Genomic DNA, 115,343 nt, shown 5'->3' on the forward strand with positions numbered 1-115,343 from the left:
ATGCCGCCAGCGTTCGTCCTGAGCCAGGATCAAACTCTCCAATAAAGTATTGAAAAGAGCGATAAGCTCATTTTGAATCTGACGAGATTAAAAATCTCATTGTTGTTCCAGTTTTCATACAGCCAGATGGCTTGTACCAAAAACCTTCACGTTCATTCTGCAAGCAGAATGATTACTCACTCGTTGTTCAGTTTTCAAAGATCAAACTTTTCTTCGTCACCGAAACCAGTTCGTTTCAGCAACTTTTATATCATATCATGTCCGAACCAACTTTGCAAGCTCTTTTTTTCAAGCTTCTTTCGAAGCTTTTTTGTAAGTCGCTTGCCGCACCGTGTAAATCGTGTTTTCTTGGCCGGAATTAGAATATATCACGAATCACCATCGCTTGTAAAGCACTAAATATTAAATTAAATTATACATAATATAGGTTTTGTATTGTAGGCACACAAGACACGTCCCAATACCACATACTTTATCATTTGCTAACCAAAATTAAAATTAAACGACTCATTATATATTTACCTCTTTATATAGAAGTAATCTGCCTAAAGTCTATCGTCTTTTACATAAACAAAAAAAACAGCAGTTTTCACAGATGTGCTTACCATCCCCAAAAACTGCTGCTTCTCTAACAAAATCCAGCTCTGCCTTCTCCACTGCCCGTTTACTTTGACTTATCAGCAGATTCAGAACTTTCCTTATTTTTAGTGCCTTTGCTTTTATAAGGCTTTGGGGCACTCTTGGCTCGATTGGCGCTGGCTTGCCAGCGGTTCCAGCCTTTTTTGCCTGTACCACGACCCGTGCCGCCCTTGCCTTTTGCTTTACTCATTTTATCACTCCAATAGTTCTGTCTATGTCTAAAAATGCTCTTCCTTGGTCCTGTCCACTGCAAACCAACTTATGTGACTCACTTCCAGCAACTCTTATTATACCAGAATTGAAGTATCCACGTTTTCCCTACAGGTTGATATGATCCAGCCACTAAACTTGTGCTTTTGATTCTCCTACTGTCTTGACACTTCTTAGCACACGTAAAGATAACAGGAAACAAATTCCGAGCACAGCTGCAGCTGAAACATATGGATAGTTAATGTTAACATCAAATAATGCGCCCGCTACGATCGGTCCGGCAATATTGCCCAGACTAGTATAAGCCGAATTCAAGCCGGCAACGAAGCCTTGCTGCTCCTCAGCAAGTTTGGACATCTGTGTACTAATGGCAGGACGCAAAATATCCATTCCCAAAAACACGGTAAACGTTACAACAACGATAAGCCAGTACGTATGCACAAACAGAGTCAGCAGTACAAATACAGAAACAAACAGCAAACATACGGAAATGACCTTTTTCTCACCGAATGTATTCAGCAGCCAGCCGATCAGAGATACCTGTACAACGGCTCCGGCAATTGAACCAAATGTAATAATAAATGCAATATCTTTCGTCGTGAAACCGAATTTATGATCCACAAACAGTGAGAAAACCGTTTCATAGTTAGCCAAGCCAAACGCCATAACAAATACAATGATCAAGCTGAAAAAGTAAGGCTCCCGATAAGAGTTTAACAATTGAGCGACCATACCTGGTGCTTTTTCCTTCACTCCATCGCTTTCAACTGACGACTGCTCACTCGCACTCCGTTCGGATTCCGGCAAAATAATCAATGTGATAATAGCAGCCAGCAAACCGGCGACCCCCGCAGCATAAAAAGGAACCCGAATGCCAAACTCCGCAATGTAACCGCCAATGCCCGGCCCGATAATAAAGCCTGTCGTAATGGCCGCATTAATTAGCCCCATACCTTTACCGCGCTCTTCCTCCGTCGTAATATCCGCAGTGTACGCCATAACAGCCGGGAAAATCATCGCTGCACCAACCCCGCCCAGCATCCGGGCCGCGAAGAGCAGATAAGGTGCATTTACGGCGCCAAACATAAATTCAGATACGGCAAAGATCAGCATGCCGATGACAATAATCTTTTTACGTCCCCACTGATCTGACCATCGTCCGGCAGCCGGAGAGAATAGGAATTGAGTAAACGAGAACGCCGCAAATAGAAGTCCCATCGTAAAGCCTGTAATATGAAGCAAATTCATATAAGCAGGCATAATTGGAACAACCAGACCTATGCCCATAAATACCAGAAAAATATTGAACATTAACAGCAGCAGCGCGCCCCTGTTGCGCGTCAACAAAGCCATGATTCCATCCTCCAGTGTTGTTGTCTAATTATGCTGTTTATGCTTCGCAATTCCGTAAAGGAATACACCAGCAGCTTGACGATATAATGCCAGTGCCTCTTCGGGCTCCAGCTTCCTTGACATTTGACTGAGTCCAATAATGATGCTTTCCAGAATAAGCGCAAGATGCTCCACACTGTTCTGGTTGAACTCACCTTTATCTATTCCTTCCTGAATCAGCTGTCTGTTGAATTCAATGTGACGCTCGAACATGACAGCGATCCGTTCCTGAATATCATTCTCTTTTTTCTCTCCTGTAAAGAATTCATCAGCTGCCTTTGTTAAAGGATGATTCAAATCATCCATAATTAGCTGTTCTGCCAGCCCGTAGATTTTCTCGGTGGAAGTGCGATATAGATGCTCTTTCGCGGTCCAGCTCGCTTCCCACTCCCGATCCCATTCATCAATGAGATAGAGGAAGAGCCCTTCTTTGCTTTTAAAATGATAATAGATATTCCCTTTACTGCTGCCTGTAGCGGCGACGATATCCTCAATCGAAGTTGCTTTATATCCTTTTTGTACAAAAAGGGCTTTGGAAGCATCAGCGAGTTTCTTCTTTGTCTGCTCGGACTGGAGCTGCTTTTTATTCATATTCACTTACTTCACTCCATTCACATATACATACTGAACGTTCGTTCTGTATTTTATCAAAACCGCATTTAATTCGCAATACAAAAAGAAAGAACCCGCATAACTGCGCGCTCTCCCCTATGGTTATAAATTTGCCTGTATAGGTTCTATTTAATGACTTCATCCATATAAACTGCTGATCCATATCATGCTATTTTATCTTTTGACCTCATCATGTTACTTAATCTTTTCACCTTATTATGTTACTTTATCTTTTTGCCTTGACCGTGCAGAATCTTCATCTGGCCGTTCTCGTATCCAACCTGATAAGTGACATTATATCGTGACGTGATGTATTCCCCATCCTTTCGTTCTTCTGCAGCAATTACACCGCTTACTTCCAGCTCATCCTCAGCGGTACGCTTGGAAGATATTTTCTCCAGAGTCACATCACTCGTATACGTATAACCTTCACGGAATTTGGCGTAACTTGTACTGCTCTGCCAGTCACTTCCGAGCAACGCATAAGCAGATACATAATCACTCATGCTCAGATAACTGTAAAAGTCAGCAACCACGCCCTCCGCTTCCGATAAGTCCGCTGAGGACGTTTGTGAAGAGTTGTCCCGAACCGTCTGAACAGACTTGGCATCAGAGGAACGCTCGGACCACTGCTGCACCTGTTTCAGCACACTGGTGATCGGAATGCTGAATCCGATACCACCTTCCTGTTTCACCACAGTTGAGTTGATGCCCAGTACTTCTCCTGTCTCGGCATTAATCAGCGGGCCTCCGCTGTTGCCGTTAGTTATCGGAGCAGAGATCTGATACAAGTTGGTATAGATATACGGTTCAATCTCAAAACTGCGGTCAAGTCCGCTAATAATGCCAGTGGTGACGGTGTTTTCAAAGCCCAGCGGGCTGCCCAATGCAAGAATCTCATCGCCCACCTCTGCTTTGGCAGAAGAGATGGGCAGCGGTTCTATTTTCACAAGATCCGGGACTCTGACGACAGCTATATCTGTTTCTTCCCCGATGCCGATGACTATCCCCTGATACTCCTGATGATCCAGAGTACGAACGGTCACTTCTTTGGAGCCCTCTACCACATGTGCATTGGTGATTACATCTCCCTTATTATTGTATAAAAAGCCGGAGCCCAGACCTTCGCCGCTCTCGATTGTGACCACTTTTTGCTGACTATCCTCAATAATCTGCTTGCGTGTTTTTTTATTTGAAGCGTTTGAAGTCGTATTGGCTTCAGGCTTTTTCGTTCCCTTCGAGGAGGCAACTGCCAGTTTGGGTGCAATCGCCAGCTCATCGGCTGCCTGCTCATGAATCCAGAATACCCCTCCAGCTCCGGCTCCAATGATTATTGCACTGGAAACAATCGTGCCCCATATCCGTTTGCTCATGTGATCCCCTCCTACTCCACATACCATGATGCATTCGTAACCGTCACATTGGTTGCTTCATATACCCCGTAATAGTAGGTTTCAAAATAACCCTCTTCTCCTACATCCAATATCGTCGGGTATACATAAGCATCCGTTTCGCCAATATAATCACCATTCGAAGCATTGATATTGACGATAAGAGCCACCGACGAAATTGGACGTGTGCCCTGATTAACGATTGATCCGCTGATATACAAATCTCCGTACTCATCCAGTTCAGCAGACAGATCTGTAACATATACAGCCCCTGTGCGATTTCGAAGCTCCTCCTCAGCCGCCTGCTGCTCGGCAAGTCGAATGCGTTCTTCCTCCGCTTTCTCAAACGCCTTTTTCTCCCGCAGCACTTCGTCTCGATATTTGGCCAGCTTCTGATCGTCTGGTGCATAGGATAAACCGTTGTCCACGGTCTGCAGCGCTGCTGTAAAATCGCGTTTCTTCACCTGCTGCTCCGCCTGTTTATAACTGATGCCTGCCAGCTTGTCGATGATCTGCTTTCGTACCGCTTCCGCTTCCTTGCCGCTCAAGCCGGATATCGTTTTGAGTTTCCCCGCCAGTCCTTCCACGGTGGTTAACTGATCAATTTCTTTTTTGACCTTCAGAACAGCCAGCGTTACTTTTCGATTGTTCAAGGCTGCCCTTGCTTTGTCAAACACGGGCTCCTGCCGCTCGTTTAACGTTTTCGCTGCCGTTTGAATGATTTTGTCCGCTTCGGACAGCTTGCCTGTTTTGAGTAAATCCGCGGCCTCATCCAGCTGGTTTAATAGATTGTAGGCTTTTGCCGTAATCTGCCGATCCTGAACCAGTGCTTCTACATTCGGTCTATAGCCAAGTGCTTTATCCAGCAGCTTGATGGCCTCCGCATATTTCCCATTCAGCGCGGCTTGCTCTGCCTCATGATGCAGTGTCTTTACTTGAGCATTAACAGCACTCTCCTGATTATAATAATACGTCAGCAGCGCACCCATAAATGCTGCAAGCAGCAGCGGAATAATCCATAGAAAAGGGCTATTTTTACGCTTGCTCACCTCTCCGGCAGCAGCTGAATTGCGGGGCGAAAGTCCTTCCTGTTCGTTCCAGATCTGATCCTCCGTAGAGCTGACTTGTTTGAGCATAGTTCCACACTTCTGACACTGTGCTTGACCCGAGCTGTTTTTTGTCCCGCATACGTGACAGTACACCCTGATCCCTCCATCTAAAAAATATGTATGTTTCCATTGCTTATCTGTTTATTAAGCTGTTCTTCTACCCGTTATCAGAATATGTGTATCTGAATCTCGGGGTGAATCGACATATATCATATAGCAAAAAGGTAAAATGCACCATATATTCCTGCGATAAAATACATTATTCGCTATTGGCTGGGTGATGTCAGGCTTTGTAATGATTCACCCTTTCCATAAAGATAAACATTGCAGGCAAGGAGATATCACAATTGCGGTTGGTTCATCAAAAAAAGCCCTCCTGTGATCAGGAAGGCTTTGTATATTGCTATTCATAGTATCTCTTATATGCTTATTCCCGTGATATTGAGCAAACTTATCTGAGCTCAACCATCCTTTGCCGATTCACTACTCTGTCTGATTCGAAGGAAAAGCACTCATATCTACGTGAGTGACTTCCCATAGATGGTTGTCCAGATCCTGAAAGCTCCATCCATACATAAATCCATGATCCTGCGGCTCTTTATACTGCTTCGCTCCTGCATCAAGAGCAGCATGTACAATGGCATCTACTTGCTCACGTGAATCAACAGACAAGGTTACGATGACTTCGGCACTTTCAGCCGCATTTGCTACTTTTTTCGTAATGAAGGATTGGAACCGCTCCTCCACCAGAAGCATGACATAAATGTTATCGCCAACAAGCATGCAGGTAGCTGATTCGTCCGTAAACTGAGGGTTGAACTCAAACCCCAATTTTGTAAAGAAATCAACCGATTGCTTCAAATCCTTGACAGGCAAGTTGACAAAAATCTCATTTGCACGAAGAGCCACCATCGATCACCTCGGATTGCTAGAATAGAATCCACTCCAAAATATCACCTCGCGTATGCGCTGTCAATTGCGTATAATGAACGTATTCCAACATGTGAGGTGAAAGGGATGTTGTTCCCGATCGTTCGAAGTAATTAGGTATCGGGCTGGATCAAAACGCGTACCAGCTGCCAAGGGGCAGGTCTGTCCATTTGAGCCTGTTCGATGCTTTACACGAACGATTGTACAAGGATACACATCCATAATCATAACATCACATATTGGAGGAAGATTAAAGTATGACAAAAGAATGGAATTACGAAGCATTTTATGAACGTGTCGGTCGGCAAAACGGTTGGGATTTCAGCACAATGAAGGTTGTATCTGATACCCCTGATTGGGATTTCTACGAAGAGGTTATTCGCTGCACGCAAACATCAGACTTGCTGCTCGACATCGGCACCGGCGGAGGAGAAGCCGTGTTGTCCATTGCAGGACATGCTCATTTGCTTGTGGGTATTGATCTGGCTCAAAGCATGATCGATACTGCCCGGCGAAACCTGGAGAAAGCGGCAAGCTGCTCCGCCAACAGTTCCAATGTCCGCTTCGTTCAGATGGATGCAAATCATCTGCAGTTCCCGGATGAGTTCTTTAACACCGCATCCTGCAGGCATTCCGTTTTCTCTGCATCGGAGGTGTACCGGGTGCTCGCAGAGGACGGCATATTTCTGACCCAGCAAGTCAGCGAGCATGACAAATTAAATATCGCGCAGGTTTTCGGACGCGGGCAGCATTCCCGCATTAAACCTGGCGCGCTGCTGGAACGCTACAAACTGGAGCTTGCACACGCCGGTTTCCGGCAGATCGAGGTCCGTGAATATAATGTAATGGAGTATTATGCTACACCGGAGGATCTTCTGTTTTTGCTCATGCACACGCCGATTGTGCCTCATTTCGGAGAACATGCTTCCGATCTGGAGACTTTCAAGCAGTTTGTGCAGGACCAGCGCCATGAGAAGGGTATTCGCACCAACTCTGCACGCTTTATGATTACAGCAAAAAAATAATCTGAAATATATTCAAAAAAGCGCTTTGGCGAATCCATAGGGATTCAGCCAAAGCGCTTTTTGTTCATTATCCATGCCGCTCGCTGTTTATGAACGGATATTACGGAGTCAAATTACTGATCGAGCTGCAGTTTCTCCAGGAACGGCTTTAACCGATCCACTACATAGTGGCTGCCCCCACGCCCGTTAACTTCTTCGATCACAGCAGCCAGAAGGAACGATGGCGATTCTGTATCAAACGTAACGAAAAATCCATTTTCCTGACCCTGCTCGCCCTTCTTCGCTTTCAGCTCTGCCGTACCGGTCTTGCCTGCAAGACCACCAGCAATCGAACTGAGTGCATGTGCTGTTCCTCCTTGACGAGAAACAACCTCTTTTAAAGCATTTTTGACGGTGTTGGCCACATCGGGTGTGATAATTGCAACAGGGTCAGTGGTTTCTTTGCCAACAATGAGCACAGGCTTTACAAGCTTGCCTTCATTCACAAACGGCGTAAAAGCAGAAGCAAGATGAATCGGCGACATTAACATCTCCCCCTGTCCGTACGACGTGTCGGCAAGCAGCACTTCGGAGGATAAGTCCTTATGTGCTTCATTGGCATACTGACTCGGCTTCAGGTACAGCTCATCCATTCCGAAGTTATCGCCAAACCCGAACTTCTGAATGCCCTCGATGAACTTGGCACTGCCCATTTCGGTCGCTTCCATCGCAAAATAAATATTGTCGGAATACACAAGCGCATCCACCATATTAACCGGACTCAGGCTTTTCACCCGCTTGACGTAATATCCACCCCAGCTGTCATCTTTCCTCCACTGCAAACCGGAAATGTCATGGGTTTTATCCGCGGTTGTTACGTTCTCCATCAATCCGGCTGCCGCAGTAATTGCTTTGAAGGTCGAGCCAGGGGCATACCGTGTTGTTACTCGATTGATAAAAGGAAGCTTCTCATTCGCAGAATAGGCGTCCCATTCTGCCTGCGTCAGACCCGTCACCATTTTGTTTGGATCGTACGACGGTGCACTTACCAGAGCCAGCAGGTTGCCGTCCTTCGGATTCATCATCACCATTGCTCCGGCATCACCGCCGCCAGCCAGCGTTTGATACAGCCTTTTCTGCTGCGCCGAGCTGATCGTGAGCTGCACATCCTTGCCATCCACCGCATCCTTGCGAATTAATTCGGAAAGGGGATTCCCCGCTTCATCGGTGATCTCAATCAAAGCACCTCGCTCTCCGCGCAGCTGTTTCTCCATGGATTGCTCCAGTCCCGCTTTACCTATCCAGTCCTCCGCGCGGTAATATCCCTCAGTGTCTTTGTCCAGGTCCTCCTTGGTCGCTTTACGAACATAGCCAATCAGATGCGCTGCTGCTTCTCCAAGGGGATAATAACGAACCTCCTTGCTTTGCAATGCAACACCACGCAGTGACTCGGGTACATCAAATTCCTCTGTAGAACCGATCGGGACAAAAAATCCGGGCTTCACCCACGTCTGATTCAGCGCCTTCTGAATGCCTTCCACGGATACATTGTAATGATCTGCGATGCGAGCAATCATCTGATCGGGTTGATCTCCCAGCTTCTCAGGTACAATTCCCCATTCATTCATAGTGCCTTGGGTTGCGAGCGGTAATCCATCACGATCTACAATATTTCCTCGAGTCGGGAACAGAGTCTTCACCCGAACCTTGCTCCCTTTCACCATGTCACTGAGAATCAGGGATGGCTGCCAGTTAATTTGCCAGATCTTGCTCCCGTCCTCCAGCTCCTGTCTAACTAACTTTAACGTATGGGTCTCACTGATATCTCCCAGAAAAGTAGTCAGGTGAAGATTGTAATTTGCCTCGTAGAGGTCCGGATTACCTTCATTCTGCTGTGTCTTACCATCATTCTCTTGACCCGTCTTCGCCTCTGAACCCGCTTCCTGATCTGTATTCGCTCCGGCATCTGCTCCAGCTTCAGTCTCTGCTCCCTGCATTTGCTGCAGCTCAGCCTTGATGTCGGAAACCTGCATGCCCGCATATATGGCATTGTATTTCTCGACAAACTGCTCCTTTGTCATGCCTGCTTCGGTTAACGAAGCAGGTGACATTAACGAATACAGCTGGTCGAACTCTTTCTTCTGCAGATGCTCTATGTACTGATTTACGGTAGTCTGAGGTTTCGCTTCCTCGGGTTTGTTGTTCTGCATGTATAAATACATTCCGATGCCGCCTGCAAACAGGATGGGCAGAAGTCCATATAATAACTTTCGTTTTGATCTCATGTCAGTTCACCTCTACTCTATACTATAGATTTCCAGCACGGATTACACAATGTAACAAATCTGATGAATTTGTCATTAAAAATAGCCTTCGGCTCACATAATATGTTTAAATAAGAATAGTGAATTACATACTAAAGCTTTTTTGCTGTGAAGCAAAAGGCTGAAAAGGAGCCCGATGATGGAAATCAGCTATTTTTTACTCCCCAAAGCCGAAGTGGCCTATATCGAGTCTACCGCTTCCATGAAAGATGCTATCGAGCAGCTGGAATCGCACCACTACACCGCCATTCCCGTAATTGACGCGGATGGAAAATATGTTGCTACTCTGTCCGAAGGCGATCTGTTATGGAAAATGCGGGGCACTCCCGGTTTGACATTTGACAATATGGATCAAGTGCAGGTGCATGAGATCAGCAATCGCGTTTATAATGAATGCGTGTACATCGAAGCAGAGATGGAAGATATGCTGACTCTTGCAGCAGATCAGAACTTTGTACCCGTGGTCGATATAGATCGTGTCTTTCTCGGCATCATTCGTCGTAAAGATATCATTGAATATTACACCCGCAACATTTCGGATTAACATGAATCTGAAGGAGCAGCAGATACACAGGTGTGTCTGCAAAGGATACTACGAAGAAGGCGAGCTTATGGGCTCGTCTTTTTGGTGTCTGTACAGAAAAATGTTCAGAATCTGTTCAGAACCACATTGTATGATAGACATATCTTAAGGCTTGATAAACGCTAATAATTTTACCACGCATAGAGAGAGGTATGCACCTTGAATCGTTTAAGCACACGCAACAAAATACTGGTCACCGCAACAGTCATTATGTCCTGTATTTACGTCATCTGGCGTACATTCTTCACCATTCCTTTCGGCCATGGCCCTCTTGCTGTGACCGCTGGTCTTGCCCTCCTAATTGTTGAACTCATCGGCATGTTTGAATTGGCTGTGCATTTCTATAATATGACCCGACTTGAATATCCCGAGCTCCCCGTTGTGGATGAGGCTTTATATCCAGATGTCGATGTCTTTATTGCAACCTACAATGAACCGGCATCCCTACTCTTCAAAACGATAAACGGCTGTCTCAACATGGATTATCCTGACCGCTCCAAAGTACATATTTATCTATGTGACGACTCCAATCGTCCCGAGATGCGTGAACTTGCCGCTCATATGGGTATCCGCTACCTGACCCGAACCGAGCATATCCACGCCAAGGCTGGAAACCTGAACAACGCCATGAAGCATACTTCCTCACCTCTAATCGCCACGTTTGATGCCGATATGATTCCGAAGCATGATTTTCTGACGTCCTGTGTGCCGTATTTTCTGACAGGAGAGAAAATTGGCTTCGTTCAGACTCCGCAGAGCTTCTATAATCCCGATCAGTTTCAGTACAACCTGTATTCAGAAGCACGAATCCCGAACGAACAGGACTACTTCTACCGTGATGTGCAGGTTGGACGTAACAAGTCCAACTCCGTCATTTATGGTGGAACCAATACGGTGCTGTCCAGACAAGCCCTTGAGGATGTTGGCGGTTTCTATACCGGGTCGATTACAGAAGATTTTGCAACCGGCATTGAAATGCAGAGCAAAGGGTATCGCTGTTATGCCACCAATAAGGTGCTGGCTTCAGGACTTGCTCCCGGTGATCTGAAAAGCCTGATCAAGCAGCGTCAGCGCTGGGCACGCGGATGTATCCAGACGGGCAGAAAATTGAACATTCTCTTCAAGAGAGGTCTTACTTTTGCCCAGAGACTGAATTATATCTCATCCATCACCTACTGGTATGCTGGCTTAAAACGGCTGCTGTACATTATGTCGCCTATTCTGTTTGCTGTGTTTGGTGTCCTGGTGGTGAAATGCACCATTCTGGAAATTCTGGTGTTCTGGCTGCCGATGTATCTGCTGACCAATACATGTCTGCGTATGCTGTCAGGCAATATTCGAACGACCAAATGGACCAATGTATATGAAACGATATTGTTTCCGTCGCTGCTGCCTGCGGTTATTCTGGAAACACTCGGCATCACCATGAACAAATTTGCAGTCACTCGCAAAGATGGAGCAAGTAATGATCGCAGCTACCAGATCAAACAGATCATTCCCCATCTCATTCTGGCGGTGCTGTCCGTAATTGGTATTGTGAACTGTATCCACTGGACCTTTAGTCAAGGCACGATTGGTTTTCTTGTCGTTTTATACTGGTTGCTGATCAACTTCTACAACATTATGATGTCCATCTTTTTCCTCAGCGGACGCAAGGTGTTCCGTAACTATGAGCGCGTGCTGGCTGCTGTGGAGTGTACGCTGACTACAGAGGGGGAAACCCTCTCGACTGTTACTTATGATATTTCGGAAGGCGGCATTTCCATTCTGCTGGATACACCAAGATATATTCCGAGTGAGACTGAATTTGGCGTGCAGCTGGTATCGGGCCCTTATTCGAGCGAGTTCAAAGCCAGGGTCACACACGTCACTACATTTGGCACCAAGTGGAAGTATGCATTTAAAGTGCATGAGATTAACGAAGCAGAGCAGCGCCAGCTGCTGCACATCGTGTACGATCGCGAGCCAACGCTTCCTCAGAAGCTGGACAAGGATATCAGTACATTTGAAGACATTCGTCTGAACTTTGTACGCCGTGGACAGATCGGCATGATGTCGAACCGCAAGCTGGCCCGTATTTCACTGAACCACGAGCTTGAAACAACCGAGTATGGCACAGTGACCCTGCTGGATTTTAACTACGATTTTATACTCGTGCAGATGTCTCACCCGGAAATGGCCTACGAAGTTCGTCTGCCTCTTGCGGAAAATCTGATTCTCGACTGTGAATGGGTCAAATCGATGCGAAGCAAACACGGCATTTTGTATCGGGTTCGAAACATTCGCGACATCGCCCGCAGTGGTCAAATGCCAGAGCTGGAAGCCCTTTTGAAGCAGTGGAATGTAGCGTATATCGAGTCTCGCAAATCAAAGGGCACATCCTCTTACAAAAACTTCGTCTCCGATGATGAACTGAACGAGATGGCTTATTTATAAATATTGGAGGCAAAAAAAGCATGCGTACGAAATGGCAGCAGTGGCTGCTTATCGCAATTGTGACGGGGTTGTGGAGCTTGAGCAGTTCCTATGCCAATGCTTCAACTCAGCCTGAACAGCTGCACTGGAGCGAACGCTCCATCCATAAGTGGAGCAACGGTGCCAAGGTGCAGTCCAATGTGGACCGTAATGGCAGCTTGCAGATCAGCGCCGACACACAAGGGCTAGACAAAGGATTTTATTCTGCCTATCTATACGAACTGCAGAACAGGGACTGGTCGGGCAGCGGCGAGCTAAGGTTCTCCGTACGCAGCGACTCGGATCAGGTACTGCCACTAAACGTTGTGATCACCCGAGCGGACCGGGCCGCACTCACTGTATCGAACGAACGTCAGGTCATCCTGATTCCGAAAGCAACCAAGCAACCCGGGCTGGTTCAACCCGTGGATGGATTGATTGAACTTGCGCCGGGATTTGAAGGCGAGGTTCGTGTTCCCTTTTCCAGCCTCATGATTCGCAATAAACCTGATACTGCCGGACACGTCACTCCGGGAAACATTCTGAGCTGGGGTATCACCATGACAACATCGGAAAATGCACAGCTGCGCTATCGCGTGGGAAACGTCAAGCTCGTGCCTGCTCAAGAAGCCGCTGTCGAGAACAGCTTGTCCGCTGTGCACATCCATGGAGATGAACGCGTAGTCATACCGGTCGCCGGTCAATCCGTTGCCCAATATACGATGAGTGGCTTGCCAGAGAGTTCGGACGTCCAATTCCAGCTTGCACATCCTGTACAGGGTGTATCCATTACATCGGGCGGGCTGCTGACACTTGAGACGGAGGCTGACGGGGCCAAATCGGTTGTGATTCAGGCTTTAATTGATGAGAAGTGGCGCACCAACCTCACAATTGCACTTGATCCTTCTACGGCGATGAAGGTCAAGGAGGCTGACGGAACACCCCGTTTCATCCCTGCACCTGACCAGGTGTCCAAAGTGCTGGAGCCTTCTGCAATATGGTTAAAGCCCTGGATGGAATGGATGATTCGCATCGGCCTGCTCTTCATCGGGCTTCTGGTTGTCATCCCTTACTGGCTGTGGAGAAGAGAGCAGCGCGCCTTACAATCTGGTAAATCCCATTCCATGAATCATCGCCGGTCCAAACGATTGTTCCGCATGTAAGTTGTTTATTTCATCTCCAAGGAGGAAAGGCAGTGCTCTTTTCCAGTGTCGTTTTTTTATTTTATTTTTTGCCGCTTGTATTAGGGCTCTATTATGTACTTCGATTTTCGGTAACGCTGAAAAACATGCTGCTGCTTGTAGCCAGTCTATTCTTCTATGCGTGGGGCGAACCACGCTTCGTACTGGTCATGCTGGTCTCGATTGCACTCAATTATGTGTTCGCCCTGCTTGTAGACAGGTACCGGGATCGGCGCAATGCCGCCTATATCATTATTACTGTGATGCTTGCTGCCAATCTGGGCATGCTGTTTGTTTATAAATATTTGGCGTTTGCCCTGCGCATTGTGAATGAAAGCACAGGTTTTGGGCTGAGCATTCCACATATTGCGCTGCCGCTCGGTATTTCTTTTTTCACCTTCCATGCGATCTCCTATGTTATTGATGTGTACCGCGGACATGGCAGTGTGCAGAAAAACCCGTTTTATGTCGCTCTGTATATTTCCTTTTTCCCTCAGCTGGTTGCGGGGCCTATTCTGCGTTACAACATGATTGCGGATCAGATGATGCATCGCAAGGAGAGCTGGGACAAGTTCGCGGTAGGCTGCTGCCGCTTCATTGTCGGTTTGAGCAAAAAGGTGCTGTTATCCAACAGCATGGCCATTGTTGCCGATCACGCCTTCAGCGTGGGAGGAACGTCCGATATGGCATCAAGTCTGGCGTGGTTGGGCGCTATCGCCTATACGCTGCAAATTTATTTCGACTTCTCCGGTTATTCCGATATGGCGATTGGACTTGCGTTAATGTTTGGCTTCAAGTTTGAAGAAAACTTCAAGTATCCGTACATTTCCCGATCTATCACTGAATTCTGGCGCCGCTGGCATATCTCGCTTGGAACCTGGTTCAAGGAATATGTCTACTTCCCGCTCGGAGGCTCACGAGTCAGCAACAAGGATAAAATGATCCGCAACCTGCTTGTCGTCTGGGGACTTACAGGTGTCTGGCATGGCGCGGAATGGACATTTGTTATCTGGGGTTTAATCAACTTTGCCTTCATTGCTTTGGAGAAAATCTTTAATCTGGACAAAGGCATTCGTTTTGCTCCGCTCAGACATGTCTATGCCATGTTTGTTGTTGTCATTGGCTGGGTTATTTTCCGTTCACCCGATCTGCTGCAGGCAGGCAACTATCTTGGCAACATGTTCGGCTTATACGGCAACGGATTCTGGAGTGATACAACCGGGATGTTCATGAAGGAATATGCACTTTTCTTCATACTCGGCATTCTCTTCTCCACACCGATCGCCTTGCGTATGAACAAATGGATGGTCGATGGCGTTCGCTTCGGCAAACCGCTGGAGCTGATCTACCCGGTAAGCATCATCGCGCTGTTTCTCGTATGTGTATCCTATCTGGTCAAAGGAACGTACAATCCGTTTATTTATTTCAATTTCTGAGAGAAGGATGTTATATGCATAACTTTTTTGCCAAAAAGAGACTCACCGCCTTCCTCTTCATTGTGGTGCTGGCTGCGTTCTCCATCCTCAATATGATTCAGTCTTTCGAGCCGTTAAAAAAGACGCTGGCATCGGCAGACTATCGTTTCTCCAATGCCAAGAGCATCATTAACAAGCTGGATGCAGACATCAATGAGCATGTTTTTGAAAAATTCGGGTTCGTCGAGGCCTACGGTTACTTGCAATCACTGATGTGGAAAAACGAGGAGAATAACTTCGAGGTGGTTAAAGATACCGAAGGCAAGCTGCACTATACCTACTTCGCTACCGGGCCGACCGATACGAAGCAGCTTTCTGACCGGGTGGCCGAGCTCGGGGCACAATTGAATGCCAAAACAAAGCTGACCTATGTTATGACACCCGACAAATATGTACGTGGACATACAACGTTCCCGGAAGGCATTCCTTACAATTATAATAACGAAACCGCCGATGGCTTTCTGAATCATCTGAAGCAGGCCGGAATCGACACACTCGACTTGCGCGAGGGGCTGCTGGAGAGCGGCATACCTGCGAAGGACCTTTTTTTCACAACCGATCATCACTGGAAAATCAGAACGGCCTTCTGGGCGTTCGGTGAGCTGGTGCATCATCTGGATGGCATTTATAACAAACCACTGGACCCGGAGCATTATTTTACGGATATCAACAACTACAACGTCATTCCATACAAGGATTTCTTTATTGGCTCACAAGGTCGCAAGACGGGGAAATGGTATGCAGGCGACGATGATTTTGATCTCATCTATCCAAAATTTAAAACGAACTATTCGTTTTATTTCCAGACAGGCGACACCAAGGCAACATTAAACGGACGCTTCGAGGATGCCCTGCTGACAACATATCCGCTGAATGTGAAGGGTGCTGCCTATGATCTGACTGCTGATAAATATTTTACGTATCTGTATGGCAATCAAGGGATCGTACATGTGACCAATAAAGACAATCCGAACGGACTCAAGGTGTTGTTTATTAAAGACTCGCTGGCTGTGCCGATGATCTCTTTCCTCTCAACCGTTGTGTCTGATGTGTATCTGGTTGATCCACGATATTATACCGGGGACATTATTGATTTTGCGAAAAAAACCGACCTTGATCACGTCTTTGTGTCCATCTCGCCTCAGGATCTCGTGGATGAGTTTTTCCCTTACGGGAAGAACGAGGAGAAGGAAGATCACTACGCCAGCTCGAAGTAAAGGAGCTATATAAGTTGAACTTAAAGTTGGATTATACGGACACTTCGATGACAGAATAACCTTCCAATCGCTGTTATCGTCCTCTCCGTTTTTGTATAAATCAATAGTTCAACTTATATCGCTAACACTTGAAAAAGGGTACTTCTACTCCTTCACAACCAGTAGAGTACCCTTTGCTTGTCAGGGATATGTCTAGCACCTTCGCAATTCCTTACTGCATATTTACAGTGTCGTCACTTCGGCCAATTCGAAATACCACTCCAGGAATGCATTAAAATCAGCCCATTGCGGCTTGCTCTCACCACTCAAAAAGCGTTCAATCGACTCGCCCAGCTCAACCAGCACAACTTCGTCTGTCTGGCGGTTATAGAAAAATCCACCCTCGCCTTCAAAGCTGTCCAGCGGGATATATGCCTCGGGCAGTCCGAGTGTAAGCTGGGCTATGTTCATATCGTCCAGATATACGGTATTTTCGATTACCCAACAGATCTGATACAGCTCCTGATGCCGACTGTAAAATGTCGGTCCATCCTCTGCATGCAAGTAAAACTGTGCGAAATCCGAGTTCAGATCCACATTCAGCTTACGCAGCGCTTCCTCGTATTCGACAGGCACATCTTCATGCCACCAGCCGTTTACGCGGCAGTGTTCAATGACTTTGGTGGATAACATCACAAGCCCTCCTGTTCATGAAGCCGTCCCTCATGGTTAAGTATGGTCTATAAATCAAATACCTTCTCACTATATCGTCTGCGCTGTCCCGGTTCAAGTCGGGGCAATATGCAACTTTCTCTTTTCATCTCCGTCTAACTAGAGGACTACACCTCAAAGGAGATGACTATGCGAATAAGCTGCAGCCCCGGTTTTCCCGGAAGTATGATCGGTTCCATTGATTTGAGACCTGTTGAACCTGGCCCTACCCTTTCTACGAAAAGTCAGATCACAGCACACATTGATCCCGAACTCGTTGCGATTCCCTATACCATCGATCCTGATTTTGGATCACACTTCGATACGATGAAGATCATGAAAGGTACATATCAGCAAGAGTTTCACCAAAGCTATGATGTCGAGTTTACGATTGATGTCGATCAACAAGGTTATATTACGCAGTTTGAACACACCTTCACCCTGGAGCGTTATTTGGATTTGATCCGAACGCAGTCATACCAGGTCATTCAGACGAACTGGCGCGGACAGTCCTTTCACGTCATGACCTACAGTTATATGGAAGAGGTGCTTAACCCGAATAATGTGATTTTCCGATGCACGGATGCAGAAGATGTGTTTGTTGTCGCTGAGCTCATTCCTTTTCGGGTGGGGGGAGTTGTGGAGCAGCTTAACCATCGGTTCCTTCACTTCCGCGCTCTGATCTCCGCCCGGGATGACCTCTATCCCATTGATTATATGTGTCAACCGGATTTCGATCTGAATCTGGAATAAACACTAAGTCATAAAGTCGTTATCCCTGTAGCCATTAAAAAAGCACCTCACCGAATCAGCACAAGATAACCATACTGATGCTGGATATCCATGCATTTCGGGGGTGCTTCGTTTAATAGAATTACAATTGTTCACATACCTGTTCCGGTTCCAGTACCCGAACGAGCAGATTCCGCGCGCGGAGTGAAGCTGAAATATCCTTCATTAAGATGCTCTGTTTTGGGAAGACTGCGTGACACGCGGTCTACCATCCAGAACACACCAACCAGAACGACAATACAACCACTCAAAGTAATCACACCAGCTGTGGGTATCCACACACCCAGCGTACCACCAATCAGACTGCCTACAGGCATCGCGATCCCGCTCAATGCCATCGTGGCAGCGAAAACCAAGCCAAGATATTTCTGGGGAATGCCTTTCTGAACAACCGTGTTAATGATGACATTTACGGCGCCACCAGGAAGCCAGGCCAAGCCATAGACCAGAATGCTAAGCCATCCCCAAGGAGCAAATACACAGGCGATCCATGCAATTCCTGATGCGATATACGCAACGGAATATAACAAACCCAGACGAACCTGTTCCAGTCTGAGATAAGGTGCACATGTGGCTCCAATCACACTTCCGAGCGCCTGTGCCATTAACATCAGCCCGTACATGCCTGCCCCGCCAAGTTTATCACTATATATCGGAAGAACACTGAAGGTTGCTCCGCCAGCAGCATTAATAACCATAATGCCGAAGAGTAGTTTGGCTAAGGAAGTGCGTGTAAGAAGCTGTATTCCGCTAACCAGATCGTCCATGTAATTCCTGAAAAACAACTGGATTCCGGCGTGTTTCCTGTTACCTGTTGACTCTTCATCCACCGATGCAGAAGCAGTATCCGGCTGTTGTGCCGCTTCCTGTTTCGCAGATGACGATGGAGGGAAAGGAGCGATTCGCAGCTGGGAAAACAGCATAGCGCCAATAAAGAAACCAATCGCATTCCAGAAGTACATCGAAACTGCACCCAATGCCACAATGAGCACCCCGGATATTGCATTACAGGCCACATCAATTCCTTGATACGCTATGGAAAACAAGGAGTTGCCCTGGGTTAGCTGATGTTTGTGGACTACCCTCGGCAGCGCTGACATCTGAACAGGATACACCCAGGTGTTGCAAATATTAAGAATCGGGGTGATCACCAGAACCAGACCTACACTCAAAAAATCATAATATGCCGCAACAGGTACAATTAATAACAAGAAAGCCTGGATGAGCTGACTATATACGAGAATGCCTCGAACCGGTAAACGATCGATGATCGGGCCGGAGAAAATCTGAATAATTTTAGGCAAAATCGACAGGAAACCTGCCAGCCCCGTATAGAATGATGAGCCGCCCAGATTATATACCAGCCACATCGCTGATACAGCATACAGGCTGTCTCCTATGTTAGTCAGAATACGTCCAAAAAACATCAGGCTAAAATTTTTGTTTCTGAAAATGTCCACGTCTCCACCTCCATCAGCCTCGCCAGTTCCCTGAATTTGTACCCATACACCACGCAAGGAGGTTGGATGCTCTGCTCAGAAATCCTTGGACGCCTCCTTCACTAATTGATTCACATATTGAGCGACATTCACCGCGTGTGTGGTATCAATCAGATTTTCATGATGACCAGGGATGGGAGTAGCGGCACAGCTGCCTGTTGTTTTGGCATGCCATGATGGTGCATCCGTTAATGGAACCGGACTTGTTTCATCCTGAGTGACAGCGTACAACAGATGGATATCAGACTGAATTGGCTCAGCGGAATAATAATTATCAAAAGCGACCTCGTTCGCGATGCGTACTTTCAAATTGCCCACAGAAGTCTTGTCGGGAAAATAACTCAGCAGCTCGGCAAGCTGCTCTTCATATGTGTCATCCGGCTTCAATTCGTACCCGTTATTCCGGGCAAGCTCGTTCAAAGCCTGCACTCGATTCATAGGACGCACAACCTGTTGATGGCTTCTTGCTGGAGCATCCAGAATAATCAACCACTCCAGTTCTTGTCCCGCTTCTTCAATCAACCGTGCCAGTTCAAAGGCTACATTACCGCCGAAGGACCAGCCGAGCACTCGATACGGCCCTTGAGGCTTCCACTTGGTAAGAACCGAGTAATAATAGCGCGCGATGGACTGCACCGTATATAAAGGCTCATCATGACTGTCATACCCTTTAGGTATAAATCCGCATATCGTTAAATTCTCAATCTGACTTACCAATTCATAATAGTTGATGAGATTGCCACCACCTGTTGGAACAAGGAACAGAGGGTTATCCTGCTTGCGTGCGCTTTCCTTCAACACAGCAATGGACTGATGTTTATCTGTCATACCTGCGCGAATCAAACGGGCAATTTCAACTACGGTAGAATGATCAAACAAAGTCAGTACAGATAATTGAGTCTGGAAGGTGCTGTTCAGCACATCCACTAAACGAATCGCTTTGATCGAATGTCCCCCTTGATCAAAAAAGCTCTCATGAAGCTGCACGGATTCCAGATCCAGCATTTCCATGAAAATCTGCATGATTTTCTCCTCCAGCTCATCCTGAGGAGCGAAAGTCCCATCTTGGAGCAGGCTGCTGTCCAGCTGCTTCAATGCAGACTTGTCCACCTTACCGTTACTGTTCAGGGGAATCTGATCAATGGTGAAAAAACGTGATGGAATCATATGGCTTGGCAGCAAGGTTCGGCAATAACTGCGTAAATCCGTGCTGGTCATAATTGAAGACGAAGTCAACTGAATATAGGCGCTTAATGACAACTCCTCATCATCGCCCCATTTCTCTGCGAGTACCGCACATTCCTGAATATCCGCGTGTCTGGAGATGACATCCGATATCTCTCCGAGCTCAACACGCATCCCCCTGATCTTCAGCTGATTGTCCATCCGGCCAACAATGTACAGTTTCCCTGAAGCATCGTAATAAGCCATATCTCCTGTTTTATACATTCGCCCTTCTGTAAAAGGGTTGGTGAAAAAAGCCTGCTCTGTCTTGACAGGGTCTCTGTAGTACCCTCTAGCCAGCCCCACTCCCCCAATATACAGATGCCCTTGAACACCAATGGGCACAGGCTGCTGCATTTCGTCCAGAACATAGATAAAGTTGTTCCCGATTGGACGGCCGATCGATACATTTCGTGAAGCCAGCCCCGGATCGGATTGCACATTGATATTAACCGTGGAATCAATGGACACTTCCGTTACTCCATAGCTGTTATGAAGACGAATGCCGGGAAGATGACGATGAAACGCTTGCACCATCTCAGGCTTTAACGCCTCTCCGCTGGAGAATACATCTCTCAATGCATGCAGCTGCTCCAGGTCCGAACGCCCCACTCGCTGGATGAGCATTTTGAGCATGCTTGGAACAAAAAACACGATACCCACCTTATATTTCTTCAGAGCTTCAATGATAGCGTAAGGGTCCCGATGAAATCCCGGCTCCAGAAGCGCCACTCGGGCACCAGCCATCCAGGTCCAGAAATATTCGAGCCCCACATCGTCAAACGTAAGCGTTGTTTTCTGAAGCACGGTTTCATCATGCCGCAGCTTGAACCGCTGCTGCATCCACCAGATTCGGCTTACCCAGCCCTGATGCCGTACGGACACCCCTTTTGGTTTACCCGTAGTTCCTGACGTGTAATAGATAGCAATCAGATGATCCGGCCCTACTTGAGACGGGGGAGCATCGACTGGTTTATTGTGAACGAGTTCAGGCCGGGAAACATCGATCAGTACTGCTGCATCATTCGGAATAGGAAGTGTATGCGTATTGATCAGACAGATGGATGCTTCCGAATCCAGAATCATGTGGCGGTTCCGTTCGATAGGTGCATCCAGATCCAGGGGCACGATCGCTCCTCCTGCTTTTAACACCGCAAGCAGTGCTACAGGTAAATATAAGGAACGTTCAATGCCAATAGCAACGGCCTTGTCAGGCCCGATTCCGTGTTCAATCAGAACATGAGCCAGTTGATTCGCTCTGCGATCCAGTTCCTCATAAGTTAAACTCACTGTTCCATATACAACTGCGGCATAATCAGGATAACGGGAAACCGATGCTTCAAACAGATGATGTACACATCGATCATCGGGGTAGTCCATGCAGGTATTGTTCCATTCATACAGAAGCTGCTGCCGCTCCTCGGCACTTATCACGCTTAACGTGGAGATAGGCTGTTCAGGGCGCTCGGCAATATCCTGAAGCAAGGTAAGAAAGTTACCAATCCAACGTTCGATGGTGCTCACATCAAATAGATCGGCTCGACATTCGAATGTACCTCTGATGACCTCCTCTTCCTCCGTCAAGTCCAGGGACATATCAAATTTGGATGTACTCACTGGCTTGAACTGCATCCCTTTGAATTCAGTCTGGCCATCCTGCTGCTGGACATGAGCTGCCCTTCCCAGACTAAACATCACTTGAAAGAGTGGGGAGTAGCCGACATTTCTGGTTTGTATCAGATCATCAAATAACAGATCAATCGGTACGTCCTGATGATCAAAAGCATCCAGAATCGTGTCTCTGGAATGCTTCAGCTGATCCAGGTACGACTGCTGATCATGAATTCGACTCCGCAGCACAAGTGTGTTCACGAAAAAACCAACAACCTTCTCCAAATCCGGTTGCGGCCGATTCGAAACAGGTGTGCCTATCAGCAGGTCCGTCTCTCCCGAATACTTGCGCAGCAGAATAGCAAAGCAAGTGTACATTACCATAAAAAGAGTAGAATGATGTGTCTGTGAAATACTCTTCAACTTGCGTGTGAGTGCTGCGGGCACTGTAAAATGTACGGATATGCCCTCTTCACTTGGCTTTGCCGGACGTTCGCGATCGCAAGGAAGATTCAGAGAGTAGGAATGACCTTTCAACTGTTCAATCCAGTACTGTTTCTGTTTCATAAACGATGAACGGTCCAGCATCTGATTCTGCCATACGGAATAATCTATATATTGGGCCGCGAAAGCATCGAACGTCTGTAATGGCCCAGCCCCGCGGAAATATTCATAATAGGATAATAAATCACGCTGAATGATCTCTATGGATTGACCATCCGAAATAATATGGTGCATCATTAGAACAAAAATATAACGCTGCTGATCCAGCCTGAACAGTCTGAACTTGCACAATGGATCATGTGTAAAATCAAAAGGGCCATTGGCCCTCTCGATCAGTTCTGCAATATGCTGCTCTGCCTGAGCATTCGAATACATGGAGACATCCACAAATTGATAATCCGGCTTGTCATGTTCAATACATTGATAAGGTATACCTGCTTCGGCATCAATTCGAATCTGAAGCGCCTCTTGTCTCTGAACCAGCAAATGGATCGCTTGCTCGAATGCTTCAGGTTCAAATGGTCCCCGAATGTCATTCGCAAACATCATATTATAAGCCGTACTGGCTGGGTCAATCTGCTGTTGAAGCCACAGTCTTTTTTGGGCAAAAGATAACGGAAATCGATTGTCTTCACGAGATATACGCTCTATAGTTTCGGACACATTCATTTGGCTCAAAATTTGATCAACTAATTGCCTTTTATTCAGGATTGCACCGGATTTTTTCAATTAATTGTCCTCCACACGATATCCATTCGCTTCCAACAGTACATTTTCAATAACTTCAGACAACTCCTGAATGGTTGGTGCGTCAAAAATTTTGCGCAGCGGCAGATTGATGCCCATCTGTTGTCTGATGCCAGAAATAACCTGGGTGGCGATTAGAGAGTGCCCACCTAGCGCAAAGAAATTTTCGTTAATACTGATCTTCTCGCGCTTTAACACCGTTCTCCAGATTTGTGCAACAATGTGCTCCACGGAAGTCGATGGTTCTACATAGTCATCTGTTGCATCGATCAGAGCATCCGGCAAGGAATGATAGTCGATCTTACCGTTATGCAGGAGCGGCAGTTGATCCAGCTTTTGAATGAAGCCAGGAACCATATATTCAGGCAGCGCCGAAGCAATCCATTGTCTAACCTCCTGGATATCTCCCTGTGCATCCATTTCTACATAACCAGCCAGCAAAGGCTCTGTTCTCTCCAGCACCTTCACAGCTGCAAGCCGCACATGAGGATGAGTGCTTAGCGTCTTTTCAATCTCGCCAAGTTCAATCCGGTACCCTCTCAGCTTTACCTGTCGGTCAACCCTTCCGATATATTCTAATTTCCCGTCTGCAAAGTAACGGACCCGGTCTCCCGTTCTGTACATGCGCTGCTCCGGTTCATACGAATTTGCCATAAAAGCTTCAGCGTTCAGAGCCTCGTCCACATAACCGTCAGCCAGCCCTTTTCCACTAATGTATAATTCTCCGGCGACCCCTGGCGGTACCAGCCTGAGCTCCGAATCCAGAACCAGCAAACGAGTATTATGAATTGGGGAACCGATCGTTTCATACACATGATGCCTGTCACAGATATGAAAGGTGGTATCCACAGCAGCTTCAGTAGGACCATAAAGATTAATTAACTGTGCATTACTTGCCGCAAAGAAAGCCTGCTGTAAAGGAACACCCAGTCTTTCTCCACCGCTAAATACTCTGGTCAAAGGAGACGAAGCAAGCTTTTCCTGCTCCACCAAAGCCTGAAGCATCGTAGGCACAACCTGCAGCGTTGTAATGTTCTCCTTATGGATCACGTCAAGCAAGTAGTCCGGGTCCGCATGTTTCTCCGGTTCAGCCATCACAAGTCTCGCGCCAGTAGTCAGCGGTGCATAGAACTCCCAGACAGAAGCATCGAAGTTCATGGACGTTTTCTGCAATACAGCATCTGCCCCGCTCATCGGAAACTCATGATTCATCCAGTGCATATGATTGGTAATTGCCTCATGAGAGATTTTCACACCTTTAGGCCTGCCCGTGGAGCCGGATGTATACAGAATATAAGCCGTGTCTCTACCGTTCACTGTAACGGCTGGAGCATCACTCGACTCGGCAGTGATCTGTTCTCCTTCTTCCTCCAGAAATACAGGTTGTGCAAACAACGAGTTAAGCCGGTTATTGTTTTTATTTTGCAACAGTACCGTCTGGATTCGCGCATTATCACAAATGTAGGTTAAACGCTCATTCGGATAATCCGGGTCAAGAGGTACGTACGCAGCACCAGCACGAAGAACCGCTAACAACGCAATCACCAGTTCCGACGATCTTTCTATGCATACCCCAATGACATCGCCATGTTTGACGTTCCTGGTTCGATGCAAGTAATTGGCAAGCTGTCTGGACGTTTCCTGTACCTCCCGATAAGTCAGCAGCGTATGACCAAAAACAACCGCAATCTGATCCGGTGTCTTTAACGCCTGCTCGTCAATCAATTCTACAAGTGTGGAGGCCTGGTAGTGCCGAGTCTCTCCTTGAAGCAATTCACGTAACGTTTGCGTCAGTTGATCCGGCATGGAGATGGAAGCAACGCTTTCCTCCGGATTCGAATACACAAGATTACAAAGATGTGCTAGTATATCCGCCACGTAGCTGGCTTCTGTGCTCGTATATATCTCGCTATTGTAGTTTAATGTGATATCTTTGCGGTCCTCGTAATGATTCACTTTCAGGCCCAGATGTACCGGCTCAATCTCTTCAGATTGATATACGATTCGAAATGTATTACCTTCCGACTCTATAAGGCATGATGCATCACAGCTCTCAAATCCGTAGGAAAACATCTGCTGCCCCTGATCTGCTGCTCCTGAAAGTTTAAAATCGAAGTAATCCGCATATTCTGCGCTATCCTTGACCTCATTCCTTGTTCTTTGCAAAAATTCAAGGAACGTATCCTCCTCTTTCATGCCAGAGTATACAGGTACATATCTGTTCAATGGTCCGACAACGTTCTCCAGGTCTTCATCTTGCCGGCCGCGGGTATGTACGCCCACCGTAATTTCTTTTGCTTCGCCCAGCCAATGGATTGTCAGGTTCCAGCAGGCAAGCAGTACCTGATCTATTGTACTTTCAGCTTCTACAGCTATTTTGTCCAACTGCTGCCATAGCTCTGAAGACCACGAGACGGGAATACTGGCCATACTCAGCTTGCTTGCATCCCGATTCGAAGCAAGCGCGAGCTGCTTGTCATAATGGGTATATCGCTTGTGATTCCAGAAGCTTCGCTCCTCCGAATGCTCCTCACTGGTTAACAGATCATTAAGCCATTCGGATACTGCGTAATAGGGAACCTCCTCTTCCAGCAGTGATGAATCCATCTCGCCTCTGGTGAATTCGGATAAATCCTTTAGAATAATCGCAGATTCGACGTCCGAAAAATAAGGGTGAAGAGCAAGAATCAACATACTCGAACGGTCTTGACTATTAACCAACACGCTATCCAGGGTGTATTCTCCTGTCCAGTTACCCAGCTCCTGCTGTACTAGGGACGGAATATGATCTTCCTGAATCCGTTCATCTGAGAATGCAGTGCGGAATCGATATTTCGGCTCTTCTCCCACCTTTTGCAGGTATACTCCATAGTTGGGATCGGCTTCAATGGAAGTCCTGAATATACTGTATTTCTCGGCTATTCTCTTCACAGCTGCTTCAATCTGAGGATTCGTGCATTCACCTTCGATGCTTATGGCGATTACATTAGGGACAGACGATTTTAGACCGCTAAGCTGCAATTCATGCAGCCGCTTCTGTTGTGGTGAAAGGGGATAACCCAGCATTACATTTTCCATGTTTAACCCTCCTGCAGTTTTAGTGGTTTGCTGCCGTTCCAGTGCGAATCTGCTCTCCAAGCTTGCCTGGATATGTTAACGACTCACCGGTTCACCCATGGCAACCAGCACTTTGCGCTCGCCCTGATACGGATTACGTGCATGTGCGACCAGCATATTGTCCAGCATCAGGATGTCACCCTCCTGCCAAGGAAAAGCAACCGTTGCATCTTCATAAGCCTGACGAATATGTGCTGCCACAGACGGATCAATCGGGCTTCCATCCCCATAATAAGTCTGGTAGGGCAGACCCTCTTCTCCGAATTCCTCCAGCATCAGGTTGCGTACTTCCTCATTCAAGCTGCTGCTGTGCCAGAAGGCGATATGGTTGAACCACAGGTTTTCATTCGTGTCCGGATGGATAGTAATTGCGGGTCTTACCTGTTTTGTTGTCAGCGTTCCATCCTCGTTCCAGTGAAAGGACATGTTATTCTCCTGGCAGTACTGCTCAACTTCCTCCTTGGATTCGGTATGAAAAACGTACTGCCACGTTTGTCCAAATCCGCTGCCATAATTGCGGACCAGCATCCAGCCCTTTTCAGCAAATACATCCCGAATATCCGGATCAATAAGGTTATACACTTTCCGCACATCGACGATTGGCGTTTCTCCCCCCTCATCCGCCACAATCATGCTGGCAAACCAGATTTTTTTGGGCCAGGTCATCACATAGGACAGCTCATTGTGCGGTGCAATCGTTTCTTCATTCGGAAATTCCGTTGACGTATACACCTTTCCCTGGACTTGTGTTCTCGGTGTTGCTCCTTCCTTATAGCTGAGTGGCTCAGGGCAGCTCACATCGATAAAACGGTAAAAGCTCTCCGGTGTCTTCGTTTCAAATCCTCTGAACAGGATACCTCCATGCTTCAATATCTTTTCTTCAACCAGCTCTTTATTGTTCAGATACCACTGATTCAGATCAAGCCCCGCAATATTCGGTTTGATAACCAAAGGCAGTTCTTGACCCTCCGTCAGCAGCGATTGTTTGACAAGTTCCTTTTGCATGACCATCTGAGCACCTTTATCAAACTTCTTTTTCATTTTCATTCCTCCTATGATTTGATTTTGCTGAATTTCTTTTTGTTTTTACTGCTGTTCAGCAGCTCCATCTTGTAGGCATGAGAAATCACCTCCCATTCCCCTCTGATCTCCCGAAGACTGCGCGAGGAGTCTTCAGCGATCAGCTGCACAAGCGCAGCATAATCATGCAAAAATCTTTTCATCGTCGATTTGTTAAACAGTTCGGTTTTGTACTCAACAACCACATTCATCATCTGATCGGCCTCAATCAGATTTAAGGTCAGATCCCACTTGCTCTTGCCGCTGTGACCCCACAAAACTTCATTCTGGGATATATCGAGTCCCTTGATGCCGTAGGTGGTTTTCACGTCAAGAACAAACCAAGATTGAAAAAACGGAGTTAGCCCTGTCGTACGATCCGGGTTCAGAAGCTCAATCAGTTTACCGAAAGGCATCTCTTGATGGTCAAACGCCTCAAATACGGTATTTCGCACCATGATAATCTGTGCGTCCATCGATTGCTCAGGATCAATCTCCGTCTTCAGCGCGAGACTGTTAGAGAAATATCCGATCAGCTTCTGGACCTCTGCCCGATTGCGATTCGCCACTGGTGTTCCAACGACAATCTCGGTTACATCCGAGTAAAAATAGAGAAGCACCTTGTACGCTGTTAACATCGTAATGTACAGACTGGCATTGCTTTTCATCCCGGCCTGTTTGGCCCGTTCAATCCTATCGATTGGAATCTCCGAAAATAACACTTCTCCCGCATCACCCGTATCAACCTCTGGTTCCCGATCATAGGGCAGTACCTTTATGGAACGACTTGCCCCGTCCTTCAGCTGATTGCTCCAGTAATCTAGTAAAATCGGAAACTCGGACGTTAGCCATACTCCTTTTTGCCAATGTGAATAGTCAGAATATTGGATGCCGAGTTCCTCCAGATTCACATTGTCCTCTGTCAGATAAGCATTGTAGAACGTATCCATTTCACTCATAAGCACCTGCTGTGACCAGCCATCAAATATAATGTGATGGAAATTGAAATAAGCAAAATGTTTATGCTCATCGATCTGGTATAAACGGAAATAATACATGGGCCCGGTCTCCAGATTGAACTGATGCCTGGATTCTTCTTCAATGACACGCTTCAGGCTGGCCTCTGAGTCGTCTCGCAGTGAATACTGGACCTCCAATTCAAAGGGCTCGTAAGGCCGGACTCGCTGCACGGGCATGTTCTGTTCCATAACAAAATACGTTCGAAGCACATCATGTCTACGTACAATCTGGTTCAAAGCATACGTGAAGGCTTCTACGGAAAAAGCGCCTTTGAAAATGACGTGTCCGGGGATGTTATATTTGGTGCTCTTTCCCTCAAATTGCTCTACGAGCCATAGAGCCTCCTGGTTAAATGACATAGCCCCTTTCTGTTCTGGAGGAACACTTGGAATATCCTTCGAAAGCGCCACAGGCTTACCTATAATCTCGTTCAAAAATTCATCCTTGGATGGTCTTGCTGCGGTATATTTCATATCCACCCTGCCTTCCCTTCCTTCTACAAGTTGATCCAGATGTGTACATAAGGAACGAATTGTAGGGAATTTAAACATATCGTTAATGGAGAAGTCATAACCTGTCCGGGTCAATCTGGTGTAAATCTGTATCAGCTTCAGTGAATCCCCGCCGCGCTCGTAGAAATGATCCGTGACTCCGACCGTGTCCAGCTCCAGAATTTCACACCAGATCGCCGCTAACTGCTGCTCTGCCTCAGAGACTGGAGCAACTCGGAGATGGCTCTCCTCCTGCATCGAGTTCTCCATGGGCAGTGCGGAATAATCAATCTTGCCATTGATTGTGAGCGGTATCGTTGACACTTGAATCAAATGTGTCGGAACCATATATTCAGGCAAATGGGAAGCCAGGTTCTCACGGATGCTCCGCTGGGTAACGTCTGTTTCACTCACATAGTGAGCACATAATTGTTTCGCTTGCTGCTCACCTCGGACACTGACAGCAGCATCACGGATTCCTTTTATTTTCAAAAGGGCCGCCTTAATCTCGCCAAGTTCAATTCGATATCCACGAACCTTCACCTGATCGTCCGTTCGTCCGAAATATTCCATCTGTCCATCTTCTCTCAGCCTGCATACATCCCCGGTTCGATATAATCGTCTGCCAGGAAAGTCCGGATGCTCAACATATTTGGCGGCTGTCAGATCAGGTCTGTTCAAATACCCCCTCGTCACACCGTCTCCTCCGACAAACAACTCACCTTGAACACCAATGGGAACGAACTGAAGCGACCGATCAAGTACATATAACGATGTATTCTGAATAGGTTTTCCGATAGGTACATTTTCCGTCTGGTCCAACTCAGGATCAAACGTATAGATCATACAGCCAACTACCGTTTCCGTTGGGCCATATTCATTAAATATGGTCACTTCATGGCTGCTTTGCTGTGTAATGGTTCGAGCGAGTGAGGTGCTCAGATTATCCCCGCCAACAATAAACGTAGTTACATTGGAATGCTGCATCAGCTTCATATCCTGAATCAGCTGCAGATGGGCAGGCGTCAGCTTGACCAAATCTACCCGCGGATCAGATACAACCTCTGCAACCAAAGCCTTGTTCTGCGGCGAGTGGTATATCACTACAGCATTGCCTGTTATCAGAGGCGTGAAAATGGACGTAACGGTCAGGTCAAATGAAATGGACGAATACAAGGAAAAAGTGGTTTTCTTTCCTTTGACATACGTATCACTTGCCCAGCAAATATAATTGGTTAATCCTCTGTGCTCGACCAGAACTCCTTTCGGAGCTCCTGTTGAGCCCGAGGTATAGATCACATATGCAAGATCGCTGATATGAATGTCCAGATTATCTGTCGGATCAACAGGCCCGTTTATTTCCCGTAAATCTATCGTCTGAATGCTTTGCGGCAGAGCAGCCGACTGATTGACCAGTACAAATCTCGTCTGTGAGTCCTTCAAAATATGCTGAATTCGCTCTTCCGGATATTCAGGGTCAATCGGAATATAGGCACAGCCTGCTTTCATCACAGCCATAATGGCAACAACCAGCTCCATACTGTGGGAAGCCATAATACCAACCAGATCACGCTGCCGGATGCCTCTGCTGATTAGCAGAGCAGCCAGGCAATTAGCCCGGTCGTTAAGCTCTCTGTAGCTCATCTCCTGCTCACCGAGAATGAGCGCCGTTGCCGAAGGTTTGTTAACAGCCTGCTCTTCAAACAGCTGAACGACCGTACGATCATTTGGATACGCTTTCATCGTGTTATTATATTCATTCAGCATCCAGTTTCTCTCAGTCTCACTGACGAGATTGATCTGATGAATGCTCTGATCCGCATCCTTCAGAATGGTTTCCGCCATATACAGAAAGCGATCAAACAGCTGGTCTGCTTCAGATTCAGTAAACAGCTGCGTGCGATACTCGAACTGGAATACAATCTGATGTTGATTGACTTTTTCAATAATATTGATCAGCAGATCATTCGTTTCATGTCCGTTGAATTTGTTCTCAAACTGAATCTCATGACCCAGCAGTTTCTCAAATCGCTCAGGTCTGTAGACCAAGGAGATGCCAAACAATCTCTTGAGCTCTGTTAAAGAAAGTGAATCTCTTAATTCGCGAATGATTTGGTTATAAGGATACTTCTGATGACGCAGTACCTCCTTCTGTTCGTTGGAGATCATTTGAATGGATTCAAGCGCTGTTTGATCGGGATCAATTCCGATTCGAACAGGCACCGTTGTGGCAAACATGCCTATCGTTTCCTTGTCTGTTCTGCTCGTGCGGTTAGCGTAATTGGTTCCGACTACCAGGTCGGTACAATGAGTGATTTTGTGTATCAGGATCGCCAGAGTTGAGAGAAAAAAGGTAAATATGCTGACATTGTTCAAATGACAGAACTCTTGCAAACGTACATACATCGAGTGGTCCATATAACGTATTTTTCTGTTGGCTGCGGTATTGGTAAGAAGGGGATTGTGCGGCTTGAGCTCTGTCCATTCAGGCATGGTTCGAAATTTCTCTTTCCAGAAAATGCGGTCTTTCGCATAACGCTTGGAAGCGAGATATTGTCGTTCACTCTCCAGATAGCTGGTATAGTCATCAAATGGAGGCGAGCTGCATGTCCTGTCTGATCGGCCCGGTTGCAACTGAGCATAATAAATTGCCGTAATTTCGTTAATCAATTGAATAAAGCTGAGACCATCACATATGATGTGGTGGGCTTGAACTATGTATCCATACTCACCTTCTCCTTCATAGGCATAGAACTGAATCAGATGCTCACTATGAAGATGAATGGGATGCCTGTCCACATAATCAGTCCACGTCTCGTTATCGCGAAGAGAGAAGGAATCGATTCTAGGGATCTTTCTGAATTCGTACGGTGGTATATATTGCTTATTCTCGCCTTGATCCAGCACAATTCGAGTTCTCAGCAGCTGTCTTTGCTCAAGTATGAGGTTGATCGAACGTTCCAGCAAGGTAAAATCTAAAGGTTCGGGTATGCTTATCTTAGCTGTAATCATCCATACATCTGAATTCGGATATAACATTTCCATATACCATATTCTTTGCTGATGCTCTGTTAAAGGATGCAGATCGAAGCATACATTTACCATTTAATTCTCCTTTTTTATATAATTTATAACAAAATAAGTTAATAACAACTTATCATTCCACAAAGATTTTATCAATCATTATTTTAGCTTATTTTCCAACATTTTCACGTATATTCCGACATCTACAACACTTCGTTCAAGCAATGTACCTTGGATCAATGCCCTTCTCGATAGACAAAAAAACAGCCGGATTCACGAAGTATCCTGCTGTTGAATGGAAGTATGATGTTATGCCTCATATTCAAGGCTTTATTCATCTCTGACTCCTCTCTACATTCTCCTTCACCCTGAATTCAACGATCTGGCGTATCAAATCCTCTGGCAGCGGCTCATCGAGCGGAAACTGCACAGACCCCTTTGCTCCCTTGAACCTGGAGAGCTGTTCCTTGAATGCCAATATACCGCTAGCTGCAGGATAAAACCCGATATGTTTCGTATATGCGGCAAAATGAACCAGATTCCCATGCTGTGCATATGTCGGCATCTTGTAACTGATCTTTTCTTCGGCAAGCGGAGCTGCCTCCCGAATCATCTGCCGCAGCCTCTGCAATTTTAACTGCACATCTGCCGGAAATGCGGCGATATATTCGTCCACCAGCGCCGAATGCTGCCCATTTTGATTCATCTTGCTCTCCTTTCTGCCACGTGCAAATTCTTGTAAAAAAGACACTCGCCTGAGTGCCTTCATACTGGTATAATTTAATATGTACAGCCAATTTGTGGTGGGTATCGATCATCTCCTGAGAAAGGAGGTGATCATATGAACTTCACTTTCAACGACGTACTTGTGTTCGCAATGTTCATTCTTGCATTGTTAACTTACATTGATCGTAGAAAGAAGTGACCCGCCACAGGTTGCTCGCCAGGTTGCGGGTCACTTCAGTCGCATAAACACCACTCTGAGGTGATCACACCACAAAATGCTGTGCAGGAGTAGCCATTGGCGTGGCTACTCTTATTTTGTCTTACTTTCATTTTATTAAACATCTGTGGAACTTACAACCATATTATTTGTTGAATCATGCATTCAATATGAAGAGCCATAGTATTCACTTGGTTAATCTATAGCATCATCGCTCGTCCATTGCGCATCAGATAATCTTCTTTTTCCTTGTAATCCGGCATTATACTGCCTACCCGCCGCCAGAACGAGCGGTCATGATTCATATGATGAATATGGCACAGCTCATGGATTATAACGTAATCCATTACCTCTGGCGGTGCCATGGCAAGGCGGTAATTAAACGTCAGTTTTTTGTCCCAGCTGCAGCTGCCCCATTTCGTGGGAGAGTCTACGATCTCAATGGACTTCGGCTTCACCTTCAGCTCCTGCTGATAACGTGTAATTCTCTGCCCGATCATACGTTTACATTCGGCAAAATAAAACTTTTTCAGATTCGCACGCAGCTCTTCTTCAGTAAGTCCCTCTACCGGGATCAGTTCATGCAGGGCATGAGCCTTGCCATATAGCAGAAATGTCCCTCTGCCCTCTTTCTCGTATTCCTTGGCCTGGGGACCATCCAGCACCTGCTGCATTCGGGCCGATTTCTCTATAATCTCTGGACCATGCTGCATGACCAGCTGCCGAAGTTCCTCCTCACTCGTACCGTTTGGTGCTTTAATCGTGACCAGATAAGGCAAATCCATCGTGATGGAGGCCTTTTTTCGTTTGCTGAATTCGATATGACACTTCACCTGTTGTCCCTGAATCTCGATCGTAATCATGTTGTACTCCATTTCTATGAATTGAGCTGCTCTGTTCTACAGACTGTATACCATAATACTAACCAGGATAAGAATACTGCTCTATCATTTTAATTGAATTTTTATGCATATATTTGTATTATTATAAATTATATTATTCGAAGGAGGTCAAAGCACATGCAGATGACCAAGTCCACATATCGCCAGATTGAAGAATTAACGCTTAATCACTGGCAGCCTTTATCCACATCATTATATGACGGGTGGGTGCTGCGTTTTGCCAACGGGTATTCGAAACGTGCCAACTCCGTGCAGCCGATCTACACTTCTACACTGAATGTGCATGAGAAAATTATAACATGTGAGAACATCTATAACTCCAATCAGTTAAGCACCATTTTTAAAATCACACCCTTTGTCCAGCCTGAGAATATAGACGAGCTGCTGCAGCATCGAGGTTATACGGTCGTTGATCGAACGATTGTACAGCTTCGTAATCTGGATGACCTGAAAACTCCCGAGCCTGTGGACATCCACATCGCCGAGCAGCTGACAGACGAATGGCTGCATCACTTGTGTCGATTCGGTTCGGTAAACGAGGAATCGCGGAAAACGATGACACAGATGCTGCGGAATGTCCGTGCACATACGTGCTTTATTAGCTTGTCCATTGAGGGTCAGGTCGCGGCTTGTGGTCTTGGTGTGCTTGAACGGGGAGTCATTGGACTGCATGATATCATCACTTATGCTGCATACCGCAACCGGGGTCTGGCAGAACAGATGATTCTGCATCTGCTGCATTGGGGTAAACAGCGCGGTGCACAGTCAAGCTATTTGCAAGTGGTCGCAGATAATGCTCCTGCGCGCAGATTATATGAAAAATTGGGATATACCGATGCCTATATGTACTGGTACCGGGTCCAGAAATATACGAAGTAACGCTCCGCTCTGCCAGCTGGCTGCAAGAACGGCCCTCTCTTATAAAACAAGAAAGGACCGTTTTTAATTCCATTTTTACGATAGTCACAAATCATATTTTATCTGTTCAGGTTGCGCTCCAATTGTCTCTCGATTCCCAAACGATCAATCTGAATCCAATACTCCGCAATTTGTTCATTCTCCACCCGATAGACCGCACTCGCGATCTCGACCACCGGGAGTCCTGTTGGGCTGTAGTGATCCACCTGTCCCGTATGAGTACCTGTTTGCTTCCAGCGCACATACACTTTGCTGCCTTGTGTGATCATCTCCTGTATCTCCAGCGTAAACGACCCGTATGCTTCGATCATCTCACGCACATGCTCCGCATAATCGGAAGGTGTTCGCTTGACCGTGACTTCTTCCTCGGATATCACTTGATGAGCCAGCACCTGTTCTGCCATCACCTGGCTTGCATAATCCGGATTCCGGCCTGATCGGACCTCTTCAAAAAATGCTCTGACAATCTGCTCTGCATTCATGTACGGCTCCCCTTCCAACGTTATTCTCCATTGATGAACGCATCAACGATGATTGAACTATTTTAGCATAGGTTTAACATGAGAACGTTGATCCTTTCTACCTAGGATAAGTTGAACTAAAGATTTTACACTATCCACTCCGATGACAGAATAACCTGGAGAGTAGCTGTTATCCCCAGATTTTTTCTATTTCTTTTTCTAAAGGGGAAAATCAGGTGATAAAGGCGAAGCTTATGCTTTCGATGTAGCTTTCTTTCAGAAAGCTTTTAGCTCCGCTTTTTCAGGTTTTTTCTGTCCTCTCCGTTCACGTGTAAATGAATAGTTCAACTTATATAGTTATAGGTCTTTACACCCTTCTATTTCCTTGACAATAAGCCTGTATGACCATACACTAGCAATGAATATCAGGAAATTAATAGGAGGTTTAAGGGGTAAGAGGATTGACAACGAGTTTTAACCAGAAAAATAGAAAGTGGTGTACCATGAAACGATTATTAGCAATAATGTTTGCACTAACATTGCTGCTGGCCGGATGCCAGAGCAGTGAGCAGGAGAGCAGTAATCCCGACAGCAATCCGACGGAACCGAAGCAGGGCTCCAGCATTTTAAGTCTGAAAGAAAAGTATGGCACAGCTTCCGAAAAAGCAATCATGCCGATGTACAATGTGGAACAGGATGAAGAATTTACGTTTAAGTTTAAAGGTGATCTGAACAAGATAGATTATTACTCCAATGAAATCATTTCAGTACATACCGACATTAAAGGCCTTAAAGCCAGTAGAGTACGGTGGTTGATAGATTACAAGGATAATAGTGTTTCAGTAAGACCTATGGGCTGGGGGGTTCTAAGTTCCGATTCCATGCGCACAAAAGGAAACAGCAGTTGGGGCGGCGCTCCGATCTATTATATTCGTCTGAACTATGATCCGGATGCAGAGAATCCCACTTTGCTTGACGAGCCTATCATTATCCCTTTTACTGTAAAATCGGAGCTTCCGGTGCCTAAACTGAGATATGAGATTGACAAAGACAGACGGTTCAAGCTGGTCTGGGATAAGGTTGAGGGTGCGACCGGTTACAAGATATATCACCGTTTAGATTTTCGAGGTAATATTTTTGATAATACTAATCTCCCTCTTGCAGGGGCAGAGCGCGCTTATGATGACAGCACTCCACTATTTATCACAACGACAACCGAAACGACCTTTAATGATTTTATGAAGGATGGGCGTGGCGGACTGGGATTTTATGATGATATCATTACATCGCATCAAAATCTCGGACTTAAAGGAGAATACTACGTTACCGCAATCGGGAACGGCAAAGAATCAAATTTCAGTAATGGAGTAGCTACTGCCCCACTAGCAGCCCAATTACCATCTGCTACGAAAGAGCAACTCTATTTAAACAAATTAAAAGACGTGAACGAGCTACCTCAAAAAATCACGGTGGAGTACAATGACGGCTCCCTGGCCCGTGAAACGCTTGTCTATGATACGGCGAATGTTGAAATTTCACCGTACAATGAAACCGCCATTCCTTTCCATGTCAAAGGAACAGCACTTAAAAGTTACGTCCGTGTAGAGAATGTGACCCAGGAGGATCTGGATAAACTTGCACAGCAGCGTGTGGCCGATTCCAGCAACGGATTCGTTGAACCCAAAAACGACACACCATATGTGCCTGCACCAGATGTACCAACGATTATCAATAATGACATACCACCAGCAAAAACAGTAGAAGAAAATGAAGAAAATACCGACACTTCAGCGAATGCCACAACAGAGGCTACAGACGGTACCAACGAAGAAGCAACCGATGCAGTAACGACTAGCGATTCTACAAGTGATCCTTCGAATGAAACAGCTGCTCCAGAGCCAGCTGTCGAGGAGAACCTAATAGATGAGCAAAAATCCAATACCGAGCAGCAGGTGGAGCAGGGGAATCAGGAGACTGTGCCTGAACCGGCTACAGGGGATGCATTCATTAACGCAGATTCAGCCCTGGAAGAAGTTTTAGCTAAAAATATGATTGCCGCTCAGGACAGCATCTCACTAAAGGCTTTCCCTGAAGCACAGAATTTCACCACACTCTCGGATGTTGTTTTGAAGGTGATGTACCAGAATCCGCTCATTCTTGGCGTAGAAGGATTCGAGTACAACTATGGCACACTCACCCTGTCCATCCATTACAAAGAGTCGGCTGCCGATATTCAGCGTAAACAGAATGAGATTATTGCCAAAGGCAAAGAGGTTGTTGCTTCAATCATCAAACAAGGCATGAGCGATGATGAGAAACGCAAAGCTATCTACGATTATTTGAACGACAATGCAAAATACGATGACGCTGCTCTGAAAAACGCAGAGCAAAACAACTTTAAAAACGTGGATGCACAGTTCAACGATTCCTTCACAACATACGGCATTCTCGTCAAGGGTGTAGGTGTGTGTGCAAGTTATGCTTCGGTATACAAGCTGCTCTCGGACCTGTCCGGGCTGGAAAGCATCGTCGTTACGGGAACCTCCAGCGGTGTACCGCATGCATGGAACAAGGTGAAAATCGGAAACGAGTGGTTACATGTGGATGCAACCAATAACCTGACGAACTCCGGCATTCCTTATTTCCTGTACAATGCCAATGATGAGACAGCTGTCAGTCAAAAAACGGTAGCAGACAAGGACTACTGGCTCGATTCCGAGCTGGATCAGTTCAAGGGTGATAGTGATGCCAACGATTATTATGTACAGAACGACCTTGAAGTCGATTCCATTAGCGAGTACAAGAACAAAGCCGAGACACATCTGAAAAAAGGCGAGACCTCTGTCATTCTTCGTTTTGCCTCACCGGTTGACTCCGATGAATTGATGACAGCAGCAGGTGAAGCATTGACTGCGGTGAATGAAGCCCTGCTGGATAACGCGCAGCTTGCTACCTTGGGAAGCTATGTATTATTGGAAACAAAGTCAGAGCAGAAATAAAGAGCACACTCAATCTTCATAAACATCATAATGTCTGGAGCATAGCTCGGGACATGCAAAAGGGACAAAGCAGCGCAACAACTGCTTTGTCCCTTTTTTTACAATAAAAATATCACGTAACAAGCCGAAAAGTTGAGGGGCTGCCAACAGCCAATCCCATCCATCATCCCGTGAATGAATCCTTATGGACTAACCGTGCCTCCATTGGCATTCAGGGTCTCCCCGCTCACATAGCTGGATTCCTGACTTGCCAGAAATACATATGCCGGAGCCATCTCGGCAGGCTGTCCTGCCCGGCCCAGTGGAGTGTTGCTGCCGAAATCAGCCAGCTTCTCCACAGGCTGTCCACCAACAACCTGCAAAGGGGTCCAGACGGGTCCCGGCGCAACAACATTCACCCGAATGCCTTTGCTGCCCACCTGCTGTGCGAGCGCTTTGCTGAAGGTATTGATCGAAGCCTTGGTCGTGGCATAATCCAGCAGAATCGGGGATGGCTTATACGCTTGAATCGACGATGTATTGATAATCGAACCGCCTGCCTTCATATGTTTCACCGCTGCCTTGCAGAGCCAGAACATGGAATACACATTGGTTTTGAACGTGGCATCAAATTGCTCTGTGGTCAGGTCAGCGATCTGCTCCACAAACTGCTGTTTGCCTGCAACGTTAGCGAGAATGTCGATGCCGCCCAGCTCTTTTACCGCAGTTTCAATCAGCTGCTCACAGTATTTCTCGTCCTTCAGATCACCCGGAACAGCAACTGCTTTGCGGCCAGCTTCCTCGATCAGCTGCACAACCTCTTTCGCATCTGCTTCCTCTTCCGGCAGGTAGGAGAGCACCACATCGGCCCCTTCACGTGCAAAGGCAATTGCCGCCGCCCGGCCGATGCCGCTATCTGCCCCGGTCACTACGGCTTTACGGCCAGTTAGTCGGCCGCTGCCTTGATAACTTTTTTCACCGCAATCGGGTACTGGCGTCATCTTACGCTGCAATCCTGGCTCCTCCTGCTGTTGTTTCCATGCTGAAGTGGCCTTTGGATATTGTGTCGTTGGATCTTGAATGGTGTGCTGGTCCTGTTTTGCCATATTCAATTCCTCCTCGATTCTTGTTATGTGTTATGCATTTCATCTGTTCATCTGTGTAAAGGTTCTCTCTTTCCTTTGTAACCGAGATGCCCGTGATTTAAACTGCACAAAAAAACACTCCAGGAACGCATTGGACTTTGGACAGGTCCTTCAATACGATTCCAGGAGTGTATCTTGGCCGCAGTACAGGCGGCTTTTATTATATTAGCAAACGGTCTTGTTAAGGTGTTACCTTCTCATGCTGTGACTTGGCCCGTCATTATTAGTTGGGGTCATTCCCCTTCGATTGCCGGCTTCCGATGCCAAATATATAATAACCAACAACTACAAGAGCCATGAACGATGCACCGACAATCAGCGGCAGGCGTGTGTCCGGGTTAAAGGCCATACCGAAAATAACCAGAACAAGGTACACAATAATAATATAGTTGCTGATCGGGAACCATTTGGATCTGAAATTGTGCTCCGCCAGCCCCTTTCCCCAGCGCTTTCTGAATTTGAACTGGCTGAACGCCAGTGCAAACCAGGGCACCATCCCCGGCAGCACACTTGCACTGTAAATATACAGGAACAGCTTCGAATCCGGCATCAGATAGTTAAGAATAACCCCGATCAGAAGCAGCGAGATGGTTACAACAATACTGTTGCGGGGAACCCCGCCTTTGGAAAGTTTTTTGAAAAAGGCAGGTGCCTGCCCATTCTCCGCAAGGGTATATAACATTCTGCCCGCACTGTAGATTCCGCTGTTGCACCCCGACATCGCCGCTGTCAGTACGACGAAGTTAATAATGCCTGCGGCAGCAACAATCCCCACTTTGGCAAACGTAAGCACGAATGGACTTCCGGTCTCACCGACCTCGTTCCATGGATACAGCGTAACAATGACAAAAATCGCGCCAACATAGAAAATGAGAATACGCCATACGATGTTTTTAATCGCTTTGCGCAGGGTGTGTTTCGGGTTTTCCGCTTCACCTGCTGTGATCCCGACCATCTCAACCCCTTGATACGCCGCGGTCACAATACATAATGCGAACAGGAAACCTTTAATTCCTCCAGGGAAAAAGCCCCCGTGATTTACAAGATTGGACAAGCCGATCGGCTGTCCTCCGTTGCCCCATCCGAAGAAGATCAGACCCGTACCGATCACAATCATCACCACAATGGCCGTTACCTTAATCAAAGCAAACCAGAACTCGAATTCCCCGTAAAACTTTACCGCTGCCAGATTCGCGGCTGCAATGATCAGCACCCCCGCAAGCGCCGGTAGCCACTGGGGAATATCCGGGAACCAGTACCCAACGTATATCCCGATTGCCGTGACTTCGGCCATGCCTACCGTAACCCATAGAAACCAGTAACTCCAGGCCGTGAGGAACCCGGCAAGCGGGCTGATATATTTGTGGGCAAACGTCGCAAATGAACCCGTGACCGGCTCCTGAATCAACATTTCCCCCATAATACGCATAATAAAAAAGATAATGATACCGGCCATTAAATAGGCCAGCAATACGGATGGACCTGCCCATTTGATCGTGCTTGCCGATCCCATGAACAACCCGACACCGATCGTACCGCCAAGTGCAATCAGCTCAACGTGACGAGGCTTTAACCCGCGTGATAATTCTTTTGATTCCAAGTGATTCTCCCCTTTTCTGAAATACAGCTTACTGTCTCCAACCCGTTTCAATTTCATTCACATTAACGCAATGCAGAATTGCTTCACCAAATTGTACGAGATGTACGCCGGAAATACAATATGGAATGTGAGGAAGAGAAATTCGGTCGCCTTACTGGAAACTTTCCAACTGGAGTGACGTATTGATATTCAATGCCCTTAGAGATTTAATGGGAGGTTTGCCTTATGCACATCGAACAAGTTGAATTATTCGTTTCCAACACGGCGATGATCAAGAAAGCATTCAAATGGCAGCATACTGCGATGCATCGCATGGCTGCTCTTCTCTACGCTGCGGAGAATAGAACCGCAGATGTGGAAGCGATTCGCCAAAGCAATGAGTTAATCAAACAGGAAACCAAACGATTCTCCGCATTTCGAGGTCACTCTGCCTTTGTCATCGCGGCCATGCTTTCTCTGACTAGCGATGGACCTGCCAAGCTGCAGGATACTTTTCATGTTTATGATCTCATGAAAGGAATAAAGTTTCGCACTTCTGATTATTTAGTGATAGCCGCTTATCAGATTGCTACTCAGGCTGAACCAGAGCAATTCCAATTTGTGGTGGAACGGGCCAAATCGTTCTACGACCGGATGAAAGCGGAGCATCCCTTCCTGACTGGACGCGATGATTACATTTTCACAGCCATGTTAGCCTTATCCGAACTGGAGCTGGATTTTACAGTGACACGTATGGAGCAGCTGTATCAGGACTTAAAACCATGCTTCTCCGCCGGAAACGCCCTGCAATCCTTAACACAGATCCTGGTTATGGGAGAGGATTACTCTGAGGTCAGTGCGCGTGTAATAGCCTTGAGTGATGCCTTCCGCGCAAGAAAGCTTCGGATGGATAAACTGTACACCTTGCCTTCTCTTGGACTTTTGTCGCTATTATCTGCTGATCCAGAAGCGCTGGCAGATGATGTAGTGAATACATATCAATGGTTGCGAGAGCAGAAGGGGTTCGGGGCGTGGTCCATCACCAAACAGGAGCTGCTACTCTTCTCGTCTGCTCTGACTATACTTGAACATGTGGAGCATCTGCGCAAGGATGTGCTTACAACATCGATGTCAACAACGATTACACACATGATCATTGCGCAGCAAGCCGCCATGACCGCGGCCATTGCAGCCTCAGCAGCTTCTACGGCTTCCCAGTCATCCAACTGACCGCCTGCGATAACAACCGAAGCATGGCTCTGTAAAGCTGTTATATACCAAAACGAGTACGCAGAATAAGGTTTGCGTACTCGTTCTTTACCATTTTTAAACTCGTTATTTCACAATCCTCGTCTCCCGAAACTCCTCGACGAAGTCATTCAACCAATCGACACCATAATCCAGTGCTCCCATATCACTCTCGATAAAGGCGACATCCAGCCCCATAACCCAGAAGCGGCGAGCGATGATAAACAAATCAACCGCCTGCTCATCTGCGTCTGTGAAGCTCCGAACGGAGCGATACCCTTTCATGAGCGCTTCCCACAGCCGCTGCTTCTGCTCTGCATCACCGGATTGACGCTTGCGAATTTTCACCTGGGCCAGATCATATGCGCGCCAGCCCGGCGCTGCCCACTCGAAGTCATAATGAATGAAGCGCTTCTGTTGTTGAAACACATTGTTGTTTCCATGCATATCGCCATGACATAAACCGTAATCAAGCCCACTACCCGAGGCGGTCTGAATTTGGTCTTTTAACGTATTTGCAAATGCTCGTAAAAAAGCTGCTTCTTCATGGCTTTCTCCGATGTAGCGAATAATCCGCTCCAAAGGCTCATCGATGAGAAACTTCGTATCCAGCTCAAAACGGGAATGATCCCGCCCGGAACCAGGCTTGATCTGGTCCATCGCCCGGTGTAATTCAGCAGCAGATTGGCCAAAGGCATAACAGGAAGCCTCGTCCTCCAGATTTTTTTCCACACCCTCAATGTAATGGAACATAACCGCCGCACGTTTGCCTTCAGCTGCGTCAATCATGATGCAGCCACTCTGATCTTTTGCACGGATATATTCACCAATTCCCGTATATGTGCTCGTCTTCAGGCCTTCCTGCAGCTCAGTCAGCACATCCAGCTCATAACGAACATCCGCTTCCGTCACCTGGATGCGATAGATACGTAACATAAACGTTCCTTCACTCGTCCGAACCCGATAAGTGTCATTTAATCCTCTTAGCCAAAATGTACATTCTTCCCATGTTCCAATATCATAGTGTCCCTGTAATGCCCACCTCAGGTAGGCTGGACTCAATACTGAACGCACAGCAGTCGGTTGATTAAACATCGTTAAGCCCCTTCCTGTATGATTCATGTGTAATACACTGAATATATACCATACAGGAATATATTGGAACATTAATTATGAGCTTGCTTTAGCAGCAACATGTTTCCACTTTGGCTGCTGATTCGGCTCCGTGCCTGCGCTCGACAAGGCCGCACATTCCCGAAATGCAAAATGCTTGCAGCCCTTGCATTTATCTTGATTCAGATGCTGTAACGCATAATTGATTGCTTCCCCGGTATGCTCGAATCGATGAGCTGGATTAATCCGCTCCAGCAAACCTGTGCGTTTGAGCATTTCAAGCGGCTGCTCTTGAATGCCTGATAGCAGTACAATACCGCCTGATCGTTCAAAATGCTTGATCAAACTCGCCAGATTCGCCTCGCCTGTCGTATCCATAAACGGAACCTTTCCCATACGCAGCAGCAGCATGCCCGGACGCTCTGAGAGCGAATCCATCACCGATTTTTCAAACATATCCGCCGCACCAAAAAATAACGGGCCTTCAATCGTGTACAGACTGATCTGTGGACAATCATGCCCTTCCTGTACCATGTGAGCCATCACCTTCTCATGTTTGTGATCGGGATCAGGCAGCACCTTGGCCACCTTCAGCATCTCGCTCATACGTTTGACAAACAGAATGACGGCCATAATCAAACCAATCTCAACCGCTGTCGTGAGGCTTGTAAATACAGTAAGCAGGAAGGTCAGAAGCAGCACGAGTGAATCACCTGTTCTGGTTCGCAGTACATGGGCGAAGGATTTCCGTTCACTCATATTCCATGCCACCAGCATAAGTACAGGTGCCATACTCGCTAACGGAATATGGGAAGCATACGGGGCGAACAGAATCAGGACAAGCAGTACAACCAACCCGTGAATTACACCTGACAAAGGAGATACCGCGCCGGATTTAATATTTGTTGCTGTACGTGCAATCGCTCCCGTGGCGGGAATACCACCAAACAGCGGGGTAACAAGGTTGGCTACCCCCTGACCAATTAACTCCCGGTTGCTGTTATGACGGCTGCCTGTCATACCATCAGCAACCACTGCGGATAACAGGGATTCAATTCCGCCAAGCATCGCAATGACAAAAGCAGGCTGCAGCAGATTGATAATTCGCTCCCATGTGATCTCTGGCAGGTGGAACCCGGGCAATGTACCGGGAATCATACCAAAGGACGAACCAATCGTAGCGACCTGACCTTTAAAGAAGATGGCCGCGACGACTGTAGACAAGATCAGACCAAGCAGCGAAGCAGGCACTTTGGGCGCAAATTTCGGCACAAGCAGAAGAACAGCCAGGCACACCCCCGCTGTCAGCAAACTGTATATATTCATTGTACCGATGTGAATTCCGATCTCTTTCATATTGGAGTAAAAGTCCTCATGCTTCGTAACCCCGGTAAGCCCCAGCACGTTAACAATCTGACCGCTAAAGATCAGAACAGCGATGCCCGCTGTAAATCCAATGGTCACGGGTCTCGGAATAAATTTGATCAGGGCTCCCAGCCGGAACACACCCATAACAATAAGCATCAGCCCGGCCATCATACCGGCAATAAGCAAATTCTCATAACCATACTGCATCACAATGGCAAAAAGGATGGGAATAAACGCCCCTGTCGGACCGCCAATCTGAAATTTGGAACCGCCCAGCAGTGAAATTAAAATACCTGCAATAATGGTGGTATACAATCCATATTCCGGCTTCACACCAGAGGCAATAGCAAAAGCCATGCCAAGCGGAATGGCTATAATCCCTACAATCAGCCCCGATATTAGATCCTTGCGAAGATCGGCTATTCGATAACCCGCATATCTTCCGATGCCTTTCATTTTTCATAACCTTCTTTTCTTCATATATTTGAATATTTGAATATATATTGAACACTACTCCCTGATATATGCTCTGTCAACCGAAAATATCACGCATTTCACATCATACGGCTTTCCTTTAATCAAACAAAAAAACAAGAGACTCCGGTCCAGGCCAGCAGTTGCTCTTGTTTTCCGTGTCAGCTGTCTTTGCGCATATCCTCCAGCATTGATATGGCATCGACCAGATGATTGTCAAAAATTTGTTTGGCAACCACCAGCAGGTCTTTAATCAGCGGATCACGCAAGGAGTAAGTGACTGTTGTGCCCTCCTTCATGCCTTGAACCACATTTTTACTGCGCAGCACGGCCAGCTGCTGAGAGACAGCCGAACCTTCCGATCCGAGAATGCTCTGCAGCTCATTAACGTTTTTATCCCCTTCACTCAGCAGCTCCAGAATGCGGATACGCATCGGATGTGCCAGTGCCTTGAAAAAATCAGCTTTGAACTGCTGTACGCTCTGATTCATACCCTTTGCTCCTTCAATCGCTCTATCACGCTGTCCATATCATAACATATCCCGTGCTCCAGCTTCACTCCAGACTGAACAAGCCCCTCTGTTCATTCAAGAGGATCGTCATCACAAACAGGGTTGACCTTGAAGTGTACTTCAAGCTTTATACTTTATTTAATCCCTGCATCTAATATATTCTAATTTCATCAGGAAGGAACGTGAAACAGACATGAGCCTTTATATTCATAACAAAAAACGCTCTGTTACGAGCTACATATTTGAGAAATATATCGCAACATTAAATACCAAAAAAAATCTGTCTACAAGAGAACTTACCCGGAAACACCTGGAGCATATGGGCATGGAAAATACCAAACCTTATCAGATGGGAAAAGTAAAACTGGCCTCCCCTTTAACAGAGCATATTTATGAGGACATTCAAGTATTTACACTAAATGACCAGCACTCCCGCGCACAAAAGGTCATTCTATATATCCATGGAGGAGCTCATACACATCAGCCATTATCTCTGCACTGGAAGTTCATGGACCGTATGGCGCAGGCTCTGCATGCCAAAGTGATTGCTCCAATCTATCCGAAAGTGCCACATTATAATTACCAGCATACGTATCCCAAACTGCTTCAACTATATCGCGACATTCTGGGTTCCGTAGACCATCCGGCACAGATAACCATTATGGGTGATTCCGCTGGCGGCAACATCTCTCTTGGCTTGGCCCATTATGTAAACATGCATGATCTGCCTCAGCCTAAAGATATCATTCTGTTATCGCCTTGTGTAGATATGGTGCTGGACAACCCGGTGATCTTTGATTATGAAACTCGCGACCCGATGCTGGCTGTAGAAGGCTACGATGTCATTCGCCGAATCTGGGCAGCCGATAAACCGCTGCATGATCCATTAATCAGCCCCATCTATGGCAACTTTAATGGTTTGGGCAAGATCAGTATCTTTATTGGTACGCATGAAGGTTTGTTTCCTGACAATATGAAACTGGACAAGCTGCTTACAGATCAAAGGATTGAGCATCATACGTATGTTTATCCCAAAATGAACCATGTATTCGTTTTATATCCTATCCCTGAGGCACGAGATGCCCAGCGCAAAATAATCAATATCATTAATACTACAGCACCTGAATACGAAACAATCTCGAATCAGTCGTAATCAGCAAACTAAACGGAAGAATGACTGTTACTGCTGCTGAAAATGCCTATAACATCCGACCAAAGCCTCCCGCTGCTTCTGTGCCCGATATGATATGATGAAAAGGCAAATATACCATTTTGTGCAAGGGAGAGGTAAGCATGAGCAACTCATCAGAGTTTTCGCCCGCTGGCGTTCCTATTCTTCGTCATAAGCAGCATGAACGTGAGTGGCAATCTACTTCTTATGTAGAAGAAGAATGGCTGAAACGGATAGAACAACACGCTGACAAATATCTCGGTGAAGCCGAATCGGTATTCCATGAACTGGTGTCAGACAAGGTGCACATCGATGTTCATATGGTCCGTCCTACGCCGGAACGCAATTATTATACGTTGTATACAACCGGTATGAGTGCTTTGCCTATGAACACACCTGAAGATGCACAGGAATACGAGTATGCAGAGCTGATGATCTGTTTGCCGCCAGATTGGCCTTTGTTGCAGGAGGAACTGGAGAATTCGGAAAACTACTGGCCAATACGCTGGTTGAAAACGATGGCTCGTCTGCCGCATGACTACGATACCTGGCTGAGCTGGGGGCATACTGTACCGAATGGTGATCCCGCGCTACCGCTCTCCGGCAACACAGACATGTGTGCCTTTATCGTGCTGCCTCCGCTTGAGGTGCATGAAGATTTTCTGACGCTGGATATGGAGGACAGACAAACTGTGCACTTTTATGCGATCCTGCCCATCTATCTGGAAGAGCTTGAGCATAAGCTGGAGTATGGCTTGGATGCTCTGCTTGACCAATTCGAAACACATCATGTGAATGAAATACTGGATTTAAACAGGGTCAATACATGTGCTGATGTTTAAGTTAAAGCATTAGATAATTCTTCGCAGGAGAATTCCTCGTCCCAAGCATCCAGGTTGATAACCTTCCCCTGAAAACTTTAATGTTACAGACATAATGAAACGGCCTTTCTCCATTAATTCAGGAGCAAGGCCGTGTCCCCAGATAATACGCTTTACCATCTTTATTGAAGAAAATCGTTGGATCAATACCTTCCCCTCATTCAATAAAATAAGGACCAGACTACAGCCCCATTAAATTTCCGCCATGGGGTACTGGATATATAAATGGTATAACCTGAAGTTATACCCATATGAAAATTAAACAATTTTGCATATCCGATTTCCCTACTATACTTTGTTTATTGAATGGTGATGTAATTGGTGCCAAACCATATCAAGAATGTGCTGACTATATGAAAAAAGATACAATTTTCTAATCAATGCAGCATCCTTAAATCTGACAAATTGTAAATGCTCGTAATAATGATCTTTAATCATTAAAGAAGGAAGATAAGTGATACCATAGCCCTTTATAACGTAGTCAATAATGATTGTATAGGGAACAGAAATTACTTTCTTAGGACGGATCTCCTTCTCTTCAATAAATGATTCAATATTGTTATAGAGACGGCTTTCTTTTGGTGGCAACACTTGTGGATATTTTAAACAATCCTGTAGAGTAACCGCTTTGCTTTTTGTTAAAGGATGTCCTTTGGGGACCACAATTTGAAATTCTTCTTCATAGAGAAATTTCGAGAAAAGCCCTGTGTGGTTTGGATAGTCTTGTACAATTGCCGCGTCAATTTTTCCTGATTCAAGCATTGTAATAAATTCAAAACATTCTTCCTTAGTTATCGTAAGTTCAATAGGAATTTCTCCTTCTAATTCTGGAAGATAATACGTTGCTAAAAAAGGAGAAACACCAAAGCGAATTTTTTCAATTTTACGATGCTCATTCATCTTGTTCCTTAAAGTATGCACAATTGGATGAATGTCCTCGAAAAGATTCCTTCCATGATCTGTGAGTGACATCCCTTGATGAGAGCGAATAAAGAGTCTATAGCCAAGCTCTTTCTCAAAAAGTTGAATCTGTTTACTTAGAGCTGGCTGGGTTATGTGGAGATGGTGTGCAGCACGACTGAGTGAGCCATGTTCTGCTACTGCAATGAAATATTCAATTGTTCTAAAACTCAATATATACACTCCTTTAGAAATGAGGTTCCATCGATGACATATTATATTATACTTCTCATTTCCATTTTATTCGAAGTGATCGGCGTGGTATTTTTGAATCTTACCAATGGATTTACAGTGCTAATCCCAACACTTTTAGCCATTTTCTTTTACTCTTCATCCATCGCGATATATATTTTATTAACTGCCAATCGAGAAGTAGGTATTGTGAACGCAGTTTTCGCTGGAACAGGTACAGCCTTAGTTACCCTAATGGGAATTTTATTTTTCAACGAATCCGTATCAGCATTAAAGTTGTTAGGTATTGCGTTAATTATCGGTGGTTCAATTGCAATCAATGTAAAGCCTAAAAAGAAGGAGCTGATATAGTGGAGTATATCTTATTAATTTTAAGCGTTATTTTAGGTGTCTCAGGGCATATGTGCGTGAAAATGTCGAAAGGATTTAAAATAAAGCTGCCAACAATAGGCGCATTTATTCTGTTTATTTCCAGCATATATTTTGTTTCATTAGCCACAAAAAAACTTGAAATCAGTATTGTCTTCGCTATTTGGGCAGGTTTAACGATTGTTTGTACAACTTTACTTGGCATTGTTCTATTTGGAGAATCAAACGATAAGAGAAAAATCTTATCCATACTTTCCATTATGTCAGGTGTCATGTTATTAAAATTATTATAATCCATTGTCGCAGGGATTTATTTGAATACTTGGTTCTTTATTTGAATTTAAAAAAAGCAGGTAAGCTACTAATGTATTAAGCTTACCTGCTTTTTTTTCTATTAACTACAACATCAGCTATTTATGCTAGTATGAACCATACTCGAACCAGTCGAAATCAGCGACCTGATCGGAGGACTGACCGTTGCTGCTGCTGAACATACCGATACAACACCCGACAAAACCGCCAGCCACTTCCGTGCTCAAGCTGGTTGTATCCACTTGTCCTGCAACCAGATGGTATTCGCGTCCATCTGTGCTGTAATAGAAGCTGAGCTGCTGCCCAAGCGCAGCCATCTTGAGGTAGACTCGCGGAGTCTCCCCATCCAGCACAACGCGTCCAGCTTGTGATTCCACACCGCCAAGCCAGGTCATGACTCGCAGTACCTGATGCCCTTCTTCGATCGCCCGCTCTATACGCACATGATACTGGTCGTTCTGAATAACGACCAGACCGGCTGTTTCATACTCATGCTGCGGTACAAATTCCATGGCCGCTGCTGCCACGTAATCCATATGTCTTTGCCGCACACAGACAAAGCTGGAGCTTTCAAGTTCCTTCAATGTTTGCGGTTTCAGCTTCAAGCGCAGGTATCCTTTGCGTTCCGTCAAGGAATACAGGTCCTCCTGCGGATTACGCAGGAACATCCACTGCAAGCCCAGACGATCATGGTCAAAATGTTCACAGCGCAAATCCGGTGCCACAGGCGCAGCAGGCAGTTGAAGCACGCCCCTATCCTCCAGCTTGCCAAGCCCCCGATTGACAACTGGCCAGCCATCCTCCCATTCCACCGAAGCAATGAAGGTCTCGCGGCCAAGGTTGCTGAAATCTCCACCGTACGGTCTGGAGGCCAGCATCACCATAAACCATTGTTCATTAGGCGCCTGCACCAGGTCAGCATGTCCAACATTGATTACCGGATAGTGCTTGCCCATATGACGATGCGTAATAATCGGGTTATTCGGATTGCCGACATACCCCCCGGTTAAACTGCTGCTGCGTGCAATTGTGACCGCATGGTTCAGACCTGTGCCGCCTTCTGCAATCATCAGGTAGTAATAATCTCCGATTTTGTATAAATGCGGACCTTCCGGCCAGATTACATCCACCATCGCCCCGCGCCACAGCACATAGCTGTCACCCACCAGCCTCATGCTGCCCAGATCAAGCTCCCGCAGCCACACTTCCCAGTTTCCGTTATAACGAACACCCTCGGAGCAAGGCCGTGTCCCCAGATAATACGCTTTACCATCTTCATCGAAGAAAATCGTTGGATCGATACCTTCCGCTCCTTCAATGAAATAAGGATCGGACCATGGCCCCGCCGGGTCTGTAGCGGTCACTACGAAATTTCCGCCATGGGACACATTGGTGGTGATCATGTAGAAAAGCCCATCATGATACCGAAGCGTCGGGGCAAAAATCCCTTGCGAATGCCCTGCTCCCTTCAGATTGAGCTGCGAAGCTCGGTCCAGTACATTGCCGATCTGCTTCCAGTGAACCAGATCGCGGCTGTGAAAGATCGGCACGCCCGGAAAATACGCAAACGTAGAAGTGACCAGATAAAAATCATCCCCCACCCGGCATACGGACGGATCAGGATAGAATCCTGGCATGATTGGATTGTTAAACGTACATAGCTCGCCTTGATTTGCATTGTTCATTCTTTTACCCCTCCAATGGTGAGTCCAGTGACAAAGTATTTTTGCAAGAACGGATACAGCAAAACGATGGGCATTGCCGTCACAATAGTAATCGCTGCCCGAATGGATACAGGGGTAACCATGTTTGTCACATTTTTATATTGATCCACATTGACGGTTCCCCCTTGTGACGTTGACGAGGATAACAGCTTCATTAACTCATATTGCAGTGTTGTCAGGTTGCGATTGCCTGCCGTATAGAGCATGGAGTCAAACCATGAGTTCCATTGACCCACAGCTATAAATAAAGCAACTGTAGCCAGCACCGGCTTGGACAGCGGAAGCACAATACGCATGAAGATGCGGAAATCTCCGGCTCCGTCCATCTTGGCCGATTCAATCAGTCCTTCCGACAATCCCTGAATATAGGTACGAATGACAATCATGTTAAATACACCGATCAGGCCCGGAATAATGTATACCCAGAAGCTGTTCAGGAGTCCAACCTGTTTGATCAGCATGTACCCGGGGATCAAGCCGCCGCTGAAATACATCGTAATCACAAAGAGTGTTGTAACAAGCTTGTTAAACATGTATTCCTTGCGGCTCAGTACATAAGCCAGCATAGCGGTACAGAAGAGCTGCACCACCGTTCCGACGACGGTTCTCGCAACCGAGATAAATGCCGCTTGGGTCAGATGAGGATTCTGGAACACGGACACATAATTTTGCAGCGTCCACTCCCTCGGCCAGAGATAGATTCCCCCGCGAATCGTATCCAGACCGTTATTGAAAGATACGGCAATGGTGTTTAAAAAAGGATATAACGTAACAACCATAACAAGCAACATAAATATACCATTGGTAATCGAGAAAATAGAGTCACCCAGGCTTCGTTTTCCACTAATTCGGTTCATAGCGCTTCCCCTCTCATCATATCAACCGCTCTTCACCGAGAGATTTGGCAATCCCGTTGGCGATAAAGATGAGCACCAGACTGACTACACTTTTGAAAATCCCGGCTGCGGTAGCAAGGGAGTAGTTTCCAAGATTAATTCCGTATTTCAGCACGAATATATCAATGGTCTCGGATACATCCTGCACCAGTCCGTTCCCCAGCAAATATTGGATCTCAAAGCCTGCATTCAGCACGTTACCCACGTTGATAATCAGCAGGATAATGATGGTTGGTTTGATGCTCGGAAGGGTGACATTCCACATTTTGCGGAAGCGACCCGCTCCATCAATGGAAGCCGCCTCGTACAGACTCGGATTAATGGAAGCCATCGAAGCGAGATAAATAATCGTGCCCCATCCAATCTCCTTCCACATGCTGGACAGACCCACGATGCCCCAGAAATATTTCGGTTCGGCAAAAAAATTGATCGGCGTGTCGATAAGCCCCAGCTTGGTCATCAGCACATTTACAATCCCGTTTTCCGTTGATAGTACATTCGCAACGATACCTGTTACGATAATCCACGACAGAAAGTGGGGAAGATAGGACACCGTCTGCACAACACGTTTAAATAAAACCATCCGCAGTTCGTTGAGCAATAGCGCCAGCCCAATCGAACCGACAAACCCGAGAAACAGACTGATGAGACTCATCGCCAGTGTGTTGCGAATGACACGTAAAAAGGTAGGATCCGTAAACAAGGTACGGAAATGATCCAGCCCTACCCACTCCTGCTCCATCAGGCCCAAGCCTGGTCTGTAATTCTGGAAAGCCATCAGCCAGCCCCATAAAGGCCCGTAGGCAAAAATAGCAATAAACGCAATGAAGGGGAAGGACATCCACATCAATTGACGCTGACTTTTCATTCTGGACAAGTTATATCCGATCCAGCTTTTCCCTGAAGGAATATGGCTGGTATTTAACGAGGGCTGCAGCTCCTTTTTGGCCATACGTTCTCTCTCCTTGATTACAAGTTTTATCTATATCATCCAACCCGGATGATTCGAATCCATTCCAGTCCAATAAACCCACGTCTATGTGTTGAATAAGAAAGGCTATAGGGATGCCCCATAGCCTCTGACTTGCTCACAACTTGCGTATCCTGCTCGTCGTATTACTTATCATTTCTCTTGTCGTATTCCTTGCCGAATTTCTTGTCGTATGACTTCATAATGCTTGTCACATAACTGGACGTATTGCTTGTCATGCTACCTGTAGCGTCTGTCAGTCCTTAACCCCACAGCTCCACACGTCTGCGAACCTCTTCGGTCAGCGCATCCTCATAAGCTTTAATATCCGCGCTCTCTTTCAGCGTCGATTGATATTCTTCCCATGTCTTATCGAACTCGGCCGGAGATGTCATGATTACTTTTGGCAGCCATTTCCGTTTTACATCATCCATCTTCTGTCTGGCAATTGTCTCTGGTTTGTTTGGCTCGAAGTTGTACGTATAGATCGGGAACCAAGGCTCGTTGTCCTCTGCCGGCTCCAGGAAATCGGTAAATTTGGTGTATCCGTAAGCCTTGAGCACTTTTTTGTCGATATCATTCAAGGTTGCAAGGTACTCTTCCGGCTGTTCTTTCGGGTCCATTGCATTTTTGCCGTCTGCTGTCATACCTTCATGATGCGGGAAGTACACCAGCGGGCTTCCTGTGTTCGCAAGCACCCAGTCCGGATCTTTGGCATTGGCACGCTGCTCCTCATTACGGGAAAATACACCTTTGTCATCCACCTGATAATCGACATCTTTCTGTCCCCACGTTCTGAGAACCTCAATCTCAGGATCAAGCAGGTCGTTAATGTATTGCAGTGCTCCTTCAACATCTTCACAGCTCTTCGTGATCGCCAGTCCGCCGTTAACATTCAGGATTGGCTTATGCTGATAACGCCCCTTCACATCCTCGGACAATGTAATGGACAGCGGCACGTACGTTCTTTCATACAGCTTTTGTTTGACAAGGGAAGCCTCTGCGTCAAGGAACTGCCATCCCTGATCGACCATGCCCAGTACACGTCCTGTTGAAATTTTGGAAATGTACTGATCGTAGTTGGCTGTGAACGTTTCGTTGTCTACGAGTCCTTTGTTGTAAACCTCATTGATCTTTTTAAAATAAGCCTTCGCTTCCGGAATCGTATTATAGTTTTTCGCTGTTAAAGTAGCCTTGTCGATAATAGCGGCCCCTTCGTTCGGATAACCAGCCAGGAACAGTGGTGGGTTCTCCAGCGCGAAGTAACGCCAGTCGTAGGAGATAATCTCAAAGCCAATCGTTGGCTGACCGTTAATCGTTGGATTGGCTGCTTTGTACTTTTCGATCAGATCGAAATATTGATCCAGCGTTTTGATCGTTGGGTAATTCGCCCACTCCAGCACCGCTTTTTGAATCCAGAATGCTTCCCCATCATGGGACACCTTCATGGAATCACCCTGCACGTTGCCGAATTGCGGAATGAAGTAGATGTGACCGTCGGTTGAATTTTTCATCTTTTTCCAATCGTCACCGAGATAGTTTTTGATATTTGGATATTTGTCGATGTAGTCTTCCAGTGGTACAAGCGCACCGGCAGACACCAGCTGCTGTGTACCATCACTGCCATCAATAAAGTCCGGATACTCTCCACCTGCAATCATGACCCCGATTCGTTCTTTGGCCGTCTGTCCTGTAAGCCAATCCATCGTTACTCTTACACCCGTCTTTTCCTCAATGGCCTTCATCACACGATTATCGTCAGGTGCAATCTTGCCAGGTACGGCAAAAAATGCGGAAAATTGCTTCAGTTCCTTGCCGTCTGCGGTCTTCTCATCCGTTTTTGATGCGCCTGGCGTACATCCAGCCAGCACTACCGTCAGCATCAACGTCAGTAAAACGAACTGCCTGAATCTTTTTCTGACATCCTTTTTCATCATGACCCCTCCAGCCAAGTATGTTGAGAACCGCTCTTTGGAAAGCGCTTTCCAAAGGCTGACTTAAAATTATCATTGTTACCTGTGCCGCTCAACGGGACAAATTATAGACCTCATCCCAATAATTCCAGATATGCAAAAAATCCTGCTCCCCTCTCAAGGGGGACAGGATGATTAATCCGAAGTATGCATCATGTGTGCCCTTTTTCGATATTGAGCTGGTGTCTCTCCCCTGATTTTCTCAAAACGGTTAATAAAATAATCCGAATCCCGATATCCCACCATCACTGCAATCTCATACACCCTGTAATCCGTTCTGCGCAGCAGCCGGGTGGCCTCTTCAATTCGAATCTGATTCAGATAATCACTGAAGCTGACGCCGTAATGTTTTTTGAAAATCTGTCCAAGATACGCACTGTTCATATAAAACTGCTCCCCAAGCAGCTTCAGGCTGATATTATCCATATAGTGCTCATGAATGTACGCCTCAACCCGGGCCAGCACACCCATTGCATTCCATTTCTGCCGCTCCTTCAGCTTCTCCGCACATTTGTATGAGAACTCACACAGATTCTCGATATTCTCTTCCATCGACAGCATGGCATAGTTCTCCTGCAGAAACGTCGATTGCATCCATTCCCCGTCCAGACTCAGATCGCTGTCGTCTCTGTTAACCAGTCCAAGCAGAGTATACGCCAGATAATGCAGATGGATACCTACGATGCCTGGCTCAATGCGCTTCTCCAGAAAAAATTGAAAAACAGCCTGTGCATGACCACGTATATCCTCGGTGCGATGCTCCTCTATAGCCCGAATGAGTCCGTCAAAAAGCTGTTTTTCCCGTCCGGCGGGCTGATTGTTAAATACACCTGTATCCATATGCTCAAAATAATAGATTGGACCGTATGCGCTAAAGAAACGCAAGCTTTTAATTTTACCACAGGAGTAATAGGACTCATGCAGCTCCTCCAGCTTGTTAACTTCCCTGCCTGCATAAATGGCAATCGCTGCACTTTGTATGCGGCTCAATTCGGTATACAGCCGCGTGACGTATTGTTCGAGTGATACTGCCTCCTGCTTCAGCAGCAGATCGGTTACAATATGGAGCACCCTGTTTTTCTCGCCTGTAAAGGACTTCAGGACATACCCCGCATACTTGTGGTTGAGAGCAGCTTCCACATGCAGACACCCTTCTGTCTGCTGCTGTTCCTGCTCCGACTCTGTTTCAATCATCAAACATCGATATCTGGTAGCTGTCCCGTAAAGGCTTTGCACGTGATCAAACGTATCCTCATCCGCCGTTCCAAGCAAGATCGATTGCACATGCTGAGCAAGAACGATCTGTTCCTGCTTTTCCTGATGCCGCTTTTCTTCTGTTCTCTCCCGAAAGAAATCTCGGAAGGTCTCCAGCACTTGCTGCAGTTCGTCCTTGACAATCGGTTTGAGAATATAATCGTTCACCTGATACTTGATCGCTTGTTTGGCATACTCAAATTCATAGAATCCGCTGAGCAGCACCATTTTTATCTCGCCGCCATACTGCTCATATATAATTTTGGCAAGCTGCATCCCGTCCATTTCAGGCATCTTAATATCGGATATAACGAGATCAGGCTTCACAGCCCGAATACATTCGAGCGCCTGTAAGCCATTTGAAGCTTCCCCGCAAATCTGAAATCCCATTGCATTCCAATCCATCAGCAAAAGTAGTCCTTGGCGAATAAATGGCTCATCGTCCACAATCAGCACGTTGATCATATCCTCGCTCCTTATCCCTGAGATGCTTGTACAAGAGGAATTTCAATCCGAATCGTGGTTCCCTTGTACCTTTCACTGACAATGTGCACCTGAACACGTTCATCAAAGTACATTCGAAGCCGTATAAAAGCATTCATCACCCCGATGCTGCTAAGCTCGCTGAGCCGCTCCAGACTTGGATCAAGCATCATATCACGCAGCATAGACAGCTTGTCTTCATCCATTCCAACCCCCGTATCACGTATAACAATGTGCAGCTGCTCTTGCTGCTTCTGGAAGCTTACTTCTACCACACCATCACTTGAGCCGCCCTCGATGCCATGTATGCAAGCATTTTCCACAAAAGTTAATACCGTCAGCTTCGGAATTCTCATCTCCAGAATGTCCTCATCGGCAGCATGGATCACGAACTGCAGCTTCTCGCCAAAGCGATACTGCTGAATAACCAGATAACTCTCGACAAAACGAATCTCATCCTGAACGGTAACCAGATCATTGCCCCAGTTGATCGTCTGTCGCAACAGCAACGCCAGCTTCTGAATAATGTCAGACGTTTCATGCTCATCCTTGATCAGACTTCGCATACGAATGGTTTCAAGGGTATTAAACATAAAGTGTGGGTTAACCTGGCTCTGCAGCGCCTTTAATTCAGCCTGTTTCTTCGAAAGCTCCAGCGCCTGCCGTTCAACCTGTCCTTTAAATACAATTTCGATCAGATTCCTGATTTTGACCACCATCATGTTATAGCTGTGGGTCAAGCTGCCGATCTCATCCTTGCCGGCGGGTTCTGTGATTACTTCGAATTTTTCCTGTTTAACCTGGTCCAGATGCCTTGCAATTCGCCCTACCCTGTCAACAAGCGATCTGGAAATCAGCCAGATCAGCAGTGTCGGCACCAGCAAATTAAGGATAATAAGCAACAGCAGATTTGCTCTGGAGTCAATCATCTCCGTTAGAAAATCAAGTTTCTCTCCACGAACGATAATTTGCCAATTTTCCGATACAACAGGAATGGATTCCGTGGATTGCGAAGCATCCAGCTCCATGCTGGACATAAGGTTAAACGGCTTCCGCGCCTGATTCATCTGTGCATCATTGGAGAAAATAATGCGATCATCCGAAACGATATAGATTTTGCCGCCAGCTCCCTCGTTTTTGAAAGACTTATTGATGAAGGCATAATCGAGATCAACCTTTAACACCTTCTCCACCTGCTGCTTCCCGAAATAATTCAGTTTGCGAATAATGCTTACCTTCCGTCCACCTTGACTTTGCGACATCTCTGCCTGCTGCTTGTCAAAATACGAATAGATCATCATCTGGTCGTCCGTGTTCATCAGGGCCTGATACCATTCACTCTTCCTGATGTCATCGTTCAGCTTGATAAAGTTGCCTCCGTTCACGAAGGTATCATTGTCTACATAAAAGGTCACCTGGTTCACCTGCTGGTAGCTGTAATAGTACCGAACCAGATTGTTGCCGCTCAGCATATCATAATATGCAAAATAATAATCTTCCTGATTACGGTATTTGGACTCCATAAACCGATTCAGCGTCGCATCCGTGTATAAAAAATTGGATACGTACAGGCTGTTGTCCAGACTGTTCCGCAGATTAAAACGAATCCGCTGCTGCATTTCGTTGATTCTGCTCTGCTCCTTCGCTTCGATCTGGCCTTTGATGCTCTGATAGAACACGGCATTGGTCGCCAGCACAGGAATCAGCACACAAAAAATAAACAATATGTATAACTTCGTTCTAAGACTCCAATCATCCAGCACCTGAATACGCTTACAAGCTAATTTGGGTTTCATGATCGTTGTTGTCTCCCCCACCCGTGTCGTCCATTAAAACCATTATAACGAGCAATGGTGATAATGGAATACACGTTTCGGATTAACATCTTACATATTTGCGTTTAAATCCAAGCTGATTGCGGTCCATTGCCTTTTGAATATTATCGGAGGCACTGATCAGCTTGCTTTTTGGCTTGTCCTGACCGACTTGCACAGGTCCAACCTTCTTCGCCGTTTCTACGGCCAGATCATGCAGCGAAACATAAGATATGGCAACGGTGTAGATAAACAGATTCATGGCTATTTTTGCACGTTCGGGAGCGGTGTGAATGGTCTGCTCCACTAGTGCAAGCATCTGTCTCAGCTTATCTTCCTCAAACTCGGCATCCTTGCGGCTGCCCAAAAGCCAGCAGTAACAGCTCCACCCGCCGGACATTCGCAGCTCCTCTCCACTGGCAATCCAGGTATCTGCAACGTCCTGTGCTATATCCGTCTCGGCCAGCGTCACAGCAACTACATAATCGGATAACATGTAGAAATATGCCGCATCCATCCAGCGCTCAAAATCGGCAGGGCTCATCGCTTTGGGATCGGCAATAACACCAGCAAAATACATCGCATCATAATTGCCTGTAGCATACAGCTGTTCAGCCAACGGCTGATTTTTCTTGATCTGCTTTGCCATCGGTTTCATCGCCCCTGTCGCCACACCAAACAAGGGTTCATGCGCACCGTTGGACAGATAGATTTTTTTCGTGCGTTCCTTGCCTAAAGCTTCAAGCTCCTGCATAACCTCATTTACATTCATGTGAGCAGCTCCCTTTGTAAGGATTAAGTTTACACGGACACTCCGATGACAGAACAACCTTCTAATCGCTGTTATCCCCGGATTTTTTCGATTCCCTCTTTCAAGGGAAAAATCCGGTGATAAAGGCGTAGCCTATGCTTCCGATGCAGCTTTCTTTCAGAAAGCTTTTAGCTTCGCTTTTCCAGGTTTTTTCTGTCCTCTCCGTTAAAGTGTAAATGAATCGTTTAGTCTCATAGTAATTAAAAGCAACTCGCGCTATACATAGCTTCAAGTTTTGAAATACTTTCTATCAGTCTAGCACATCAGGCCGTATGTCCACACAGGCAACGTATGGCATTCAACGTAAAATGTTGCAGGCGCAACAAAAAGCTCAAAGGCTTGCAGCGTATGTGCTACGAACCTTTGGGCTCTTTTACTTACTATGGGGTATTCGCTCCCTGATGTTAAACCGTCGCCTGCGCTCCAATCTGGGTGATAATTGTATCATATGGAGCGATCTCCAACGTTTGCATTCCATACTCGGTGGCAATTGTTGTTGTCTGCGCCTGGTCACTGTTGTTGATCACAACCAGCTTGCCGCTCTCGGGATAATACGCACATTCGGTAAGTACATTATCCGTAATATACCGGGCGCTTTGCAGTTCATTACCGGCAAAACGAATCAGATTCAGCAGCAGCCTGGCATTCGCCCAGCTGAATTCAAACGAGGACAAATAGATGCCTTTCCCTTTGCCAAAATCATGAATAGACAGCGCAATGTTTCCTCCCGTTTCCTGCACCACTTCAGCCGTTCCATCCGTTAGATAGACTTGCGGTTTACCTGTCATAGACACACCTTCTGGCATGAGCTGGTACCGATCCTGCACATCATAAGTCCATTTGCCATGCACCACGCGCGCTCCTGTGTCCTCATCCACCCCAAGCACATGAGCCATGCGGAAAAAAGTATCATAACCTTCCACCGCTGACGGCTGGTTAATGCCGATGAACGTGCTGCCTTCGTGCACCCAACGCGTGAGCAGCTCCACACATGTCGTATCATGCCAGTGCTCGCCGCCGCTCCACGCTGAACCCGCTCTGCCCGCATTAATGACCACATCGACCTCGCTCAGCACACCTTGACGAATATCTTCAAAATCAATAAACCTGACGTCTAGCGGCAACCCTGATAGCGCCTCGTTCACATGGATCAAATCATGCATGAAGGTTTCGTGAAAATGACCCGACAATGTCCACGACCTCAATCGGCCCCAGCTATGGAGCACCGCTACCCGTGTCCGAAGCTGAAACGGCTTGCCTGCCTGATGCAGCTCCTTGATCTCCCTGAATTCATCTGCCACATTCTCGATGTAGTCTACAAAGTCTGGATAAGGCTCCACCAGATGCAAATATCCTCCGAGTCCAATCCGGTCGATCTTCTCACGCAGCAGTGCGCGCCGAATGTTAATCCAGTAGTTTTTGGCGTCCAGCGTTGGATTGCCCCCTTCCTTAAAGGTCGGCAGTCCACCCAGTCCGACGGGGAACAGATAAGGGTGAAGACGAATCTCATGTGTATCCACGTTGATGCCCGAGCACATTCTGGCCTCATACCCGGAGAACACACATTTGATCATGCCGTCAAACCCAAACTCCTCAAAGCGCTCATTATATGGCTCCATACCTACCCAGCTGTCATCGTAGAATACGTAAGCAAGCTTGCCATGCCGATGCACGATATCAATCAGTTTGCGGCCAAACTCAATGACAAAATCATTGATGAATGCCATCCAGTCCAGCTTTCGCTGTCCCGCAGGCATATGACTGACCTGGTACTTTCCACCATTCACAAAATCCTCTGCCGTGAGTGAATAGCCATATTTTTCGGCAAATAAGTCCAGACCTCTCGAACTTACCGTGAAATCGTAGGAGCCCCAGTCCGAGAACAGATGACGGTTCCGCTCATCACTGCCCCATATCCAGGCAAAATTATAGAATAGAGACGTAAACCTAACCACCGTTGTTTCCGGGTGAGCAAGGCACCACTTTTCCATCCAATCCAGCAGATAGGTCTGCGTATCCGCATAGATCGGGTCGATCTGCATCAGGTGCTCCTTGTGCCAGTTGTTCGTAGTGTGATTGTACATCGAGATTTCTTCCCAGATACGATAAACCATAAAGCTCACTGTGTACTTATGCCAAGGCGTAATTCCTGTGAGGACCACGTTCCCGGATTCCCTTTCGTAATTCCACTGGCTTCTTGGCACTTCCTGTCCTGTCGTACGGTCAACCACCTGCCAATACTTCAACGCTTCTCTGGAATCATTAACTTTGAACTGTTCGGCAAAAAAATCTTCCATCAGATAGATGGAAACGTAATCCTGCACCGCCACCTTCGGCTGGGTGATCAGAAAACATTGCTGCAGCTTATCGGGATTCCTCGATGCCCACTCATTATGATCACGGATGATACAGATCGTCGAATAAATGCCGTATCCGGCCTGAATAATCTCCTCCGACAATTTCGTCCCGTCACTATCGCGAATGACATCGGCTCCCCACCGTTCAGCAAGCTCTAATGTCAGCGCCTCATAACCCGATTCTCCCGGTAACGTGAAGGCACCTTTGGTTGATTTCGGCAAATTATTCCCTCCCCCTTATCTCAGCAGGTCAGACAGAAATGCCAGTGCCAATCCCTGCCCCCACCCTTGAATCCAGTCCTTCGGAATGTTGCGGTAACCGTCACGGTCCTTCATCACGGCCGTTCCGCCCGATACGCCCAGCACACGTCCATCCTGGCTGATATTGCTCAGAATGCCTTCAAGCGCTTTTTGCACGTATTTCGTATGCAGCGGATTGCCATTATTGATCATAGCAGCGGCAATACCGCACGATGCAGACACTTCCTCATACGATTCCGGGTCATCCAGCACCGTACGCCACAAGCCATTGTCTGTTTGCAGCAGCTTAATAGCCGCGAGTTGATCGCGCAAGGAACATTCCACGTCCATACACTGCGGGTATAAATACCACTCCTGGAGCTGAGGCTTCACCTGTGACATCGTATAAGCTCCCCATGCATTCGCCCGTCCCCAGTAAAACCCGGACATATGATCCTTGTTTACGTTGTTATAGCCGTGATACCACAGACCTGTACCAGGGTCCTGCAGGTATTTGATATGCCAGTAATATTGGTTCAGGGCATCCTGAATCATCGCTTCGTCCTTCAGCTTGCTGCCCACCCGGAGCAGGAAAAAAGCAGCCATAAACAGCGTATCCGCCCAAGCCTGTTCGGGAAAATCATTCGCTGTTGACACCGTATGCTGCAGCACACGATCGCCAAAGCGGAGCGCATGATTTTGCAAATAATCTACCTTGCTCATCACGATATCCCAATACTTCTGATCTCCAGTCTCTTCATATAACGTAATCATCACATGCCCCATCGCACATGTATTTACCGTCCAGCTGGGCAGTCCCAGCTCAATATATTCATCTGCCCATTTCACCAGTCTGTCCAGAATCTCCTGATTGCCTGTCGTCTGGTAGGCTCTCGAAACCCCGTAATAGGCAACGCCGCAGGGCCAGTCCCAGGTCAAATCCATATCCAGCGTTTTGTTCGTTACGTTCTGAATCACGTTTAATAGTTGCTCACGGTCATATTTCACTTGCAGCATGTGTATACCCCTCTCCTGCGCACACTCCTCGGATGGATATATGAGAAGTGACTGTCCTGTGATGTAAACGCTTTACTTATTTCATTGTACGCAGTAAAATAGTCTGCATCTAAGCATATTCGTAACAAAACTGCGCAATTTCGATCATTTATAATCCGACGAATGGGAGCAGCCGGACATGCCCAAACCGAAAAAACCTGTCATTGAATACCGCCATTACAGCTTGCCCATTGATTTTCCCGTTCTATTGCTCAGCGGAGAGCGCTGGAAAATCTCTGATATCAAAAGCGAGCATCTGCACTTTCATAATCATATGGAGATTGGCATCTGTTATTCGGATGAAGGTGTGATGGAGATTAAAGGAGAAAACGTTCCTTTCCGGGCAGGAGACGTCACGTTCCTTCCTCGTTATCTGCCCCACACCACCTACAGTTCGCCTAATAAGGCAAGCAGGTGGGCCTATCTCTTTTTTTCACCGGAAGAGCTGTTTCAGCAAGTTATAAAAACACCCCAAACGAATATGGAGCCGAATCTTCGGGCCATTCAAGCCAGCCGTTGTGTTCTACATAAAGACCAGTATCCCAAGGTATATACACTGGCGACATCGATTGTTGAGGAAATTCAACGACAGTCCCCCTTTTACCGCGAGAGTGCGTATGGGCTGTTAATGTCCCTGTATATTGAGCTGCTGCGAATTCATGCAAATGATGAGAATGGGGTTAACCGGGAACAGGAATTGCAGAGCCGTCAGCCTGATCTTGTGATCTCACCCGCTCTTGAATTTATTACGAAAAATTACATGCTGCCGGTCACGATTGACGAGCTTGCAGAGCTGTGTCACCTGAGCACTACCCACTTTCGCCGCAAATTCCATGAAATTATGGGTACGACACCGCTTGATTTTCTGAACAGCACACGTGTAGAAGAGGCCTGCAAACGTTTAAAAAGCACTGATTCTTCGGTCCTGTCGATCTCCGAGCAGGTGGGCTTTCGCTCAATCTCCAGCTTCAATCGCTGCTTCGCCAGATTAATGGGCGAATCGCCCAAGGCCTGGCGGACAGGTGCTCATATGGAGGCACAATCTGCCAAAGCATCGATACTTGCCTTTACAGGCTGGGTGTAGGTTGCATAATAAAAATCCCGAAAGTCATAGAGACTTCCGGGATTTTTGTTAAGAAGTAATGAGATATGCTTTATAGCAAATCCAGCTCCACCAGCAATCTGCGGACCAGAGTTGCCATCTCGGCACGAGTCACCGGAGCCTTAGGCTCCAGCTTCGCTGCCGACTTGCCTTGAATAAGTCCCAGCTTCACCGCTTGCGCGGCACTTTCTTTCGCCCATGCAGACAGACTGGATACGTCCGTGTAACCTTCAAGTGCGCTGGCAGCACTGCTTGCTGCTGGTGCCGTATGCCCCGCCATTTCATAAGCACGAATCAGCATTACCATCACTTGCTCACGCGTCATCACATCCTGTGGACCAAAACGGTTACCGTTATATCCTGTCATCAGGCCATAAGCTGTCGCCGTATGAACCGCATCGTTATACCAGTCCTTTGCATTAACGTCTGTGAACGGTGAAGCAGCACTTTGAGCTGCAGCTGCATCTACGCCCGGCTTCAATCCAAAGGCTCTTACCATCAGTGCGGCAAGCTCGGCACGTGTCATGCTGCGTGCAGGCTCGAAACTAGCAGCCGATACCCCGTTCACCACCAGACGTGATGCCAGATCATTTACTGCTTCAGATGCCCAATGATTTTTCATATCACGGAACGACGTTTCATAATGAACAGGCAAATACACGCTGTTGGTCATACTGCTTGCGATCGCAAGCATACGTCCTTCCCTCACTTCAAAACGTGTCGGTACGTGACGCAGACTGCCGTCCGCTTCGAGTACAACAACCGTGGAAACCGAACGCTCATCCTCTCCTTGAGGCAGATTCAGCTCCTTCGTTGTCATGCTCAAAAGCTTGTTAATTTCAACGGTTTTGCTTCCGTCACTTGCAATCATATCAAAGGCTACAGGCGTTCCTCGCGGAACGATGCGGCCTTCCTTCGCCAGCTTGGCAGCAAGCTGCTCGTAAACCACTTCCGGTCTTCCTACATTCAGGCTGACCTTGATATCCTCTGCCTTCTGTCCAGAGAACGATGCCTCCAATGCCTTCACATCGATTGCTTTCCAGTCCAAACGGTAGCTGCCCCAATCGCTCTCCAGATCCATCGCAACGTCTTTTGCAGCAAGCTGCTTGATGAGATCGGCATCGAGATCAAAACGAAGCTTCTGCATCTGGCCTGTCACATGCAGACGGATTCGCTGATCCTGCTTCGCAGCCTTCAGCAGCGCTTCCCTTACGGGACGAGCGATCACTGTCGGACCGTTAGCTCCTGGAGTAACATCCACCAGCAGCATCTCTTCCTGCTTCACCCCATCCAGTTCCAGCGGAGCCTTGAGGTCATGCGCTGCGATGGAACTGTCAATCACCACACCACCCACAGTTAACGGGCCTGAAGGGATGTTGGATGCAGGCGGTTTGCTGTTCCCGGTACCTGAGCCAGGGCTTGTAACCTCAGATTCTGTGGAGATTCGTTCATTGACTTTCACAGCTGCAGAAGCTGCTGTTACCAGCTTAGGCTCTTTGACTGTACGTTTGGCGACAACAACCCACTCGCCTGGCTTGGCTTTGATGATTTTATCGGCTGGCAATGTATTCCACCCGCTGATGTCCTGCTCAAACGTAGGCAGCATCACCTGTTCTTTACTCGTGAAGATACGATATGCAAGTTCGCTTCCAGCCATATTTCCTTTATGTCCGGCTGCGCTGATCGCCACACGTGTCTCTCCTTTTTTACCTGTACCAATGGTTGATGCTTTAATCGTATCCATGTAATCCGGTGGTGCAGTTCCCGTCTTCGGAGCTTCGACAGAGACAACATCCATCGTGCTCAGTTCAGTACCCTCCCAGGAATACGCAGCTTCAATCAGCGAAGCACCGACACGTTTACCAGTAAGCATTCCATCCTGCTCCAAGGATACATTGGCTTCCCCGTTAACCATGCTGTACGTCAATTTACTATTATCCGCAAGCTCACGTGTGCCATCCGTGTATTCCACATAGGTCTGTACAGGTGCCTGCTCTCCTCCAGCAACAAGTGCTTCAGGCATGGCCATTTTCAATCTGCGCGGAAGCTTGAAATCTCCGTTCAATACCTCAACCACCGCTGAGTTCACGTTACCCGCAGCATCCTCGGTCTTGATCCGCAAACGGGTCTTCAAACGACTGCTATCTACTGGAACCTCATGCTTGAAATCACCGTTATCGTCAGGTTTGAATTGCGCCAACGTTTGGTCGCTATCCGCATCCGTTACGGTAATATCGGCATCAGTCATCGTCGTACCCTGTACGAGTGCCTTACCTCCTTGTACACGTTCACCCTGTGAAGGTGATTCCAGATAGATCATTGGAGCCATGGTATCTACGGTGATATACAGCATCGTCACCGATGTATCTCCCGTACTCGTATTTCTCGCCTTGAGCCGAACGGCATACACACCATCCACTGCAAAGTTAAATTTCATCTTGTCCGTAGTGCCAAGATTATACGTTCCGAGCACACCATCATCTGTAGAAGCCTCCACGACCACGTTAGACTGGTCGGAAGCCGCATTGACGGTTACCTCGTTTGAACGGGTCACTACTTCTAATTTGTTGTTGATCACTTGTTTATTGTTCAGTGAGAGCACCGGCCCTGTCGGAACAGGAAGCAGCTTCCCATCACTGTAGGTTGTTGTCGACAGACGCAGGTTGCCCTTGTCATCCGAGGCTGGTTTACGTGCAACGGTCACGCCGATACGATACGTTTTGCCAGGCTCCAGTCCCGAATGGCGAACTTTCTTATCCCCCGTCTCATTCGTATCATCATCTTCCATCACAATCGTACCATCGGCACTGCGAAGCACCTTGCCATCCGGGCCCAGCTTAGGAGTCCCCAGTGCGTTCCAGCCGCCGACCGTCACATGATATTTGCCATCCTTCAGCAAAGCTTTCAAATCGGATTCACTGTACCCTTCCTCACCAAACGGATCGTACAGTTGTCCTTGCTCATCTGATGCAGTCACGATATACGTGAACTCGTCATCTTCTTCCGCAGCTGTTTTCTCGATAGCTGGGAAGGCTACATCGAACATACCGTTACCGATATTCCTTGTTTCCACAAATGGCACAGCCACTGGAGCCAGCGGGTCTACAAGCGTGTAGGCCTCTTCAGACGACAGGACGGAGAACGCCATATCTGTCTTGAGCTCGGTACGCAAATAATATTTGCCCTGCTGCAGCAAACCGCGAAGATTGGCTCCTCCCAGATAGGCGATCTGCTTCACGTCAAAAGTCATCTCACCAGAAGCACGACCATCTGCATCAATGTTAGCACTCTCGATTTCAATGCCTTTGGCGATCATAATGCCTGGATCAACCTTCTCATCTGGTGTTACTGTTGCTTGCAAACGGTCAGAGGACAGATACAGATCCACGGTATCCCCTGCTGAAGCATTATCCACCGTCCAACGTGCGGTGAATTGATCCGCATCCTGTGCATTCACTTCCAGAGACGTGGAACTCAGTTCCGGGAGTACCGGAATGTTCATCAGCTTGGATTTGACGGATTGGCTGGAGGTCAGTGTCCAGCTGCCCGTCTTCGCATCCTCTTGCGGGATCGCGATATAAATACGGCGTACATCCGTGCTTTGCTGCTCTTCCTTCTTGGTTACAGTCGTACCGTCACCCTTCAGGTCTCCTTCTTTCGGAGCTTTGATGATCTGCTCAAATGCAGTTGCATTTTGGTCTGATGCTTCCCCAAAGATGATGCTGTACGTACTTCCGTCATCCCGTTTCAGAGAGAGCGTTGGTCGAGTCGTTGTAAAATACTCCACTTCCAGCAAGGCATCCCCTGTTACTCCAGTCATCGGGATGACATGAGTCTTGCCTCCATTGGACGTACGAATGCCGCCAATACCAAGGTTCTGGGAGCTATCTTCGATCATGTCGATGCCATCTGCGACGGCAGTGTATCGGATCTCGTAACGCTCCGGCTCTTCATTTTCCCATGAGGTTGCCAAGGTCTTAATGCCCGTACCAATCTGTAACAAACGTGGCCCCTGCTCCGGATCATTGATTGACAAATTTACGAGTGCTTCGTTATCCAGAGCCGATCCATCGGTCATAAACGAGATACCGCCGCCCCAGTAATATTTGATGCCTAGTGTCACTAATAGTAGAGAAATACCTGCCCACAACTGATCGTTGTTGGCTCCGGCTCGAACGCCAAAACCCATGCCTCCGACAACCGGCACCGAACGTGGAACCTGTATTTTGGAGCTGACCATGCCTTCAAAATCAACGCGTCCCTTCTCCAGGTTCTCACCGATAAACAGGCTGGCACTACCCACAATAATATCCCAGCCGCCGACATCAATCTGCGCACGGGCACGAATAAACATCGGGCTGGCCCATTGCGTCTGAATCAGCGCTTCAGTCAGCATTGGAATCACTTTACTGCCTTCGCCAAAGCCCAGTTTGCCAACTACTTTGAAACCGGTTGCCTTGAGGGTCAGGTCCACATTTCCTGAGAAAACCGCAGGCTTCTGACCAATCTCCATGTCGATGCCTGCTTCAAGTGTGAGCGGCAAACGCTCCGTTCCTCCAGCAATCGTCATCGCAAGTTCACGAACGGCTCCGCGCAAGCTTGAGATTTTGGTTGCCGGATTAATGCGGATACCCGGATCAGGAAGATCTGACCCAAACGCGATCACGTCAGGAATAATCCGACCATCCGGAACACGTTTGAAGGCAAGCTCTGCACTTATGGAGAACAGGTTCTCCAGCTTCGCCTCAAAATTAACTCCGTATGAGTTCATTACGCCATATTTATTCGGGTCTTTATAATGGGTTACATCAATGCCGCCTTTGATGCTATCCTCGGAATCCGGTTTGAATAAACCAATGCTGTTGTCCAGCTGAAATTTTAACGCGGATTCAATACCCACAAACCCGGATTTGTTGAACATGACGTTTTTCACTTCACCATCCACGATAAACATTTTTATCGCACCGCCAAATGAAACTCCATCCTGCCTCAAAATGAAATCATTCAGCTTCAGGCCAAACCCGTTCAGTGAGAAGGATGGCGTGGTGAACAACGTATGCTTGTTAAAATACACATACGATACAAGCAGCGTCCGATAGGGGTTAAGCGCATCTCCAATCATGCCGTTCGCCCATGTCAGCGTTCCGTTCAGGGTAGGGTCTTCGGGATTACGTCCCTCTTCCCATGCCTGTTCTTCATCGCTCAGCTTTGATTCGGTACCGAGCGACTTGTCGAACCCGTTATAGAAATCGACCGTCCATTCACCTGAATGAAAGACAAATCCGCTATTGGCTACGCTCAATGTGCCGTCCCCGCCTACAAATAGCGCCTGCAGGTAAGGCGTGTCGGTATTCGCCTTCAATCGATCGGCAAGCGGGAATTTACCGGTGGAGATGGTCAGGTCCTTACCTTTGTAAGCAACACTTTGGTTGAGAATTGCCGGTTCGGTATCGGATTGAACCGTATATTGAGCGTTAGCTCCCGTACCGGATTGCACAATTTTACCGCGCACTTCCAGCACTACTTCCTGCTCCGCATCTTCGTCCAGTCCATTTTTGAACGTTTCGAACGCTTTCTCATCCTCAAACGTTTCCACTACATATACCGGTGATCCCGATACATCAAGCGCTCCCGCAATATCCAAAGCAGGATCAAGCTTGCGTGAAGCAACGACCATTTCCTGTTTTGCAGCCACAAAACGTGCCCGATCCTGATCCAGTTTCGTTTTGAACTGGGCATCTGTCAGATTGCCATACGTCGATGGAAGAACATCTGCAAATGCTGCTTTATCACCAGCACCTGCATTCAGGTCCAGTTTCGTTTTGTATACAGCGAGAATTCCGGCCTTACGAACACGGTTCTCTTCATTATCCGTTACGGCAAATGTCTGGCTTGTTGTGAAGCTAAGCGCTTCCGCCAGCTCTGGAACGGTTTTGTCTTTGTAATCGAGCTGTACAGCATACTCGCCAAGCGGCAGAACGGAATCGTTCAGCACTTCCAGTGTTGTCCCGTCCGGCTTGACCTTTTCTCCGCCACGATAGATCAGCTTCAGGTCACCCGCAAAACCATTGCCAAGAGGCTGTGTAGTTACAGAACGGGTCACCGGAACTTTGTAACGATCCCCGTTCCTGACATTCACGAGATACATGTCAAAGTTAGCTGCCGCAGCAGTAGCCTCATTACCGACATTGTAAGCCGCGATATTGGACAAGTTCAGTGTGATGTATTTCTCATCCTTGCTGAACGTTTCCTCTGGCGACAACGCATACACCAGCGTTTTGCGCAGCTCGCCAACAGGCGGCAGGAAAATAAAACCTGCTCTTGACGACTCATAGATTGCACGGATTTCCGCTTCCGGGAGCTCCTTGCTCTCACTGATCGTGGTCTCCAGCTTTTTCTCCGTTTCCGGGCTGCTCACGGTTACCATGTATTGACGTGTGGAAGGCCAGGCTTTACCTGTACCTTTGACCCGCCACTTGGCAGCAACAACCTCGCCCGGTTTATACGGAATAAATTCCACGCCCTGTGCGGCTTGCTCTGGCGGAACATCTTTGCGGAACGTGAGCTTCTGACTCCTTGTGTTCAGTTCCTTGCCATCCTCATCGATAAAGCTCAGACCGTTCTCGAGTGTCAAGGTAACATCAATCTGGCTATGGTTCATGCTAAACATTTCCAGATTCTCGATCTCGGTGTTGACCTCAAACACACCGTCACGTACGTAAGCTGTCTCATCCTCGTTGGTCTCCAGCTTCTGTGTTGGATCAAGGAATCGTACGTCGAAAACCTTCTCCGGCGATACAATCTCACCCAAGCCATATACAAGCTCATACATATGCTGACCGCCAGCTTGTACTGCATCCGGCTCCCAGTAATATGCTACAGCTGTATCTGCTGTGCCATATTTATTCGTATCCTGGGTATAATCCAGATTTTCGTCCGGTTCATAATCCCATTTCGTGCCTGCGAGATTAGCCCAGTGTCCAACGATCATCTCGTCAACGATGTTGATGCCGCCCTCAAACAAGTTGTTGAAGCCGTAAGCAATGACGTTTGTTGCGGATGGGTTACCCTGCTCCAGCTTGTCTCGCATAATCCAGTATGCGGGTAGCTTGTGCAGGTTGTAGGCCTGCTCATCCACATTTTTGTCATAACCAAGCTTCTCCGGCTCATGAACCAGCTTGCGCTCCACCGTCAGCGGAACTGAATAGTTCTGTCCAATCTGGAAGGCCGGCCCATCATTGCCACCAACGGACGTATCCAGCAATACACGCGAGCCGATGTCTACTTTGGCATTCGTTGTATTTTCCACAACGTACTGGACGCGAGCATTACCGCCTTGATCCTTGTCTTCTTTGAGCAGCAAAGTAATAATCTGGCTGATGCGAATGCCTTGAATGGTCCACACAGTAACGATGCTTTGGGTACCATCATTACCTGTAACAACCTTCGGAGGGGTTACCTCCGAGGTCCAGTTTGGTGCCATTTTATATGGATTACCAAAAATCAGATCCGTTCCATTAATCTTGAACGTTGTAAAAGAGGTCTCCGGGTTGTCCCCGCCAAAGATCATATCTACACCGTTATCCTTTTTGCGAATAGGCTGTCCGTCTTCCGTCCGAATGCTGAAGCGGCCGCTTGCATTATCCACCGTTACTTTAATGAACCCGTTCTTGATAGATGTTGTACCTGCAGCAGATACTGCCGCGGCAGCAATATGAAGCGGCAGCACACTAATCAGCATTACTGTTGCCATCATCGCCGCAATCATCCGTATGATGTTCTTCCGTCGCATGGGTGAACCCCTTCCGTTTCTCTAATTGGCCCGGTTAACGAGCAGTGTGGAGTAGACGCGTTCGCGCTCTGAATTTTGCACTACGATGGTATACCATCCCGCTTTGGGCAGTGTTACTTTGAAGTCTTTGCTGACCAGTTCTTTGTACGTTACTTTGGTCGCAATGTACTTCAGCTGTCCTTCTCGCACCAGTCCCGGGAAATAATACACGTCGTACGTACCGAGTTCATTCTCCAGCTTGGTGCCGCCCGTAGAACCAACCGTGCGGAAGTTATTCACATTAAACGTAATAACACCTGTATTTACGATGGCTGTTTCGGATTCAGTATCCGACAGCGGCAAGCCATTCGCCGTCACAAACATGCCGTCACTTGAACGAACAAATACCGTTTGCAGGGCATAACTTACGTTACCAAGCTGATCCTTGGCAGTGTAACGAAGGGTATGTTTTCCCGTAACCGTCAGGTTCAGCGGTTTGTCAACGTATTGCCCGCCTTCGAGCACGTATTCAGCAGCCGTCACTTGAATGTTCTCTGCAGACGATAGATTGTCACTCACCACGTAACCGCCCAGATCTGCTGCCAGGTCAAAGTTCGGTTTGTTTTGCAGCAGTGTTGTGGATGTTTTGTTCAGACGAATTGTTGGTGCCGTGTTATCCAGACCCTCTATCGTGAAATTGACTTGTCTCTTGTTGCCGAGCAGATCAGAAAGCAGAATTGAATGTTCACCATTGGTTGCGTACTCTGCGCTGAAACCCGATACCGGTGTTGCTCCGGCATAGATGACATTGCCCTCAATCGCCGAAGCTGGCATCAACAGACCTACACGTACCTTTCCTTTGGAATAAGTTTGGTCCCCAATCTGAACAAGCTTACTACCATCAATGACTTGTCCGTCGTTATCCACCCGAACCATCGTCACTTCATCTACAGCAGGGATGGAACCGACCAGTGTAGAGATGGCTTCAGATTCGATCTTGGCGCTGTTTCCGGCTGCATCTGCCAGCGAGAAGCGTGCTTTGCTGCCTGAAGTCATCACAATCGACGATTGATTTGTGCCTGCACTGTTTGAAACAACCTGATAGTCCGGAACCTCTCCTGCTTTGGGTAACACTTGAGCCACGATCAGATTGGAAGCAACGACATTATCTCTTGTCGGCACGGCAAAATGAGTAAATTCACCGTTTGCGTTATAGCCATCCCCTGAACTGTCCACTACGGCTGTACCAGCACCATAACGGATTAATGCTTTGAGGTCTGGATGATTATAATGAAGTGTAATATCCGCTTCTGGCGGTGTGGTATCAATATTGCTCACTGTCGCTGTCACACTTCCGGTAAAACCGACCGCATCCTCGTACTCAAACGTAAATTCACCGTTTTCTTTGAAGTTTTTGTACGATGTTGGCAGATTGGTGATTCGGATCGGTTCGCTCGATTTCAGACTCACTTTAACCGTTCCATTTGTCGCGGCAATGGTGGAATATTTCACGTTCACCACTGGCGGCGTATCATCAAAGTTGGAAACAACGATAAATACGGTTGCTGTATTGTCGCCATCTTTCACCGTGAAGGAGTAACTTCCGTTGCGGTAGATTTTGAAGCGTTTGTTCGCCTCCAGTGTCTCCGGCATTTCCGGGTTACTATCTGTTGGCTTCACCGTCTTGCCATCCACCAGATCAAATACGATCTCCTGACCTTCGTTCTGTCCGCCATCCTGAACTTTCTCTCCGCCGCGAATCGGCGTGATCTGCTCCAGGGAAGCGAGAGCATAAGCCGGAGCATCCTGAATCTGAATTTCAGGTGTTACAATCTCACTGATATTGTCGTAGAAGCCTTTGAACTTCACACGAACTTTGGACTTCAGTTGTCCCGTATCGTCAGTGTCCACAGGCACACCTACATAATTCGTATATGGCAGCCATGTACTCCAGTTGTCCCCACCATTCGTGGACACGGAGTAGAAATATCCTTCCTGTGCCGGTACGTCAACGGTTAGTTCCATAATGGCAGTATATCCGTCATCTCCCGGGCCTTCGGTCCGAATCAAACGTGCGCTGCCCACAGGCGGCTCACTGCTTAAATAAAAGACAGAGAATACACCGGTGGTATGGAACATTTTGCTGTTCCCCAGACTGTCGCTGGCATGTACATACAGACGATAGTTCCCGTTATCTTTTTTATTGTCCACCTGCAGGGTGATCAGGCGATCAGCAGGTGAAGTGCTCCACCCTTTTCCTTCCGGGTCGGGTTCCTGCTCTTCTTGTCCCTCAACCACCTTGATCCATTGATAACGGATGTTCTTGGCGGCTACACCCGCAAAGTCAACGAGCGTATCTGATACATCAATCTGCACAGACTGTTCCGGCATTGGGTACAAGTAACCTTGAGAACCAAACTTCACATTTGGCGGCAAATGATCAAACTTGTACTCCTGATAGTAGTAATAATACCGTCCGGTATCCTGCTGTTTAATGCGTACATGGGCGTACCATGTGCCATTCAGCGTTTTATCAGCAGGGAAGCTGTACTTTTCGGCGGCTACGTCGCCCAGCTTTGTTTCTTTCGGTGCGTCTTCAAAAGCAGTCCACTTGCTGTTGCCCGCAGGGCGCTCAGAGCTTTGTGTATACTGGTATTCGATGGTATCAATCGGAACACCAGCCACTGTAAAGTCTGGTCCGTCATTGATCGCATACGTGCCCGGGTAAGCCTTGAATTTCGTGGAAATGACCAGCACATCCACCGCCTTGGGTTCAGCCGCTGCTGAATGACCCGCGACATCCTGTGCTTTGACATGCAATTCATAACGGCCGCCTTTGGTTATAGCCGGATCTTTCAATGTCGAAATTTCGGCCTCGCCTGCCGCATTGAGTGTAGCATCCTGCCATCCGGAAGCAGAGGTCTCTTTACCCTCGGCTACAAACTGGTACTGAATCTTATCATTTTTGATCGAAGAGGTCGGGTCAGTCGCTCTGACCGTAATCTTCACATTGTCTGAGTTGTTGTCCACCACATTGCCGATCTCAACGTTTGGATCATCATTGTCGATCTTGAGCAAACCTACATGGTAAGACCAGTTCGAATCATCCTGCATGAAATCGGAAAGCGGCCATTGCGCAACATTGCCATAATCCGAGAGATTGGGCAGTATATTTTGGCGATAATATTCTTCCAGCTCCGCAGGTGTCGCATCGGGATGCTGTGCAAGATAGGCTGCACGTTCCGTGCTTCCTTTGTCGTATTGCATCCGCTGACGAGCCGAGTCCCATGTCATATCTGCCGTCCATGTATGCAAGTACCAGTTCCCGTTCAGGGGTGTGCCGTCATTCGGAAGCTCAACTTTGGTACCGTTCTGCCCCGCTGACAGTGTTATGCCTTCATATCCTGAAGGGTACAGCTCGTCCGCTGGCTGCTTCTGGGTGAGAGAGTATCTTTTCACAGCTGCAAAATGGTCGTCCTTCCCTGCAAAAGGATCAGCCTGGCTCTGATTCAGCACATAATACACCAAACCTGAACCACTGCCTGGGCGGAACAAACCTTTGCTGGCCTGACCATTCAAATCGGGATCGAACGCCTGGATTGTAAATGAACCATCCCCCACGTACTGCCCTTCGGGGATGACTTCTCCGTGTTGGTTCTCATAGACAAAATTCACTTCAGGTGCTGTGTTGTCCACAGACAGATCGGCCCATGCAATGTTCTTGACCGGTTCAACAAGCACGTTGCCTGCATAGTCAGTGAGTGCTTTCCCGTCTCCCGGATTGCTGGCATGTTCAAGTGCAGCCGTTTCTAACAGCGATGTTTCAATGCTTTTGCCATCCGGTACGGTCATGCGGAATGTCCATGTATTGGTGTTCTGACCGCTGACATAAGCTGCTGTCAATCCGTTAGCGAACTTAAGTCTGGTGTCCTCGGTTGGATTAAATGCACTGATGACCTGTTCGTTGAGGTATACGGTAAAATCAACAACATCACCCTTGTTCAGCACAAGACCTGTCAATACCTCCGGCTGCACACCGTTGCGAGATGCCGAGTACTGAGGTACGCGTGCATCGATAATTGTTCGGAATGTACCGCCGGGCTGTGCGTTGTCCGCAAAGGGAACGGTACCTATACCGTTAAAAGCCGCAACCGGGTTCCCCGCCCCGTCAATGAAACCAGCCGCATTCATGCGTTCCAGAAAGGTCGGCCGATCTGCCTCCGATGGTGCACTCAGACGCTTCGGATCAATAGGAATGTTGCCTGTACTATCATTCATCGCTGCCTGATAACGGAAATTAAATGTGGAACGTGCATGGCTGTTCAGATTCAGTCCACCTAAAGCAAAATTACTATAACCGCTGTCTGCACTTGTCAGATAATAGGTAGAAGGTTCAAATCCGTCTCCCCCCGGATTGCTGAACAGTTCGGTTCGCATGAAGCTAAACTTACCGTCAACCTGTTCCGAAGCATCCTCTGCCAGCGAAGGAAATACCGGTTCGCTGAAATTCAGCGCCAGGTTCATATAACTCCCCTGCTTCAGGAACAGTTCGTTCTTCTGTACAGCTGGGTCAGCATTAAACCGAACTGCACCATTATGTGTAAAAGTGTTGCCATTGTATGTAGGAGGCGTAATGTCCGCAAAATAAAGCTCGATGTCGCTGGCGCTTTCAATCGTTCCTCCACCAAGTTCAATCTCGATCGTATCGTTCGGACCAAAAGCAATCCACGATGAGTTTACTGAACTTTTAGTATTCACGATGAATTTTGTAGAACCATTGATACTTACAGATACTTGACCTTCAAAACCGAATAAAGTCTCCATTGAACCAATTTTAAAGAGCATTCTGGCCTGTCCACCTTCAGCCAATCGTCTAAGGGTTGGATTGGAGGCCACGGAAATCTTCGCAACCAACTGACCAGGCAAACTCATTTTCACGTATCCTGCGTTCAATACAGTGACGTTGCTCTTCTTTACTGATGTTCCCGGGGCACCAGCTGCAAAAAGACCAAAGCTGTTCGCATCAGAATTTTTAATATTGTTGTTCCAGGAGGACATATCTTTCCGATTCATAATTTTTCCGCCACCATTGGGTATCCAAATATCCTGGTAGTCTGCTGCTGCGGAGACGGTGTTCATCTGCGGCCAACTAACCGATGTCAGCGTAAGCAATACGGCAAGCAAGCAAATTCCTAACTTTTTGAGCATGCAAAGATTCTCCTTTTCCCATTATGTATTCGATTTCTTCAAAAGCTTGCGTATATCTTCTACCGTCACACAAATATGGATGCCATTCATGGTGCGAAATGAACCAGAGATTAATCCGATGACACGCCCCTCTTCATTCAGCAATGGGCCACCTGACATCCCGGGAGATACTTGGGCCGAAGTCAGCAGGCGAATCACATCGTTCACCTCAGCCGTTGGAGCATTGACGATGCCCTCTGTGATGATTTTGCCATCCTTGAGCGGATAACCGATTGCAAACGATCTTTGTCCATGCCTTGCGGAAGGTTTGTCATCAGACAAAGCAAGTGCTGGACGTTTCAGCGGTTCTTTTACAGAAAGCAATGCCACATCTGTATCTCCGTCGACACCTAGAACAAGGAGTTTCTGAATAGAGCCATCCTCAAACACTGCCTCGTAAGAAACGGCATCCTTCACAACATGTGCGGCTGTAAGCGCTCGTCCGTTTCCAATCAGAAAGCCGCTGCCTACGGTTTTCAGCGTTCCGTCCTTTCGGTACGCTTTCAGATAGAAAACTGCTTGGGCTGCTGATGAATAGACCTTTTCTGCTCCTGAAGCAACGTTGGCCTGTGCACTTCCTTCCGCAAAAGAAACCAATGGTTTTGTAAAACTGCTCACACAAGCTACAATCAGCAGTAAGACAGCGACACCCATTATCAAGTTCCGCAAACACCACGTTGTGATTTTCCTCTCCATGCTCTCCACTCCATAAGTCCATAGTTGCGTAAAGATAGGTCTTTTGGTGCTTTCATCAGGTTCTTTCGACATATCACGCACCCGGATTATACAGGATTACAATAAACAAAAAATAAACAAAGAAAATTGTCGAAATTCAATTGCACCCCCTGGGGATATCCGCTACAATGCCGATAGAATACTAGAGATGATTGGTAATCTCCCAAAGGAGCAGCAGAATGTGTTAATACGAATATCAGGTGTTGTTCTCACAGTGTTACTCGCTGTTACGCTGCTGGTTCTATCCACAGCAAGAGAACCGCAAGCTGCCGCGCTCCATGCACGTCAGGGCATTCTCGATCTATCCACCTGGAACCCGAAGCTTGAGGGTCGTATCAGGCTCGACGGTGAATGGGAATTTTATTGGAAACAGCTGCTACCAGCTCCAGATCACATGACGGATGGCAAACAACAAGAAGCCACGGCATCACCTGATGATTATGCAGAGGTCCCGGGCACTTGGGGACAGCTTCAGGTAGACGGCAAACACCTGCCCTCCCACGGTTATGCTACATACCGGCTTGTGCTCCGCAATACACCTGTCGAGGGTACACTCGCCATCAAGAAGAGCAACATTCGTTTCGCCAGCGAAATTTATGTCAATGGCGCCAAACTGATGCAAGACGGACAAGCCATGGAGAAAACAGCAGGTTATAAGGCAGGCAATTCACCGCAGATCGGATTTTTCCCGTATCATGGTGGCGATATTGAAATACTCGTTCGTGTCGCCAACTATGACTATCCCAATGCAGGCATCTCGGGTCCACTCTTTTTCGGAGAACAGGCCGCCATGCTAAAAAGCCATCAGAACCGCACAGCTATTGAACTGGCAACCATGGCTGTATTGGCCACCATATCTATCATTTTTCTCATCAGCTATTTGGGCTCTGCCCTGTATCGAAACCGGGATGACTCGCTGCTGATTCTCGGCCTCATCTGCCTGTTCTATGCCCTTTACAATGGCATGATCAGTGAACGTGTGCTGGCGGGAACCAGCCTGAACCTTTCCTTTAATATGTTATATAAAATTAAAGATTTCTGCTCCGTTACTTGTCTCGGCCTGTTAATCTTTTATTTCTACCGCTTCAGATCGGGCATAATGTCCGGAATAATGACCTTGATTACACTGTTTATATTAGGGGCTTATATTTGCCTGCTCACATTTCTTCCGATTTCTATTTACGTGTTGACGGCACCGTTCGTTATTGGACTCTATACGCTGGTACTGTTGTGGCTGCTCATACAATGTGCAATACGATATGTCATTAGTGAAAAGGGGGAGCGTCTATCCAGCTTCCTGTGGTACGCCGCAATACTCTGTATTACGCTGTACTGTCTGGATGTTAACCTGTTCTCTATATCACTCAAAGAAAATGTGAATATCGGACAGTTTTGCATCGTTTTATTCAGCATCCTGATGCTCTTTCTCGTCGTGCTTCGCTTTTTCGAGGCTTACCGTACCGTTCGCTCGCTCAAGGACCAGCTTCTCTTGCTGGATCAGGTGAAGGATGATTTTCTGTCCAATACTTCGCATGAGCTGAAAACACCGCTCAACGCCATCGTTAATATTAGCGAAAGTCTGCTTCGAGGTTCCGAAGGAGCGCTCACGGAGGATCAGGCACATAATCTGGCCATTGTAACGGGCAGCGGGAGACGTTTGACTTATTTGGTGGATGAACTCCTCGACTATTCCAAAATGAAGCATGGTGACATCACCCTGCATCGCTCGGCAACGGATCTATCCTCTTATGTTGATTCCGTTATGCGTATGCACTCCTTCTTGCTAGGTACAAAAAAGCTGGAACTGCTGAACGAGATTACAGCCAAATTCCCGTTGATCTATGCGGATGGCAACCGACTCGTGCAAATACTGCACAATCTGATCGGTAATGCAATCAAATTTACAGAGGAAGGCTCTGTACGCATCAGCGCTGCTGTCGTTCAGGGCAAAGCTGAGGTGCGCATTACAGATACCGGGCGCGGGATCAGCCCGGACAAGCTGGAGCATATTTTCCTGCCCTTCGAGCAGGAGGCGGATGCGGGACCAAGGGCTGCCGGGGGTACGGGACTAGGTCTCAGCATTACGCGTAAGCTCGTTGAAATGCACGGTGGAACCATCCACGCGGAATCGTTACCTGGTGAAGGTGCGACGTTTGTACTCACTTTTCCGCTTGCCGAAGGTAAAAAGGAAAACCGCGTCAATGTTACCCCTGTCAGTATGCCTCCTGCCATCACAGGTCATCGAGCACTGAGATATGATGAACCTCTCATTATGAAAGGGACCAGAGCGGAGTGGATTCTCGTCGTAGATGACGATGCTGCCAATCTGCAAACGATCAGCAGTCTGCTGAAGCTGGAAGGTTACAGTTATGCCGTTACTTCACGCTCCGATTCTGTATTAGAGCTGCTAGACCAGTTACCTTCCATACATCTGGTGATTGCGGATATCATGATGCCGGGAATGTCCGGCTATGAGCTTCTGGATCGCATCCGGGAGCGCTTCTCGCCTTCTGAACTGCCAGTGCTCATGCTGACCGCTGGCAACAAAGCTCATCAGTTAAAGCTGGCTTTGGAGAAAGGCGCTAACGATTTTGTATCCAAGCCCTTTGAATTGGAGGAACTGCTGGCCCGAATTGGTGGTCTGACCCGGATGAAAACGTCAGTGCAGGCTGCCCGTAATGCCGAGATCTCCTTTTTGAGGTCCCAGATCAACCCGCATTTTCTATACAATGCCTTGAATGCTATTGCTGAATTATGTGTCGATGAGCCAAATGAAGCAGAACGATTGATTTTGCAATTATCCAGTTATCTGCGGGGCAGTGTGCATTTCAAACATCTGGACTCCAAAACCAGTCTGGAGAATGAGCTGGACATGATTAACGCTTATGTAGCGATTGAACAAGCCCGCTTCGGATCAAGGCTGGAGGTTATTATCGATGTGGACGCCGATGTGGATCGAACGATGCAGATCCCGCCGCTAACCCTGCAGCCTTTGATTGAAAATGCGATTCGTCACGGACTGATGTCTCGTGTGGGCGGCGGACGTGTGATGCTGTCCATTCGCAATCTGAATGAAGCAGAAGCAAGGTTTACCATCGAGGATAACGGTATGGGTATGACCAAACAGAGAATGAACGATATCCGGCAGGTATCCGACGGAAGCACGGGTGTAGGTCTATGGAATATATCCAGCAGACTAAAGCTGCTGTATAACAGAGATTTTCAGATGGAGAGTCATGATGGTGAGGGGACTCGCATTACATTTGATCTTCCCATCCAGCACCATACCTCTAAGGGGAACGGGAGGCATATGACATGATCAAAGTAATCATTGTAGACGATGAGGACCTGTCGCTCAAGCGGCTAAAGCGTATATTGATGGAAAGCGGAGCCGTTGAGGTGTGCGAAGTATTCCAGAATCCGGAGAAGGCTTGTGAGTATGCAGCACAGCATCGCTTTGATGCAGCCTTCCTTGATATTACGATGCCGCGTATTTCCGGAATGCAGTTGATTGGAGAATTGCGCAAGCATCAGGCTTCCCTGCCAATCGTGCTCGTAACGGGGTATGAGGAGTATGCCGTGCAGGCTTTTGATAAGGAAGTAACGGATTATATCATTAAACCGGTGACAGCCGAACGTGTGAGCAGCAGCATACAGCGCTTGCAGCAGCGACTTCGTAACACTACAGCCTTGCCTGAGCCGATTGCCCCGGCTCCCCGCTTAACGGTGCAGCTATTTGGTGAATTTACTGTGCTCGGCGGAGCAGATGCCAACAATCCTGTCAAACTAAGAACACCCAAAACAGAGGAATTGCTCGCATTCCTCTTATATATGAAATCAACAACCCGTGATGCTCTTGCAGATACGTTGTGGAAAGATCTTAGTCCTCAGAAAGCCTGGACCAACATCAACTCGACGCTGTATTATGTCAGACGTGCAATTGGAGACAACAGCGATGTTCCAATTATTCTCAAGGATCGTAACGGAATTCGTATGGATCGTGAAGTCATTGATTGTGATCTGTACGAGTTCGAAGCCTTATTGCGTCAAATTCGCCAAACCTCGACCTATCAGCCGGAGATGTTTGAACGTATAGATGCTCTATATCGAGGGGAGCTGTTGAAGGGACGACATTATGAATGGGCTTTGCCATGGTCAAGACAGCTCGAAATGGACTTCATTACAACAATGGAGACAGCAGCTCAATATCATATTCAGCAAAATCAGCCCTTGCGTGCCCTTCATTATCTGGATCGGATTCTGCAGATTGATTCTATTCGGGAAGACATTCATCGTGAGATGATTATGCTGTATCTATCCCTGGGTCGGCGCACGGAAGCCCAGTGGCAATACCAGCGGTTGGAGGAACTCCTGCAAGAAGAGCTGGGCTCCCGCCCGTCCTCCGATATCCAGCAGCTGCTGCGCCAAAGGTAACCTGATAAGATAAAAAATCAGCCCAAGCCAGGCGGTATCACCAACCACAGGCTTGGGCTTTTTGTATGTTTTACATGTAATTACAGATTCTCAGTAGCAAGCGTAAAACCTTCAATAACCGCGTCCTCATCCACCTCAATCATGATACAGCGTCTTCCCTGATAGTTGACTTGTCTCACATATTTGAGGTCCTGCGGACTGATCGAGATGGTTGCCACCTTCGTATCAATCTTGATCGATTTGGAGGTGTACTTCGGCATCACACTGTTTGCCTTCAGCTCATAATTTTTGTTGTCCACGATCGTTTCAAAGGCACGTTCCACCTTTTCGGTAGTCAGATCTTCTACGCCGCTGGCGGTAAGCAGACGTTCCACGTCTTTGTAGTCCAGCTTCGGCGGCTCTTCCTCATGGGACTCCTCATTCACTTCAATCACCCGGTTGATCTCTTCATACACATGGGCCAGTGTGGTCGCATCCATCTGCTCACCCGTGATCTCTTTAACGATATCTTCAAAAATCGCCCGCTCCTCAAGCGCCGTTACGGAACGTTCCCCATTCAGTACATTTTCTACAAAATGAGGGTCCGGGAAGTTTGATTTCCCCGTGCAATACAGCACACGGTTCACATCGGAGTAATTATCGGTCACGCTTGGATAAAGAAAGCCCTGTTCAGGCGTGCTTAATTTGATAATAGGATCAACGATGATGTTATATTTAAACTCTCGCTCCACATAGTCGAAGAGCAGCGTCTTCCGCTGTTTCTCCGTCGAGTTCACACTGCACAGGATGAAGGGATGCGCAAACACCTCGTTTTTCTCGCTCTCTTCCGCTTCATCATTTCTGGCCTTTGTCGGCAAATAATACTGCCCTTTGATAAACGTAACCACCATATCCCGCTCATACTTGGCATCGGCCAGCATACGGTCAACGAGCATCAGCATCAAATCCTGCCACTCATCCGGGTCACCTGTGACGAGGGCCTGATGAAGCATCACCTGTGCGGGCTCTTCTGCCTCTTCCTGAAACTTCAGCTCGAACAGCTTCTGATCCAGCTCGCCTGTCAGCAATTTTTTGAAATTACCCATGTATAACTCTTGCTTCTCCCGATCCACCAGTTCAAACGGATGGCGTTCCCAGTGATAAACTTCATTGGTTTCTTTCGTAATATAGACATTCAGGATGTCGTAAATGTTCAGCAGGTCATGATCCAGCTTGAATTGTTTGCGAATGTGCGCGACTTCTTTTTTATTCATGATTCGTTAGACAACTCCTCAAGTAAATTGGCTTTACAAGTATAAACGATAAAAAAAAGCTGCGCCAGAAGGAGGTTTGCTGTTCGTGATTTTGTTCAGAATATATCCCTGTAAAACAGCAAAAAACACACCTTATTACAGGCGTGCATTTTAGACGATTCCTACTAAACTACTTGCTCGATAACTGTTCAAAACCCAGGAAATATATGGTACAATCACATGGCAATGGAAAGGCTATATGGTCGGTCGGCTAATCTCCCGGAAGGGAGGTGATGCCTTGTGACAGTATTTGAATCCTTGATGCTGATGCTGACCTTTGGTTTGCTGATTACAGCATTGCTGTCCAATAAAGACAAGTAGACCGCCCCCGAGCTAAGGATGCGGTCTACCAATGATTCGTACCTCTGCTTTAAAAGCCCACCGCCCTTAAAAGCGGCTATTGCATGGAGAGTCGTGTTCGCGCACGGCTCTTTCTGCATTATAAGCTCTTTCTGCCCTTATTATAACATGGCAATTTGATATTTCAATTGGTACAGCACACTTAATTCCCAGCTTACTTCCATTCTTCTTCTATACTTAAACAACATTTGTCTATGTCCAAGCAACGTCAAGCTATGGCTGAAATTCCCTTGATGAGTTAAGTTCATCATAGTTAGTAACTGCACTCCCAACATGGAAAAATGATATTTCGTTATTTTCAAAAAAACAGGACGAGGAAGGAAGCGAGCGATATAATGAGCACACATACAACTTCAATGATGGGATTTGCCCCTGCGCTGGGCTGGAATTCATGGAATACGTTTACGTGGGACATTAATGAGCAGTTGATTCGGGATGTAGCTGATGTATTTGTGACGGAAGGTTATCGGGACGCCGGATACGAGTATATTGTCATTGACGATTGCTGGAGCCTGAAGGAGCGGGATGCGGACGGCAACCTGGTTGTTGACCCCGCCAAATTCCCGAGTGGAATGAAGGCGCTTGCAGATTATATTCACGACAAGGGTCTGAAGTTCGGCATGTACTCTTGTGTCGGTACGCATACTTGCGCCGGTTACCCGGGAAGCTTCGAGCATGAGTTCCAGGATGCAGCGCTGTTCGCCGAATGGGGTGTCGATTATTTAAAATATGACTACTGCTTCAAGCCGCGCCATATCTCTGGCGAGCTGTTATATAAACGGATGAGCCTTGCCCTCAAAAACTGCGGACGCGACATTCTCTTCTCTGCCTGCAATTGGGGAGAAGACAACGTGTATGAATGGATTCGTGAATCAGGGGCACATATGTACCGTTCCACCGGGGATATTCGTGACAACTGGGATTCCGTCAAGGAGCTGGCCCTGTCACAGATCGGTAAACAAAGCTATACCGGCTCCTTCTGCCACAACGACATGGATATGCTGATCGTTGGCATGTATGGTGGAAGCAATAGCGATTTTATCGGCAGCATTGGCGGATGCAACGATATTGAATACAAAACCCACTTTTCCCTCTGGTCCATGATGGATTCACCGCTCATGATTGGATGTGATGTGCGCAAGGCCAATCAGGTCACCAAGGACATTTTGCTTAACCCCGATCTGCTTGCGATCAATCAGGACCCGGAGGCACGCGGTGCTTATCGCATCAAACCAGAGCCGCAATGGTTCCACACGGATGATGTATTTATGCTGGTGAAGGTGCTTACGGACGGAGATCTGGCCATTGGCTTTTTCAACCTGAGCGACAGCCAGCGCGAGCTTTCCCTGCAATTCTGGGATATGGGACTGCCTTACGCATCAGGTTACTCCCTGTCTCTCTATGACTGCTGGGAGCACAAGGAACTGGGTGTATTCCGTGAACGTTATGCACCGGTCGTTGCAGCTCACGATTGTCTCGTCGTACGGGCCAAGCTGGTGAAATAAATGGCACAAAGCCGCCTGTGCACCACCTGTCAGGTTCCGCTCTCATCCGACGATGTCGGCATCTATCTCAAGCTAGTCTCACGCACAGCCCAGCAATTTCTCTGCATTGACTGTCTTGGTGTGAAGCTGAACTGCGGGCGTGAGCCGATTGAGAAGCTGATTCGGTATTTTCGCGAGTCCGGGAACTGCTCCTTGTTTCGCTAACGGTCTCACTTTTTCTGGTGCAGCATCATGTATGCGGATGGCGTATGTGATGTTGCCTTTTTGAATACTCTGGAAAAATAAAGCGGATCATGATATCCCACCGAATAGGCTATGGATTGAATAGACAGCCCGGATAACTTCAACAGCCCACAGGCACGCCGAATACGATAGGAAGTCAGGTATGCTGATATTGATTCGCCCGTAGCTTCTTTGAACCTGCGGAACAGATAACTTCGCTCCAGGTTAACCGCCTGTACAATCTCCGTAACGGTCAAGGTTGGCTTCCAATAGTTCTGCTCAATGTATGTCCTCGCCATCCACACGTAATCCTTGGGCTCTGCTTCCGCTTGGCGAGGGAAATACTCTATGTAATAGGACAACAACAGCTGCAGGCGCGCATCCGCCCTCAATACTTCGCCTGGTGATGCTCCCGCATTCCAGCTTAGATAAAACCAGGGCTCCAGCGTTTCGGGCGCAGCTGGCAGTACAGGGCGCTGAACCGATAGCTGTGTCAAATCTACGAATCGCGAGGCGTCTCGTCCGTTGAACTCGATCCATACGTACTCCCACGGGTCCGCCGGGTCGGGGTAGTAATAGATTTCCTTTTGCGGAAAAATGATAAAGCTCTCTCCGGCACCCAGCCGAAATTGTTGACCTCCGGTCTCCAGTGTGCCCTGTCCTTGAATGATATAATGCAGTGCGTAAATGTCACGTACGCCAGGTCCCCACTGGTGGAGATTGATCGGTTTGTGACCACCGCTAATAAAATAAATCTGGCTTGCCCTGCTTCCGTCTCGCCATAACGAGTCCACACCCGAACACCTCCACTCTTGATACCAGTCATTATATATCATTATGGGGGTGTCTTGGTTTAATTTCGATGCTGGAAACAACACTTCAAGTTGCTTATGATAGAGATAGAGGGTTCAATACCCAACATAATTGTAAGCGCAACCATACATCTTGAATCGGCTTGAATATAAATGTTCAATTCAGAGAGGAGAATGTTGTGTGCTTCGAACAGTTACGGTAGAAAATGGTCAAGTTCAAGGACTGCCCGCTGCAGACCCCCGAATTACAAGCTTCAAAGGTATCCCTTTTGCTGCGCCCCCGGTGGGGCAGAACCGCTGGCGCGCACCGCAGCCGGCAGAGGATTGGGACGGCGTGCTGCAAGCTTTTGATTTTGCGCCGACCTCTATGCAGGCTCCAACCGTTATTGATGACAATAATATCTATACACGAGAATGGGCTGTTGACCCTGACCTGCCAATGGATGAGGATTGTCTGTATTTGAATGTGTGGACCCCTGCCAAACGGACGGATGAGAAGCTGCCCGTTTTCGTCTGGTATTTTGGCGGCGGGCTTCAGGTAGGTCATACTGCCGAAATGGAGTTTGATGGTGAGCGCATTGCTCGCAGAGGCATTGTGGTCGTGACCATCAATTATCGACTGAATGCGTTCGGCTTCCTGTGCCACCCCGAGATTACTGCCGAGTCGCCACATGCACCTGCAAACTTTGGTCATCTCGATCAGCAGGCAGGCACAGCTTGGGTGAAGCGTAACATTGCCGCATTTGGCGGTGACCCGGAGCAAATCACGATTGGTGGACAATCCGCCGGTGGCGGCAGTGTGCTCAGCCAGATGACCTCGCCTCAGAACAAAGGTTTGTTCCAGCGAGCCGTCATTATGAGCGGTATCGCGACTGAGCTGTATCCAAAGGTACATGTACCTGCTGTCCGCAGTACGCTGCAAGATGCCGAGCAGAAAGGGGTAGATTTTTTCCGTTTCCTTGGAGTATCTTCACTGGAGGAAGCCAGACAACTGGATGCCGTCACACTGCGAGATAAAATTTTGGAGTATAGAAGCTTCTGGGGAACGGTCATTGATGATCAGTTCTGTGTAGGTGATCCCTTCACCCGTTTCATGCAGCACAAGCGCGAGCTCGTGCCCGTGATGCTGGGTCACACCTCCTCCGAGTTCTGGACACGGCCTGCGGTAAACAGTATGGAGGAACTGAAGCAGATGGCTGCGGAGCTGTTTGGCGAGGATGCTCCTGCTTTCCTGCAGCTATGTGAAGCCGATACGGGCGATATCGATCATGCCTTGCAGCGGGCCTCCATCCGCATGATTGAACATGCGATCCAGCTTGTAATCCGTTCGAACAGCGGTCATCCGTCAGAAACACCTCTCTATTATTATAACTTTGATGCAGAGATTCCAGGCTGGGATCAACCGGGTACGTTCCACTCCGTTGATTTGTGGTTTTTCTTTGAAACACTTGCCAAATGCTGGCGGCCTTTTACCGGCAAGCATTATGACCTGGCACGCCAGATGTGCAATTATCTATCTAATTTCATCGCAACAGGCGACCCGAATGGTCTCGATTCCACTGGCAGACCGCTACCATACTGGATTCCCAGCAGCATCAAGCAACCCTATCGCATGGAATTTACGGATCAGGCACAGTTGCAGCTAGCGGAGCCCGGACCTCTGCTTGAATTAGTGATTGAATACTTTTTCAAAAAGCAAAATGAACCTGTAGTTTAATACGTGTGGCTTCTGAATAGGCTGTGCGGTAGCGCATGGCCCTCTTTCTGAGCAAATTATCTTAGTGGAGACATCACTTTAGTTAGGCAATTTGCACACTAAATTTACAAAAACATCACATAATCAATAGACTTCCCTTATTCTACCATGGTAAAATTGATTATAATACTCCACTTTAGATAGAGGTATAAAATATGATTATTTCGCATAACTTAGCGGCTACTAGTACACATAGGAGAATTCAAGAAAACGCCCGTAATAGCTCTAGCCACCTACAAAAACTATCTTCTGGGCAAAGAATTGATAGTGCTTCTGATGATGCAGCAGGACTAGCAATATCCGAAAAAATGAGGGCACAGATTCGGGGACTTGACCAAGCAAATCGAAACATACAGGATGGGATTTCTCTTGTTCAAACAGCAGAAGGTGGACTGCAAGAAATTTCAGCTATTTTACAAAGACAGAGAGAGCTGGTTGTTCAGGGTCTAAATGATACATACACCACTAACGATCGTCAGATGATTGAAAGTGAAATCAAAGAGCTTACGAATGAAATAAACCACATTTCCCAAGGCACAAGCTATAACACCATAAACTTGTTGGCAAGAGATGATTATGAAATACTGGCGGATCGTTCAAGTTCTAGTACAAACACTTCCCTTACTGAGCCGCCTACAATTCCAACCATACAGAAAACTGTAGTTTATGCACCCCCTGGGACACCCCCAGAAGCAAGACACCTGATCAGCCATTCTAATACGTCATCTACAACTCAGACGCATACAAACACAAATGTAATTACTCCGATAACCTCGCAGGATTCGAGACAAGGTTACAACGAGTATAGTGTAGATACGTATACAACAACTAAAACAGATACAGAGCGTTCAGTATATGAAACGTTAGCACCTGCAACCGATCCGCAATATTCAGCACCAGACTATTGGCATGCTTCGGGAACGAATACAACTTGGTTTGGGCCCAAAACGTTAGGTCGTGTTTATGGCACGATGAGTGAGAATGTAGAAGTCGACGGCATGATGCAACCAGTGCAGTATACATCTAGAAGCAATGCCGGTACAGTTCCGGCTTGGGATCATATGTGGTTTCCAAATAGCGAGGTATCGATAAAAAGAATCCGGACTATACTTCCGGATAATTCGATGCAAATCGAATATATCATAAATAATGGAAATCCAACGGATACGAATTTAAAGCTAAGTAACCTAATTAACCCGCCTGATAATTCAGTGATGACAGATGCAAATGGGCTACTTATCCCTAATGGTGTAACATCCATTAATTCGCCATCCGGGAATACATATACGATGACAGGAACGGAAGCAAATGCTAGTATTACGTTCGATAATTCACTCGGTTCTCTATCACCAACCCAACTTGCAATTCATAATCCCGCAGGGGGACAACCCACAATTAATTTTGATTGGGATGTTAACATCCCTTCTCAATCAAGTTTAACGTTTGCTTTCAAATACGGCCCTTTCTCATTAAATTTGGATGTATTTGAACGTACAAACGAAACAGAAGTGTCTACACGCATAGAAACAACTACAAATGTCGAGATCAAGGACATAGACTATATCACACCGAAACTCACGGTCCAAGCCGGAGCAAATCAAGGGCAACATATGGATATCCCCTTATTCAACGTGCAGGCTGATGAGTTAGGCATTACAACGATGGGCTTGTTACCACCATCTATTCAAGAACAAGCATTATCTCGGGTAGACAAAGCCATCTCCAAAATTTCCAGTATTCGTGGAATATACGGTGCAATCCAAAATCGAATGGAACATGCATTAAACAATACAAGTAATGCTACAGAGAATTTGAGTAATGCAGAATCTCGAATTAGAGATGCAGACATGGCCAAAGAAATGTTAGAGTATACGAAATCAAATATCTTATTGCAGGCTGCACAAGCCATGCTCACACAATCGAATCAAAGCCCTCAATCCGTTCTACAATTGCTCCACCAGTGAACAAGATTTAGGAGTGTCCCAAAAGCCATTTATAGGCCTTTTGGGACACCTCCTTTTTGATCTTGGCTGCTTTTTATTGTACTCTTTAATGCTTATATACTACGTTAAACGTTAATCCCACTCAAAAGCTCCAGTATACAACTGATAATACGTACCTTTCGCCGCTAGCAGCTGATTGTGGTCACCACGTTCCTTGATGTGGCCATGTTCCATGACCATAATGGCATCGGAATTACGTACTGTTGACAAGCGGTGAGCGATAACAAAAACAGTTCGACCATGCATCAGATTATCCATTCCCTTCTGGACCAGCGCTTCTGTACGCGTATCAATGGAGGAAGTCGCTTCATCCAGAATCATGACAGGCGGGTTCGCAATCGCCGCTCTTGCAATTGCGAGCAACTGGCTCTGTCCCTGGGATAATCCATTACCGCTACCATCAAGCCAGGTGTTATATCCATCTGGCAATCGTTCGATGAAACTTGATGCATAGGACAATCTGGCAGCCTGGATTACCTCCTCGTCACTGGCCTCCAGCCTCCCGTAACGAATATTGTCAGCTACTGTACCCGAGAACAAATGGGTATCTTGCAGCACTATTCCCAAGGAACGACGCAGGTCTGCTTTTCGCATACGACGAATATGGATGCCGTCATATATAATCTCGCCTTCTGTAATATCGTAGAAGCGGTTGAGCAGATTGGCTATCGTTGTTTTGCCTGCCCCGGTCGCACCGACAAAGGCGAGCTTCTGTCCAGGTAGCGCGTATAACGTAATATCCTGAAGCACCTGCTTTTTCCCGTCATACGTAAAGCCCACGCCTCTGAATTCCACTTTGCCTCTTAACGTTACCGTAGAGCCATCCTCCAGTTTCCAGACCCATCCTGTCTGATCTGCTTTCCTCTCCAAGGTCACACGCCCTTCATCTGTTTCAGGCTGTTCATCCATCAGATTAAATATGCGCTGTGCTCCAGCAAGCGCAACGACAAACATGCTCACCTGAGAGGAAATTTCGGCAATCGGCATCGTAAAATTACGCGACAGACTCAGAAAAGCGGCTATGCTTCCCAGCGTCAAACCCGCATTCCAGCCTGATATCGCCATAGCCCCGCCTGCAATTGCAACAAGTACATAGATCAAGGTCGCCAGATTGGCATTAATCGGCATCAGTATATTGGAGAACTTGTTCGCGGTTGCCGAATTGTTAAACAACTCATCGTTCAGACGTGCGAACTGCGCCGTGGCATGCTGCTCGCGGCTGAACACTTGCACCACCTTTTGCCCATGAATAATCTCCTCAATATATCCGTCCACCACACCGATGGATTCCTGCTGCCTAAAGAAGTGGTCCGTTGCCTTCGTGCCCACCTTCTTCGTAACCCAGAGCATGACAAGCGCGCCCAGCACGACAACAATGGTCAGTGGAACATCCAGATACAGCATCGTTCCCAGCACCACGATTACCGTAACGGCTGTGGACAACAATTGAGGAAGCCCGTCTGTCAGCATCATATTCAACGTATCCACATCATTGGTATAGTGACTCATAATATCACCATGGGCCTTACGGTCAAAATATTTGATCGGAAGCTTCTGCATGTGTTCGAACAAGCGGTCACGAATCTTCTTCATGATCTGCTGCGAGATCGTAATCATCAGTCGCTTTGAGATAAATGTGCTGATCACTCCCGCAGCATAGATCACAGCCAAAATGATTAAAGCCTGGAACAAGGCATCAAATACCGGATGCTGATCGCCCAGCAGCGGTACAATATAATCATCTATAAGCAATCGCAGAAAAGCTGCTGAAGCGACAGAGACGGCAGAAGTTACAAGCACGAGTATCAGTACAAGAGCTGTTCGAAATTTATAATATTTGAAATAAGACAGCAGACGTTTGATCGTCAGGCCATAATTAATGTTGTCCATCCTGCTCTTCACCGCCTTTCGTCTGGGTATGGTAAGCCTCTTGATAGATTTCGCTTCTGCGGAGAAGCTCCTGATGGGTTCCGATATCGGCCATCCTGCCTTCGTGCAGCACGATAATCTGATCGGCATCTTCGACCGATGCAATGCGCTGTGCAATAATAATTTTGGTTGTATCAGGTATGCTTTCCTTAAAAACACCTCGGATTAATGCATCTGTACGTGTATCCACAGCACTTGTAGAGTCGTCCAATATCAGAATCTTCGGTTTTTTGAGTAATGCTCTGGCAATACAAAGCCTTTGTTTCTGTCCACCGGAAACGTTGGTTCCCCCTTGTGCAAGATGGGTGTCGTAACCGTCCGGAAAAGCCGAAATGAATTCATGTGCCTGTGCCGCCTTACACGCCCGGACCAATTCCTCGTCAGTGGCTGCTTCATTCCCCCAACGCAGGTTCTCTTTGATCGTGCCTTCAAACAACACATTTTTTTGCAGCACCATCGCCACCTGATCTCGGAGCACCTTCAGATCGAAATGCTTCACATTGGTTCCACTAACCAATACCTCGCCGTCACTGACGTCATACAGTCGCGGAATCAATTGCACCATTGTCGATTTGGCACTGCCGGAAGCACCGATAATGCCAACAGTCTGTCCTGAGCGTATGTGCAGATTGATGCCAGATAATGCATACTTCTCCGCTTTGTCAGAGTACCGGAAAGATACATTGCGGAATTGTACTTCTCCACTGTGCAGCTGTGTAATCGGTGATTCCGGGCTGATAATATCGGGCTGCTCGCTCAACAGATCGTTGATCCGTCCAGCAGAGGCCCGGGCAATTGCCATCATAATAATGACAAAACCGAGCGTCATCAGGCTCATCAATATTTGCATGGAATATGCAAATACACTGGTAAGCTCCCCGGTAGTCATGCTCCCGCTTACGACCAGCTTGGCTCCGATCCATGAGATGATTAACATAACGGCATATAACACAATTTGCATCAATGGGAGTTCATACGACAGAATGCGCTCTGCCTTCACCATCTGTGCGAATATCTTCTCGGATACAGCCTGAAACTTGGATATCTCGCGTTCCTCGCGAACGTAGGATTTCACAACGCGAATGCCGCGCACATTTTCCTGAACGACTTTGTTCAGATCATCATAGCTGCCAAAGGCCCGCTCAAAAATAGGAAAAGAATACTTCATAATCAGTCCCATGCCAATTGCCAGTACGGGAATAACAATCACAAACCACATGGCAATTGTCGGGCTGATGCGATACGTCATGATCGTAGCAAAGATCATCATCACCGGACTGCGAAAGGCAATCCGTATAATCATCAGAAAGGCATTCTGCACATGGGTGATATCCGTAGTTAGCCTCGTCACGATGCCAGAGGTTGAAAATTTGTCCATATTGGAGTAAGACAACTGCTGTACATGACGGAACAGGTCATAGCGCAAGTTTTTACCAAACCCCGCCATGGCGATAGCGGAGTGTTTACCCGCAAGCACTCCGAAAACAAGTGATACCAAAGCAAACAGCACCAGAATCAAGCCGTACTTCACCACCTGATTCATCTGCCCACCCGTAATCCCCTGATCAATCAATTCAGCCATAAAGAGCGGAATAACCACTTCCATAGCCACTTCACCGAGCAGAAACAGCGGAGTTAACCATGTATCTTTTGTATACTCGCGTATACTTCCCAATAATTTCCTTACCATAAGCATTCTCCTTATCTAAAATAAACGCACTGCTTTCGATCTAGCGGTAGATCGGCGGTCAGAACAGCTGTATTATAAACTGTATAGCAACTATACAGTCAATCCACTTCTTTCGACCTGGAGGTACCTATGCATCCGAACGATATGTTGTCCATTAGTGCTTTTTCCAAGCTATCCGAGGTTACGCGCAAAACGCTTATATATTACGACCGTATCGGTCTGTTCAAGCCCGCCTATGTTGCAGATAACGGTTATCGCTATTACAGCCGCAGCCAGCTTGAGACGATCGGAGTTATTCATATTTTCAAAGAGCTGGGCATGTCCCTTGAGGAAATTCAAGAGCATCTCGGACGGCGTTCCCCGGAAAACACCCTCGAACTGCTGCGCAAGCAGGAGGAGGTGTTGCGATTGCAGATGGCCAAGTTGACTCAGGCCGAACAAATGATTATACGACGTGCTAAAAATATAGAACACTCCATGCATCTGGACACCAGCCAAATGCATGTCATATGGCAAGCCAAAGCACCATTGCTGCTGAGCTGCCGCATCTATTCCTCCAAACAGGAATTCCCTGAAGAACTGTGGGAGGACTTCCGGGCACGCCTGAACAAGGAGCATGCACCGCTTGGATATCCAGGGGGCGTCATCATTCCCAAAGAGGATTTGCTGAAAAAGGATGGCGACAAGATCTCCCATATGTACAGCTTCATGACGACAAAACATCACAAACAGGCCTATATGCCGGAGGGATACTATCTGGTGTCCTATGCCAGAGCAGATTATGCGGATACCGAGAAAATCTATCCGCAAATCTTTGATTATATCGAACAGAAAAAGTACGTCATTAAGGGAGATGCATACGAGGAGTACATGCAGGATGAGATTGTCCTGCAGCATGCAGAGGAATATCTGGTTCGAGTCATGGTGCAGATTGAGAAGCCCGGCGAAGAAGATGTTCGGCCTTAACCCGGTTCAACTCAAAAAAAGGGAGTGACTCGACTTATGCCGAATCGCTCCCTCTTCTCTATAGGAACTAACTATATAATCACCTAGCATTTTTAGACACGCTCTGGTTTTCTCATTAAATCGTTATACTCTTAACAGACCTCGAAAACCTCTTCCTGCGTAGTAGGATTCTGCACCATTATGGTACATAAACACGGTATCGTAACGGAGGTCGCAAAAAATAGCTCCGCCCCGCTGCCTGATTTTGTCCGGTGTCAGCACCCAACTGGATGTTTTCATATCAAAGTTGCCCAGCTGCTGCAGCTCCCGATACTGGGACTCACTTAAAAGCTCGATGCCCATCTCGATACACATCTGAACAGCACTGTGCTTTGGCTTGTTTTCCTTTCGTGCATCCAGCGCCGCCTGATCATAACAAACACTGCGACGTCCCTTCGGACTCTCGGTGGAACAATCCACAAATATATATTCACCCTTCTCACTGTACAGTTCAACCAGATCGGGTTCACCGCCCGTCTTCTCCATCTCGTGGAGTGACCACAGCTTGTCCGGGTTGGCTTCGAGCCTTGCTTCTACGTTAACCCATTCCATGTCTGGATGACGATCCTTGTTTTTCTCAAAACGTGCCTTTAAGGTGTTTAATAATTCATCACGTTGTTCCACTGATAATTGTTTATCACTTTCAATAGAGTTTGTTGTCATCCTCATTCTCCTTCGATTCGTGATCGAAGTGTAACGTTCGCTGTTTCTACTCGATTGTAGTGAAAATAAAAACAAAAAACAACCTGTCCCGTTCACAGGTTGTTCACTTCGGCATCCAGCTGCTGAGCACGCCTGTTTATGCCATAGACTTCTGTGCTGCCACCGCTTGCAATTGATTCCGCGTAGAATCCTGTCGGCAGCTGTTCCCCGACAATGGGCAGATTTTCGAGCTGAAGACCCGCTGTATCCAGCAGATAGACTCGCTTGGCAATCCGCAGCATCTCATCCAGAAGCACGATCAGTAGTGTAATCGGAATGACTTTCCAGACATCTGTAATGATTGCCGTATGATACGTATGCTCCTCACAAAAATTGACAAACCCTGCTTTAAAGGCAGTACGGACATCGGGTCTCTGTGTACAAATCATCTCGGCGGTACGCTGATTACATGCAAATGCATCCGTAATGTTGAATCTGCTTACAAAGGCCGGGGTCATATACCCCACTGCCAGTCTTCTGCCTTCGTTATGCGACCCAAGCAGAGCCGGGTCAAGATTATCGTAATCTTGCGGCAGATATTCATCCGCGGCATTAAACTGTCCGAGCAGCATCTCATATATGAAGTTTTGATTCACATAGGATAACTCCACCGGAAGCTCCTGATGCAGCTTCACAAAGTGCAGATGATTCTTTCGACTTGTCATCTGTACTGGATTAAACTGCTCGTGCGGCAAATGCAATGCTCTGAGCGAGGGGTCTGCCCGAAAATGCAAGCCAGCCTTCCATAGCCGGTAACCCAGTTCCAGATCCTCATGTCCCCAGCCGTGGAAAGACTCATCAAATCCGCCGACCTGCCTCAGTAAATGCGTTTCTACAGAAACCATACTTGTCCAGAACATCGACCATGGAGCTAAGCAGCGATCCAGATCATTTTCGTAAAAATCAAACTGTGTTTGTCTGGAATCAGGATAGGCCTTCAGCATTGGATTCCGCAAGCATGCCTCGGGATGTTCGGAGGAAGCAATGGATTGCAAGTATTTAGCGAGTGGATGCTGGTGATCCTTTTGATTCATGCCATGAACCGTGCCGAGTCCAATCGTATTTTCGTAACATTGATGAAAATGAATGATATTAACAATAAGGTCCGAGCCAACCAGTACACCCGTATCCAGATACACACATATTTCATATTTAGCCAGACGCAGTCCCATATTACGTGCTGTTCCTGCCCGAAACCCCAAGTCCTTCTGATAACAGTATCGTAGATCCAGATCAGCTTCGAAGGAACATGCGACCTCTTTTGTATCATCACTGGAACCGTCATCACACACAATGACCTCAAATAAAGAGGTATCAGCCTCCTGATGTTTCAGACATACAAGTGTTCGCTCCAGCAAATCCGAGTGATTATATGTAGGAATGATGACGGTGACGCCCCGAATCATCTAACATACCTCCTTCCTGAACTTGAACGATTCCATGATCTGTGCATGTGACAAGTTTCATGTTTGGATCCACGATATCCACGATGCTGTATTCGATGGCCTTGCCCTGTTTTTTCAAAGAAGTAATTGCGGCAAGCAAAGGCAGAATTTCTGTTCTTGGACTCAGGCAATAGCATACACGCGAGGTTCTCAGCGCTTCCACCAGCAGATGGAATATCATCTCGGGCCTGTACATCGTCCAAACGGTTGTAATAATACACCCGTCGAAAGTTAATGCTTCAAACGGCATGCAGCTTCCCGCAAGCCTGAAGACCTTTTTTTCATCAATATTCATCAGGTCTTCGCTTATCTCTCTAGGGTCAATAAGAGTACTCACCTGGGATAAGGCAAACAGCCTGGCTTCATAACCTACCAATAACAAGTGAGTGTCATAGCTTGAAGTGACCCTCTGCACAACAGTCTGCATCACGAGGCTCGTTTGCTCTCTATGCGAGAGGCTATCGGCTATGGATGTGGTTGTAGCTGAGACTTTGGCTGAGTCCTTCCTCCAATCAAGCAGTTTGAGCAGGAATAATTCAATCTCCATGGTAGGATATTTTCGTAAAAACCTTCTTGCATTAACCGTCTGCTCACGCCTCCGCTTTGCCTCATCCACCTCATGCGGCACATGCACAGCCCAAGCTGCTCGGCTCAACGTGAGTGTGTAGCCCGATTGAACAAGTCTGTATCCCACCTCGATATCCTCAATTCCCCACCCTTTGAATCTGTGATCGAATCCACCTGCACGCTGCAATGCGGTTCGGGAAACAGAGATGTTGCCAGACCAGAATACGGCCCAAGGCCACTGCAGTTGCATTAACTGATCCTGCACTGGCCCGTAATATTTCTCCCGTTCATCTGCACTGCGCCCGGATTCATGTTCAAACCATCTCATAAATGCTTCAAGCTCCAGCTCCCCCTCGTAGTTCAGCTCTTCCCGATTTATGCCCTTCTTCCCGTAAATATAACCAATGACCACATCATGTCCAGCACCCTGCATCGCTATATGCTCACCCACAAAATCAGCGCACACAATCGTATCGGCATCGAGAAAAATAACAACCTCCTCAGTGGACTGGCGGATCGCTCTGTTCCGTTTGTCTGATACCGTTGTATGTGCAGGTGTATCAAGGTAATGAAGTCGCAGCTTATGTTCAAAGGCATCTTTAAACGGTTCAAAAGCTATCGATCCTCCCTGATCAACGAGGTAAACAGAGAAGCCGGAATAATGCTGCTCAGCAAGCGCCTGCAAGGTCAGGTTCAGCACATCAGGTTTGCCGTATACCGGGATGATGACCGTCACGCTCATAATGATTCCTCCGTGAGCGTCAGGAAAAAGCTTTCAAGAATGCAAGATGTCAGACGATCCAGTGCTGTACCATCGTAAGCATACGTTTGAAGCGCTGTCTGACCACGCAAAATCTCACTGGCATATTTAGCAATCAGCCCCTGATCCATCTCTGATTCCTCCAGCCACCGGATGTATCCTCTCTCTCCCATCTGACGTGCATAAACAATATTGCTGCGGTTCACTTCTTCTCGCCGGGGAACAGCAATAGCCGGTATACCCAACGAAGCTAGTTCCCACAACGTCGTATGCCCCCCCCTGCACACCACCAGGCAGCTGTCTCTCACTTCGTCCATAAAAGAACCCGGGTCGGCAATAAACTGTGTCGTTTCATCCCCGAGCCGCTGCAGTGATTTGGTCAATGTACCGCTGTACACCAGCTTGATATAATCCGTTTGCCCCTTTAAGTCCGCTATTGCCTTTCTGAAAAAAGGAACGTCCACAATCGTCGCTGAGCCTGACGTGATGACAATCTTTTTCTTCCTGGCCGCTGTCCGTTCAGGCACTTCAACCACCGGGCCTACAAAGTTCAGCTTCTCCCAAATCGAGTCCGATGTCGGGAACATCCAGTGATCCTGCTGATCCACGATCGCAATCTGGTCCGCCATCTGCAGATAACCCAGGGTCTCAGGTTCATCCTCCAGCCAATTCGTGATAAAGCAGGTGGGAATGCCCATACTTTTGGCAAGTGGTAGAACCAGCAGCTCTTCATCCACCACGATACCATCGGGTTGTGTGCAACGTATCAAGTCCAGCAACTTCAAGGTTCGCTCAGCACTGCTGCCAGCAGAAGGCAGCTCCAGATCGATCAATTGACCTGAATATACCCTCTGCAAATATTGAAGTCCGGACGAATAAGATGCGATAATGACTTCATGATTAAACTGTATGAGCCGCTGCGCAACGAGCAGATCGCGCTTTGCATGTCCAAAACCGTTTCCCCGCGAAACAACGAGTACCTTCATCGGATATTTCCCCTTCCTCGGCTTCCAAGTATCACCCCACGGATGCGGTCATTCCCTGCTTCTTCAGCAAAGCAACTTGCGCACCGTACATGTCACGAAATACTCCATCCTCCTCCAGCAGCCTGAGCGGTGCACCTTCCTGCACAATCTGCCCATCCGCCATAACGTAAACCCTGTCACAATGCATAACTGTGCTGACCCGATGCGCGATCAGCAGCGCCGCTTTACCCTGAGCTGCGAATTGTTTCACACTTCGTACAACACGTTCCTCCATCACCGGGTCCATTGCAGCCGTAGGTTCATCCAGAATCAGCATGGTTCGCGTATTAGCCATCGCCCGGGCTACCGCCACACGCTGCCATTGTCCGCCCGACAGCTCCGTTCCGTCTGTATATCCTGTACCCAATCGTTTGTCTCCACTTCGCTCGGTGATATCCTGTACAAGCTGCTGCGCAGCTTCATTCCACTCCCGATGAAGCCCAACATTCTGCTGCACACTGAGCGGGAGTCTGGCGAAGTCAGCATAAGCAACAGAGACCGCACGCAGCCTGTCTGTATGCAGACTGGGTCTTCCATCCACCCATATCTCACCTTCGGCAGGCTCAAGCAAACCACAGATCAGATTGCACAGCGTGGTTTTACCAGCCCCATTCTCGCCCACCAGTCCGACCAGCTCACCCGTGCGAAAATGCATGGTCACATCGGTCAACACAGGTTTGCTGTGATTTGGGTAGGAGAATCCAACGCCATTCAGTTCAATCTCGTTCTCTGCTTTCTTGGGTAAAGCCTCTACTTGATCCGGAGTATCTGTAGCCAGAAAACGGGTAAGATTGGATGCAGCGAGCAGCTCGCTGGTAAACATGCGGAGCTCCAGTACAAATGCATTGGCTTTGCCAAGTAATTCATCAATCAGTTGAAATGCGATAATCAAGCCACCAATGGATGAACTGGCCGTCAGAATGGACACCATGTAGGCCACAGAGATAAGAAGAAGCTGCCCGATCTGCATCAGTCCTGATGTCTTCTGGGAGGTAAGAAGAAAGGTTTGATTCGTCTTGCTGATATCAGCAAATGTATTTTTCCACAGGCTCACTATATAAGGTGAATATCCAAACAGCCTGCGTTCTTTTCCCAGTTGAAAATCCATGACGGTGCTGCGGTAGTAGTTTTCCCGAATACGTTGTCTTGACAGACGGTTCTCAACGTCAAACATCTGACGGCCCAGCTTGTATTGTTTGAACACAACAAAAGCAAAGGTTACCATCATTACCAGACACCCGATTTTTGTGACAAACCATAGTGCTGTACCCAGGCTGATCAGGGTGACTGCCGCACTCAGGACATCCAGTGCAAGCGTGAGAATACGATGCCCGCGATCCAGGCCATTCGCTGCCTTTTCGGCCGATTCGGAGAACGTGGCATCGAGAAGTCTCTGATACGGCACTCTATTGTATTGATCAATGTACAGCTCTTTAGCGGCTCGGCCCAAGTGAACACGAAGTCCCTCCAGCGCAATACCGTATAACGAATCCATCACTTTCTCTCCGATAGTTGCCGCTGCGAACCAGGCCATCAGCAGCAACATGCGATCGAGATCGACTCCGGAAATCACCTGCTGAACGGCGTAACCGAATAGGAAAATGCGAACAGCAGGCAATATGCCCTTTAACAGCGTCACGGACAGAGCGAATGCAATCCATGGCAACAACTTTCGTTTACCTTTTACCTTAGTCAACCACATTCAGGCCACGTCCCCTCCTTCCTCTTCCTTCATCGTTTCCATAAAAGAAGAAGAGGCTTTCCACATTGCTTGATAAGGTGTGCTTGTCTCAAGCAGCCCTTCATGGGTTCCATAATCCCGGATTTCCCCGTGATCCATTAGGATCACCGAATCGGCAAAAGCACAACCGACCAGACGATGAACAACGAACAATACGGTGTAGCCCTCCAATCGATTAATGATGGACTCCAAAATGCTTAATTCGTTACTCGGGTCCAGTTTGGACGTTGGTTCATCCATAATAATGACCGAGCCTGCGCGATAGATAGCCCGGAACATACTTCTGGCTAACGCCAGCCGCTGCCACTGCCCCTCCGACAGATCCGAGCCTCCAACTTCCGGCCAGAGCTCGGTTTGCTGTCCTTGAGGCAACTTATCTACAAAATGGGCATTGGTGAGCTTCAACGCTTCCATCATATCTTCCGTATGCTCTTTACGAGTGATATCCCCCAGATACACATTCTCGGCAGCGGATAACTTATAACGTCCGTAGTCTTGCAGGCAAAACCCACCAACATTCTCTGACGCTACGGAACCGTGATCCGGCTTCAACAGACCCGCAAGCATCAGCATAAGTGTGCTTTTGCCTGAGCCATTGGCACCAACGATCGCCACCTTGGCTCCGCGTGTAACATCAAAGTTGATATTTTTGAGAACATTGTGCTCCCCGTCATAACTGAACGTTAATTGACGAACGGATATGGCATAGGGAATGTCCATATCATTGTTTTTACGGTCAACCGTATTCATGGCCATACCTTCATATGGCGTTGTGTCTGTATTGCTGACAACAACAGTTGTGTTTGCTGATGTTTCAGAAGCCGGGCTTGCTACTGTGTTCGTCTGTTCCTCTGCAGGCTGCTGAAGGAGCTCTGCCAAAAACATTTTCCGTCCCAGCCAATGCTTGCCTTGGCTAAGAACCAAGCCAAGCAGTTGCTCCAGATGCAGACCTCCGATAAGCAGTGCAGCAACTTCTCCCGGTTGCAAGGTGCCTTGCCACAGCTTCCATAACCCCGCCAGCAATACAATGGTCGTCACAATCCCACTGCCCATCTGACCTGCCAGCCTGTAAAATCCGGCTTTGACCATTTGCCTTATCGTTAACCGTGCAATTCGACTCTGCTCTGTCTGCCACTTGCCTTTCATCCAATCGGACATGCCAAAAACACGCATTTCTTTGGCAGACTTCAATGTGGTCAGCATATCCAGAAACGTCCCTTCGAGCCTCGTTGTTTCCGAAATGCTTTGCAGAAAACCCGATTCAGAGAGCGCTGCCCTTTTCATAAGCCAGACATTAAGCACCGTTCCAGCCAGGATCAGCAAAGGCGCCCACCACGCCACCACCAGCAGAATCCATACCAGGGAGAATCCCGTTATTATGACCTGAAGCAATGCCGTCAGCCCATCCATTCCGCCATGGTAGATCGAGCTAACCGATTCCGAAGTACTTGATATTCGATTTCGCGTTGCCGCCCGAAGCAGCTCATTCTCTGTTCTGCGATTGACATTATCAAACAAACGAATAGACAAATTGTGGTAGACGTGGTCTTTTACTTTTCTAAGAAAATAGGGCTGTATCACGTTGAGCAAGATCGCAATCGTGCCAGCCCCAGCAATAATGCCTATGTAAGCTAATGAAGAGTTGCGGTCGCCATTAGCCAGTTGATTCACTGAATGCTTGATCGCCCATATCATGAAGCCAGGCCATACACCAAGTGCCAAAATGAGCGCTAACAAGGCCCAAATGGCCCGATCTCCTGCCCGAACAATCATCCATATCTGGGCAAACCCGGCATGTATACGGCTCATAATATTCTCCTTCCCGAGGCAGAATCTACGAAAGCAATCGGTGTATGAATCTGTGACAATACGGAAGTCTCAATGTAATAGCCTGGTTCAGTCCGAACGGAAGGGCATAATAAAACAAACTTCCAGGAGGTCTCGACATCATGATCAATGAGCAGACAGAGCGTGTCCGTAGTATCGAATTGCTTCTGCCCCGTCATATGCTCATAAGTCACGGCGGCTTCATGATAACTGTGTTGTATATGATGCCTGGAGCAGATCTCTGCAACACCTTCTGCATCCCACGGCAGGACTAGAAACGGATACGCCATCTCCAGTTCACCCTCATCCTCAGAACCAGCAATATCATAATAATCAGCAATCCATCTGGTGTTCGCCAAAAGATTATACTGATCCTGAATATAGACACGAACTTTCTTCTGGATCGTATGTACGACCGTCATAGGAATATCACGACGAGCCTCTTCCAGATGCGGAGGGGGCCAGTGAGCATTCAGACTGCGAACATATTCGATCAGATGATTGCCAAACCCCATCTTGCCATCATATTGCCCGAGCGCCCACTGGTAGATCAATTTATCTTCTTCATGGAAAACCAGATCAATATTAGTACTGAAAAAGTGATCCACTTCAATCAGAATGATAGCCGAAACGAGATTAATCAGATATGGCTTCAAGCCTTCCTTCACTGCTCCATATTCACCTTCGTGCGCAAGCAGCCATTCTTTAACGAGATAATGAATACCACCTCTGGCGAAGAAAGAGACGTTCAGGTTAAAATCATCCCAAAGTTGAAGCGGCGGTGCTCCAAAAGCCAAATGGACGGAGGTAGTCATGGCTTTGCTTAAACTTGCTCCAAATCTCCCGATCTGCGGCGGAGGCATCGTTGATAACGGATACAGCTTCAGCTCAACAACCTCAGCTATATCATAATTTTGAACTAAAGGTGCAAGATATTCCCGAATCGCTTCACATTGTGATGCCAGATAATTTTCATATTCAGCCATAACCTCAGCGGCTTTGTGATCGGCAGATGCACCCAGTATGCGCTTGACCAATTTCACTTCCGGCCCAGTCTCGACAGCCAGCATATCTTTCAACAGCAAACTGCCCCAATATCGATAGACATTAGAACGAAGACCACGGTTACGAATAAGATTCAACAGCGCAGGTGGATAGTTTCGCTTTTGGGGAACCGTCCATAACTTATCTTGTCTTAACTCATTAATGGCTCTGCACAGTTCCATTAATAGCGGATATTGCCCAACTCGTACACGAAGTGTCGGCATCGTATTCCGGCTCCCCTTCTTCCCTGATACTACATGTCAACGCAAGCCTCTTCCTCCTTGCGCTGACATATGCAGGTTATGCTGGCTTGACTACGTGAGAAAAAACAAACGGTTCTCTTCAATACTGCTTCTCCATTGTTTCGGCACAGCGCTTTCCGGAAAAATAGCTGCCACAGGGCAGGCCAGATCACACAAGCCACAATCGGTACATACCGATGGATTAATGTAATACTGCTTGGCATCCGGAGATGTCTGAATGGCGTCCTCGGGACAAGCCACGATACATTTAGCCAGACGTTCTCCTTCGCACGTAGCCGTAATTACCCATGTCATACGTTTGTCCCCCTCATATGAAAACCTATAATTGCTGCAATGCTTAGTTCGGCTTGCAGGCCATTCCAATAGTCGACTGCTGTTCGAGCCACAACATCCACATCACTCATGCCAATAATACCGGCAGATTCATCCGTTTCTCTCGCCACATCATAACCAGCAAAGATCACGATCCTGCTGGCAGCATACGATAACTCCGATAGATGCTGCCTTGCACCTTCATGAATGACAATCGTTGTCCAGCCCTTCTCCTTCATACTCCTCACCTGGCTGATCGGATTTTCCTCCATCAGGATCTCTACACCAAAGGCACGTGACAAGACTTCATCTAATGAAGCTCCGATGGCCTCAGGATGAACGACTACCTTCATTTCAGAGAATGGCCCTTGCGGACGAACCGCAGTTGATAAACAATGATTATCGAAATTTTGATTAAGCATTTGCTCCTCTGGTATGTCCAGCCGCCCCAATACATCCTTTCGTCGTACAGGAGGATCAGACATATGATTACGATCACCCGCAGTAACAACGAAGTCACGTCCCAGGCTGATTATGCGATGAGCCAGATAACCGTTCATCTGGTCACGAACCAATACAACGTCACCTTCTTTTATTTCATCCAATAAAGGATGCACTGAAATTTGTTGCCCCTGAACAAGAAGAGGATGCATGCAATGGCCCTCAATGACGATCGGAATAGACTTCCCTTGCTGCAATGCGCGAATCAGGAAATCCTGTCTGCGGGTACTAAGCATTCTTTCAGAACTCCTATTTTGGATAATGCCGTTACAAAGTCCCGAATGTCATCCTCAACATGATCTTCATCGCCAATATTAAATTTCAGTTTGATCTGATGACACATCTCATCAAGAGATTGCACGGAATCTGCAAGCATGTTCCATACTGCTTTACTGACATCATCCTCCAAGACGAATACTTCACCAGCGTCAGAAAGAATGAATATTCCCTCTACATTTTCATCAAAAAAGACATCATCGGCTATTTGAAACGACTGGCTCATTCGTTTTACCTCCTGCCATTTTGAAATAAGCGACCATTTTTCTACGGATACCGCGCCTGATGCCTGAACAATCCTGAGGAGAGGTTCCGTCAACATCGCCTGTGGCTCCCCAATGGAATGCACGACAGCCTCCTCCGCAGGATTCTCTGAACGTACATTTCATACATTCTGGTAACGTGTGCACCGTCCTGTTCCGCGAGCGTTCGAACACCTCTGATGTCTCCCATATTTCCCTAAGTGATTTCTCTCGAATTGATCCAGCGTGGAACATTGGAGAATGCATCAGTTTGCAGGGGAATACGTTGCCTTTTGCATCGATTGAAAATTCACTCGTGCCGTGACCACAATGTCGACGGCGCTCATATTGCCTTACGTTCAAAGCATGACAGTCTTCATGGGCATCCCCCATCTCGATATCCAGCATCCGATCGGCAATACGGCGACGTTCACCAAAGTTCAGTCCTTGCATGCGATCATCCCCGCGACCAAGCGTCGCTAGAGGTACAATATTCAAGCGCACCGAGCGCTCCGTGGCAAACTTCAGCATCGGATCAACCGAATCCCGGTTATGCTTGGTCACCGTTTGGTTGATTTTCAACTTGATTCCGGCTTCCAGAAGAAGATCAATGGCCTTGCGCGCCCGTTCCCACGTATTTTTACCGCGGTTGGCTTCATGCTCCTCTTTGTCAAGTGAGTCAAAGCTGATCGTAAACAAATCCACCAGCTTGGCAATTTCATTGACCTTCTCACGGCTATTAATCAACGTGCCGTTGCTGATTACGTTGACTCGTAATCCAATTTCCTTGCTGTAGGCCATGAGCTCCATAATATCCTTGCGGATAAATGCCTCACCGCCCGTGAACACGATGGTACTGGTCCCAAGTTCCATGATCTGTCTAATCATGTCCTTGGCTTCTTCCGTGCTCATATCCCCGTTCATCGAGCGCTCCGGGCTGCTATCCGCGTAACAATAAATACAGCTCAGATTGCATTTGTAGGTGGTTACAAAATAAACAGCGGTAGGTGGTACCTTGCCCATTCCCTGCTTCTGCATCACATCCAGCATGTGATACTCGGCAGGTCGTTCTCCTTGATAAGCCACACGATACATCAGCATCTTTCGGGCAACCTGCTTCACCTGCTGTGGGTTTAAGCCTGAATCAATCAATTCAGCTGCCGATTTTCCGTCGTATATCAATTCCGATGCAATCTCATACTCGCTTGGTGAGTACACAACCCAACAGTTGAGTTGAACGTTATGTACGACATAATGGCCATCTTCGTAGTACACCGCGACATCCGGAATATGCAATCGTTCGTCTATTTGCATGAACAAGCCTCCAGTAATCAAGATAAGAGGCCGATAAACAGGCCTCTTTGTGTGTTCATGAACAATAAATGATTAGCAAGATCCATAACCGCCACCCACTGAAAATGCGCAGCCACAGCCACAGCCTGCTGCAACGGCAATCGCTGCAGATTCCAGTTTGCGGAACGTTGGTTTTTTATAATTCGTCATGTCTTCTCACCTCCTCTCATATAACAACGTAAAGTAAGCGCTTGCATATTGTGTAAATAAAATCTAGTGAAAGAGGAAGCTGATTGAGAGAACAAAAAAGCTGAAACAATTGAATCAGAACGAAAGGGGTAAAGGCTTGTCTAGCATAACGTTGTACATCAAGTCTAGTTTTAAACGAAAGGAGGGAAACAAGAGGTTATTCTAGGAGTGAACGTGAACATAAGTTAGGTCACATTGAATAGTACAAAAAGGTATACTGTAGAGCATTTGTGTATGTGAATTTCAGCATTGCATCGAATGTATTTTGTTTCATATATTTGAATTTTTTTCTAGAATACTGCCATTTTTTTGCTGTGTCAACTGTTTTTTTGAATATTTTGTGAACGATTCATTTCGGTGTATAGCTCTATGCTTGGAAATGTCCTGCAGTGCCAGTTCAAAACGTTCCGCAATGCTTTGAACCGCATACCTTCTTACAGATTCTCTGCATACTTCCGGAGCAGGAAGAGACAGGTCACCCTGCATTATTCTGTCCAAAATTGAAGTCAATTGCCCCAGATCCTCAGGCTCGTACAACCAGCCATTACTGGCATTCACAATCTCTCCTGGCCCATACTTGCAGTTACTGGAGATCACAGGAATTCCCCTGGAAAGTGCTTCAATAAGAACCAGTCCAAACGGTTCAGTATCAGATGCCAGAACTAGTGAGGTTGCATTGCGTACTACATCCCACGGCCTTTGCTGCCATCCATGCCAAACCATGTGATCTTGCAGCCCCAATTGCCGGGACAGCTCTTCCAGCACTTCATATTGATCACCGTCACCGATGATGTGTAATTCAAAGTCTTTCTCTTGCAAAGGAGAAAAAGCCCTCAAAATCTGATCCACATTTTTCACCTTGGCCAGTCTCCCAACAACCACAAAAACGGGATGGACTGCTCTGTTCACATATGGAATGTTATCAAATTTCACGGGATTGTAGACCAGCCTGTTGTGTTTTTCCGGAAAAACACATTGCAAATCTCTTAAATTTCCTTCGCTAATGGCCAGATGGCCATCCGCAGCCCGTAAATCCTCAAAGAATTGATAATAAAAATCCAGATTAAAATGCAGCCAGCTAACGACTGGCACCTGTATATTTAACCGTTCTATCGCCATCGTCGAGGCTTTCACACCAATTGCCCCTGTTGATACGATGATATCTGCTCTCGGAAGATCTTTCATGACGTTTGCCAAGGCAGCAGAATACATATTGAACAAAATATGCTGTGGGATAAAATCGTTTATTTTCGCTGACAACGCGATCGTGTTAATTCCCTCTTGCCAGGTCGTATCTCTGGATTCTCCCTTGAGAATCACAGTAACATTGTGCCTCTCTTTGAGTTCATGATAGATTAACGAAAGGGCTGTTTCCATTCCACCTCGACCACTAAGCAAAATATCCACGACAAATAGGATGTTCAATACCGGATGCCTCCTTGAATGTAGGTCGTCAATCAGCAAAATTCATGATCTTTTTCTAACTTTTTCCACCAAATACTAACACTTCTCCGCTTTAAAGTAAATTATTTTTTTGACCTCTAAAATGCTTGTTCCACAAGCTACATTTATCGATATTTACATGATCCTGCTTGTCATACAGAAAAAGCGGCACAGATGATCCCCTGCACCGCTTTTCCCCATTTATCTTATTCAGAGATCGTACAAATATCTAGAGCCCGCAGCCGGATTGCCTCGTGCTCATGCTGCCTGTAAGCTCTAAGACGCTCGCGGCAATCTTCATTCCAGAACAATGCTTCCCCAGCAAGCTTCAACAGGGAAAGCTCCATATAAGATGAAGCCAGGTCGGTCCGTAATTTCAATATATCGACGATGCCAAGAAGCTGCTCCGGTTCCCAGTATGATTTGCTTGCAAGCAGCATTCGGGTAACCTGCTGATCCACCGAATCCCAAACATATGGATGAGCATTCATAATTTCTAATACAGCGTTCAGACGTACCACCGCCAGGTCAGCCTGACTCCAGCCTATTGCAGCCAAATGTAGAGGAATCACAGCAAACTTCAGCGTTTCATACGGCTGAAGCGCCTCAATTATGGCCGCATATAACGGTGCAAGCATATTCCGCACTGGCGGAGATAACGACACAATTCTCTCCAACAGCCTCAGCAAGCGCTGACGATTGGGCAGGTCTCTCTCGCTACCCGCATTCCAGTCTTCCTTTATCTTCGCTTCAGCCAACTGCCGAATGACATACACAACCTGATCATTCACTTTTCCGTCCTGAACAACATGGACAAACGCATGCAGTGCGGCTTGCCAGCGGCTTGCGTCTTCCAGATCGATCAATGCTCCGCCGGCACAATCCGCGATGATTTCTGCACTCACACTGCCCCAGCGAGTCATGGCCTGAAAAGCCTCCATCGATACAATCGGGTCATTATGACCGGCAATTTCCGTAATCCACTGCAAATATCGCAAACGTGCTTCTACCGGCAGCTCCGCCGGGGACTGATTCAGCAAGCTTCGAGCAATATCCCGGTCTGAAGAAGATGCCATGACACTCATCATCGCCCAGCTTCGCTCATCATCCAGACATTGTCTGGCGGCATGACCGATAGCAATGATAACATCCTTGTGCTGGTTCGGCTTCTCGTACTCCCGAACAAGCAGCGGCATGCTTTCACTGCTTTTGTACGCCCCCAGCAGCCGTATCGCTTCCTTCCTCACTGTGATCTTCAACTTCTCCCGATCCAGCAGCTTCGAGAGCATAGAGGAGAGCAGCTCCGGGCTTACCCTGCGTGCACATTTCGGTATAGAATACATCGCTACGCGCGCACGATCCCCGTCCACATTGTTCAGCAGCACCGGAAGTGCTTCTTCCGGCTCCTCTGTTAAAGAAAAAGCATGCAGCGCGGCTTCTACAATATGTACTTCCGGGTCCTGCAACTGCTTCTCCAGCTGATCCGAGTGATAATCCGGCATGCCTGCCAAGCTGCGCATTGCACTGGCTCGTTCGTGGAAGCTGCGCTTGTTGTCCTGCACCACACGCTCAAGCAGCGAAGCAAGCGCCTGCTGCTGACGCGGCAGCCAGCGGTAAAAGCCATCATACGCAGGCACGAGATAGATCGTTTTGCCCGTTAGATGTTTGCCTTTAAGAACCTTACCCGAGATAAACGGGTCCAGCCACTCCTGACGTTTCCGATGCAGATGCGCAAACACCTCATAGAATGAAATAAAGGTCGGATCACGGTCCAGCAGCTCCCTCACACGTGCATCCCTTGTCTTGTAGGGTGCTAACCAGTAACGGACGGCTTGAGCAGGCGCCTTCTTGCTCTTGACCAGTTCCTCCAGCAGCTGATGAAGCTTGGGCAGATGATCTATAGCTTCCCCAAATACATCAGCCATCCGCAAAACAACATAATCACTTTCCCGCTTGTTTGCTTCTAAACCCACGGCATAGATTTCGTCAAACAATGTTTCGATCGCTGCCCGTGGTATTCCCTTCCAATCTCTTGCATACAGCATGAACTGTCCGTCACGCATCGTCATTCTTCTCATCGCTCTAAGCGCAAACTGGAACAGCGGATGTTCGGACTCCCCGGCATGCTCTCGCAGAATCGCATAAGCCAGCTTCTCCGTTGCCGACCTTGTCCCATGAGAAGTATCTCTGGCCTCAATGACGCTATCGACCAGGATCGTCAGATGATCCACATGCTCCCCCTTGAACATCGGAGCAGGACAGCTCGACAATTCTGTCATCACAGTGAAGCGCACAGGGTCCTGATCATTCTTCACCCTTGTCAGAAAACGCAAGGTCTCCCCCATACCGCGCCGGGATAACGCTGTGCTCTGGATAAGCCGGGCATACGCTATTGCACGCTCATCTGCACTGGACGCCTGAACCGACAGCTCCAGCGTTTCTCTGGCTGCATCGATCATACGGCGCGCAGTCAGTTCAAGCATAATGCCCCGATCTTCCCGAGCATCACGCAAATGGAGCATACGGGCCGCTTCCTGATCGCGCAGCTGATGAGGAAGCACATCGAGCAGGCTCATCGGGAACATGCGCAGCTTGCGCTCCTGTTCTGGATAAGCTGCCTCGAACAACGCCCCCCGGCTGGAAGGTGCAAGTGTATCCAGCACCTTCGCCACTTGATAAGGCGCCGCAGCCAGCAGCTTCACCAGCGCAGTCCATTGCGCAGAGGTGAACCATCTTCTTTTTTTCAATACGCCCGTCGGAACCCCGTTGTTTAGCAAATATGCCCTCGATTCCTCCCGTGTCAGCAGCTCGAATACTCGCTCGGGGCTCGTTTGAATCAGAATACCCAATTGCTCCTTGATCACGGGATGTATCAACTCTTTAGGGCCATATTTCAGCGCATATTCCAGTATCATTCCAGGCCTGAATACACTCAGCTTCTCTACCGCAGTGCTCATCAAGTACCAGACACCTGACTTCCCGCTATCTGACGCCTCGCTCAAAACCTTGTTCAGATATGCAGCAGCCTGATCAGGATAACGAGTTGTGAGGAGCCGCCAGTTACGGAGAGCATATCCCAGCTGCGGCAGCCTTGTGCGAACCGTTTCTTCACTGCACATCGGCAATAGTATAGCGGCCTCCTTGGCTCCCCAGCGTTCCAATACGATCTGCAGCAGTCGTTCTGCCCAATCCTGTCTGTTATACTTCACGATGCTTCGGAGCAGCAGCTGACGCTCTTGATGAGACATCGAAACGATCTCGGCTTCAACAGGATAACCTGAATCGGTAATCAATTCTGCGAGCATCCAGGCCGCCCGGCCCCTGACCCTCGCTTTGCAATGTTTTAATGCATGTTTAACCGCTTGTGCATCCCGCACCGCGCCAGCACCGGTTAAGGCCAGATGTGCTTCGTAAGCTGTTCCGCTGTCCAGCAATTCGATTAGCAGCACGGCATATTCTTCAGGGACTGGATGATCCAGGCCCAGCCGTGCCATTTTTTTCATCCGATTCGAGTAGCCTAGTGAATCCAGCTGCTGCAAGATTCGATCTTTCGTTAGTGGAGTGTGACTGTTCTTCTTCATGAAGCTCTCTCCCCTCACATGTTGACATTCCTTCTATATTAACCCTTCATACCCTGCATAAGTTTCATCTGAACACCAAAAATGCAAGGTTGCTGCCTCCATCTTCTTTTCCTCTGCTGTCCCATCATCTACCCCTTCCCCTTCCACAACGATCACCGATCGGTATCACTTAGAATGACAGGCAGCTCAATCTGTAATGTGAATCTATCATTTTGTTCTGATGTGCTTAACGTTCCATTATGCTGCTCCAGAATTTTTTTACAGCTGACCAGGCCAATCTCGTTGCTGTCCTTCGTTTTGTCAACATGTCTGATCCGATTGGAAACGTTCATGTATAATATTTGCTGTTTCACATGCAGCTCGATATGGACGGGATGGGATGTATCTGCATACTTCTTTATATTAGAAAAAATATTATCAAACACACGACGAATCGCCACCAGATTCATTTCCAGCAAAAAAGGCTGTTCCCCATAATTCGGCTGAATCTGAACATCGATATCCTCGATTACCGCCAGCTGCTCATCCAGCAGCTGATCTAGCAGCTCCCGGCCCTCATAGATTTCGAAGTCCACATCCTCTTCCTCTGATGCAGAAGATACCGTAAAGTATTCAAACAGCTTGTCCGATAAAATCTTGATCTGATAAGCCTTCTCCCGGCTATTATGGATGTATTGCAGCAGATCTTCCTGTGTCTTGTATTTGCCGAGCTCAATAATGTCCATATACCCCAGCAAAATAGTGAGCGGTGTGCGCAAATCATGAGAAATAGCCGTAATCAATTCCCGATTGGCTGTCCTCACTCTTTCCTCGCTGCCAAGCCGTTCCACGAAGGATTTCCGCATCTCATCAATACTCCAGGCGAGTGATGACAACTCATCTCTGCCGGATATGGTGATCTTGTAATCCAGGTTGCCGCCTTCCAGAATTTTAATCTCCCGCTCCAGCTTGCCTATATACGAGATTTTATGACTGATAAGCAGCAGAAAAGCGATAATAAAAGCAATGACGGCAGCGAATACACTCAAGATGAGAAGCAGGTTGTAATACTGATATTCATAAAAACCGACCAGATACACCTGTGCCGGCTGATCTGTAAACTGGACTGTAGTAATCGGTATTTTGGATGGTAAAAACTGAGTCAGCAGCTCCTCATTAATCTCCGGGTCAGCTTCGGTATTGGAGGCGTAGATCAGCTTGTCTTTTACAAATATAAACAGCTTCAGGTAACGCTCCCCGCTAATCCATCTGGATAGTTCCTCATGATCCTGTGTAGACAACTGCTCACTGCTTACAAGAGCCTGGAAGCGTTCCAGCGCATCCTCCTGCCTGTTCTCGACAAAGGTAGATTTACTCAGATAACTGTCCAGCGCCGTCTCTCCCGCTACTTGAAAAACAATGGATACCCCTGCTGCAACAAGCAGCGAGATAATAATGGCAAGCACCATCTTGAGCTTCAGCTGTTTGCCCATCAGAAATCTATTCAATTTTGTACCCCTTCCCCCAGACGGTCTTCACATATTTCGGATGCTGCGGGTCGTCTTCCAGCTTGTTTCTCAGGTTACGGATATGGACCATGACGGTGTTATTACAGGTATAAAAATAAGGCTGTCGCCAGACACTCTCATATATATTTTCGGCTGAAAATACCTTTCTTCGTTTCGATGCCAGCAGCATCAAAATCTGATATTCAATATCGGTGAGCGAGATTTCCTTCTCCCCGATGTATACTGATTTGGAATCCTGATGAATCTTCAGATCCTTCACCACGATGTGGTCCGTCTCTTCAATTTTCTCCTTGCCCCGGTAGACATAATAGCGGCGCAGCAGCGCTTTGACCCTTGCAACAAGCTCGGTATAGGAGAACGGTTTGGACAGAAAGTCATCGCTCCCCGACGAGAAGGCTAGTTGTTTATCCGAATCCTGTGTTTTCGCTGTAAGAAACAGGATCGGTGCACTCGTTTTTTCACGAATCTCGAGACATGCCTTCAAGCCTGACTTGTTGGGCATCATCATATCCAGAATAATGAGGTCCGTCTCTTCCGTTACTTTATCCACTGCATCTTGGCCGTCCACGGCTTCGATGACTTCATAATTTTCACTTTCCAACAAAATCCTGACGATCTCGCGTATTTCACTATTGTCGTCTGCAATCAGAATCTGCTTGCTGTTATTCATCGAAATCCCTCCGTCCACTATCAGTATAGTCCGCGATTTCTCCCAGAGCCAGCATATGCATCTCGGCTTAAGAATTCTTCAGAAGTTCTGTGGGCTAATCTTCATGTTTTCGATTTATACTGTAAGTAATCAAGGTTATTAAACAAAGGGAGTCGTACCTATGAAGCAATATTCGAAACATGGCGTGCTCAAAATACTGCTGGGTCTGTTCGCTGCCTTGGCGATAGGTCTGCTCATCTATTATGCTTCTGACATCATCAAAATCATGTCGTCGATGGACAACTTCAGAGCGTATATTCATTCCACCGGACACTGGGGACCGGTCATGTTCATCCTGTTCCAAATTCTTCAGATCGTCGTTGCACCGATTCCCGGAGAGATTGTACAGATTGCCGGGGGATATATCTACGGTTCCGCACTTGGCTCCTTCTATACAACAGTCGGTCTGATCCTGGGTTCAGCCATCGCCTTCTATTTCACCCGGTTTATCGGCCGTGATTTCGTATCCCGCCTGCTTCAGAAGCAGAATATGAAATGGATCTCGTTTATGCAGGACGAGCGCAAGTTTACTGCCTTTTTGTTTATCTTTTTTGTGGTTCCGGGGTTACCCAAGGATATGCTGGTATTT

The 115,343-nt window shown here is 47.3% G+C and carries 77 protein-coding genes (1 of these 77 running past the window's edge); 24 read left to right on the plus strand and 53 right to left on the minus strand.

The window, feature by feature from the left end; translation table 11 throughout:
- Positions 1-664: 664 nt before the first annotated feature.
- The 6 genes from ACQSGY_RS18850 to ACQSGY_RS18875 form a co-directional block, all read right to left on the minus strand.
- The gene (locus ACQSGY_RS18850) at positions 665-829 is read right to left on the minus strand and encodes a DUF3934 family protein (RefSeq protein WP_427179826.1); all 165 of its coding nucleotides are present in this window, start codon (positions 827-829) and stop codon (positions 665-667) included.
- A gap of 152 nt (positions 830-981) precedes the next feature.
- On the minus strand, positions 982-2,202 hold the full coding sequence (locus ACQSGY_RS18855; RefSeq protein ID WP_426334129.1) for an MFS transporter: 1,221 nt from the start codon (positions 2,200-2,202) through the stop codon (positions 982-984).
- 24 nt (positions 2,203-2,226) lie between these two features.
- Complete coding sequence (locus ACQSGY_RS18860) at positions 2,227-2,832, minus strand: TetR/AcrR family transcriptional regulator (protein WP_427180131.1); 606 nt, start codon at positions 2,830-2,832, stop codon at positions 2,227-2,229.
- 242 nt (positions 2,833-3,074) lie between these two features.
- Positions 3,075-4,226: a S1C family serine protease gene (locus ACQSGY_RS18865; protein WP_427179827.1), complete on the minus strand. Its 1,152-nt coding sequence runs from the start codon at positions 4,224-4,226 to the stop codon at positions 3,075-3,077.
- Positions 4,227-4,237: 11 nt separating this feature from the next.
- Positions 4,238-5,380, minus strand: coding sequence for a hypothetical protein (locus ACQSGY_RS18870; protein ID WP_427179829.1), 1,143 nt, complete (start codon positions 5,378-5,380; stop codon positions 4,238-4,240).
- A 456-nt stretch (positions 5,381-5,836) separates the two neighbouring features.
- Positions 5,837-6,262, minus strand: a complete 426-nt coding sequence (locus ACQSGY_RS18875; RefSeq protein WP_427179831.1) for a VOC family protein — start codon at positions 6,260-6,262, stop codon at positions 5,837-5,839.
- A gap of 278 nt (positions 6,263-6,540) precedes the next feature.
- Between ACQSGY_RS18875 and ACQSGY_RS18880 the strand changes: the two genes are divergently transcribed.
- Positions 6,541-7,308 carry a class I SAM-dependent methyltransferase gene (locus ACQSGY_RS18880; RefSeq protein ID WP_427179833.1) on the plus strand — a complete coding sequence of 256 codons (768 nt, stop codon included), beginning with the start codon at positions 6,541-6,543 and terminating at the stop codon, positions 7,306-7,308.
- A 113-nt stretch (positions 7,309-7,421) separates the two neighbouring features.
- On the opposite strand, the gene ACQSGY_RS18885 is transcribed toward ACQSGY_RS18880, so the two are convergent.
- On the minus strand, positions 7,422-9,572 hold the full coding sequence (locus ACQSGY_RS18885; RefSeq protein WP_427179834.1) for a penicillin-binding transpeptidase domain-containing protein: 2,151 nt from the start codon (positions 9,570-9,572) through the stop codon (positions 7,422-7,424).
- 178 nt (positions 9,573-9,750) lie between these two features.
- Between ACQSGY_RS18885 and ACQSGY_RS18890 the strand changes: the two genes are divergently transcribed.
- The 5 genes from ACQSGY_RS18890 (at position 9,751) to ACQSGY_RS18910 (ending at position 16,521) form a co-directional block, all read left to right on the plus strand.
- Complete coding sequence (locus ACQSGY_RS18890; RefSeq protein ID WP_111269767.1) at positions 9,751-10,155, plus strand: CBS domain-containing protein; 405 nt, start codon at positions 9,751-9,753, stop codon at positions 10,153-10,155.
- A 198-nt stretch (positions 10,156-10,353) separates the two neighbouring features.
- On the plus strand, positions 10,354-12,630 hold the full coding sequence (locus ACQSGY_RS18895; RefSeq protein ID WP_427179836.1) for a glycosyltransferase: 2,277 nt from the start codon (positions 10,354-10,356) through the stop codon (positions 12,628-12,630).
- Positions 12,631-12,650: 20 nt separating this feature from the next.
- A complete protein-coding gene (locus tag ACQSGY_RS18900; RefSeq protein ID WP_427179838.1) occupies positions 12,651-13,811 on the plus strand; it encodes a hypothetical protein in 1,161 nt (386 codons plus the stop codon).
- A 32-nt stretch (positions 13,812-13,843) separates the two neighbouring features.
- Positions 13,844-15,265, plus strand: a complete 1,422-nt coding sequence (locus ACQSGY_RS18905) for an MBOAT family O-acyltransferase (RefSeq protein WP_427179839.1) — start codon at positions 13,844-13,846, stop codon at positions 15,263-15,265.
- A gap of 14 nt (positions 15,266-15,279) precedes the next feature.
- Positions 15,280-16,521, plus strand: coding sequence for a DHHW family protein (locus ACQSGY_RS18910; RefSeq protein ID WP_427179841.1), 1,242 nt, complete (start codon positions 15,280-15,282; stop codon positions 16,519-16,521).
- Positions 16,522-16,743: 222 nt separating this feature from the next.
- Here the strand turns inward: ACQSGY_RS18910 and ACQSGY_RS18915 are convergent, their stop codons facing one another.
- Positions 16,744-17,193, minus strand: a complete 450-nt coding sequence (locus ACQSGY_RS18915) for an SMI1/KNR4 family protein (RefSeq protein ID WP_427179843.1) — start codon at positions 17,191-17,193, stop codon at positions 16,744-16,746.
- 204 nt (positions 17,194-17,397) lie between these two features.
- Between ACQSGY_RS18915 and ACQSGY_RS18920 the strand changes: the two genes are divergently transcribed.
- A complete protein-coding gene (locus tag ACQSGY_RS18920) occupies positions 17,398-17,964 on the plus strand; it encodes a hypothetical protein (protein ID WP_427179845.1) in 567 nt (188 codons plus the stop codon).
- 131 nt (positions 17,965-18,095) lie between these two features.
- Here the strand turns inward: ACQSGY_RS18920 and ACQSGY_RS18925 are convergent, their stop codons facing one another.
- From ACQSGY_RS18925 to ACQSGY_RS18955, 7 genes are all read right to left on the minus strand, one after another.
- Positions 18,096-19,463, minus strand: a complete 1,368-nt coding sequence (locus ACQSGY_RS18925; RefSeq protein ID WP_427179846.1) for an MFS transporter — start codon at positions 19,461-19,463, stop codon at positions 18,096-18,098.
- 75 nt (positions 19,464-19,538) lie between these two features.
- Positions 19,539-23,570, minus strand: a complete 4,032-nt coding sequence (locus ACQSGY_RS18930) for a non-ribosomal peptide synthetase (RefSeq protein ID WP_427179848.1) — start codon at positions 23,568-23,570, stop codon at positions 19,539-19,541.
- Positions 23,571-26,666, minus strand: a complete 3,096-nt coding sequence (locus tag ACQSGY_RS18935; protein ID WP_427179849.1) for an amino acid adenylation domain-containing protein — start codon at positions 26,664-26,666, stop codon at positions 23,571-23,573. It abuts the gene before it with no gap.
- A 75-nt stretch (positions 26,667-26,741) separates the two neighbouring features.
- Positions 26,742-27,746: a TauD/TfdA family dioxygenase gene (locus ACQSGY_RS18940; protein WP_427179851.1), complete on the minus strand. Its 1,005-nt coding sequence runs from the start codon at positions 27,744-27,746 to the stop codon at positions 26,742-26,744.
- An 11-nt stretch (positions 27,747-27,757) separates the two neighbouring features.
- The gene (locus tag ACQSGY_RS18945; RefSeq protein WP_427179852.1) at positions 27,758-32,380 is read right to left on the minus strand and encodes an amino acid adenylation domain-containing protein; all 4,623 of its coding nucleotides are present in this window, start codon (positions 32,378-32,380) and stop codon (positions 27,758-27,760) included.
- 253 nt (positions 32,381-32,633) lie between these two features.
- Positions 32,634-33,005 carry an iron chaperone gene (locus ACQSGY_RS18950; protein WP_427179853.1) on the minus strand — a complete coding sequence of 124 codons (372 nt, stop codon included), beginning with the start codon at positions 33,003-33,005 and terminating at the stop codon, positions 32,634-32,636.
- Between the two features lie 437 nt (positions 33,006-33,442).
- A complete protein-coding gene (locus ACQSGY_RS18955; protein WP_427180133.1) occupies positions 33,443-34,102 on the minus strand; it encodes a M48 family metallopeptidase in 660 nt (219 codons plus the stop codon).
- 159 nt (positions 34,103-34,261) lie between these two features.
- Between ACQSGY_RS18955 and ACQSGY_RS18960 the strand changes: the two genes are divergently transcribed.
- Positions 34,262-35,023, plus strand: coding sequence for a GNAT family N-acetyltransferase (locus ACQSGY_RS18960; RefSeq protein WP_427179855.1), 762 nt, complete (start codon positions 34,262-34,264; stop codon positions 35,021-35,023).
- 98 nt (positions 35,024-35,121) lie between these two features.
- Here ACQSGY_RS18960 and ACQSGY_RS18965 read toward each other — a convergent pair whose 3' ends face one another.
- Complete coding sequence (locus ACQSGY_RS18965; protein ID WP_427179857.1) at positions 35,122-35,544, minus strand: ester cyclase; 423 nt, start codon at positions 35,542-35,544, stop codon at positions 35,122-35,124.
- A gap of 482 nt (positions 35,545-36,026) precedes the next feature.
- Here ACQSGY_RS18965 and ACQSGY_RS18970 point away from each other — a divergent pair, with 482 nt between their 5' ends.
- Positions 36,027-38,522, plus strand: a complete 2,496-nt coding sequence (locus tag ACQSGY_RS18970) for a transglutaminase domain-containing protein (protein ID WP_427179859.1) — start codon at positions 36,027-36,029, stop codon at positions 38,520-38,522.
- 182 nt (positions 38,523-38,704) lie between these two features.
- On the opposite strand, the gene ACQSGY_RS18975 is transcribed toward ACQSGY_RS18970, so the two are convergent.
- Positions 38,705-39,607 carry an SDR family oxidoreductase gene (locus ACQSGY_RS18975; protein ID WP_427179861.1) on the minus strand — a complete coding sequence of 301 codons (903 nt, stop codon included), beginning with the start codon at positions 39,605-39,607 and terminating at the stop codon, positions 38,705-38,707.
- 262 nt (positions 39,608-39,869) lie between these two features.
- Positions 39,870-41,246 carry an amino acid permease gene (locus ACQSGY_RS18980; protein ID WP_427180135.1) on the minus strand — a complete coding sequence of 459 codons (1,377 nt, stop codon included), beginning with the start codon at positions 41,244-41,246 and terminating at the stop codon, positions 39,870-39,872.
- Between the two features lie 225 nt (positions 41,247-41,471).
- Between ACQSGY_RS18980 and ACQSGY_RS18985 the strand changes: the two genes are divergently transcribed.
- Positions 41,472-42,455 carry a DUF4003 family protein gene (locus ACQSGY_RS18985; protein WP_427179863.1) on the plus strand — a complete coding sequence of 328 codons (984 nt, stop codon included), beginning with the start codon at positions 41,472-41,474 and terminating at the stop codon, positions 42,453-42,455.
- Positions 42,456-42,560: 105 nt separating this feature from the next.
- Here the strand turns inward: ACQSGY_RS18985 and ACQSGY_RS18990 are convergent, their stop codons facing one another.
- From ACQSGY_RS18990 to ACQSGY_RS19000, 3 genes are all read right to left on the minus strand, one after another.
- Positions 42,561-43,568 carry a phosphotransferase gene (locus ACQSGY_RS18990; RefSeq protein WP_427179864.1) on the minus strand — a complete coding sequence of 336 codons (1,008 nt, stop codon included), beginning with the start codon at positions 43,566-43,568 and terminating at the stop codon, positions 42,561-42,563.
- A gap of 75 nt (positions 43,569-43,643) precedes the next feature.
- Positions 43,644-45,410 (minus strand): SulP family inorganic anion transporter, encoded by a 1,767-nt coding sequence (locus ACQSGY_RS18995; RefSeq protein WP_427179866.1) that lies wholly within the window; start codon positions 45,408-45,410, stop codon positions 43,644-43,646.
- A gap of 179 nt (positions 45,411-45,589) precedes the next feature.
- On the minus strand, positions 45,590-45,919 hold the full coding sequence (locus ACQSGY_RS19000) for an ArsR/SmtB family transcription factor (RefSeq protein ID WP_427179868.1): 330 nt from the start codon (positions 45,917-45,919) through the stop codon (positions 45,590-45,592).
- A 214-nt stretch (positions 45,920-46,133) separates the two neighbouring features.
- On the opposite strand from ACQSGY_RS19000, the gene ACQSGY_RS19005 reads away from it, so the two are divergent.
- Both ACQSGY_RS19005 and ACQSGY_RS19010 read left to right on the plus strand, forming a co-directional pair.
- Positions 46,134-47,093 carry an alpha/beta hydrolase fold domain-containing protein gene (locus ACQSGY_RS19005; RefSeq protein WP_427179869.1) on the plus strand — a complete coding sequence of 320 codons (960 nt, stop codon included), beginning with the start codon at positions 46,134-46,136 and terminating at the stop codon, positions 47,091-47,093.
- Positions 47,094-47,233: 140 nt separating this feature from the next.
- Entirely contained in the window at positions 47,234-47,953 is a 720-nt protein-coding gene (locus ACQSGY_RS19010; RefSeq protein ID WP_427179871.1) for a suppressor of fused domain protein, read from the plus strand.
- Between the two features lie 327 nt (positions 47,954-48,280).
- Here ACQSGY_RS19010 and ACQSGY_RS19015 read toward each other — a convergent pair whose 3' ends face one another.
- Positions 48,281-49,126, minus strand: a complete 846-nt coding sequence (locus ACQSGY_RS19015) for a LysR family transcriptional regulator (RefSeq protein WP_427179873.1) — start codon at positions 49,124-49,126, stop codon at positions 48,281-48,283.
- A gap of 33 nt (positions 49,127-49,159) precedes the next feature.
- Here ACQSGY_RS19015 and ACQSGY_RS19020 point away from each other — a divergent pair, with 33 nt between their 5' ends.
- Complete coding sequence (locus ACQSGY_RS19020) at positions 49,160-49,495, plus strand: DMT family transporter (RefSeq protein ID WP_427179875.1); 336 nt, start codon at positions 49,160-49,162, stop codon at positions 49,493-49,495.
- Positions 49,495-49,806: a DMT family transporter gene (locus ACQSGY_RS19025; protein WP_427179877.1), complete on the plus strand. Its 312-nt coding sequence runs from the start codon at positions 49,495-49,497 to the stop codon at positions 49,804-49,806. Before ACQSGY_RS19020 ends, ACQSGY_RS19025 begins: the two co-directional genes overlap by 1 nt.
- A 126-nt stretch (positions 49,807-49,932) precedes the next feature.
- Here ACQSGY_RS19025 and ACQSGY_RS19030 read toward each other — a convergent pair whose 3' ends face one another.
- The 9 genes from ACQSGY_RS19030 to ACQSGY_RS19070 form a co-directional block, all read right to left on the minus strand.
- Positions 49,933-51,510, minus strand: a complete 1,578-nt coding sequence (locus tag ACQSGY_RS19030) for a glycoside hydrolase family 43 protein (protein WP_427179878.1) — start codon at positions 51,508-51,510, stop codon at positions 49,933-49,935.
- Positions 51,507-52,406, minus strand: coding sequence for a carbohydrate ABC transporter permease (locus ACQSGY_RS19035; protein WP_111269743.1), 900 nt, complete (start codon positions 52,404-52,406; stop codon positions 51,507-51,509). Before ACQSGY_RS19035 ends, ACQSGY_RS19030 begins: the two co-directional genes overlap by 4 nt.
- Positions 52,407-52,422: 16 nt before the next feature.
- The gene (locus ACQSGY_RS19040) at positions 52,423-53,397 is read right to left on the minus strand and encodes an ABC transporter permease (RefSeq protein WP_188594476.1); all 975 of its coding nucleotides are present in this window, start codon (positions 53,395-53,397) and stop codon (positions 52,423-52,425) included.
- Positions 53,398-53,678: 281 nt separating this feature from the next.
- Complete coding sequence (locus ACQSGY_RS19045; protein ID WP_427179881.1) at positions 53,679-55,352, minus strand: extracellular solute-binding protein; 1,674 nt, start codon at positions 55,350-55,352, stop codon at positions 53,679-53,681.
- Positions 55,353-55,523: 171 nt separating this feature from the next.
- Positions 55,524-57,107 carry a response regulator transcription factor gene (locus ACQSGY_RS19050; RefSeq protein WP_427179883.1) on the minus strand — a complete coding sequence of 528 codons (1,584 nt, stop codon included), beginning with the start codon at positions 57,105-57,107 and terminating at the stop codon, positions 55,524-55,526.
- A gap of 11 nt (positions 57,108-57,118) precedes the next feature.
- Complete coding sequence (locus ACQSGY_RS19055) at positions 57,119-58,921, minus strand: histidine kinase (protein WP_427179885.1); 1,803 nt, start codon at positions 58,919-58,921, stop codon at positions 57,119-57,121.
- Positions 58,922-59,003: 82 nt separating this feature from the next.
- Complete coding sequence (locus ACQSGY_RS19060; RefSeq protein ID WP_427179886.1) at positions 59,004-59,711, minus strand: DNA alkylation repair protein; 708 nt, start codon at positions 59,709-59,711, stop codon at positions 59,004-59,006.
- 443 nt (positions 59,712-60,154) lie between these two features.
- The gene (gnpA, locus tag ACQSGY_RS19065; RefSeq protein WP_427179888.1) at positions 60,155-62,329 is read right to left on the minus strand and encodes a 1,3-beta-galactosyl-N-acetylhexosamine phosphorylase; all 2,175 of its coding nucleotides are present in this window, start codon (positions 62,327-62,329) and stop codon (positions 60,155-60,157) included.
- Between the two features lie 15 nt (positions 62,330-62,344).
- Positions 62,345-63,364 (minus strand): glycoside hydrolase family 88/105 protein, encoded by a 1,020-nt coding sequence (locus ACQSGY_RS19070; protein ID WP_427179889.1) that lies wholly within the window; start codon positions 63,362-63,364, stop codon positions 62,345-62,347.
- A gap of 178 nt (positions 63,365-63,542) precedes the next feature.
- Here ACQSGY_RS19070 and ACQSGY_RS19075 point away from each other — a divergent pair, with 178 nt between their 5' ends.
- A complete protein-coding gene (locus ACQSGY_RS19075; protein ID WP_427179891.1) occupies positions 63,543-64,487 on the plus strand; it encodes a helix-turn-helix domain-containing protein in 945 nt (314 codons plus the stop codon).
- 70 nt (positions 64,488-64,557) lie between these two features.
- On the opposite strand, the gene ACQSGY_RS19080 is transcribed toward ACQSGY_RS19075, so the two are convergent.
- The 3 genes from ACQSGY_RS19080 to ACQSGY_RS19090 are packed head-to-tail and all read right to left on the minus strand — an operon-like array spanning position 64,558 to position 78,219.
- Positions 64,558-72,297 carry an S-layer homology domain-containing protein gene (locus ACQSGY_RS19080; RefSeq protein WP_427179892.1) on the minus strand — a complete coding sequence of 2,580 codons (7,740 nt, stop codon included), beginning with the start codon at positions 72,295-72,297 and terminating at the stop codon, positions 64,558-64,560.
- A 21-nt stretch (positions 72,298-72,318) separates the two neighbouring features.
- Complete coding sequence (locus ACQSGY_RS19085) at positions 72,319-77,484, minus strand: hypothetical protein (RefSeq protein ID WP_427179894.1); 5,166 nt, start codon at positions 77,482-77,484, stop codon at positions 72,319-72,321.
- 21 nt (positions 77,485-77,505) lie between these two features.
- Positions 77,506-78,219, minus strand: coding sequence for a S1 family peptidase (locus tag ACQSGY_RS19090; protein ID WP_427179895.1), 714 nt, complete (start codon positions 78,217-78,219; stop codon positions 77,506-77,508).
- Positions 78,220-78,439: 220 nt separating this feature from the next.
- Between ACQSGY_RS19090 and ACQSGY_RS19095 the strand changes: the two genes are divergently transcribed.
- The gene (locus tag ACQSGY_RS19095; protein WP_427179896.1) at positions 78,440-81,577 is read left to right on the plus strand and encodes an ATP-binding protein; all 3,138 of its coding nucleotides are present in this window, start codon (positions 78,440-78,442) and stop codon (positions 81,575-81,577) included.
- Entirely contained in the window at positions 81,574-82,692 is a 1,119-nt protein-coding gene (locus ACQSGY_RS19100) for a response regulator (RefSeq protein ID WP_427179897.1), read from the plus strand. Before ACQSGY_RS19095 ends, ACQSGY_RS19100 begins: the two co-directional genes overlap by 4 nt.
- An 80-nt stretch (positions 82,693-82,772) precedes the next feature.
- On the opposite strand, the gene ACQSGY_RS19105 is transcribed toward ACQSGY_RS19100, so the two are convergent.
- Positions 82,773-83,945, minus strand: coding sequence for a DUF4317 domain-containing protein (locus ACQSGY_RS19105; protein WP_184186390.1), 1,173 nt, complete (start codon positions 83,943-83,945; stop codon positions 82,773-82,775).
- A gap of 279 nt (positions 83,946-84,224) precedes the next feature.
- Here ACQSGY_RS19105 and ACQSGY_RS19110 point away from each other — a divergent pair, with 279 nt between their 5' ends.
- The 3 genes from ACQSGY_RS19110 (at position 84,225) to ACQSGY_RS19120 (ending at position 86,053) form a co-directional block, all read left to right on the plus strand.
- Positions 84,225-84,305 (plus strand): putative holin-like toxin, encoded by an 81-nt coding sequence (locus tag ACQSGY_RS19110; protein ID WP_353056773.1) that lies wholly within the window; start codon positions 84,225-84,227, stop codon positions 84,303-84,305.
- Positions 84,306-84,679: 374 nt separating this feature from the next.
- Positions 84,680-85,849 carry a glycoside hydrolase family 27 protein gene (locus ACQSGY_RS19115; protein WP_427179899.1) on the plus strand — a complete coding sequence of 390 codons (1,170 nt, stop codon included), beginning with the start codon at positions 84,680-84,682 and terminating at the stop codon, positions 85,847-85,849.
- Positions 85,850-86,053 (plus strand): hypothetical protein, encoded by a 204-nt coding sequence (locus ACQSGY_RS19120; RefSeq protein ID WP_427179900.1) that lies wholly within the window; start codon positions 85,850-85,852, stop codon positions 86,051-86,053.
- 5 nt (positions 86,054-86,058) lie between these two features.
- On the opposite strand, the gene ACQSGY_RS19125 is transcribed toward ACQSGY_RS19120, so the two are convergent.
- A complete protein-coding gene (locus ACQSGY_RS19125) occupies positions 86,059-86,865 on the minus strand; it encodes an AraC family transcriptional regulator (RefSeq protein ID WP_427179902.1) in 807 nt (268 codons plus the stop codon).
- 199 nt (positions 86,866-87,064) lie between these two features.
- Between ACQSGY_RS19125 and ACQSGY_RS19130 the strand changes: the two genes are divergently transcribed.
- Both ACQSGY_RS19130 and ACQSGY_RS19135 read left to right on the plus strand, forming a co-directional pair.
- A complete protein-coding gene (locus ACQSGY_RS19130) occupies positions 87,065-88,600 on the plus strand; it encodes a carboxylesterase/lipase family protein (RefSeq protein WP_427179904.1) in 1,536 nt (511 codons plus the stop codon).
- Positions 88,601-88,794: 194 nt separating this feature from the next.
- A complete protein-coding gene (locus ACQSGY_RS19135; protein WP_427179905.1) occupies positions 88,795-90,603 on the plus strand; it encodes a flagellin in 1,809 nt (602 codons plus the stop codon).
- A gap of 111 nt (positions 90,604-90,714) precedes the next feature.
- On the opposite strand, the gene ACQSGY_RS19140 is transcribed toward ACQSGY_RS19135, so the two are convergent.
- Entirely contained in the window at positions 90,715-92,532 is a 1,818-nt protein-coding gene (locus ACQSGY_RS19140; RefSeq protein ID WP_427179907.1) for an ABC transporter ATP-binding protein, read from the minus strand.
- Positions 92,519-94,261, minus strand: a complete 1,743-nt coding sequence (locus tag ACQSGY_RS19145) for an ABC transporter ATP-binding protein (RefSeq protein WP_145405484.1) — start codon at positions 94,259-94,261, stop codon at positions 92,519-92,521. Before ACQSGY_RS19145 ends, ACQSGY_RS19140 begins: the two co-directional genes overlap by 14 nt.
- Before the next feature lie 129 nt (positions 94,262-94,390).
- Here ACQSGY_RS19145 and ACQSGY_RS19150 point away from each other — a divergent pair, with 129 nt between their 5' ends.
- Positions 94,391-95,227 (plus strand): MerR family transcriptional regulator, encoded by an 837-nt coding sequence (locus tag ACQSGY_RS19150; RefSeq protein WP_427179910.1) that lies wholly within the window; start codon positions 94,391-94,393, stop codon positions 95,225-95,227.
- Between the two features lie 123 nt (positions 95,228-95,350).
- Here the strand turns inward: ACQSGY_RS19150 and ACQSGY_RS19155 are convergent, their stop codons facing one another.
- The 15 genes from ACQSGY_RS19155 to ACQSGY_RS19225 form a co-directional block, all read right to left on the minus strand.
- Entirely contained in the window at positions 95,351-95,929 is a 579-nt protein-coding gene (locus ACQSGY_RS19155) for a DUF4256 domain-containing protein (RefSeq protein WP_427179912.1), read from the minus strand.
- Between the two features lie 92 nt (positions 95,930-96,021).
- Positions 96,022-97,374, minus strand: a complete 1,353-nt coding sequence (locus ACQSGY_RS19160; RefSeq protein WP_427179914.1) for a glycosyltransferase — start codon at positions 97,372-97,374, stop codon at positions 96,022-96,024.
- Entirely contained in the window at positions 97,337-98,722 is a 1,386-nt protein-coding gene (locus tag ACQSGY_RS19165) for a glycosyltransferase family 2 protein (RefSeq protein WP_427179916.1), read from the minus strand. Before ACQSGY_RS19165 ends, ACQSGY_RS19160 begins: the two co-directional genes overlap by 38 nt.
- Positions 98,719-99,726 (minus strand): glycosyltransferase, encoded by a 1,008-nt coding sequence (locus tag ACQSGY_RS19170; protein WP_427179918.1) that lies wholly within the window; start codon positions 99,724-99,726, stop codon positions 98,719-98,721. The genes ACQSGY_RS19165 and ACQSGY_RS19170 overlap by 4 nt, the downstream gene beginning before the upstream one ends.
- 31 nt (positions 99,727-99,757) lie before the next feature.
- The gene (locus tag ACQSGY_RS19175; RefSeq protein ID WP_427179919.1) at positions 99,758-101,461 is read right to left on the minus strand and encodes an ATP-binding cassette domain-containing protein; all 1,704 of its coding nucleotides are present in this window, start codon (positions 101,459-101,461) and stop codon (positions 99,758-99,760) included.
- A gap of 6 nt (positions 101,462-101,467) precedes the next feature.
- Positions 101,468-103,315 (minus strand): ATP-binding cassette domain-containing protein, encoded by a 1,848-nt coding sequence (locus ACQSGY_RS19180; RefSeq protein WP_427179921.1) that lies wholly within the window; start codon positions 103,313-103,315, stop codon positions 101,468-101,470.
- Complete coding sequence (locus tag ACQSGY_RS19185; RefSeq protein ID WP_427179923.1) at positions 103,312-104,601, minus strand: hypothetical protein; 1,290 nt, start codon at positions 104,599-104,601, stop codon at positions 103,312-103,314. Before ACQSGY_RS19185 ends, ACQSGY_RS19180 begins: the two co-directional genes overlap by 4 nt.
- Before the next feature lie 90 nt (positions 104,602-104,691).
- Positions 104,692-104,934: a 4Fe-4S dicluster domain-containing protein gene (locus ACQSGY_RS19190; RefSeq protein ID WP_216517893.1), complete on the minus strand. Its 243-nt coding sequence runs from the start codon at positions 104,932-104,934 to the stop codon at positions 104,692-104,694.
- Complete coding sequence (locus ACQSGY_RS19195) at positions 104,931-105,689, minus strand: S24/S26 family peptidase (RefSeq protein ID WP_427179925.1); 759 nt, start codon at positions 105,687-105,689, stop codon at positions 104,931-104,933. The genes ACQSGY_RS19190 and ACQSGY_RS19195 overlap by 4 nt, the downstream gene beginning before the upstream one ends.
- Positions 105,659-105,955 (minus strand): PqqD family protein, encoded by a 297-nt coding sequence (locus ACQSGY_RS19200; RefSeq protein ID WP_427179927.1) that lies wholly within the window; start codon positions 105,953-105,955, stop codon positions 105,659-105,661. The genes ACQSGY_RS19195 and ACQSGY_RS19200 overlap by 31 nt, the downstream gene beginning before the upstream one ends.
- The gene (locus ACQSGY_RS19205) at positions 105,927-107,285 is read right to left on the minus strand and encodes a radical SAM protein (protein ID WP_427179928.1); all 1,359 of its coding nucleotides are present in this window, start codon (positions 107,283-107,285) and stop codon (positions 105,927-105,929) included. Before ACQSGY_RS19205 ends, ACQSGY_RS19200 begins: the two co-directional genes overlap by 29 nt.
- Before the next feature lie 498 nt (positions 107,286-107,783).
- A complete protein-coding gene (locus ACQSGY_RS19210) occupies positions 107,784-108,920 on the minus strand; it encodes a glycosyltransferase (RefSeq protein WP_427179930.1) in 1,137 nt (378 codons plus the stop codon).
- 242 nt (positions 108,921-109,162) lie between these two features.
- Positions 109,163-112,537 (minus strand): HEAT repeat domain-containing protein, encoded by a 3,375-nt coding sequence (locus ACQSGY_RS19215; protein ID WP_427179932.1) that lies wholly within the window; start codon positions 112,535-112,537, stop codon positions 109,163-109,165.
- A gap of 152 nt (positions 112,538-112,689) precedes the next feature.
- The gene (locus ACQSGY_RS19220; protein WP_427179934.1) at positions 112,690-114,024 is read right to left on the minus strand and encodes a histidine kinase dimerization/phospho-acceptor domain-containing protein; all 1,335 of its coding nucleotides are present in this window, start codon (positions 114,022-114,024) and stop codon (positions 112,690-112,692) included.
- Positions 114,017-114,715: a response regulator transcription factor gene (locus ACQSGY_RS19225; protein ID WP_145405488.1), complete on the minus strand. Its 699-nt coding sequence runs from the start codon at positions 114,713-114,715 to the stop codon at positions 114,017-114,019. The genes ACQSGY_RS19220 and ACQSGY_RS19225 overlap by 8 nt, the downstream gene beginning before the upstream one ends.
- Before the next feature lie 160 nt (positions 114,716-114,875).
- Here ACQSGY_RS19225 and ACQSGY_RS19230 point away from each other — a divergent pair, with 160 nt between their 5' ends.
- Positions 114,876-115,343: the 5' portion of a TVP38/TMEM64 family protein gene (locus ACQSGY_RS19230; protein ID WP_427179936.1), read on the plus strand. It continues 360 nt past the right edge of the window; only the first 468 of its 828 coding nucleotides appear in the window; it begins with the start codon at positions 114,876-114,878; the stop codon falls past the right edge of the window.

The organism is Paenibacillus sp. TC-CSREp1, assembly GCF_050171015.1.
Lineage (GTDB): Bacteria > Bacillota > Bacilli > Paenibacillales > Paenibacillaceae > Paenibacillus > Paenibacillus silvae.

Bases quoted from the DNA above. Each gene is read 5' to 3' on its own strand.
- ACQSGY_RS19035 (WP_111269743.1), bottom strand. From the start codon at position 52,406: ATGAACCGAATTAGTGGAAAACGAAGCCTGGGTGACTCTATTTTCTCG.
- ACQSGY_RS19055 (WP_427179885.1), bottom strand. From the start codon at position 58,921: ATGAAACCCAAATTAGCTTGTAAGCGTATTCAGGTGCTGGATGATTGG.
- ACQSGY_RS19010 (WP_427179871.1), top strand. From the start codon at position 47,234: ATGAGCAACTCATCAGAGTTTTCGCCCGCTGGCGTTCCTATTCTTCGT.
- ACQSGY_RS18990 (WP_427179864.1), bottom strand. From the start codon at position 43,568: ATGTTTAATCAACCGACTGCTGTGCGTTCAGTATTGAGTCCAGCCTAC.
- ACQSGY_RS19020 (WP_427179875.1), top strand. From the start codon at position 49,160: ATGACATATTATATTATACTTCTCATTTCCATTTTATTCGAAGTGATC.
- ACQSGY_RS19160 (WP_427179914.1), bottom strand. From the start codon at position 97,374: ATGATTCGGGGCGTCACCGTCATCATTCCTACATATAATCACTCGGAT.
- ACQSGY_RS19045 (WP_427179881.1), bottom strand. From the start codon at position 55,352: ATGATGAAAAAGGATGTCAGAAAAAGATTCAGGCAGTTCGTTTTACTG.
- ACQSGY_RS18965 (WP_427179857.1), bottom strand. From the start codon at position 35,544: ATGAATGCAGAGCAGATTGTCAGAGCATTTTTTGAAGAGGTCCGATCA.
- ACQSGY_RS19145 (WP_145405484.1), bottom strand. From the start codon at position 94,261: ATGGTAAGGAAATTATTGGGAAGTATACGCGAGTATACAAAAGATACA.
- ACQSGY_RS19165 (WP_427179916.1), bottom strand. From the start codon at position 98,722: ATGAGCGTGACGGTCATCATCCCGGTATACGGCAAACCTGATGTGCTG.
- ACQSGY_RS19100 (WP_427179897.1), top strand. From the start codon at position 81,574: ATGATCAAAGTAATCATTGTAGACGATGAGGACCTGTCGCTCAAGCGG.
- ACQSGY_RS19115 (WP_427179899.1), top strand. From the start codon at position 84,680: ATGAGCACACATACAACTTCAATGATGGGATTTGCCCCTGCGCTGGGC.
- ACQSGY_RS18860 (WP_427180131.1), bottom strand. From the start codon at position 2,832: ATGAATAAAAAGCAGCTCCAGTCCGAGCAGACAAAGAAGAAACTCGCT.
- ACQSGY_RS18950 (WP_427179853.1), bottom strand. From the start codon at position 33,005: ATGAATCAAAATGGGCAGCATTCGGCGCTGGTGGACGAATATATCGCC.
- ACQSGY_RS18885 (WP_427179834.1), bottom strand. From the start codon at position 9,572: ATGAGATCAAAACGAAAGTTATTATATGGACTTCTGCCCATCCTGTTT.
- ACQSGY_RS19080 (WP_427179892.1), bottom strand. From the start codon at position 72,297: ATGCGACGGAAGAACATCATACGGATGATTGCGGCGATGATGGCAACA.
- ACQSGY_RS19205 (WP_427179928.1), bottom strand. From the start codon at position 107,285: ATGCAAATAGACGAACGATTGCATATTCCGGATGTCGCGGTGTACTAC.
- ACQSGY_RS18940 (WP_427179851.1), bottom strand. From the start codon at position 27,746: ATGAAAAAGAAGTTTGATAAAGGTGCTCAGATGGTCATGCAAAAGGAA.
- ACQSGY_RS19200 (WP_427179927.1), bottom strand. From the start codon at position 105,955: ATGAGCCAGTCGTTTCAAATAGCCGATGATGTCTTTTTTGATGAAAAT.
- ACQSGY_RS19155 (WP_427179912.1), bottom strand. From the start codon at position 95,929: ATGACAACAAACTCTATTGAAAGTGATAAACAATTATCAGTGGAACAA.
- ACQSGY_RS19070 (WP_427179889.1), bottom strand. From the start codon at position 63,364: ATGCTGCAAGTGAAATATGACCGTGAGCAACTATTAAACGTGATTCAG.
- ACQSGY_RS18890 (WP_111269767.1), top strand. From the start codon at position 9,751: ATGGAAATCAGCTATTTTTTACTCCCCAAAGCCGAAGTGGCCTATATC.
- ACQSGY_RS19040 (WP_188594476.1), bottom strand. From the start codon at position 53,397: ATGGCCAAAAAGGAGCTGCAGCCCTCGTTAAATACCAGCCATATTCCT.
- ACQSGY_RS18870 (WP_427179829.1), bottom strand. From the start codon at position 5,380: ATGCTCAAACAAGTCAGCTCTACGGAGGATCAGATCTGGAACGAACAG.
- ACQSGY_RS19105 (WP_184186390.1), bottom strand. From the start codon at position 83,945: ATGAATAAAAAAGAAGTCGCGCACATTCGCAAACAATTCAAGCTGGAT.
- ACQSGY_RS19180 (WP_427179921.1), bottom strand. From the start codon at position 103,315: ATGAGCCGTATACATGCCGGGTTTGCCCAGATATGGATGATTGTTCGG.
- ACQSGY_RS19140 (WP_427179907.1), bottom strand. From the start codon at position 92,532: ATGGACAACATTAATTATGGCCTGACGATCAAACGTCTGCTGTCTTAT.
- ACQSGY_RS18855 (WP_426334129.1), bottom strand. From the start codon at position 2,202: ATGGCTTTGTTGACGCGCAACAGGGGCGCGCTGCTGCTGTTAATGTTC.
- ACQSGY_RS19215 (WP_427179932.1), bottom strand. From the start codon at position 112,537: ATGAAGAAGAACAGTCACACTCCACTAACGAAAGATCGAATCTTGCAG.
- ACQSGY_RS19085 (WP_427179894.1), bottom strand. From the start codon at position 77,484: ATGCTCAAAAAGTTAGGAATTTGCTTGCTTGCCGTATTGCTTACGCTG.
- ACQSGY_RS19120 (WP_427179900.1), top strand. From the start codon at position 85,850: ATGGCACAAAGCCGCCTGTGCACCACCTGTCAGGTTCCGCTCTCATCC.
- ACQSGY_RS18995 (WP_427179866.1), bottom strand. From the start codon at position 45,410: ATGAAAGGCATCGGAAGATATGCGGGTTATCGAATAGCCGATCTTCGC.
- ACQSGY_RS18880 (WP_427179833.1), top strand. From the start codon at position 6,541: ATGACAAAAGAATGGAATTACGAAGCATTTTATGAACGTGTCGGTCGG.
- ACQSGY_RS19075 (WP_427179891.1), top strand. From the start codon at position 63,543: ATGCCCAAACCGAAAAAACCTGTCATTGAATACCGCCATTACAGCTTG.
- ACQSGY_RS18865 (WP_427179827.1), bottom strand. From the start codon at position 4,226: ATGAGCAAACGGATATGGGGCACGATTGTTTCCAGTGCAATAATCATT.
- ACQSGY_RS18910 (WP_427179841.1), top strand. From the start codon at position 15,280: ATGCATAACTTTTTTGCCAAAAAGAGACTCACCGCCTTCCTCTTCATT.
- ACQSGY_RS18945 (WP_427179852.1), bottom strand. From the start codon at position 32,380: ATGGTAAATGTATGCTTCGATCTGCATCCTTTAACAGAGCATCAGCAA.
- ACQSGY_RS19060 (WP_427179886.1), bottom strand. From the start codon at position 59,711: ATGAATGTAAATGAGGTTATGCAGGAGCTTGAAGCTTTAGGCAAGGAA.
- ACQSGY_RS18970 (WP_427179859.1), top strand. From the start codon at position 36,027: ATGAAACGATTATTAGCAATAATGTTTGCACTAACATTGCTGCTGGCC.
- ACQSGY_RS18935 (WP_427179849.1), bottom strand. From the start codon at position 26,666: ATGGAAAATGTAATGCTGGGTTATCCCCTTTCACCACAACAGAAGCGG.
- ACQSGY_RS19005 (WP_427179869.1), top strand. From the start codon at position 46,134: ATGAGCCTTTATATTCATAACAAAAAACGCTCTGTTACGAGCTACATA.
- ACQSGY_RS19195 (WP_427179925.1), bottom strand. From the start codon at position 105,689: ATGCTTAGTACCCGCAGACAGGATTTCCTGATTCGCGCATTGCAGCAA.
- ACQSGY_RS19190 (WP_216517893.1), bottom strand. From the start codon at position 104,934: ATGACATGGGTAATTACGGCTACGTGCGAAGGAGAACGTCTGGCTAAA.
- ACQSGY_RS18850 (WP_427179826.1), bottom strand. From the start codon at position 829: ATGAGTAAAGCAAAAGGCAAGGGCGGCACGGGTCGTGGTACAGGCAAA.
- ACQSGY_RS18915 (WP_427179843.1), bottom strand. From the start codon at position 17,193: ATGTTATCCACCAAAGTCATTGAACACTGCCGCGTAAACGGCTGGTGG.
- ACQSGY_RS18960 (WP_427179855.1), top strand. From the start codon at position 34,262: ATGCAGATGACCAAGTCCACATATCGCCAGATTGAAGAATTAACGCTT.
- ACQSGY_RS19000 (WP_427179868.1), bottom strand. From the start codon at position 45,919: ATGAATCAGAGCGTACAGCAGTTCAAAGCTGATTTTTTCAAGGCACTG.
- ACQSGY_RS19050 (WP_427179883.1), bottom strand. From the start codon at position 57,107: ATGATCAACGTGCTGATTGTGGACGATGAGCCATTTATTCGCCAAGGA.
- ACQSGY_RS19090 (WP_427179895.1), bottom strand. From the start codon at position 78,219: ATGGAGAGGAAAATCACAACGTGGTGTTTGCGGAACTTGATAATGGGT.
- ACQSGY_RS18920 (WP_427179845.1), top strand. From the start codon at position 17,398: ATGATCGGTTCCATTGATTTGAGACCTGTTGAACCTGGCCCTACCCTT.
- ACQSGY_RS18985 (WP_427179863.1), top strand. From the start codon at position 41,472: ATGCACATCGAACAAGTTGAATTATTCGTTTCCAACACGGCGATGATC.
- ACQSGY_RS19170 (WP_427179918.1), bottom strand. From the start codon at position 99,726: ATGAAGGTACTCGTTGTTTCGCGGGGAAACGGTTTTGGACATGCAAAG.
- ACQSGY_RS18975 (WP_427179861.1), bottom strand. From the start codon at position 39,607: ATGGCAAAACAGGACCAGCACACCATTCAAGATCCAACGACACAATAT.
- ACQSGY_RS19150 (WP_427179910.1), top strand. From the start codon at position 94,391: ATGCATCCGAACGATATGTTGTCCATTAGTGCTTTTTCCAAGCTATCC.
- ACQSGY_RS18900 (WP_427179838.1), top strand. From the start codon at position 12,651: ATGCGTACGAAATGGCAGCAGTGGCTGCTTATCGCAATTGTGACGGGG.
- ACQSGY_RS19185 (WP_427179923.1), bottom strand. From the start codon at position 104,601: ATGCCGACACTTCGTGTACGAGTTGGGCAATATCCGCTATTAATGGAA.
- ACQSGY_RS19225 (WP_145405488.1), bottom strand. From the start codon at position 114,715: ATGAATAACAGCAAGCAGATTCTGATTGCAGACGACAATAGTGAAATA.
- ACQSGY_RS19030 (WP_427179878.1), bottom strand. From the start codon at position 51,510: ATGAACAATGCAAATCAAGGCGAGCTATGTACGTTTAACAATCCAATC.
- ACQSGY_RS19135 (WP_427179905.1), top strand. From the start codon at position 88,795: ATGATTATTTCGCATAACTTAGCGGCTACTAGTACACATAGGAGAATT.